Origin of the sequence: Catenulispora yoronensis (assembly GCF_039531695.1) — a bacterium.
Lineage (GTDB): Bacteria > Actinomycetota > Actinomycetes > Streptomycetales > Catenulisporaceae > Catenulispora > Catenulispora yoronensis.
Map to the genome: position 1 here is coordinate 1 of NZ_BAAAQN010000030.1, position 114,023 is coordinate 114,023.

Below are 114,023 nucleotides of genomic sequence, written 5' to 3' on the forward strand. Positions count from 1 at the left end.
CCCCACGCGGAATGTATGAGAAGCCCGCGAACGTATTCGTCGCCGGGTTCATCGGCTCCCCCGCCATGAACCTCATCGAAGTCCCGATCGTCGACGGCGGCGTACAACTCGACGGCCTGGTCGTCCCAGTCGCACGCGAAGCCCTGGACCAGGCCGTGGCCGGCGGCGCACAGACACTGACCCTGGGCGTACGGCCGGAATCCTTCGACCTGGTCGGCAACGCCGAAGGCGCCATCTCCATGGAAGTCAACCTGGTCGAAGAACTGGGCGCCGACGCCTTCGCCTACACCTCGGCGAGAGTCGGCGAACAGGACGTGGACCTCATCATCCGGGTCGACGCGCGGGCGGTGCCGCTGAAGGGCGACACCCTCTACGCCAAGCCGCACGGGCACGAGACCCACCTGTTCTCCACCACCAGCGGCGAGCGCTTGGAGGGCTGAGAGCCGACAGCTCCGGAAACGCCGTGACCTGCTGGAACAGCGGGGCACGGCGTTTCTTTCGCCCTAATACTTAAGCATCTCCTTGACTATTGACGGCGAGCACCTACACTTAAGTACATGCTTAAGCATGACCCGGATCTGGACCGGGTCTTCCAGGCGCTGGCCGATCCGACGAGGCGCGCCATCGTCGAGCGGCTGGTGCGGGGCCCGGCGTCGGTGAGTCAGCTCGCGGAGCCGTTGCCCATGTCGCTCGCCGCCGTCGTCCAGCACCTCCAGGTGTTGGAGGGCAGCGGGTTGGTGCGGAGCGAGAAGGTCGGGCGGGTGCGGACCTGCCGGGTGGAGCCGGCGGTGTTGCGACGGACCGAGGAGTGGTTCGCGGGACAGCGCACGCTGTGGGAGAGGCGGCTGGAGCGGCTCGGAGAGCTTCTCGCTGATGAGACGGAGGAGAAGGAGGAGAAGGAGGAGAAGTAGGCAGAAGGAAGAAGTAAGAAGGCAGTACGCAGTGGTTGGCAATACGCAGTAGAGAACGGAGCAGGATCATGACCGAGATCGTTGATCACACCGTCACGCACAGCACCTTCGTACTCGAACACACCTATCCGGTGAGTCCGGAGCGAGTCTTCGCGGCGTGGGCGTCGAAGCAGGCGAAGACGCCGTGGTTCGTCGCGCTGCCGGAGGGCGCGAGCGTCGTCGAGCCGCTGGATCTGGACTTCCGGGTGGGCGGCAAGGAGCGGCTGGCGGTCAGCATGGCCGACGGCGTCGAGATCGTGTACGAGGGCTGTTATCAGGACATTGTGTCGGACCGGCGGATCGTCGCGACGACGCAGATGTATCTGAACCGGAAGCCGATGTCGGTGACGGTCGCGACCATCGAGCTGACGCCGATCGAGGACGGGACGCGGCTCGTGCTGACGGAGCAGGGCGCGTATCTCGACGGGCTGGACGAGCCGAAGTATCGCGAGGCGGGGACGCGGGATCAGTTGGCGAGTCTGGCGCGGTATCTGAAGAAATCGAGCTGAGCGGCTTCAGGAACGCGGCGCTGGGTTGCCGGCCAGCAGGACCGCCAGCACGATCAGCGCCGCGACGCCGACCAGCTCGACGAGGACACTCCCCCGCAGCGCCGCCTCGCTGCCGTCGCGCCAGCGAGTGACGCGGGCGCGGGAACGGGACGCGACACCGAGGACCGCCAGGAGCAGCGCGACTTTCAGCACCAGCACGCGGCCGTAGGTGGAGTCCGTCAGGGAGCTGATTCCATCGAGCTCGCGCCAGGCCTGGTACAGGCCGGTGAGGACGAGGACGGATACGGCGGCGAGAGCCAGCCGGGAGAACCGCGCGGCGGTCGCGGCGATGGTGGCGCCGGCCTCGGTGAACAGCAGCAGGACCAGGATGGCGAGGCCGCCGAGCCACAGGGCCATGGCCGCGACGTGCAGCGTCAGCGCGGCCATGGAGAGCGGCGCGACGCTGTCGGTGGCGGCGTGGCCGGTGGTGCCCCAGGTCGCGGCGACGGCGATGGTGAAGCCCAGGGGAAGCAGAGGGCTGTGAGTGCGGCGGATGACGGCGTCGCCGACGAACGCGCCGAGGGCGAGGATCGCGATGCGGGCCATGAGCGCGTGGCCGCTGCGCGTGGCGAGGGTCGCGGCGAGCAGGGAGCGATCGAAGAGGTGCGAGGGCGACAGGCCGCGGGAGGCCGGGGCGTAGGTCAGGATCTGGAGCACGGTGGCGGCGAGGAGCAGGATCCAGCCCACGGTGGCGGGCCAGATCGGGAAGGCGCGGGCCGGGTCGGTGGCGGCGGCGTCCTCGTCGGCCGACAGGTCGGCGGCGTCGGGGACCCCCGCGGCGATGGCCGCTCGGGAGGGAAGGGCGTCGAGGACTTCGAGGAACGCGGTGATCGGGCGCGGAGTCCGGGCCAGGGCCACGCCTTGACCGCCCGAGGTCGACAGCGCGTCGGCGGGCGTGCCGGGCGGGAACGACTCCTGGCCCACGGCAACGAGGCCCGCGTCCTGGCGGATCAGCAATGCGGCCGACGGCCGGGGCGGCGCTTCTCCGGCGCTCGCGCCGCCGAGCGGGCGAAGGTGCGCCTCATCGGACGGCGCGCGGCGGGGCCGCAGGACGAGGAGGCCGCTGACCAGGGCCAGGCCGACGAAAGCGGACCATTGGGCGGCGTCGGACAGGGCGCTGGTGACGTGGTCGCGGCCGAGGCCCAGGACCGCGGCGGGCGTGCTCGGGGCGCCGACGGCGAAGGTGAGGTGGCCGGAGGTGGCGTGGCCGTCGTCGGAGGCGGTGACCTGCCACAGGATGCTGAAGGTGCCGCGGGTCTGGTCCGGGGTGAGGACCGCGACGAGGGAGTCGGCGCCGGTCGGGCCGGGGCGGAGGGCGCCGGAGTCGAGGCGGCGGCCGTCGGGGCCGACGACTTTGACGGCGCTCAGGCGAAGGTCGACTTCCTCGGTGAAGGTGAGGGTGATCTGCGCCGGTTCGCTGGTCAGGACCGCGTCGCCGGCCGGGTCGGAGGCGGCGAGTTCGGCGTGGGCGGAGGCTTGGGGAGCGGCGGCGAGCAGGAGGGCCGAGGCGAGGAGGGGGATGGTGAGGAGGGCGCGGCGGCGGGGGCGGGGGCGATGGGCGGTCGGGCGGCGGGCGGTCGGGCAGTGGGCGGTCGAGCAGTGGGCGGCCGAGCAGCGAACGGTCGAGCAGTGGGCGCGGGTGAGGCGAAACGCGGTGAGGCGGAAGCCGATCAGCCGGAGGTCGGTCTGGCAGAACTCGAACCGGCGGAGACCGACCGGGCGGAAGCCGATCAGTGGCATTGACCGGCCGCCTTCCGGTCGCTGATCAGCCGGTCGACGCCCTGGTGGTAGGCGGCCAGGGTCTGGGCGTCGGGGACGAAGTGCCAGGCGCCGTTCTCGTAGACGACGGTCGAGCTGCCGGCCGTGGCTGCCTGGTGCCAGGCGACGGCCACGGTGGTGGCGTCGATGGTGGTCGTCGAGTCGATGACGTAGGGGACGCCGAGGGCCGGGCGGCATTCGGTGTTCAGGCGGACGAAGTCGGCCTGGGTCAGGGTGCCGCGAGCCGAGTCCGACCAGAGCTGCCACGCCTGGGCCCAGCCGCCGCCGGAGAGTTGGCCGAACTCGCGCTGCGCGATGGAGGTGGCCTGAAGCGGATCGGGCTGCGCGGGCGCGGCGCTCCCGGACTGCGAGCCGACCTCGCGCGGACGATCGGGGGCCGACCAGTGCGCGAGCAGCGCGTTGGCGGCGACGACGGCCAGGATCACCGCGAGCAGGAACCACCAGCCGGCGGCCTTGCTGTGCAGGCCGAAGAAGAATCGGCGGGGCTCGACAGCCGAATCAGGAGTCTGACCATCCGCACGCTCGGCATCGGCATCGGTGCCGGAATCAGAGCCGGTCACCGTGCCGAGACCCGAACCGAGGGCGGAGGACCCGCCATGGGAAGCGGCGACAGACCGGGCCTCACGATCGTCGCCGCCAGCCGCGAGCCGCACCGCGCCAGAAGGGGAAGAAGCACCATCGGGCACCGCGACAGAGCGGGCCTCACGATCGTCATCGCCAGCAGCCGCCAGCCGCGCTGCGCCGGAGACAGAGGCGGCACTACCGGACACCGCCGCAGACCGGGCACCACGATCATCGCCGCTAGTCGCAAGCCGCATCGCGCCAGCACCATCGGGCACCGCCGCAGACCGGCCCTCACGATCATCACGATCGTCGCCGCCGGCGGTCGCCCGCACCGCGCCGGAAACAGAGGAGCCGCTGTCGAACGCCGGCGCGGACCGGGCGTCACGATCGTCGTGGTTCTCGCGGTTCTCGCGGTTCTCACGATCGTCGCCGGCGGCTGCCAGGCGCGCAGCGCGCATCGTCCATTCCTCCGCGCTCAAAGCAGTTGTCAGTGGATCAGGGGTCGCGCCGGCTTCGGGGCCGGTCGACGCGGGGTCAACCGGTTACCGGGGCGGCGGGCCGGCACACGCCGCCGCCCCGGGCCGGGGCTTAGTTGGTCAGCCGGTCGGTGCCGTACTTCAGCACCAGCGACTGGTTCGCGGACAGGTTGAGGTCCGCGGTGAACCGGAGCGAGTCACGGATCTGGTTCATCGTGATCGCCGAGCTGCCCGCGCCACCCCACCGGTAGGTGAAGGTGCCGCCCGGCGGGACCTGGCGCTGGGCCAGGGTCACGTCGTGGAAGCCCAGGCGGGCGACGTAGAAGGACGTGCCGTCGCCGCGCGGCACTTCCAGGTAGTCCTGCTGCGGGTGGCCGTAGGCCACGGAGGCGCCGTAGCCGTGGTCGTCCGAGCTGGACGGGGCGCGCCAGATCAGCACCGCGCAGTCCGTGGACAGCGTCTGGGTGCTGGTGTTGGTGAAGGTGAAGGTCCAGTCGCCGTACCACTGGTTGCCGGCGAAGGAGACCGACTCCGACAGGCCCACGTTGCTGGTGAACGCGGTGGTCAGCGGCTCGCTGAGGATCGGGTTGGCGCCGCTGATCGGGTGGTTCACACCGTTGGCGCAACGCTCCAGGGGCGAGCTGTACTGCGACGGCGAGCCGGTCGCCGTGGCCTGCGTGTAGCTGGCCGGGCCGGCCGAGACCGCGGTCGTGGAGTTGCTGTCGGCGACGGCGCTGCCGCCGTTGCCCAGGGCGGCGATACCGGCCGCGAGCGCTGCGGTGGCCAGTCCGGCGGCCAGCCCGCGGCGGGTCGAGATGCGTGGCATGCGGGTTTCCTTTCTCCAAGCGTCGAGCTCAGGGACGGTTTCCGGCCTGGGTGCCGGAAACCGGGGTGGTGCCGTGGCACGGCGCCGGTGCCCCCGTCGGGGCAGGGCGCTGACAGCCGCCCCACGTCCTCCGTCGACGCCCTGGGTGGGATTGAGGGAAAGCAGCGTCGTCGTCGGCCCGCACGTACCGTGAAGCGCGAAATGTTGTCGATCCGCATATTCGAGGTTTGCCATGCGGATAACGGGTTGTCATGGAAGGTCTACTGCTCTGCATCAGCCGCGTCAAGAGTTTTCGGAGACTTGGTCTAGTCCATTAGGTCTAGACCCATGTCAGGCGTTTGCGTGAAAGGGCCACGCCAGGGACACGCAAGGGGCCCCCGATGTGTGCAGGTTGGGGGTGGTGGTGGAGGTGCGGTGGATGCGGAGCCAGGGATCACGGGCGAATCAGACGACTGGCGCCGTGCGGTGTGCGGTTCGCTGTTCGGTTGCGGAGTTCGGCGTTTGATTTTGGGGACGGACCCGAATGCCGGCCGATCAAAATTCGCGTCAAGGTAAGTCAAAGCTCGGTCAAAGCCGGCCGGCGCTTCCTTAGCGACTTCCGTCGCGCCTCCGCCCCAATACAAACGGCCGGCGGGGGAATGATCCCCGCCGCCCGCCTCGTCCTGCCTCGCTCAGGACAAGATCACGGGCCGCTCACCAGATAGGCCACGTTGTGGCTCGGTGTCACCTGGCCGCCGTTGCCGTTGATCAGATGGTTGATCGTGCCGTCGCCGCCGAGCACGGTCGTCACCATGTCGTGGAACGCGATGCCCCCGCCGGTCGGCGTCTCGATGGCGTGGTCCAGCACCACCGAGGGGTTGTCCCGGAAGTAGGCGTAGACGCCCAGCCCCCAGGCCTGGTGGGAGGTCACCGAGGAGCCGACCTTGTAGGACGCGTAGCCGACCGTGCCGCCGCCGGGGGTCCAGCTGCCGTTGTTCGGCACGTCGTACGGGCATTCGCTCTGGTAGAAGTAGGTCCGGCCGTTGTTGCCGAACCACTCGGTCTGGTACTGCTGGTAGTGCTCGACCGCCAGGCCGTACATCGTCACGTTGTTGCCGTTGACGATCAGGCCGTTGGCCGCCGGGTTGGTGTTCCAGCCCACCCCGTTGGAGTGGTCGGCGCGCCAGAGCCAGAGGTCGTCGCCGATCACGTCGTTGCTGTTGACGACCAGGCTCTGGGTGGCCCGGGCCGCCTGGTCGCCGCCGACGCGGAAGAACACGTCCTGCAGGACCGTCGGGTTGGCGGCGTGGCTGGTGCCGGAGGCCCCGGGGCCGATCTGCATCAGGGTGGCCGAGTTGGTGGAGTTGGCGCTGATCAGCAGGCCGGCGATGTCGATGCCGTCGACGTCGGCGGTGGTGATGGCGGCGTTGCCGTTGTCCGGGACCAGGGTGGCCAGGCCCAGACCGAGCACGACGGTGTTGGGGTTGGTGATGTTCAGGGCCGAGGCCAGGTGGTAGACGCCGGGGGTGACGATCAGGCTCTTGCCGGCCGACAGCGCGGCGTTGATCGTGCTGGAGGTGTCGCCCGGCTTGACGATGTAGAACTGGCTGACCGGGATCGAGGTGCCCGGCGGGGTGCCGTTGGTCCAGTCCGGACCCTGGGCGTTGGTGCGCAGGGCCGGCACGAACACCTGCCAGGTGCCGGCGGAGTCGATGTAGATGTAGGGCTTTTCGCGCACCGTGGGGGTCTGCGCGACGGTGGTGTACGGCGGGTTGGGGAACGTGGTGGACGGCGCGTTGGTGTCGCCGACGAAGACCATGTTCCAGTTGGACCCGGTCCAGCCGCCGTTCATCGCGGTGTCCTGGGTCAGGAACTGCTGCTGGGTGCCGGAGACGATCTGCCCGGACACCCGGGAGTCGCCGACGTAGCCGCCGCTGGACCAGTTGCCGCCGCTGCCGTGGATGTTGTCGTAGAGCAGCAGGCTGCCGTGGACGTCCATCCGGCGGAAGGGGTCGGCCTGCGACACCGCCCACATGGTGCTGCCCGAACTCGGCGTCACCGACATGTTCTCGACGTCGCGCCAGAAGTTCTGGGTGGCGTTGCCGTCCGCGGTGTGGCCCTGGACGTGGACGCCGCCGCCGGTGATGTTGACGCCGGTCGGGGAGAGCCCGAGCCCTGACACCTGGGTGTAGTAGCCGACCGGGATGTCGACGTTGTAGGTGCCCGGAGCGAACAGCAGGGCGTTGCGCTGCGTGCCGAACTCGTTGTTGGCCTGCGTGTTGTACACGCTGTTGATCTTCGCCTGGATGGTCGAGGTGGCCATCGAGGGGTCGAAGACCGTGACGTTCGGGCCGAAGTCCGGGGTGGGGCCGCCGCCGCCACCGCCGCCGGTCGGCAGCGCCCACTGCTGGTTCGCACCGCCGGCGCAGTCCCAGATCTGGACCTGGGTGCCGGGGGTGGTGGACCAGCCGGTGTCGTCCAGGCAGCGTCCGGACTGCGGGTTCAGCAGCGTGGTGTTGGCCTGCGGGATCCAGACCTGGGCCCCGGTGCCGTTGCAGTCGTAGAGGTCGACCGCGGTGCCGTTGGCCGTGCCGCCGCCGTTGATGTCCAGGCACTTGCCGAGCACCTGGAGCGTGTGGCCCGTGGTGTCGACCGTCCAGCTCTGCGCGGCGGTGCCGTTGCAGGTGTAGACCGTGATCGGGTTGAAGTTCGCGGTGGACGCGGACTTGTCGTCCAGACACAGCCCCTGGTAGCCGACGATCTGGCCGACGGGGTTCGTGGCGGCCTGGGCCCGGCCCGCGCTGGCGACCTGAGCCACCGCCAGCAAGCCGGCTATCAGGGCCAGCGCACCCAGCAGGGCGACGGGCAGGCGGGAGCGGGCCAGTCCTGATCTGGTCATGTCTTCCTCTCCATTCCTGGGTTGTTACAGAAACGATTCCGTAACATCGCGTTCTGATGAGGCAGTGAAGCAACGCGTGACCAGTGCGTCAATGCTTGAATAGGGCTGAAACAAACCACTGTTCCAACAGCTGTCCGAGGAGGGAGACGCCAGTGGCGGACAAGGTCACGGTCCGGGCGGTCGCCGAGGAGTCAGGACTGTCGATCGCCACGGTCTCCCGGGTGATCAACGCGCAGGGGCAGGTGTCGGAGAGCGCGCGGAGGCGGGTGACCGAGGCGATCGAGCGGCTCGGCGGCGCCACGCCGCAGACCCGGCCCCGGATGCCGAAGCCGGAGCTGCCGATCCTGGTGCGCTGCCCGTACCAGCTCAGCGATTACTTCGGCGGTCTGGTCACCTCCGCGGCCGAGACGCTGGCGCTGGCCGGGCGGCAGGTGCTGCTCGACGTCGGCGACTCGCGGCTGGCGGCGCCGGTCGTCAAGGAGCTGCCGGGCTCGCGCACCGCGGCCGGGGCGATCCTGATCCTGCCGCCGGAGAGCGTGGAGGACCTCGAACTGCTGCAACGGCGCCGGTTCCCGGTGGTGATCGTCGACCCGCGCAAACCGGTGCCGCGCGGCATGGTGTCGATCGCGGCGGCGCACACCGCCGGGGCGCGCGCGATCACGCGGCACCTCATGGAGCGCGGACACCGCCGGATCGGGGTGATCTCCGGACCGGCCGACTGGCTGACCGGGGCCGACCGGATCGCCGGGCACCTGGCGGCGCTGTCCGAGGCCGGGCTGCTGGGCCGGCCGGAGCTGGTGCGGCACGGGGAGCCGGCGATCTTCACCGGCGTCGCGGCCGGCGGCGAGCTGCTGGACCTGCCCGAGCGGCCGACCGCGATCGTGTGCTTCAACGACAAGGTCGCGGTCGGGGTGTTCCAGGCGGCGGCCGAACGCGGGCTGCGGGTGCCGCGGGACCTGGCGGTGACCGGGTTCGACGACAGCGAGATGAGCCTGGCGACGGCGCCGATGCTGACGACGGTGCGGCAGCCGCTGCGGGAGATGGGCCGGATAGCGGTGACGATGCTGACGCGGCTGCTGGAGCGGCAGGCGCTGGACGCGCTGCACATCGAACTCGCGACCGAGTTGGTGGTGCGCGGGAGCACGGTGGCGGACGGTGACGTACCGGGCGGCGGGGAGGGAGCAGCGCGGTGATCGGCGGCGTGAGCAGCGGACTGAGCAGCGCAGTGAGCAGCGGACCGAGCAGCGCGGCAGCAGCGCAGTGAGCGGCACGGCGGTCGACGACGTGAGCGGCGCAGTGATCGGTGCCGTGAGCAACCGCGCGAGCGGCGCCGACTAACGCGTTTCACCGATGTTCGGCTGGTCTTGAACGGCGCGAACCACGGGCGTTCCTCGGCGGCACCTACCTTCGCTGCCATGGACCACGTGCATGAAGACCCCCACTGCCAGTGCCCCCGCACTGCCGAGTTCGACTCCTCGGGACTGGCCGCGGCCGGCCGCCGGGCCTTCCTGCGCAACGCGGGACTGCTCGGGGCCGGTGCCACGGCGCTGGCCTCCGGCGCAACGGTGTTCGGCCCCGCAGCGAGCGCGGCGGCCGCCAGCAGCGCCAGCAGCGCCGGCACCACCTGGCGGCCGGACCCGGACAACCCGGTGTTCACGCTGGTCGTGATGCCCGACACCCAGTACCTGTTCGACGAGGACCGCATCCACCCGGCGCCGCTGGCGGCCTCGTTCCGCCACGTCCTGAGCGGTGACGGCGACGACAACACCGTGTTCCTGGCGCACCTCGGCGACATCACGCAGAACGGCCAGGCCCGCGAGTTCACGGCGGTGAGCTCGGTCTTCGAGATGCTGGACCGCAAGGGCGCCGCCTACAGCGTGCTGGCCGGCAACCACGACGTCGGCTCCGGCAGCACCGACCAGCGCGGATCGACGCCGTATCTCAGCACCTTCACCAAGGCGCGGGCCGCGAAGTCGGCGACCTTCGGCGGCGCCAGCCCCGACGGCTACAACACCTTCCACGTCTTCCGGGCCGGCGGACGGCAGTGGCTGCTGCTGGCGCTGGACTGGCGGCTGTCGCCGGCCGGGTTCGCCTGGGCCAACAAGGTGATCAAGGACCATCCGAAGCTGCCGGTCATCGTCACCACGCACGAGATCGCCTACGCCGACGACGCCGGCAAGGCCTATCTGTCGGACTACGGCCAGCAGCTCTGGGACGGGCTGATCAAGGACAACGACCAGGTGTTCCTGACGCTGAACGGCCACTACTGGCCTCCGGGGTCGACGACGCTGAGCAACGCCGCCGGGCACGACGTGCACGTCCACATCACCAACTACCAGGACCGCTACTACGGCGGCGCGGCGATGATCCGCACCTACCGGTTCGACCTGCGGCGCAACACGATCGACGTGTCGACCTTCGCGCCGTGGATCCGCGAGCTCGCCGACGCCCGGCACCACGGCCCCGGCCGCCAGGACCCGGTGAACGAGCTGGCCGGGCAGGAGATCGAACTGACCTCGGCGGTGGACCGCTTCAGTGTTCCGATCGACTTCGACCAGCGGTTTTCCGGATTCGCGCCGGTGCCCGCCCGAGCGGCCCGGCCGGCGAACAAGATGCTGGTGCGCGGCACGGTCGCGTACTGGCGCTTCGACTACGGAGGCGCCGAGGGCGGGGCGCTCGGCGACCAGCAGGTGATCTGGGACCTGTCCGGCAAGGGCAACGACCTGGTGAAGGAGCTCGCGCCGGGTACCTCGGGCAGCCCGCTGGCCTGGTCCACCGAGCACCATCCGGACCAGCCGGGGCACGGGAGCCTGCGGTTCACCGGCCAGGGCGACCCGACGCGCGGCGCGTGGCTCCAGACCGTGCCGAACGCGCCGTTGAACGCGGCGACGTTCGAGCACGGATACACCTTCGAGGCCTTCTTCAAGCTGCCCGCGGACTGGGACTCGTCGCAGAACGCGTGGAGCGCGCTGCTGAGCCGCTGGGGCATGAGCAGCGAGGCCGGTAAGACCGGCTCCAACATCGACCCGCAGGAGCCGATAGCGACGCTGAGCCTGTCCGGCGGCCGCGAACTCCAGTGGTGCGTGTATCCGCTGAACCAGAGCGGGTCCTCGACCAACTGGGGCCACGAGCTGCCGCTGGACAAGTGGTGGCACGTCGCGGTGGTCAACGACGGCCGGCTGACGCGGATGTACGTGGACGGCTGCGAACTGGCCCGGAACCCCTCGACCCCGGCCGTCGGGCTGACCACGCTGAACCACGCGTGGCTGCTCGGCGGGTACGAGTACGCCGGGACCATCAACCAGGTGCACAACGGCTGGATCGGGGACGTGCGGATCGTGGACCGGCCGTTGCGGATCGACGAGTTCATGAACGCGTAGCGTCGGTGCCCGATCGCAGAAGCCTGATGACACCGCGCGGCCGCGGCGCACTGTCCGGCCGCGCGCACAGCACGACGGTCGTCGGCATCACCGGGCACTCCGAGTACAGCGCGGCCTTGGTGATGCGGAACCCGGCGTCGCCCAAGAGCGCCGTGAGGCGGGAGGTGCCGGTGCGCACGCTCTGGCGGCGGGCCCCGGCGGCGGGTTTGAGGTCCCAGGGCGCGATCCCCGGCAGGTGCGCCAGGATCAGCACGCCGTCGTCGGCGGTGACCCGGCGCAGCTGGGCCAGCGGCCCCTCCGGCTCGGGCCAGTGGTGGCTGGTGGCGGTGCAGGTGACGATGTCGACCGAGCGGTCGGCGACCGGCAGCCGCGCGGCGTCGGCCAGGAGGTAGGTCGGGCAGCGCCGGCCGGCGCTCATGGCGCGGGCCCGGTCCAGCATGCCCGCCGAGATGTCGACGCCGACCAGGTCGGCCTGCGGGAACCGGGCCGCGGCGGCGCGCAGCAGGCGGCCGGTGCCGCAGCCCAGGTCCAGCAGGCGCCGAGGAGCCGGGTTGGCGTGCGTGGCCAGGTGCAGGGCGTGGTGGTGCAGGCGCGTGTAGAAGGCGTCCTGCAGGATGCTCGACTCGTAGTCGGCGGACCACAGGTCGAAGCGCGCGGCGACCGGCGACGGCCGTCGGTCGCCGCTGGGAGGTGCCGGAGCGCTGGCCGGATCCACAAACTCCACATTGCCCCTGACGTTTGCCTTGTGCAAGAGCTGGGACGGGGCGGCGATTGTCACGCCGCGATTCAGCGTGCTGCGATAAAGCGGTAGAACTGGAAGTGTGAGTGCGCAGGGGAACCGCGAAACCGAAGGTTCGGTCGGCGGCGCGGGCGGTGCGGTGGCCGGCGGCGCCGGCCACCCCTACGACCCCCTCGACCCCCTCGACCCCTACGACCCCCTCGACCTGGGCGCCGACGTCGACCGGGTGACCGAGGCCGTGCTGACCGCCTCGCGGCTGCTGGTCGCGGTGTCGGCGCGGTCCCTGAACGAGGTGCGGGACAGCCTGACGCTGCCGCAGTTCCGGACCCTGGCGGTGCTGTCCTCGCGCGGGCCGCTGCGGTTGACCCGATTGGCCGAACACCTGGGCGTGAATCCGTCGACCGCGATGCGGATGGCCGAGCGGCTGACCGCGACCGGGATGCTCACCCGCTCGGCCAATCCCGAGAACCGGCGGGAGTCGATGCTGGGGCTGACCGAGGCCGGCCACGCGGTGGTCGACCAGGTCACCGCTCGACGGCGGCACGAGATCTCCGGCATCGTGGGGCGCATGGCGCCCGGGCACCGGGCGCGGCTGGTGGAGGCCCTGGAGGCGTTCAGCGCGGCCGGCGGCGAACCGCCGTCCGGCCCGGACAGTGTTCCAACGACCTGGAGGTGACAACGGACATGAACGACCGCACCGGGCTCGGCGACCGGATGAAGGCGTACGAGGCCGCCGTCCGCACCGTGCTGCCGCCGCGCGGCTACTCCGTCATCCGCGTCGACGGCCGCGCGTTCCACACGCTGCTGCGCGGGGCGCCGCGCCCCTTCGACCCGGAGTTCATGGCCGCCATGGACGCGACCGGCGTCGCCCTGTGCGAGGAGATCCAGGGCGCGGCGTTCGGCTACGTGCAGTCCGACGAGGTGAGCGTGCTGGTCGCGGACGCCACCGGCCCGGACGCCACCCCGTGGTTCGGCGGCGAGGTGCAGAAGCAGGTGTCGATCGCGGCCGCCGTCGCCACCGCGGCCTTCAACGCGTCCTACCGGGCCACCGGCCGGCCCTCGCGCCGCCCGGCGCTGTTCGACGCCCGCGTGTTCCCGCTGCCGGACGCGGTCGAGGTGGCCAACTGCTTCGTGTGGCGGCAGCGGGACGCGATGCGCAACAGTCTGACGATGGTCGCGGAGGCGAACTTCCCGGCCGCGCGGCTGCACGGCGTGGACAGCGGACGGCGGCGGGAGATGCTGGCCGCCGAGCACGGGGTCGACTGGGAGGCCTACCCGGACGGCGCCAAGCGAGGACGCGTGGTGGTCCGGACTTCGGAGGAGCGGGAGGTGGCGTTCGTGCACAAGAAGACCGGGGAGCCGGAGACCGCGCAGGTCTGGCGGTCGTGGTGGGAAGCCCGGGCCGCGCCGCATTTCACCGCCACTGAGGGCAGCCGGCTCGCCGAGATGATTCCGGTGCTGCCGAACAACGGGGCGGAACCGCAGGACGGATGAACACCCCGCCGCGGGGATGGACAACCCCGCCGCGCTGCCTGTCAGTCTCTTGCGACAGTCTGTGTCAGTGCACGATGAGCCGCTTCCCCTACTGCCGCGTCTCCCCCTGCGCTCGCTGGACGAGCTGGCGCGCTGCGCGGACGAGATCCATTCCGATCGTTGCCAATGGATCGGTGACGATTCGCCAAGGCCTTGCACCTGCGGGGTGCCGCGAGCGTTACGAGCGCTCGCGGCGGCCCGGGATCAGGTCGGGCCGCCGTGACCGGATCGGAGTGAGCGGGCCCGGCAACCCTCATCCGGTCGGCCCGGCCTCGGCGCGGGCATAGCGACGCATGGCGCGAGCGGGCTCGCCAGGATTGGCGGCTGCGACCATCGGGCCTTCAGAGCATCACTCCGTCGCGCCGAAAACCGGTCTTCCGGCGCGGAGTAAACGATTCAGCGTGCGGCCAGCGCGTCGCGCAAGGCGGCGCGCGAATTGATGCCGAGCTTCGGGAACACCCGGTACAGGTGCGCACCGACCGTGCGATGCGACAACAGCAGGCGCGTGCCGATCTGTTTGTTGCTCAGTCCGGCCGCGGCGAGCAAAGCGATTTCGAGTTCCTGCGGTGTCAGCGCTTCGTTGGTGCCGAAGGAACGGCGGACCCGCACCTGGCCGGTGGCGCGCAGTTCTCCGGCCGCGCGCGCCGACCAGGGCGCGGCTCCGAGACGCTCGAAGACTTCGATGGCGGTTTCGAGGTGTACGCGGGCGCGGGCGGCCTCGCGCATGCGGCGCAGCCGTTCCCCGAAAAGGAGTTGGACGCGTGCCACGTCGAAGGGCCACGGCGACGTGCCCTCGACCTCCAGCGCCGCCTCGAACAAGGACACTGCTTCGTCGTCGTCGGCCACCAGGGCCCGTCCCGCGGTGACCAGCATGCGCTGGCGCGGCGAGATGCGGGCCAGGCCGGAGGCGTGGACGGCGGCGGAGTGCGCGGCGGCCTGGTCGGGGCGGTCGGTGTGCAGCGCGGCCTCGATGAGGTCCAGATGGACGAACAGCGCGTAGGTCTCGTACGGCGCGAGCAGGCCGGCCGGGCTGATCCGGGTCGCGGCCCGATAGGCGGCCTCGAAATCGCCGGTGGCCACGGCCAGCCGCACCTCGGCGTGCCGGGCGCTGCCGAGCAGGAACCCGGCGCCGCGCGGGACCGCCCACGCGGTCGCCTCGTCGATGTAGGCCCGGGCCGGGCCGGCGTCGCCGCGGTCGGCGGCCACGGCGGCCAGGACGGCGCGCGCCTCCAGGCACAGCAGCCGTTGCCCGCGTTCGTCGGCGAGCCGCGCGGCTTCCTGGCCCCGGTCCCAGGCCTCGGCCCATTGGCCGGTGGCGTGGGCCTCCATGGCCAGTTCGATGTCGGCGTAGATGACCGAGACGGCGGCGCCGGCGCCGGCCGCGAGCCGGGCGACGCGGCGCAGGGCGCGGCGGCAGCCGGGCAGGCGGTCGACGAAGGCCGCGGCCGAGCCCAGGCGCAGGATCTCGGCGATGTCGCGGTTCTGGCTCAGGGCCCTGATGTCGGCGTCGAGCTCGTCGAGGGCGGCGGCGTCCAGCCGGGTGGGGTTGGAGGACAGCACGGCGCGGGTCCACCAGGTGCCGTAGCGGTCGTGGCCGGCCTTGGCCAGGTAGGTCTCGAAGGTCTCCCACAGTTCGGCGCGGCCGCTGTTGTGGCAGATCAGCAGCAGGGTGCCGAGCATGGCCTCGGTGGTGGCCGGGTCGCCGGCCGCGGGGTCGGAGGCCTCGACGGCGGCGAGCAGCAGGCGGTGGGCGGCGTCGGCGTCGCCGTCGGAGAACATCACCATGGTGGAGTCGGCCAGGGTCGCCTCGGGCGGGGCGGCGGGTCCGGTGCCGGCCGGTCCGGCGCCGGTGAGCAGGGATTCGGCGGCTCGCAGGTCGCCGACGACGGCGCCGCTGACCAGGGCGGCCTTGCCGTAGCGGCGGGCGCGGGGGGTCGCGGCGGCGCTGAGCTCGGCGGCGCGGGTGAAGGCGGTGACCGCGCCGGAGCAGTCGCCGCGGCGGTGGAAGACGTCGGCGGCGTGCTCGAACAGCGCCGCGACCTCCTCGTCGGGTTCGCGGCCGGCGCCGCCGAGTTCCCAGGCGGTGCCCAGCAGGGTTCGGAATTCCGGGGCCGTGGCCACGTCGGTCTCGTTCATCTGGCGTCCTCGCGTCCCCTCCGTCGCCGGGCTGCCGATCGTGCCGGGCTGCCGATCATGCCGGACACCCTGGTGCCGACGCTTCCCACCCTCCCGCCGCGGCGGGTCCGGGGTCATTGCCGCCAGCGTGCTTTTCCCGGGTCGTGGTACCGGTAACGGGGTACTCCTGCTAGCTGGAGTCCGGGTGATCCAAGCAGTTCCTTAGCTGCGCTATGGTTCGACCATGTCCACCGTGCCCGAGGCGGGAACCCGGCCCCGGGTCGTCGTCGCCGACGACGATCCGCTGGTGCTGGAGGGGATCGTCAGCATGCTGACCGGGTCCGGCTACGAGGTGGTCGGGCGGGGCGCGGACGCCGAGTCGTTGCTGGCGGCGGTCCGGGCGGCGCGGCCGGACGTGGTGGTGGCGGACATCCGGATGCCGCCGACGCACACGGCCGAGGGCGCCGAGGTGGCGCGGACGATCCGGGCGGAGTTCCCGGGGACCGGGGTGCTGCTGCTATCGGCGCATGTCGACGTGCAGACGACGATCGACTTCCTGGACGGCGGGGAGCGGATCGGCTATCTGCTGAAGAACCGGATCGCGCGGGGCGAGGACTTGGTGGACGCGCTGCGGCGGATCGCCGAGGGCGACGCGGTGATCGATCCGGTGCTGGTGAAGGAGTTGCTGGCGCAGCAGCGGCGGTCCGATCCGCTGGACGGGCTCAGCGCGCGCGAGCGCGAGGTGCTGGCGCTGGTCGCCGAGGGCCGGTCGAACAGCGGGATCGCGCAGCGGCTGTGGGTCACCGAGGGCGCGGTGGAGAAGCATGTGCGCAGCATCATGAACAAGCTGCGGCTGCCCGCGACGACGGACGACCATCGGCGGGTGCTGGCGGTTCTGCTGTATCTGGATTCGCGCTGACGGTGCGGATCGGCTGCGGCGCGCGTCGGCGGGTGGCGGTCCGCAGCGGCCGGCATGGCCCGCACCGACGCGCGTCGACCGGCACCGACCTGCGCCGATCGCGGCGAGTTCCAGCTAGCACTACCTCGGGCAAGCCGGGTAGCGGCACTGCCGACCGCTCCGGCGCCCTGGGATGCTTCCCGGGTAAAACGCCTGATCGATGGTGAAGGAGCAGGGCCGATGTCGGAGCCAGCCCGCCCCCGGCCCGGGGGCCCGGGACGGATCGAGGTCCGCTCGATCGACCATGTGCCGGACGAGGAGCGCCACGGCCGCGTGCGCGACCAGTTCACGCTGTGGTTCGCGCTGAACGCGAACATCTTCCCGGTGGTGCTGGGCGGGGTGGCGGTCTCGATGGGGCTGACGTTCGTGTGGGCGGTGCTGGCGGTGGTGACCGGCACGGTGGTGGGGTTGCTGCTGGTCGGGTTCCACGCGGTGCAGGGGCCCCGGCTCGGTGTGCCGCAGATGATCCAGAGCCGGGGGCAGTTCGGCTTCTTCGGGGCGGTGTTCGTGTTCGCCGCGTCGATCGTGCTGGACTTCGGGTTCCTGGCCGCGCAGCTGGTGATCCAGGCCGACGCGCTGCATCTGCTGGTGGGCTCGGTGAGCGTGCCGGCCTGGATCGCGATCCTGGCCGTGCCGGTGGTGGTGCTGACGATCTCCGGCTACGACTGGATCCACCGCTGGCAGCGCTGGCTGACGCTGGTGCTGGGCGCGACGTTCGTGGTGGTGTTCGTCCAGGCGGTGGCCGACGGCCGCGCGCTGACCGCGGCCGCCGCCGGGACGCGGGCGCCGTCGTTCACGCACTTCTTCGCGGCCGTCGGGCTGTTCGTGATCGCGATGGTCAGCTGGGCGCCGTACGTGTCGGACTACTCGCGGTATCTGCCGGCGGCGGTGAACAAGGCGCGCACGTTCTGGGCGGTGGTTCTGGGGTGCGCGATCCCGACGCTGCTGTGCGCGTCGCTGGGTTCTTATCTGGCCGGGATCGTGCCGGAGGACTCGACGGTCGCGGCGGTCCAGGAGGTGGCCGGGGACTGGGCGCTGCCGGTCATGGCGGTGAGCCTGGTCGGGTCGGACGTGGCGAACTCCTACACCGGGATGCTGGCGGTGGCCGGGATCGTCAGCTGCTTCCGGGATGTACGGAACTCGGTGCGGACGCGGGTGGCCGGATCGGTGCTGGTGATCGCGGCCGGGACGGTCTCGGCGCTGCTGGGCTACCGGTCGTTCGTCGGGAACCTGTCGGACTTCCTCAATGTCCTGCTGTACGTGTTCATCCCCTGGTCGGCGATCAACCTGGTCGACTACTACTTCGTCCGGCACGGGGACTACGACGTGGAGTCGTTCTTCAGCCGGCGCGGGCGGTACGGCGCCTTCCAGTGGCGCGGGCTGACCGCCTACGCGCTGGCGGTGCTGGTGCAGATCCCCTTCATCCACCAGACGTATCTGACCGGGCCGATGGTGTCGGTCCTGGGCGGGACCGACATCTCGTGGGTGGTCGGGGGGATCGCGGGTGTGGTCTTCTCCGTGATCGCGTTGCGGTTCCCGGCGGGAACCGCCGCGACGTACGAGAACACGGCCGAGAACACGGCCCAGAACACGGCCGACGGCCCGGCCTCAGCCGTCGAGCGTCCCGGCCAGGCCTGACGACCGCGCCGCCAGCGGCAGCTCGATCACCACGCGGGTGCCGCGGCCGGCCGGGCTGTCGAGCGTGAACCGCCCGCCGAGCGCCTCGGCGCGGTCGACGAGGCCGGTCAGGCCGGTGCCCCGGCCGAGCACGGCCCCGCCGACGCCGTCGTCGGCGACGACGGCGCGGACGCTGTGCGCGTCGGCCTCGACGGCGACGGTCACCACCGAGGCCCCGGCGTGCTTGACGGCGTTGGCGAGCGCCTCGGAGACGAGGTAGTAGACGGCGGTCTCGACGGGTTCGGGGAAGCGCCGGCCGCCGGGAACGTCCAGCTCCACCGGGACCGGGGAGCGCCGGGTCAGGTCCCGCAGGGAGGGGCCGAGGCCGGAGCGGGACAGCAGGGCCGGGTGCAGGCCCTGGGAGAAGACGCGGATCTCCTCCAGCACGCTGTCCAGGTCGTGGGCGAGTTCGTCGAGGTCGGCGACGACGTCGGGGGCCAGCGGATAGCGCATGCGGACGGCGCGCAGGCTCAGCGACAGGGCCACGACGCGCTGCTGGATGCCGTCGTGGAGGTTGCGCTCGATGCGGCGGCGGGTGTCGTCGCCGGCGGTGACGATGCGGGCCCGGGAGGCGATGAGGCTGTCGCGGGCGTGCACGTTGGAGATGGAGCCGGCCACCAGGTGGGTGAAGTCGGTGAGGCGGGTGGCGGTGTCCTCGCGCAGCGGCTGGTCGGCGAGCACCGCGATGACGCCCCATAGCGCGCCGTCGACGTGGATCGGCGCGGCGGCCACGGAGGTGTAGCCCTCGGCGGCGAGGGCGGCGGCCTCGGGTCCGGCGAGGTGCGACCAGTCGTCGATCCGGGCGGCGCGGCCGGTGGCGGCCACGGCCTCGGCGGCGAGCACCCCGCCGAGGCTGAAGACGTCGTCCTGGGTGGGGTCGGTACGGCCGTGCGAGCCGAGCAGGCCGACGCGGCCGTCGTCGTGGCGGCGGCCGATGTCGACGCGCGGCACCCCGAGCGCGCGGCTGGCCTCGGCGGCGACGGAGTTGAAGATGACCAGCGAGGGCGCGCGCTGGGCGACGAGGGTGGCGACGCGGCGCAGCGCGGCGCCCTGGCGTTCGGCCAGGCCGCGCAGCTCGTCCCGGACCTGGACGTTGGCGATGGCGATGGCCACCAGGTCGGTGAAGTCGGCGAGGTCGCGCTCGCAGCCGGCGGCCAGGACCTCGTCGGCCTCGCCGTAGGCGGCGAGCAGGCCCCAGACGCCACCGTCGACCATGATCGGCGCGGCCACCGCCTGCCCGAAGCCCTGATCGCGGTGCCCGGCGGCGGCCGGCCCGGGGATGTCGGTCCAGTCGTCGACCCGCGCCGGCCCGCCGGTGCGCAGCACCAGCACCGCCTCGGGGCACTGCTCCAGCGGCCAGGTGCTGCCGTCCGGGACCGGGGAGCGGCTGCCGTGGGTGCCGTAGATCTTGGTGAGGGTCCGCCGGTCCGGATTGCACCGGATGAGGCTGACGGCGCCGACCCCGAGCAGCCGCGAGGCCTGCTCCGCGACCGCGGTGAACACCGCCTGCGGCTCGGCGCCCTCGGCGACGAGCGTGGCGACGCGGCGCAGCGCACCCTGCCGCTCGGCCAGGACCCGCGCCTGGACGCTGGCGACGGCGGTGGCCATCAGATCGGTGAAGCCCGCGAGGTCCCGCTCGCACCCGGCGGGCAGCGTCTCCTCAGCACGGCCATAGGCGGCCAGCAGACCCCAGATCTCCCCGTCGACCATGATCGGCGCGGCCACCGCCGCCCCGAACCCGCAATCCCGATGGCGCTCCGCGAGCGGGCCGGTCAGCACGGACCAGTCGTCGACGCGCGCCGGGCCGCCGGTACGCAGAACGCGCGCGGCCTCGGGGCAGTGATCGAGCGGCCACGCGGCGCCCTCGGGCGCCCGGGACTGCGCGTGCGGAGTGCCGGAGACCTTGGTGACGGCGCGCTGGTCGGGGTCGTAGCGGATCAGGCTGACGGCTTCGACGGCCAGCAGGCGCGAGGCTTCGACGGCGATGGCGGCGAAGACGGCTTGGGGCTCGGCGCCGCGGGCCACGGCGGCGGCGATGCGGGTGAGGGCTTGGAGTTGGGCGATGGAGGGGGGTGCGGCGGGGGCGGCGGTCGGCGGGGGCGGCACGTGGCCGGAAGCTGGTGAGCGGATCGCGTCGGCTTCGGAGGGGATGGCCGAGGCGGTGGCGGGAATCGGGGGCTGGGCCAGGTCAGTGCCATGCGACATTGAGTCCAGGACAGCGGCCGAGCGGGCCAAGGCAGCCAAATAGGCCAAGCGGGTCGGGTCAGCCGGGTCAACCGAGTGGGCCGAGCTGACCAGGTCAGTCGGCTGAGCCAAGCGGGCCGGGTCAGCCAAGCGGGTCGAGCGAGTCGAGCGAGTCAAGTCGGCCAGGTCGGTCGAGCCGGTCAGGCCCGTCGGGTAGGTCGAGCCGGTCAAGCCCGTCGCGTGGGCCGAGTGCGTGCCGTCAGCCAAGTCGGCGATCTCAGTCATCTGCTGTTCGCCGCCAAGCGCACCGTCGGCGCCGGAGCTCGAAGCCGGGCCCGAAGTCGGCCGCCCGGCCGCCACCAGTGCCTCCACCGCCCGGGCGTCCAGCGCGTCCTTGCGCAGGAAGGGCAGGCCGGCGGCGTCGGCGAGTTCGTCGCCGTCGCGGATGGAGATCAGGATGGCGTGCGCGACGAGGCCGGAGGCCAGGAGGCGGGTGGCCACGTCGGGGCCGTCCTCGGGGCCGAGCTCGACGTCGACCAGGGCCACGTCCGGGCGGAGGTCGGCGGCCAGCCGGTGGGCGGTGGCGCCGTCGGGGGCGCCGCCCAGGACGCGGAGGCCCTGCAAGGAGAGGAGGCTCGTGGCCGAGGCTATGTATTCTTCGCTGTCGTCGACGATCAGGCAGTTCAATGACACCTTCACAGTCTGCCGCCGATCAAGGTGTCCGGCGCAAGCCGGGTAGCACTACTTACCGTGGGTACGTCGCAGGCCACGCTACGCACTGCGGCGCGGCCCGGGCATCAGTCATCCGTCCGTCAGCAATGGTCGGCGGGTCAGTCGGCGGCCCGGTCGGCGGCCGTCAGCGCGTCGGTCAGGAGCGCGACCGCTCCCAGCCGGGCCGCCAGCTCCGGCGGCGCTCCTGCTCCACCGCCAGCGCCACCGGTTCCTGGTAGGACACCGCGGTGCGGCCGGCGTCGTCCCAGATCAATACCTTGAGTGGCAGGCAACCTGGTCGACGACCGCGAAGACCGTCACGCCCCGGGCCTTGAGCAGGTCGAGCAGGTGGGCGACGGTGGCGGCCACCGGGCCGGGGGCGGTCTTCGTCACGAGCGTCATCGGGTGCTTTCCTCCGGGATGCGGGGTGCGGACGGTGCGGGTGCGGGCGGTGCGGGTACGGGCGGTGCCGGAATCGGGAGGGCCGGCGTCCGGGGCGGCAGCAGTCGGCCGCCCACTGCCAGGATGACAGTGCGGACGGCGATGATCGCGACGAACACGGTCAGGGCCGTGATGATCAGTACCGCGTAGCCGCGGGCGAACGGCGGACGGTCCAGGGCGATCCATTGCAGGCTGTAGTTGGCGACGGCGGCCCAGGAGAACACGAAGGCCCAGAAGCCGGGGGCGAAGCGCAGTTTCAGGAAGGTCGGCAGCATCCGGATCTGGACCAGCACCATCAGCACCGCGTAGCCGGCCAGGGCGTGGGAGACCAGGTCGCGCCGGCCGCCGTCGATGGCGAAGTAGGCGATGCCCGCCACCGCCGGCGGCGCCATCTCGATCGCGAGCGTGGGGACGAACGGCTCGGGCAGCTTGCTGTGGAAGAACAGCCGGTTCAGGATCGTCGAGCCGACCAGCGACCAGCACAGCGCGCCGATCCCGAACGCCGCCTCGGCCAGGCCCTTCAGCCCCACCTCGGCGGCGCAGTACGCGGCGACGAACCCGCCGGCCACGGTCGGCAGGAAGTACCCGGGGTGCGCCGAGTCGTGGTCCAGGTCGGCGACGATCCACTCGCCGGTGAGGAACCCGCCGACCAGCAGCGTGGCGACCAGGCCCGCCAGCAGCAGCGCCCGGCCGAGGGCGAACCAGTGCACGGCCAGGGTCGTGGCCAGCAGCATCACGGTGATCGGCGCCAGCGACAGGAACGGGGAGAAGATCCGGTGCCGCAGATCGGCGAGCAGCGTGCGGGTGCCCTGGAGCGCGTAGCAGACGGTCAGCACGGCCAGGACCAGCCCGGCCAGGACGCTGATCGCGTCCGGCACCGCCTCGGCGGTGTGCAGCGTCCGCCCGGCCGCCCGCCACGCCCCGGCCAGTCCGGCCAGCCCGAACGAGATCGCGAACAGGTTCGGCGGGACCCGCGGCCAGTCGCGGACACCGTCGTTCACCAAGCTTCTGATTCCGGTCATGGCCGAGAGTGTCGCCGGGACCGCCGATCGCGAGCATCAGTCAGGTAACCGATGTTGTCCACCCCGCGAGTCCCTACGGTCGGGACGCCAGCGGATCTATCAGCGGAGGAACACATGCAGAACGACGACGGCCGCGCCGGCGCGGAGCGCCCCCGGATGCGGGCAGTGGTGCTTGAGGAGTTCGGGACCGAGCCGGTGCTGCGCAGCCTGGAGCGGCCGGCGCCGGGGCCCGGCGAGGTGCTGGTGCGGATCGAGGCCAGCGGCGTGAACCCGCTGGACCTGAAGATCACCGCCGGGGCGGCGGCGCACGCGCGGGTCACGCCCCCGGCGGTGCTCGGCATCGACCTGGCCGGCGTGGTCACCGAGGTCGGCCCCGGGGTGACCGCGTTCGGCGCCGGGGACGAGGTCTACGGCATGGCCGGCGGCGTCGGCGGGCTGCCCGGCACGCTCGCCGAGTACGCCGCCGTCGACGCCGACCTGCTGGCGGTCAAACCGGCCCGCCTCACCATGGCCGAGGCCGCGGCGCTGCCCCTGGCGGTGATCACCGCCTGGGAAGGGCTCGTCGACCGGGCCCGGGTCGGCGAGCGGGACCTGGTGCTGGTGCACGGCGGCGCCGGCGGCGTCGGGCACGTGGCGGTGCAGCTGGCGCAGGCCCGCGGCGCCACGGTGTTCGCCACCGGCAGCGGCGGCGACCTGGACACCATCCGGGCGCTGGGCGCCGAGCCGATCGACTACCGGACCACGGCGCTCGACGAGTATCTGCGCACCGCGACCGGCGGCGAAGGCTTCGACGTCGTGTTCGACACCATCGGCGGCGCGACGCTGGACCTCTCGTTCGCAGCCGTGCGCACCTACACCGGCCGCGTCGTCAGCATCCTGGGATGGGGCGAGCACAGCCTGGCGCCGCTGAGCTTCCGCGGCGCCAGCTACTCCGGGGTCTTCACGCTGCTGCCGCTGATCACCGGCAAGCACCGGGCGCACCACGGCAGGGTGCTGGCCCAGGCCGCCGAGCTGGTGGACCGCGGCCTGATCACGCCGATCCTGGACCCGACGCCCTACCACCTCGGCGCGGTCGCCGACGCCCATGAGGCGGTCGCGTCCGGCAAGCGCCAGGGCAAGGTGGTCGTGAAGGTCGGGCCGTAGCGGTCGGGCCGTGACGGTCGGGCCGTGACGGTCGGATGACCGATGCTCGTGCCGGGCCCGGGACCGGACTCTGACGAGGAAGCCCACCGCCCCTCGAAAGGGACCGCCATGAGACCCGGCACGACCTCCCCGGACCGGACCGCGAAGCGAACCGCAGAACGTACAGCAGAACCCGAAGACACCGACCGAGCCGCCGAAGCCACCGAAGCTGCCGAAGCCACCGAAACCGCCGGCTCCCCGGCCCGGCGCCTGGCCCTCGCGGCGATGCTGTTCGCGGTGGCGATGACCTTCATCGACCAGACGATCGTCGCCATCGCCTCCCCCACCATCCAGTCCGAGCTCGCCCTGTCCCGGCCCACGACCCAGTGGGTCGTCAACGCCTACCTCCTCGCCCTGGCCGCCGCGTTCGCCTTCGGTGGCCGGCTGGCCGACGTCCTCGGCGCGCGCCGCATGGCCGTGATCGGCATCGTCGGCTTCGCCGGTGCCTCGGTGCTGTGCGGCGCGACCCCGAAGGGTTCGGCGGCCGCGGCCTGGATCATCGGCTTCCGCGTGGTGCAGGGCCTGGCCGGGGCGCTGATGATCCCGGCCGCGCTGGCGATCGTGGTGGCGGCGTTCCCGCTGCGCGAGCGCGGCCGGGCGCTGGCGCTGTTCTTCGGCGTCAGCGGCGGCCTGACCGCGATCGGCCCGATCGCCGGCGGCTACCTGGCGCAGTGGACGTGGCGCTCCATCTTCTGGATCAACGTGCCGATCGCGCTCGTCGCCCTGCTGCTGGCGGCGGCCGCGCGCATCCCGGACCGGCGCCGCCCGGCGCGCATCGACGTCCCCGGCGCGGTCCTCACCGCGCTCGGCATGGGCCTGTCGGTGCTGGGGTTCGAGCAGGCGCAGAACTGGGGCTGGGGCAGCCCGGCGACGTGGGGGTGCGTCGTGGGCGGCCTGGCCGCGCTGGCGGTGTTCGCGGCCCACGAGGCCAGGTCCGCCAGCCCGCTGATCCGGATCCGGATCTTCACCGACCGCGGGTTCGTCGTCGACAACGCGGTGCTGTTCCTGTCGCAGATCGCGTTCGTGCCGGTGTTCTTCTTCGCGAGCGTCTACGCGCAGGTGTGCTTGGGCTACGACGCCAGCAAATCAGGGCTCTACCTGCTGATGATCTTCGCGGGGTTCGCGCCGGCGGCGCAGATCGGCGGCCGGATGCTGGACCGGAGCGGCGCGCGTCGGCCGATGGTGCTGGGTTCGGCGCTGGGCTGTGCGGGGTTCGCGCTGTGGGCCGCGCACTTGGACCGCATGTCGCTGGGGGCGCAGTGGCCTTACATCGTGATGGCCGGCGCGGGGGTGGGCCTGCTGCTGGGACCGGCCAGCACCGACGCCGTGAACCGGGCCATCGGCGCGTCGTACGGGGAGGTCACCGGGATCACCCAGACTGTGCGGAACTACGGTTCGGCGCTGGGGATGGCGGTGCTGGGCACGGTCCTGACCACGGTCCTCACCAGTCGCCTGACCACGTCGCTGACCTCGCTCGGCGTGCCGCCGCCGGCCGCGGCCTGGGCCGCGCGCGCCGCCGCTCGCGACGCCGGTGCGGGCACCGCCGCCGCCCCGCCGGCGATCCGCGCCCGGCTGGACACGTTGGTGGCGCACGATTTCGCGACGGCGACGCAGTGGGTGCTGTACGGGATGGCGATCGCGCTGGGAGTCACGTTCCTGGCGGCGCGGCTGCATCCGGCGCGGCAAGAACGTGAGCACCGGCGGCGTCGAGCTGTTGAACCGGCCGGTCGCTAGTGCCGTTCCTCGGGTACTGCGGCGACCGGAAATCGCACCCGGTCGCCGCAGGCTTGGAACCATCGGAACCATCCTTTTTTCAGTCATTCGACGGAACAAGATCAGCTCGATCGGTCGTTGAATGACATTGTGAACACTCCCCAGCCGGTCACCGGCGAACTGACCACGGCAGCGGTCTTTCTCACCCTGACCATCGACGAGGGCGGCGAGCAGAAGGTCCGCGAGCTGCTGGCCGACTTGTCGGGGCTGGCGCGCTCGGTCGGCTTCCGGGTGCCGGGTTCGGACCTGATGGCCGTGGCCGGGATCGGCTCGGCCGCGTGGGACCGGCTGTTCGGCGGCACCGGGGCGCCGCGGCCGCCGCACCTGCACCCGTTCGCCGCGCTGCGCGGTCCGCGCCATCACGCGCCGGCCACGCCGGGCGATCTGCTGCTGCACATCCGCGCCACCGACTTCGGGCCCTGCTGGGAGCTGGCCCGGCTGATCATGGGCCGCCTGGACGGGGCGGCGCGAGTGGCCGACGAGGTGCACGGCTTCGGCTACTTCGACCGGCGGGACCTGCTCGGCTTCGTCGACGGCACCGAGAATCCGTCCGGCGCCGCCGCCTCCGCGGCCGCGCTGGACGAGGACGGCGGCAGCTACGTCATCGTGCAGAAGTACCTGCACGACCTGGCCGCCTGGAACCGGCTCAGCACCGAGCAGCAGGAGCGCGTCGTCGGCCGCACCAAGCTGGACGACGTCGAGCTGTCGGACGCCGCGCAGGCGCCGGACTCGCACGTCGCGCTGAACCAGGTCTTCGACCCGGACGGCACCCAGCGCCAGATCGTGCGGATGAACATGCCCTTCGGCAGCCTGGCGAACGGCGAGTCCGGGACGTACTTCATCGGGTATGCCGCCGACCCGGCGGTGACCGAGCGGATGCTCCGCAACATGTTCCTCGGGGCGCCGGCGGGTAATACGGATCGCATTCTGGAGTTCTCCACGGCCGTGACCGGCGCGCTGTTCTACGTGCCGCCGATCTCGTTCCTGGACGACGCCGATTCGTTCGCCGCCGACCCCGACCCCGGCCCCGCCACCGACCCCGACGGCCTTGCCGGCCCCGCCGACAGCACAGCCCCCGCAGCTTCCACCACCCGCACCGCCGCCGACGGCTCACTGGGCATCGGCAGCCTCAAAAGGAGCACTGCATGAACAACCTGCACCGCGCCCTCGCCCCGGTCTCCGACGCCGCCTGGCGCCAGATCGAGGAGGAGGCCCGCCGCACCTTCACCGCCACCGTCGCCGGCCGGCGCGTGGTGGACGTCGCGGACGCGGCGGGCCTCCAGGCCGCGGCGGTCGGCACCGGCCACACCCGGGCCCTGCCCGACCCGGCCGCGGGCGTGCAGGCCCGGGCCCGCGAGTCCCGGCCCTACATCGAACTGCGGGTGCCGTTCACCCTGCGCCGCGACCAGATCGACGACGTCGAGCGGGGCGCCGCCGACGCCGACTGGCAGCCGGTCAAGGACGCCGCGACCAGGATCGCGCTGGCCGAGGACCGGATCGTGTTCGAGGGCAACTCGGCCACCGAGGTGGCGGGCATCCGGACCCTGTCGTCGAACCCGGCGCTGGAGCTGCCGGCCGACCCGCGGCAGTACCCCGACGTGGTCAGCCGGGCCCTGACCACGCTGCGGCTGACCGGCGTCGAAGGCCCGTACGCGCTGCTGCTGAGCGCCGAGGCCTACACGGCCGTCTCCGAGAGCGTCGACCACGGCTACCCGATCCACAGCCACCTGGCGAACCTGCTGGAGGGCGACATCCTGTGGGCGCCGGCGCTGGAGGGCGCACTCCTGCTGTCGACGCGGGGCGGCGACTTCGCGTTGCATCTCGGCCAGGACCTGTCCATCGGCTACCTGTCCCACGACGCCGACACCGTGCAGCTCTATCTTCAGGAATCACTGACCTTCCTGGGCGCGACGGCCGAGGCCTCGGTGGCGTTCTGCCCGGCCGGAGGAGCCACGCAGTCAGAGAGCTGACAGCGGGAGCGGCGACGGCGAGGACCGGTTCGGGTCACGGCTTGTGACCCGAACGAGGGTGCGGCGTCCACTTTGGCCTACTATCAGGCACGTGGGGCGTGACGCGTACGCTGGCGCACCCACGGACTCGCCGACTGACACCGACACCGCTTAGCGAGGTGATCATGGCATTGCCGACCTCCGACGGGGCTTTCCGGGATCTGTTCCACCGGGACTCCGCCAACCCGATCCTCACCCCCGACGACTGGCCCTATCCGGTCAACACCGTCTTCAATCCCGGCGCCGCACACCATGCCGGCGAGACCGTCCTGCTGTGCCGGATCGAGGACCGGCGCGGGATGTCCCACCTCACGGTGGCCCGCTCCCCCGACGGCATCCACGGCTGGCGCGTGGATCCCAAGCCCCTGCTGGCCGAGGACCCCGGCGACGCCACCAGCATGTGGGGCGTCGAGGACGGCCGCATCACTTATGTGCCCGAGCTCGAAACGTACGTCATCGCCTACACGGCTTACGGCCCCTCCGGCCCCTGCGTGGCCCTGGCCACCACCGAGGACTTCCTGTCGGTGCAGAAGCTGGGCGCGGTGATGCCCCCGGAGGACAAGGACGCCGCCCTGCTCCCCCGCCGGGTCAACGGCGAATTCGTGCTCTACCACCGCCCGGTCTCGACCCGCGACACCACCCGGCCCGCGGTGTGGCTGTCCCGCTCCCGCGACCTGCGCCACTGGACCGCCCCCGAACCGGTGCTCGCCGGCCGCCAGGGCCCCTGGTGGGACGCGGTCCGCGTGGGCATCGGCCCGGCCCCCATCGAGACCAGCCACGGCTGGCTCGGCGTCTACCACGGGGTGAAGCAGATGCCGGCCGGCCCGATCTACCGCGTCGGCCTGGTGATGTTCGACCTGGAGGAGCCGGCCCGGGTGATCCGCCGCACCCCCGGCTGGGTCATGGGCCCGGAAGCGGACTACGAGACCCGCGGCGACGTGCCGAACGTGGTGTTCCCGACCGGGATGCTGCATGACGCTGAGACCGGATCCCTGCGGCTCTACTACGGCGCCGGCGACTCGGTGATCGCGATGGCGACGGCGGACCTGGCGGAGGTCGTGGACCATCTGATGCAGTACGGGTGATCGAACCCTGATATTTGTGACGCCGCAGGCCCCATGCCTGCGGCGTTTTCGATGGGCGGCGTCAGGCCCCGCAGTAGCCCGGCGGCGACGAGTGGCTGCAGAAGGTCCGATCGGTGGTGCCCTGGACGAAGTCGACAGTGCCGGTGTCCTTGGCGAACTCCATGTGGACCGGCCCCAGCGGAACGCCGTTGGGGATGGCATAGTCGGTCGTCGTGACGGTGCCGTCCGCCGTCGTGGCGGTGGCGGCCGTGAGGGTGCCGGCGCTGTGGTAGGAGCCGTGGACGACGTCGAAGATCTCCAGCGTGAAGGTACCGTCGGCGGCGATCTTGAGGACGCCGAAGTGGGCGATCCATGTGTTCGCGAAGACGCCGAGCGCCAGCGGAGTGGCACTCGGCGAGGGTGAAGCACTGGTGGCGCTGGTGGCACTGATGAGACTGGTGCTGGGCGCGAGCGGAGTACTCGCCGAAGCCACGACGACCGCACTCTTCGCCGGAATCGGCGGAGGCGCTGTCTTCGGAGACTTCGTGACGACCACGGCCGTGATGCCGGCGGTCGCGGTGACGGCCGCGGTGGCCAGGGCAGCGGTTTTCGCCGCGCCGAGCTTGGAATACGCGTGACGCAGGACATGGGGCCGCGGGTAAGGACTCTGCGGCGCGCTCGGAAAGGAACCCGGAGGCTGGCCCATGCTGGGCGACGGCACCGGGGAGGGCGCCGGACCCATGCTCGGCGGCGGAACCGGCGAGGGAACAGGCCCCATGGTCGGCGGCGGCACCGGCGACGGCACCGGCCCCAGCGTCGGCGGCGGCACCACGGCCGGCGGCGCCAACGAGGCCAGCGGCACCACGGCCGGCGGCGCCAACGAGGCCAGCGGCACCACCGGCCCGGCCAGCCCCGGCACCAGGGACAGCACCACCCCCGCGGCGGCCAGCCCGGTCAGCGCGCCCGCCAATACCTGCCAACCGCGCGCCTCCCAGCCCAGGCCGTACCCGGCGACGGCCGCGTGTTCGAGCTCCTCGGCGAACGCCAGCGCCCCGGCCGGGCGCCCGGCGGGGTCCTTGGCCAGACCCCGCAGGATCAGCTCCCGGACCGGCTCCGGAGCGAGCTCCACGGGCACTCGGATCTGCCGATGGGCGTCGGCCCAGCTGTCCAGCCCGGACGAGTCCAGGTCGACCGGCCGGGTACCGGTCACGCACTCGAAGAACACCACCGTCGCGGCGTAGACGTCCGCCGCCGCCGAGGGAGCCGCGCCCGTGAACTGCTCAGGGGCCATATACGGCGGCGTCCCGACGATCTCCGCCGCCTGCTCCCCGGTCCGCACCGCGATCCCGAAGTCGGCCAGCACCGAGGCGCCCTCCGGCCGGACCAGCACGTTCTCGGGCTTGTAGTCGCGATGCACCACCCCGACCTGATGCGCGGCCCCGAGCCCCAGCAGCGAACCCTTCAGAATCCCCAGCGCCGCCTCCGGAGGCATCGCGGCGCCGACCTGCCGCAGCAACTGCCGGAGCGAGGCACCGGGAACATACTCCATGACGATGGCCGCGCCCGCGGGGTCCGCCTCGACGTAGTCGTACAGCCGGACCGTGTGCGGGGATCGGAGCCCGACCAGCGTCCGCGCCTCCCGCCGGAACTCCTCCCGGAACCGCTCGTCCCCCACGAGCCTGGCCGCCAGGTACTTCACCGCCACCGGCGCGCCGTCCGCGACCCGCCGGGCCAGCACCACCCGCCCGAATCCGCCGCGCCCGAGCTCCTGGACGTCCTCGTAGCCCGGCACCTGCCAAGACGCCGCCTGCCCCATCACAACCCCCGCTCGATCCTGATCATGCTGCGGGCACATTAACAGGACTCCATCAGGTCCGGGCCCCTCGGCCCTCGGCCATCAGCACCCTGCGAGCTATTGTCATGATGTGGTCTCCTCGACGCTTCGCCTGGCCGTCGCCCAAACCTCCGTACACCGCGATCCCACTGACATCGGGGCCATCCGCGCCGCGGGCTCCGAAATCAGAACCCTCATGCAGCACGCCCGACTCGCCGGCGCCCGCGTGGTGCAGTTCCCCGAAGGCACCCTCGCCTACGCCGGCCCCGACCCCCTCGACTGGGACCGCGCCGCCTGGCCCGAGCTGCGGGCCCAGGCCGACGCCATCGCGGCGGACGCCCGCGAGCTCGGCCTGTGGGTCGTCTTCGGCGCCCCGCACCGCCTCACCGGCAGTCGGCGCCCGCACAACAGCCTCTACGTCGTCTCCGACACCGGCGACCTCGTGACCCGCTACGACAAGCGCTTCCTCAGCAACACCGAGATCACCAACCTCTACACCCCCGGCACCGAAGCGACCATCGTCGACATCGACGGCACCCGCATCGGCCTGGCCATCTGCATCGAGGCGAAGTTCCCCGAGGTCTTCGCCGAGTACGAACGGCACAACGCCGACGCCGTCCTGCTCTCGGCGGCGACCACCGACCCGATCTTCGCCACGGTCGCCCAGGCCCACGCCGAGTTGTTCTCGATGTGGATCGGCTTCGCCGCGCCGGCCTCCATCACCGGCGCCGCCTCCCCCGTCGCGTCCAACGCAGCCTCCGCCTTCACCTCGAACTCCGGTTCCGCAACCGCACCCCGCGCGGGCCTCATCGCCCCCGGCGGCCGCTGGCTGGCGCAGACCGCCCGCGTCCGCGGCCGTCGCGGCCTCGCGGTGGCCGACATCGACCTCGGCTCCATCTCCTCCGACATCGACACTTCCCGGCGGCTGGCCCGCCCTTGGCGCCGCACGGCGCGCAGCGGCCTGTACGCGCCACACACCGCCAAAGGCGACCCGCGCAGCAAGAACCGCGGCGAGTTCTGAACCAGGTCCTGTCCCCGAGCTCCTCTAAAGTCCACCCCATGACCACCGAGAACAACACCTTGCTGCGCTACATCCGGGGCCAGCGCAACCACGTCCTCGGAATCCTCGAAGACCTGGACGAGAAGACCCTCCGGCACGCGCCGCTGCCCTCCGGCTGGAGCCCTCTGGCACTCCTCAACCACCTGGCCCTCGACGACGAGCAGTTCTGGTTCGCCGGCGTCGTGGCCGCCGACCCCGAGGTCGCCGCCGCCGTGGAGCGCGGCGAGCCCGACGGCTGGCACCTCGACCCGGCCCTCGCCGTCGACCAGGTCTTCGCGCGGTACCGGCAACAGTCCGACCGCACCGACGCCATCATCGAGGCCTGCGACCTGGACGCCGCCCCGGCCTGGTGGCCCCGCTCGGTGTTCGGCGACGACTTCCGCCTGCACACGGTCCGCGAGATCGTGCTGCACCACCTGGCCGAGACCGCCACCCACGCCGGCCATCTGGACATCGTCCGCGAGCAGATCGACGGCCGGCAGTGGATCGTCCAAGGCTGATGATCAGCCCAACGGACTCGTCAGGTCGCCCGCGACTCCCCCCGCCGTCATCCGACGCCGCTCGACCAGCGTCCACAAGGTCGTGGTAGCCACGTACAGCCCGCTGGCCAGCGGCAGCACCAGCGCGCCCAGCACCGTGGTGTACGGCAGGTACCCCACCAGCCGGGCGGCGCCGGCCCGCCGGATCCGGCGCGACGACCACGTCGCGAGCGCCGCCAGGAACGCGATCAGCACCCCGAACACCGCGAGATGACCGAGCTGCACGGTTCCGTGAAACGCCGCCGCCAGATGCGACCCCAGTCCCACGCCGAACAGTCGATCGCCCAGCAGCTCATTGACGTGTCCACCCACCCGGGACGACACGAACAGCCGATAGACCACGATGAACACGGGCACCTGAACCAGCCCGAGCAGGACGCCCGGCGCCGTCTTCACACCGTTGGCGCGGTAGAGCTCCAGCGTCTCGCGCTGCGCACGGAGCGGGTCGTTCTTGTGCTTGCGCTGGAGTTTGGCGACGGCGGGCGCCAGCGCGGCGCGCGCCTGCTGTGCGGCCGTCTGCGTCCGCATCTGCGCGCGGTTGAGCGGATGGAGGCACAGCCGAACGGTGGCGGTGAAGACAATGATCGCGGCGGCCGGGCCGGCACCGCCGAGGACCGGGACGAGGACCGCGGACAAGGCGGTGACGGCGTGGTAGGCCGCGACGATGGCGGGCGTGAGGAAAGACATGGCGAACCCTTCGGAACATCTACCGGACGGATGCTGATCGCCAGCTCGACGGCGCGAAGGCTCGAAGTCTCAAAGGTTCGACGGCGCGAAGGCTCGAAGGCTCAAAGGTTCGACGGCTCGACAGCTGGAGTCAGCGGGATCGGCGAGATGGACCGCCTGACCGGACGCCGGCTGTGTGCCGGGTCGGGTCAGACGGTCGCGGGGTCCAAACCAGGTGCTCGTGGACGGGGCTTCCCGGACGCGTCAGGATCGCGCTGCGGGAGGAAAGCAGTGTCCCGCAATGACGACCGGGCGGCCGCCGCGAAGTGGTCGGCCTGGACGGTTCCGGCGATCAGGACCGAAACCGCGCCGCACCACAGCACCGCGCTCGCCAGGGCCATCAGGGAGGCGGACGCGACGAGCACAGCGGCGTGCTGTCCGCCGAACAACGCCATCAGCAACGCCACCGTGGCGATCAGGCTCGCCAGGTTGGTCGCTCGCGGCGGGGTTCGCAGCGTCATGGCGTCAGCGTACAACCGCCGCTCGCGCTATGTCGCGTCGCATCGTGTCCATGGGCCTCGGGCCCTCAGCCCTCGGGTACAGCTCTCAGTCTTCGAATACAGTCCTCACGCTTCGGGATAGAACAGGAACAGGGTGCACCCGGTCTCCGTGGCGGGCACGTGCCACGTCCCCGCGGGCGCGTGCAGGAACGTGCCCGCCTCGTAGTCGCGGGCACCGTCGTTGAAGACGCCGCTGACGACATAAACCTCCTCCGGCCCGGGGTCGTGCACGTCGCGGTGCGGCCACGACGTGCCCGGGTCCATCTGCAGAAGGTTGGCGGACGCGCCCGACGGAGCGCGCCAGAAGGTGTGCAGGCGAATGCCAGGGAAGACTTCTTGGGGCTCGATGTCGGCGAGGCGGGTCGAGGTGTATCCGGCTTGTTCGAGAATCTCGGGGTACATGCGTCAACCGTGCCCGTCCGAAGATCGTCGCGGACAGAGCTTCCCGCGCCAGGGTGGGGTACTTTCGTGCCGTGCACCGTGTCGTCGCGCTGGTCCGTCCAGTCCAGTCCACTTTCGAGCTCGGCTGCGCGTCCGAAGTGTTCGGGCTGGAGCGCGGCGGGATACCCCGCCGCTATGACTTCGCGGTCTGCACCGAGGCTCCCGGCGAGGTGCAGACCTCCGGCGGCTACTCGATCTATGTCGTGCACGGTCTGGAAGCTCTGGAGACCGCCGACACCATCATCATCCCGGGCTGGGCCCCGGTGGACGCGCCGCTGCCCGACCCGATCCGCCGCGCCCTCCTCCGGGCCCACGGCCGGGGCGCACGGCTGGTCACCATCTGCTCCGGCGTCTTCGCGCTGGCCCGTACCGGCCTGCTGGACGGCCGCTCGGCCACCGCGCACTGGAAGCGCGCCGACCAGCTGCGCCGCGAGTTCCCGGCGCTCACCGTCGAGCCGCACCGCCGCTACATCGACCACGGCGACATCGCCACCAGCGCGGGCGCGGGTGCGGGCATCGACCTGTGCCTCCACCTGGTGCAGCGCGATCACGGCGCCGAGCACGCCGCGCTGGTCGCGCAGCACATGACGCTGCCGCCGTATCGGGCGAGCGAGGCGCGTCAGCAGCTGTCGGCGGCGACGCCGCCGGCCGAGGCGCTCGACGTCCTGCTGACGTGGGCCACCGAGCGTCTCAGCTCTCCGCTGACGGTCTCGGACCTGGCGGGCCGGCTCGGCGTCTCCTCGCGCACGCTGGCCCGCCGGTTCGCGGACAACCTCGGCATCGGCCCCGGCGAGTGGCTGCTCGCGCGCCGCGTCGCCGAGGCCCGGACCCTGCTGGAACAGACCGACCTGCCCGTCGAGGCGATCGCGGTCCGGGTCGGTCTGTCCTCCGCCGTCAACCTGCGCCGGCGGTTCCGGGACCAGGTCGGGACCACGCCTGGCGCCTACCGGCAGGCCTTCCGGGCGGGCGCTGCCTGTTCCGCGGGCCCGGCCAGGCTCGCAAGCCGCGCCGAGCCCGCAGGCCGTGCTCACCCCGCGATGTTCGCCACCTCGGCGATCGCCGTGTCGAGCTGCGCCTCGCCGACGAAGTAGTGCGGCGAGGCCCGCACGATGTCCGTCAGCCCGCGCCGGGACATGTCGAGGTAGGTCGAGGACCGGCTGGAGGTGGTCACCGTCACGTCCCGCGCCGCCAGCGCGGCCTGGACCTGCGCCGCCGACCGGCCGGCCACCGAGAAGGTCACCAGCCCGGCCTTCCGCGCTCCGAGATCGTGCACGGTGACGCCGGGGATCGCGGCCAGTCCGGCGCGCAAGTACGTCGCGCGCTGCCCCACGGCCTCCTCGACCGCCGCCGGCCCGAGCTCCAGCAAGTAGCGCGCCGCCGCGATCAGTCCCAGGCGGCCGGCGACGTCGTTCTCCCAGAGCTCGTACACCCGCGCGTCCGGCCGCAGTTCGAAGCTCTCCGTCCCGGTCCAGGTACCGCCGTGCAGGTCCGCCAGCTTGGGCGCCAGCACCCGCGCCGCCCGATCGCGAACGGCCAGGAACCCGGTTCCTCGCGGGCCGCGCAGCCACTTCCGGCCGGTGCCGGTGACGATGTCGACGTCCAGCGCCTCGACGTCCACGGCCAGCTGCCCCACCGACTGGCAGGCGTCCAGCAGCACCAGCGCCCCCACCGCGTGCGCGGCGTCGCTGATCCGCCGCACGTCGGCGACCACGCCGCCGTTGGTCGGCACGTGGACCACGGAGACCAGCTTCACCCGCTCGTCGAGCAGCTCCGCCAGCGCCTCGGCCGCGAAGGTCCCGTCCGCGTCCGACGGCACCACCTCCACCGACGCCCCGACCGCCCGCGCCCGCATCAGCAGCGGAATGGCGTTGCCGGCGTACTCGACCTCGCCGACCAGCACCCGGTCCCCGGCCGCCAGCGGCAGCGCGTCGAAGGCGGCGAGCCAGGAGCGGGTGGCGCTGTCGGTGAAGGCGATCTGGTCGGCGCGGCAGCCGAGCAGTTCGGCGAACACGCCGTAGCCGGCCTCGAGGTCGGCCTCGCGCTCGTCGGCCGCCTCGTAGCCGCCGATCTCCGCCTCGCGGCGCAGGTGGCCGACGACCTCGTCGAGGACCGGCCGCGGCACCAGCGACGAGCCGGCGCTGTTCAGGAACACGCGGTCCGCCGCGCCCGGGGTGTCTGTCAGCACCTTGGTCATGTCGATCATGCGTCGAGGCTAACGACCTTGTTCGCTCTACGAAAACACAGTTGCCCCGGGTCCCGGACCGGGCCACGGTAATGCCCGTGCCGAAGCCACCCCCGAGCACCGAGTCCCGCCGTCCGTCCCCGCTGCGCCATCCGCTCGCCGCCTGGCGGGCCTCCCGCCGAATACGGGCCCTGAGACTGCTGGCCTCGGTGAGCCCGGGGCTGCTGATCACCGTCGGCGCGTTCGTCCTCGCCGAGGCGGTGCTCCCCAACCTGACCCTGATCGCCATGGGCCACGCCACCGGCCGCATCCCCGCCGCCGCGCGCGACGGCCTGAGCTCCGCGGCCGGGCACGCGCTCCTGGTGGCCCTGGCCGTCGCGGGGGTCTGCTACGGCCTGTCCCTGGTGCGCGGTCCGGTCGAGGACGCGCTGTCGGCGACGGTGCGGGCCCGGATGGTCGTGACGCTGCAACGGCGGCTGGTCGGCGCGGTGAGCGCCCCGGCCGGGATCGCGCACCTGGAGGACCCGGCCACCCTGGACCGGCTGGCCAACGCGCAGGGCCAGCTGATGAACGCCGCGCCGGCCGACGCGCCGATGACGATCGCCTCGCAGCTCGGCGGATGGCTGTCCGGCACGATGGCGTGCGTCGTGCTCTGCACCTTCCGCTGGTGGCTGGGCCTGGCGATGTTCGCGGCCTGGGTGGCGGTGCGGCGGCCGATCGGACTGCTGATCCGCAGCCGGGTCGGCAGCTTCCGCGCCGCCGGGGAGCCGCTGCGGCGGGCCTGGTACCTGTTCGCGCTGGCGACCCGGCCGGGCGCGGCGAAGGAGGCCCGGGTGTTCGGGCTCGGCGGCTGGCTGGCCGCGCAGCACCGCGAGCACTATGTCGCGGGGCTGACGCCGACCTGGCAGGAGATCCGGCGGCAGGGCCGCCGGGTCGCGGTGGTCGCGATCGCGGTCTTCGGGGTGTTCGCACTCGGCGCCGGGACGCTGGGCTGGACCGCCTACCACCGGGAGGTCGGCCTGGGCACGCTGGCGGTGATGCTGACGATGCTGCCGTCGTCGATGGCGGTCGGGTCGGTGTCGATGACCGACTTCCAGCTGGAGATGATGCTCACCGCCGTGCCGGACCTGGACGCGCTGACCGAGTCGCTGGTCCCGGCCGCCGAACCGGCCGACGGCGCGGTGGACCCGGCCGGGATGCCGCGGCGCGACGTCGTGTTCGAGGACGTGGGGTTCCGCTACCCCGGCGGGACGGCGGACGTCTTCGACGGCCTGGACCTGACGCTGCGCGCCGGGGAGTCCACGGCGCTGGTCGGCGTCAACGGCGCCGGGAAGACGACGCTGGTCACGCTGCTGGCCCGGCTGCGGGACCCGGACCGCGGCCGGATCCTGGTCGACGGCGTGCCGCTGGCCGACCTGCACACCCGCGACTGGCAGAAGCAGGTCGCCGTGGTCTACCAGGACTACACGCGCTACCCGCTCACCGCGCGGGAGAACGTCGTTTTGGACGTCCTCGGCGGGCCGGTCGACGAGGAGGCGCTGCGGACCGCCGCCGAGCGCTCCGGCGCCCTGGACCTCGTCGAGGGGCTGCCGCACGGCTGGGACACCGTGCTGTCGCCGCAGTACACGGACGGGCAGGACCTGTCCGGCGGGCAGTGGCAGCGGATCGCGCTGGCGCGGGCGCTGTACGCGATCGCGCGCGGCGCGGGCGTGCTGGTGCTGGACGAGCCGACGGCGCAGCTCGACGTCCGGGCCGAGGCAGCGTTCTACGAACGGTTCCTGGAGATCACCCACGGCGTCACCAGCGTCGTGATCTCGCACCGGTTCTCCACGGTGCGGCGCGCCGACCGGATCGCGGTGCTCGACGGCGGCCGGATCACCGAGCTCGGCAGCCACGCCGAACTGCTGGCCCGGGAAGGCACCTACGCCGAGATGTTCCACAAACAGGCCGCGGCCTTCACCGAGGGGCGGAAGAAGCGATGAGCGGCCTCGAACCGGACCGGGCCCGGCTGCGCCGCCGCCTGTTCGGCGTGCTGGTCGGCTCGGGGTTCCGCGCGGCCCCGGGCATGATGACCGTCTCGACGCTGATGAGCCTGCTGGGCGCGGCCGCCTCGGTCAGCTACCCGATCGGCTACCGGATCCTGGTCGACGCGGCGCTGGCGCACGAAGCCGCGCGGGTCGCGGCCGGGGTCGTGGTCGTCGCGGTGCTGTTCGGCACCGGCTGGCTGCTGCAGATTTTGGCCGTGGCGCAGGGCTCGCCGTTGGTCGACATGGTCAACGTCTACCACGCCGAGCGGATCGCGACGCTGGTCAACGAGGTGCCGGGGCTGGAGCACTTCGAGAACCCCGAGGTGCTGCGGGAGGTCGAGCAGCTGCGCGACGGCCGGCGCGGGCTGGCGGCGGCGCCGCGGCAGCTCACCGGCATGCTGGCGAACGTGATCCGGGTCGGCACCACGGCGGTGCTGCTGGCCACCGTGTATCTGCCGGTGCTGCTGGTGCCGGCCGCGGCGGCGGCCCCGGCCCTGGCCTCCCGGCGCGCCTCGAAGATCGCCAAGCAGAACGAGACCGACGTCGCCGACGACCGGCGGCTGCTCGGGGACCTCTTCGCCATCTCGACGTCCGCCGACAGCGCGAAGGAGCTGCGCACCTACGGCGTCGCCGACGACGTCGCGGCCCGGCACCACCGGCTCGGCGACGCGGTGCGCAAGTCCACGGTCGCCGCGGCGCTGCGCGGGGCGGCGTGGGAGGCCGCCGGGTGGCTGTTCTACGCCGCGTTCTTCATCACCGCGATCGTCGTACTGGTCCTGCGGGCCACCCACGGGCAGGTGTCGGCGGGCGAGATCGTCATGGTCGTCAGCCTGCTGCGGCGGGTCCAGACCCAGCTGTCGACGGCCTCGGACACCGCCGGCAGCCTGGCGGCGTCGGTCCGGAACGCGAAGCGCCTGCTGTGGCTCCAGGACTACGCGCGCCGGCAGCGGCCGACCGGGACGCGGCCCGCGCCGGAGGCGCTGAGCGAGGGCATCCGGCTGGACGCGACCACGTTCTCCTACCCGGGTTCGGACCGCACGGTGCTGAGCGACGTGACGCTGACGCTGCCGGCCGGTTCCACGGTCGCGCTGGTCGGCGAGAACGGCGCCGGGAAGACGACGCTGGTCAAGCTGCTGACCGGGATGTACGCGCCGAGCGGCGGCCAGGTACTGGTGGACGGCGCCGACCTGGCCGACTTCGACCTGGAGGCGTGGCGCGGCCGGGTGACGGCGACGTTCCAGGACTTCGTGCGCTTCCAGACCCCGGCGCGGCAGGCGGTCGGGCTCGGGGACCTGCCGCGGATGGACGATCCGGAGGCGGTGACTGGCGCGGTCGAGCGGGCCGAGGCCGCACCGCTGGTGGCCCAGCTGGCCGACGGGCTGGACACCCAGCTGGGGCGGCACTTCGCCGGCGGGCGCGAGCTGTCGGGCGGGCAGTGGCAGCGGATCGCGCTGGCGCGCGGGCAGATGCGGGAGCGGCCGCTGCTGACAGTGCTCGACGAGCCGACGGCCGCGCTGGACGCGCTGACGGAGGCGGCGGTGTTCGACCGGCACGTGCGGATCGCGGCGGAGCGGCGGGAGGAGGGGGCGATCACTTTGTTCGTGTCGCACCGGTTCTCGACGGTGCGGGCCGCGGACCTGATCGTGGTGCTGGACGGCGGGCAGGTGGTGGAGACCGGGAGCCATGAGGAGCTGATGGCGAGCGGTGGACATTATGCGCAGCTTTATACGTTGCAGGCGCGGGCTTACTTGGACGAGGCGGAGTAGGGCGCTGGATAAGTGGGTGGGGTGGGTCGGGTCAGGTCCGGTCGGGCCGGGGTGAGTCGAGTTGGGCCGGGTCGACTCACCCGTTCGGCGGCTGGATCGGGAACCGCCCGCCGGTCCGGCCGCGATGCCGTGGCCTGCGGTTTAGGCGGAACTCCAGCGGGCCATGGAGGTATGGGCCGTATGGGTGGATGCCGGATAAAGCCTATGTATGAGTTATCTGATCACCGGCAATCGTCCGCTTCGTGACGTCCGGATCTCAAGCAGTGTGTATCGCACCGCGTCCGGCGTCGGTGAAGGGGTTCGACCACATGCGTTCGTTCAAGACCACCGCCATCTCCGCCGCCGTCCTCACCGCGGGCCTCGTGCTCGGCGCCCCGGCGGCCGCGCAGGCGCAGACCTCCGCCGCGCCGCAGGACCACTCGGCGGCGTGCCGGAGCGCGGTGGGCGCGGCGATGAAGGCGGAGCACGCCTACAACGCGGCGGTGTGGGACCTGAAGAAGCAGATCGCGGCCGGCGGCCACCCCGGCATGGCCGAGGAAGAGAACGCCGAGATGCTGAAGGGCGAGGCGGACTCGGCGGCGTCGATGGCGGCGCGCGCCTGCCACCACGCCGGTCCGCACCCGCACGGCGGGATGCACACCGGCGCCGGCAGCACGAGCCAGGGCGTGGCCGGCGGCGAGGTCGCGGGCGGGGTCGGGCTGCTGGGCGCGGCCGGCGCCGGGGCACTGGCGCTGCGTCGGCGGCGGGTGGGCGGCGAAGCCTGAGCACCCGCCATTTCCGAGAGCTGAGCCGGACCGGATATGAGGCTGGTGAAGACCATGCGCGATACCGCAAGCGGAACGGACGCGGACACGGACGCGGATACGGAAACCACCGCGAAGCGGCGGGGCATGTCTGCTCGCGACGTGCTGACGGCGTCACTGGTGTCGCTGGGAGTGTGTGCGGGGATCGTGCTGGTCGCCGACGGCCTGCGCACCGCGAAGCCGCCGCCGCAGCCGACCGCCGCGCAGGCGTTCCAGGCGCCCGGGCCCGCCGCGCCCGCACCCGCGGCCAGCCCGGCGGCGGCGCCGGCCTCGGCGGCCGCAGCCGCCGCGGCCGGATCGGCCGGGTCCGCGGCGGACGCCCTGAAGTTCCAGCCGCTCGACCAGCCGATGCTCGCCCCGGCCACGCCGACCCGGGTCCGGATCCCGGCGATCAGCGTCAACGCGCCGCTGACCGGGCTCGCGCTGGACTCCGGCCGGCACCTGGCGGCGCCGCCGGAGTCGAACCGGAACCTGGCCGGGTGGTACAGCGACGGGACGTCGCCCGGCGTGGTGGGCACGGCGGTGATCGCCGGGCACGTCGACACCCCCGCAGGCCCGGCGGTGTTCTACAGCCTCGGGATCCTGAAGAAGGGCGACGCGGTGGACGTCGACCGGGCCGACGGGCAGACCGCGGTGTTCACGGTGGACGCGGTCGAGGCCTACGACGCGCGCGCCTTCCCCGACGAGAAGGTCTACGGGGCGGCGGCGCGCGCCGAACTGCGGGTGATCACCTGCGGGGCCGGGTTCGACAAGCGGCACAACCGGTACCTGGGGAACGTCGTCGTCTACGCGCACCTGACGGACGTGCAGGGGTCGCAGGCGGCGGCCGGGCACTGATTCGGGGCAGGGGCTCAGGCCACTGGCTCGGCGACCGGGGCGACCGGGGCGACCGGCTCGGCCGGCTCGACCGGGGCGACCGCCGCCGCGGCCGCCGCGGTGCCGATCGCGTGGTCGTCGTCGGAGGACGGGGCACCGGAGACCCCGAGCGCGCCGATGACGCGCCCGCCGTCGGCCGAGCGGATCAGCACTCCCCCGCCGTAGGGGACGAACGAGCGGGTCTGCGCGAGCGTCAGGCCGGTCCCGAACAGCGGGGCGCCGGGCTGGATGGCGCCGGTGAGGTGGATGGTGTCGGCGCCGACGCTCACCGCGGTGTAGGCCTTGCCGATCGCGGTGTCGATGGTGATGAGGGTGGCGCCGTCCATCCGGCTGAAGGCGACGAGGTTGCCTCCGGTGTCGACGACCGCGAAGGCCGCCGTGACCCCGGCCGCTTCGGCGCTCTGGCGGGCGGCGGCAATAGCGGTCTCCGCGGCGATGTGGCCGATGTTCATCGTTCTGTCTCCGGTTCCTGTTCGGTGGATGACTCAAGCTTGGGGCACCGGGAACGGGTGTGGAGAGTCGGCGTTTGTCGTGGTGTCGGGACCACCACCTTGGGGACGCGAAGTCCGGTTGCGGCTGTGCGCCCGGATACACGGTCGCCGTGCTCGGGCGAGTCCTCCGATACTTGGTGGTGCAATCTGTGAACCCGCCTACCCCGGCCACCCGGAGGGACGACCGCGATGCTCGTGCGCGTACAAGGTCAGATCGTCGACAGCTACCCGCCCCTGCCACCTGAGGTGGCGCGCGGCTCGGTACGCCGCGTCACCGAGGTCGGGGAGACGATCCTGAGCCGGCCTTGCCGCGAGGTGACGGAGTTCGGCACTCCGGAGCTGGCGACGCTGATCGACGACATGTTCGCGACCATGCACGTCGCCGAGGGCGCCGGTCTGGCCGCCAACCAGGTGGACGTGAGCCTGCGCGTGTTCGTGTACGACTGCCTGGACGGCAAGGGCGGCCGCCACGTCGGGCACGTCGTCAATCCCGTCCTGGAGGAGCCGGATCCGCACGAGCGCCGCCTCATCGACGACTTCGAAGGCTGCCTGTCGGTTCCCGGGGCGCGGATGTCCGTCCCCCGCACCGACCGCGCCGTGGTCCACGGCTTCGACAAGGACGGCCGCCCGCTCACCATCGAGGGCGCCGACTACTTCGCGCGCTGTCTGCAACACGAGACGGACCACCTGCGCGGCGCCATATACCTGGACCGCCTGCCCAGGCGCGACCGCAAGGAAGCACTGCGGCAGATGGGCGAGCGGCGCGAGCAGATCTTCGCGCGCCGGTCGACCCGCGCCGCCGCCTTGCAGCAGGGATAGGGCCGACGCGGCGTTTCAGTGGGGGCGGGGGTCGACGCGGCGTTTTCAGTGCGGGCCGGGGCCGACGCGGCCTCTTCAGCGCGCGTCGGGGGTGCGAGTCCGCAGGACGCAGAACTCGTTCCCTTCCGGGTCGGTGAGCGTGACCCAGGTGGCGTCGTCGCCTTTGGCCCACGCCCCGCCCTTCGGGCGCCGTCAGCGGGGAGCCGATGGAGACGACGTCGTCTCCTTCTTCGTCCTGGACCTCGTAGCCGAGGACGGCGCACCAGAATCGGGCCAGGGCGCGGGGATCGGCGCAGTCGACGGCGAGTTCGGTGAATTTGCTGACCATTCCGAGGACTCTAGATCAGGACCCGGCTGAAGCAGCGCGGGCGGGACCACCAGACGCGTCGCGGGCCCACGCGTCAGCATCGTGTGCGACTGGCCGAGGGTGAGGGCGAGCAGCGCCGCGATGGTTACCGCCTGCTGCGCCGCGGACCAGCCCTCGGCGAGCAGCGCGAGATGGGTCAGCAGGGTCAGGAGCATGCCCCGGCCGACGATCGCAATGGTGGAGATGAGCATCGTCTCGCGGCGGGGATGCGTCTCGGTCCGGAGGCGGTCGAGCAGCCAGAGCGCGGCGGCGAGCTGTGTGAGGATCGAGGCCGTCAGCACGGCGCCGGGATGCGGCGTGGCGACCAGCATCGCCCCGGTGCCGGCGGTCCAGCACCCGGCGCTGAAGCGGCAGGTGCGGGCGCGTCCGCGGCGGACGAGGAACGTGCGCTTGCCGTACATGGTGTCGCCCCGGACGTCCCGGAAGTCCTTCAGCACGATCCGGCCGACGAATCCCAGCGACAAGCCTGCGACCATCAACGCGTCCCGGCCCGACAGGTGCGCGCCGACCACCACGCGCCCGAGCAGGTAGGGCAGGACGACGAAGCACACCGCCAGCGTCACCGCCGCCAACGCCCCACGCTCGGCCAACCGCACCGGCCGCAACGAGTACGCGGCCCCGACCACCAACTCCGCCGCGACGACGGCGAACGGCGCCAAGCCAAGGAACGCCGCGGCACCGAGAGCGACCACCGCCGCCCCGACCGCGACCCCGACCATGTCCCGCCGCGCCGTCCCCCCGAAGACCAACGGCCGACTGGGATCCCCGGCCAGATTGACGGCGTCGATCGCCATATCCGACAGATCGTTGCACGCCACCGAGAACACCTGGCACGCGACCAACGGCAACAACGCCCGGACCAGCAGAAGCAAACCATGAGTGGAAGCCGCGCCGTCCATACCGAGCGCCAGGTGCAACATCAGCAACAGAAACACCGGCGGCCGCGACAACGCAACCAAGACCCGAACCCGCGCCCTCATTTGTTGCTCCCCCAGTTGTTCAACGCGCTGGTGACCATCAGCGAGAACCCGACAACGGCCACCCCGCCCAGCACCAGACACACGCCCACCACCATGCCGAACACTTCCCACCGCGACCGCTTCCGCCGGCGCAAAGGCGCCCGCCTGCCCCCGCCCGGCCCATCCGGATCAGCCACAGCGTCCTCCCCTGTCGGGTCCCCACGTGCCCGTGGCGGACGCACATGCCCGCCCCACAGATCAGGATCGCAGCGGCGGAGGGGGTGGCACCTGAGTACGGATACTCATGTCGGGGCTAGTGATCGCGGAAGTGGCGAGCTGCGGAGGCGTAGACCCATTTGCTAGCAATAGTCCTGGTTTCGCTGTCTTCGCTGTCTTCGCTGTCTTCGCTGTCTTCGCTGAGAAGCTTCTTGTACTTCCGCTTCTGGGTCACGTTCGCCACGATCATCGACGGCAGCCCTACCGCGAGGCCCCCTATCGCGAGGTCAACAGCAGCGTCATGAGCCACACCGGTCTGCCCTAAAAGCCAGCCCCCGACGAAGAGGATTGCCCCACCGAGAAAGCCACCGGCCAGAACCGGATGGGGTCGCACCGTTAACAGGTTGGACGGGATCCGAACTTCGGGCCGCGCGAGGTCCGGCGACAGATCGATGGTCCACTCCGGTCCGGTGGCGCCGAGATTCGTGCCGGCCGGGTCGACGTCAGGCGCACAGATGAAGAAGTAGTAGGTGTCATCGGCGACATCCACCCTGCACTCGTTGCTCACCCGACTCCCGCACCTGAGCTGGAGCGTGTGCGACCCGGCCGGCGGATACAGGCAGGCAGCGCCGCCGGCATGGATCCGATCGGTCTGGACACCGTCGATGAGCACTTCGAAGGGCTTCGACATCTCGCCACTGCCGCCGCCCGCCCTCCTCAGCATGATCATTGGATGCCGCACAGCCCTTCTACGCCGTTTTGTTCCGATAGACATGATTCGATCCATGGATCGCTCTGACCTGCCAACAATCCCACAACCCCCTGCTCGAACATATGTTCTATAGTGGGTCGAGTGAGATGGTCCGGGCAGCTGATCAGCGACAACGACGACGACGCGGCGGGCGGCCTGTTCAAGGCGTCGGATGTCGTCGTCCGTACCTTTGACACGCCCGGGTTCCGGGATGCGACGTTCTACGAGGTGCGTGCCAAGTCGGTGCTCAACAAGGTGCCGGGGGCCGCGCCGATGTTCGGGTGGACCATCAACCCCTACCGGGGCTGTGGGCACCGCTGTGTCTACTGCTTCGCGCGCAAGACGCACACGTACCTGGATCTCGACGCCGGGTTGGACTTCGATACGCGGATCGTGGTCAAGGTCAACGCTCCGGAGGTGCTGCGGCGGGAGCTGGCGCGGCCTTCGTGGCGGCGTGAGGCGGTGGCGATGGGTACCAATGTGGACTGCTATCAGCGCGCGGAGGGGCGTTATCGGCTGATGCCGGAGATTGTCGGGGCGCTGGGGGATTTCGGCACGCCGTTCTCGATCCTCACCAAGGGCACGCTGATGCTGCGCGATCTGCCGTTGTTGACGGCCGTCGCGCGGGAGGTGCCGGTGCGGCTCGCCATGTCGGTCGGGTCGGTCGACGACAGTGTGTGGCGGACCGTGGAGGCGGGGACGCCGAGTCCGGCGCGGCGGTTGGACGCGGTGCGGACGCTGGCCGACTCGGGGTTGGGCTGCTCGGTGCTGATGGCGCCGATCCTGCCGTTCCTGACCGACTCGCCCGAGCAGCTGCGCGCCACTGTCGAGGCGATCGCGAAGGCCGGCGCGCATTCGGTGACGCCGATCGTGCTGCATCTGCGCCCGGGCGCGCGGGAGTGGTACTACGAGTGGCTCCAGGCGACGTACCCGCACCTGGTTTCCCGCTATCGCGCGCTCTACCGCAACGGCTCCTACACGCCGACGTGGTATCAGGACCGTGTCACGGCGGCGGTTCGCGAACTCGCCAAGGCGTATGGGCTGGTCCGCCCCCGGGCCGCCGACCCCGCCCCCAGCCTCGGCGCCGGCCCCGGGAATCCCACAACGCGCGCGACCGAAGTCCAACCCGCGTTGTGGGATGACGTGGAACTCCCGTTCCAGCCCGGAGCCTGACCGAATCAGTAGGAAAACCAGCCGACCTACCCGAACTCAGGAGCGATGATCCCGCCCACCGTCGCGCACCACGTATCGGTGTCGACCTTCCCGTTCGGCGGCAGACCGTGCAGATGCTGCATCGCCTGCACCGCCTTGTGCGTGTCGTGGTCGAAGTCGCCGCTCTGCGTCAGCGCATAGCCCTTGTGCACCAGGATCGACTGCAGCGCCTGCACCGCGTTGCCGCTGTCGCCCTGGCGGATCGGCGCGCCGAGCGCCTCCCACGTCGGGTCGGTCACCGTACCGTCGCTGGCCACGACGACGCCGAGCTTCGCCTGAAGGTCCTGGACCGCCGCCACGGTGTCGGCCGTGAACGCCCCGGTCGTCGGCACCGTGTACCCCTGGTTCAGCAGCAGCCACTGCACCACCCGCACCACCGGGCCGGCGTTGGAGACGAAGACGTCGGGCCACGTCCGGTCCGGGAACGAGGTCTGGCCCAGCCGCTTCGCGACGGTGTGCCGCAGCGTCGGGAACTGGCGGTAGAAGGCGATACCGGGGCAGTCGGTGTCGTTGTAGTCCCAGTGCCCGAAGATGTTGTTCGCGCCGATCTTGTACTGCCGGCAAATCGTGACGCAGAGCTGCGTCAACGACTCGAACAGCGCGGCCGGGGGCGTCTCGGTGACGTACGTGCCCTCGTTCTCGATGCCGATGCCCTGGTTGTTCTCGCCGACGCAGTGCGCGCCCTGCACCTGCTCGGTGCCGGCGGCGAGCGCCTCCAGGCTGCGGTGCCGGCCCTCCAGCACGAAGCCGCCGCGGCTGACGGTGAAGTGCTGGCCGGTGTCGATCCAGCCGTTCTTGTCCATGTGCAGGTCCTGGATCTCCTGGGCCAGGTGGACGGCCTGGGCCCGCGAGTAGTCCGTGACGTTCGGGAAGTCGGTATGGTGCACGATGATCTTGCGGGTGGTCCCGCTTTTCATCGTCACCGGCGCGGCCGGCGGCCGGGCACCCCAGGAGGCGCAGTCGATGATGAACGACAGGTCGGCGCCGCCGGTGGCGTCGGTTGCGGCCGAGGCCGGTGCGGCGAGCTGGGGCAGCAGGCCGAGGCCGGCGGCGGCGGTGACGCCGACGCCGGCGCGCAGCGCGGTCCGCCTGCTGACGGAGCGGTCGGGGAAGGCCATGGGGGTCCTCTCGGGCGGCCGGTGACGCAGGGCTCTGGATGAGGGCGGGTGAAGCAGAGGCCACCATCCGCGAAACCACAGGATCCCTACTCTTGGATCGCGGATAGATGTGGATTGTTTTCTACTCTCGGAGGATGCCCTTGTCCAGAGTCCTGCGATCGACGATCCGGAGAACGAGACCTGTCAGCCCGATCCGCGCCGCTCCGCCCCGGTCCGCACTGATCCGCCCCCGATCCGCCCCCGATCCGAACGGCTACCCGGCGAACTCCCGCGCCAACTTTTCGATGACCTCCAACCCGGGCGCGAACACGTTCCCGATCGGGACCACGGTGTAGACCGGCTTGGTCGCGATCCCGGCCTCCGCAGCGGTCGGCAGCAGCACGTCCCGCACAAAGGCCTCGAAGCCCGCCGCCTCGTCCCACACCTCCACGATCCGCATCCCGCCCGCCGCCGGGCCCGCGAGGTGCAGGTGGATGCCCTCGGCCGGGGTGCCCTGCACACCCATTCGGGACACGATCCCGAAGTAGTCGGCCTCGGTCTCGTCCCAGTCCATCACGATGAAGACCGCCATGCTGTATCAGCTCCCTTATACACCGGCCGACGTTCCCGGCCGCTCCCTGGCAAACCTAGGTTCGGCCGGCGGCGCACAGGGCGGCCGGAGACGACAGGATGGGGACCGGACGCGACAGCGATCTTCACAGGGGGCTGAGTCGCCATGACACGCACATCCACACCCACACCCACATCCGCACCCACACCCACGCCCAAGACCCCCGACACCGTCTCCTCCCACCTGACCCGCCTGGTCCTGCGCACCGCGCGACACTCAGGCCTGCGCGAAGCCAGCACCGCGCACCTGCCAGGACTGACCCCGGACGCCCTCGCCGACGACTCCATCCGGCCGCCGACCGCCTCGCTGCTGCGGCTGTGGGAGCTGTTCACCGCCGCCGCGCCGGCACCCGGGGCCGGGTTGCGGGTCGCCGAGGGCGCCGCGCTCGGGCAGCTGCACGTCTGGGACTACCTGTTCACCAGGGGCGGCGACCTCGCCGCCGGCGCGCGCCTGGCCGCCGAGCGGCTGCACCTGCTGGTCGACCCGTCGGCGGTGATGACCGTCCAGGAGGACGGCGCGCTGCTCACCATCGGCTACAGCTCCGAGACCCCATGGACCGGCGCCGCGGAGGGGATCCACGAGTTCGTCATGGCCCTGATCCTGCGGCGCTGCCGGGAGACCGTCGGCCGGGAGGTGGCCCCGGTGCACGTCGGTTTCGCCCACCGGGCGCCGCGCCGCCACCGGCACCTCGTCGACGCGTTCGGCACCGGCCGCATGGACTTCGGGCGCCCGGCCAACTCGCTGACGTTCCTGGCCGCCGACACCCGCGGCGGGCGGCCCGCCGACCCGACGCTGACGCGGATCCTGGCGCATTACGCCGACCTGCTGACCGCCGAAGCGCGGCCGGTGCCGGGCTGGTGGGAGCGGTTCGACCAGGCCCTCGCGCGGGCGGTCGTCGCCGACGGAGCCGCCCCGTCACTGGCGCGGCTGGCGCGCACCATGGCGGTCACGCCGCGCACCCTGCAACGCCGCCTCGGCGATCACGGCACCACCTGGCAGCGCGAACTCGATCGGGCCAGGAGCGCCCATGCGGCGACCCTGGAGGCGGCCGGGACCCCGACGGCCGCCATCGCCGTCCGGCTCGGCTACAGCGACCCCCGGGCCCTGCGACGGGCCATGCGGCGGTGGACCCGGGACGGGACGGTCAGCGTCCCCGGCCCCCGAACGTCCGCCGGGCCGGCGAGGAGGACTGCCGCGACGGACGCGAAGGACGCGACGGACGCCGCGTAGGCGCCGCGTGCGCCTCGGCGAGCGCCTCGGCCTGCTTGCGCTCCTCGGCCTTCTTCTCCTTGGCGTGCTTCTCCTTGACCCGCAGGGCCTCGCGCCGCACCTCGCCCTGGATCGCCCGCTCGGTGCGCAGCCACTCCGGCTCGTCGGCCTTCAGCGCGTCGATCTGCTCGGTGGTCAGCGCCTCCTCGATCCCGCCGCGGGCCAGGCCGGAGATCGAGATCCCGAGCTTGCCGGCCACCACGGGGCGCGGGTGCGGCCCGTCGCGGCGCAGCTCGCGCAGCCACTGCGGCGGGTCGGTTTGCAGGGCGTTCAGCTCGTCACGGGTGACGACGCCTTCCTGGAACTCCGCGGGGGTGGCTTCCAGGTACACGCCCAGCTTCTTGGCCGCGGTCGCGGGCTTCATCGACTGGGGGGACTTCTGCGACGTCATGGGTCCAGCGTAGCGAGCCCTCGCGGCAGGCCGGATCTTGCCCGGTACCCTGGCCGGGTGACTGGCACGCAGGCGCCCCCGACGTTCCGGCTCGCGTACGTCCCCGGGGTGACCCCCGCCAAGTGGGTGCGGACGTGGGCCGAGCGGCTCCCCGACGTCCCGCTGGAGCTGCTGGCGCTGACCCCGGACGAGGCCGAGCAGGCCGTCAAGGACGGCTCGGCCGACGCCGCGCTGCTGCGCCTTCCGGTCGACCGCGCGCTGCTCAGCGCGATCCCGCTCTACACCGAGGCCACCGTGGTCGTGGTCCCCAAGGACCACGAAGTGACCGCCGTCGAGGAGGCCGCGCCGGCCGACCTGGGCGACTACATCGTGCTGCATCCGATGGACGACACCCTGGAATGGGAGACGCTGCCCGGGCAGCCCGCGATCGAACGCCCGGCCAGCACCGCCGACGCCGTCGAGCTGGTGGCCGCCGGGATCGGGGTGCTGCTGGTGCCGCAGTCGCTGGCCCGCCTGCACCACCGCCGCGACCTCACCTACCGGCCGATGACCGAGGACGCCGCGCAGTCGACCGTGGCGCTGTCCTGGCTGGAAGGGCAGACCACCGACCTGGTGGAAGAATTCATCGGGATCGTACGGGGGCGGACCGTCAACAGCTCGCGCGGCCGCGCCGCGACCCCGCCCGCGCCGGGGGCCGCGGACCAGAAGCAGAAGCAGGGCCAGAAACCGGCCCAGAAGCAGAGCCAGAAGCAGGGCCAGCAGCAGAAGCCCGCGGCCGCCGGCAGAACCGGATCGGCGCCGCGCCCCGGGACGGGCTCCGGGACGGGATCGGGCCGGCGGCAGGGAGCGAAACCCGCGAAGCCGCGGCGCCGCAAGTAAATAGTGAAAGGTGGACCCGGGGTGGACATGACGGCCGGCTGGCAATGGGACGAGACCTTGTTCGCGGGCACCGCCGCCTTCTACCGCCGGGGTCGCATCCCCTACGCACCCGGGACGGCCGAGGTCATCGCCAAGGTCCTGGCGGCCGACAGCACCCAGCGCGTGCTCGACGTGGGCTGCGGTCCCGGGACGATAGGCGTGTCGCTGGCCCCGTACTTCGGCGAGGTGGTCGGGCTGGACCCGGACCCCGAGATGATCGCCGAGGCCGAGCTGTGGGCCGACGGCGCGGGCGTGGCGCACCGGACCAGCTGGCTGCGGATGCGCGCCGAGGACCTGCCGGCCGGCCTGGGCACCTTCGACGCCGTCACCTTCGGCCAGTCCTTCCACTGGGTGGACCGCGACCTGGTCCCGGCCACCATCTACGCCATGCTCCGCCCGGGCGGAGCGCTGGTGCACATAGCGGAATGGAAGAACGAGATGCGGACGGCCGAGGGCCTGCCGCACCCGGCGGCCCCCTACACGGCGATCGAGGACCTGGTCCGGCAGTACCTCGGCCCGGTGCGGCGCGCCGGGCAGGGCACGCTGCCCCACGGCACCCCCGGCGACGAGGCCGCGGTGCTGGCGCGGGCCGGCTTCGACGGCCCGGACCAGCACATCGTGCGCGGCGGGCAGCATCTGGTGCGGACCGAGGACGACGTGGTGGCCGGGACGTTCTCGCTGTCATACGCGGCGCCGCACCTGTTCGGCGCACTGCGCGACGCCTTCGAGGCGGAGCTGCGGCGGCTGCTGCGGGACGAGTCGCCGTCGGGGCTGTTCTCGGAGCGGCAGCCGAGCGCCGAGGTGCGGATCTGGTACACGGAAGACTGAGCGACCGGGCGCCGGGCGCCGCTGCCCCCGGGGCGCGTCTCAGCCGGTCTCAACCAGCCCCGGCGCTCAGTTCCACATCTGGTAGCGGTCGTTGCTGGAACAGGCCCATTGCTTGACGGGCTTGGCGTTGCCGATCGCCGTCTTGTCGGCGACGACGCAGGTGCCGGCGCGCGGATTCTGCATCAGCGCGTCGGCCTCGCCGGCGACGTTGAGGCGGCCGGTACCGACGAAGGCGACCTGCTGGGCGGCGTTCCCGGTGGCGCAGGCCTTCTGGATCAGCGCGGCTCCGTTGCCGGTCTTCGCGTCGTCCCAGGTCAGACAAGTTCCGGCGGCCAGGTTGCGCAGCATCGGCGCGGCGCCGACGGTCGAGACGACGGTCCACTGCTGATAGTTGTCGGCCGGGTCGCAGTTCCACTGCCAGACGTGGGCGCCGTCGGAATGGTCGGCACGGTCGGCGGCCAGGCAGTCGCCGGCGGCCTGATTGCCGAGCATGAAGGTGAAGCCGCCGGAGATCGCGGCGCGGGCGTTGCCCAGGAAGCTTTTCCAGGAACCGTTGTTGTAGGCGCTCCACGGCGACCAGCTCGCGCCGTGGTTCGACACCTTCCAGGCCGCGTTGGCGTTGCACTGGATCTGGTAGGCGCAGCTGTCGGAGACCTCGGGGTGGTAGCGGCTGTTCATCTGCCACAGGCCGCGGTCGACCGAGCCGCCGTCGTTGTTGACGTTCTTGGCGCGGGGCGTGCAGCTGGACTCGGCCATGGCGACCGCGACGGCCACCACGATCTGCGGCTGGGCCCCGGCGGAGGTGGAAACCGTCTTGGTGAAGGAGAATCCGGCCTTGGCCGCGACTTTCGCGCACATGATGGTCGAGGCCGGGGCTTTGGCGCCGCCGGTCGGCAGCAAGGTGCGGGACGCGCGGTGCGTTCCGTCGGCGTGCTGGGCCGCGGTCGGCGGAGCCGATACGGCTGGCACAGCCGATACGGCCGACGCGGGGGCGGACGGTGCCAGAGCGGCGAGTGCTCCGGCGGCCAGAGTGACGAGCAGTACGGCGAGCGCCCGGCGGGAGGCGCGACGGCTGGGGATGAGCAATCCGTATCGCTTTCGATCGAAATCTGGTACATCGAGGTCTGATACGGAGTGTAGGCGGCGGGTTCATGGAACCGATCAAGGACGCGCCGCGCCGCCCGGTGGTGCGAACATGGTCCAGGAGGGGTCCACCGATACCGGCCGCGACCCCCGCGACGTGCGAAGCGGCACCGGGCATGGTCTGCTAGGTGCGAAGGCGGTGATCACCATGGTGTATGTCGTCTATCTGCAGGACGGGCCCGAACCCTCGGGTGTCCGGACCAACAACCGCGTCATCACCACCACCGAACAGGTGACCGAACTGTCGGTGCCGTGCGAGGGCGGCGTGGGGCTGTGGCGCTACAACGGGGAACACATCACGATCGGCACCGGGCAGGCGGCGGTGTTCGAGTTCGTGCACATGGAACAGCAGCACCCGGCGCCGGCGCCCCCGCACTCCTCGCACTGAGGACGGGGGCGGCGGCGCCGGGTGAGCGGTGCGGTCGCGGGCTCGGCCGGCGGCCCGACTCGCGGGCTCGGCCGACCTGGTCAGCCGACCTGCCCGGCCGACGTGTTCAACCGGCCTGCTCAGCCAGCCTGGTCAGCCGGCCTGCTCAGCCGATCTGCTCAGCCGACGTGCACAGCCGCGGTGCCGGTCGGCAGGTCGCTCTTGCGCGCCTTGACCAGCACGCCGACCACGACGGCCGCGACCGCCAGGATGGCGGCACTCCACGTGAAGGCCACGATGTAGCCGTGGACCTGGGCGTGGGCGGCCAACACCTCGGGGCTGCCGGCGGTGGCGGCGTGCGCCTTGGCGTAGCTGGTCGTCGCGCTGGTCGCGAAGGTCACCAGCATCGCGGTGCCGAGCGCGCCGCCGATCTGCTGCGTGGTGTTCACCAGGGCCGAGGCCACGCCGGCGTCGTGGTCGGCGACGCCGATCAGCGACGTGGAGGACAGCGGCACGAAGAACAGGCCGACACCGAAGGCCATGATCGCCTCGGCCGGGATCACGTGGGTGGCGTAGGCGGTGTCCACGCCGATCCGGGTGAACAGCACCATGCCGACCACGGCCAGCATGAAGCCGACGAACATCAGGATGCGCGGCCCGACGGCGGGCAGGAAGCGGGTCGACACCCCGGCGCCGGCGACCACCGCGAAGGTGAACGGCAGGAACGCGAAGCCGGACTTCAGGGCCGAGTACCCCAGGATGCCCTGCATGTAGTAGGTCAGGAAGATGAAGACGCCGAACAGGCCGACACCGAGCAGCAGGGAGCTGAGGAACGAGCCGCCGCGGTTGCGGTCCAGGATGACGCGCATCGGCAGCAGCGGGTGCGAGGTGCGCACCTCGATGACGACGAAGGCGGCCAGCAGCAGCACGCCGACGGCCAGCAGACCCAGCGTGGTGCCGGAGCTCCAGCCATCGGTGTTGGCCTTGTTGAACCCGTAGACCAGGGCGGCCAGGCCGGCGGTGGAGGTCAGCGCGCCGGGGATGTCGTACTTGGTGTTGCCCGCGGCCTTGCTCTCGTCCAGGTAGCGGGTGGCGGCGAAGGCGGCGGCGACCGCGATCGGGACGTTCACCAGCAGCGTCCAGCGCCACGAGGCGTACTGCGTGAGCACGCCGCCCAGGATCAGGCCGATGGCGGTGCCGCCGCCGGCGATGGCGCCGTAGACGCCGAAGGCCCGGGCCCGCTCCTTCTCCTCGGTGAAGGTGACGGTCAGCAGCGACAGCGCGGCCGGGGCCATCAGCGCGCCGAAGACGCCCTGCAGGCCGCGGGCGCCGTAGAGCATGGCCTGGTTGACGGCGGCGCCGCCGAGCGCGGAGGCCGCGGCGAAGCCCAGCAGGCCGATGACGAAGGCCCGGCGCCGTCCGGTGTAGTCGGCGACCCGGCCGCCGAGCAGCAGGAACGCGCCGAAGGCCAGGGCGTAGGCGGTGATCACCCACTGCTTGTTGACCTCGGATATGTGCAGCGCGTGCTGCATGGTCGGCAGCGCGATGTTCACGATGGTGCCGTCGAGCACGATCATCAGCTGGGCGATGGCGATGACGACCAGCGCCGCCCAACGCCGCGGATCCGCGCCCGCCCCGGTGTCCGTCGCGGCCGGCGCCGCGGACGGAACCCGATCCGTGGAGGTTGACATGTGTGCTTACTCACTTTCGGAAAAAGCGCCCGGTTTCAGGCAGCACTCGATCGGCACGCGACCCGCCCGGGGCGCGCGGTCCTGCGTCGGGAGAAGGTCAGTCGCCGAAGCGCCTGGCCATCAGGGGAATGAGGATGTCGTCGGTCAGATGGTCCAGGTATCCGTCGTCCACAGCGCTGCCGTAGACGAATATCCGCATGAACAGCAGGGCGGGGGCGATCTCGGGGAAGATCGTCGGGTCGGTGTCCGCGGGCAGTTCGCCCCGGGCGACGGCCCGGTCGAGCATCCGCTGCGTCACCTGCTCCTTGTCCTCCAACATCGAGGTCCGCACGGCCTCGGCCAGCTCGGCGTCCTTCTGCACGGCGACCAGCAGCCCGCTCATGATCTGCCCCGTCGGGCCGGTCATCAGCTCCCGCACGCCGCGCAGCGTCGCGATCAGGTCGCCCCGCAGGCTGCCGGTGTCGGTGTTCCGGCTGAGGTCGGCCTGCTCGAAGCACTTGATCGCGGCCACCACGAGGTCGGCCTTCCCGGGCCAGTGGCGGTACAGCGTCGCCTTGCTCGCCTTGGCCCGGGTCGCGACCGCGTCCAGCCGCAGGGCGTCGTAGCCGCCCTCGGCCAGCAGCTCCAGCGTGGCGCCGAGGATCGCCTGCTCCCGGTCGGGATCAAGCTTCGGCCCGGCTTCCATGGCGGAGTCCTTTCAGCGTGGTGTACGAAACTGTTTCGTACAGTAGCACGGTCCGGGTGCGAAACGAAACCGTTTCGTACAGCGAGGGTCGAGGAGCGGTCGGGCGGGCGTGATACCGTGTAACTATCCAGTTAGTTACACGGCCTGAACCACCCGCACAGACCGCCCTCCACCCGTACAGACCGCCCTCCACGATCGGAGCCCTCATGAGCACCATCCTCGTCACCGGCGCCAACAAGGGTCTCGGCCACGAGACTGCCCGCCAGCTGCTCGCCGCCGGCCACACCGTCTACGTCGGGGCGCGCGACGGCGCGCGCGGACAGGCCGCGGCCGCCGAGCTCGGGGCCCGGTTCGTGCAGATCGACGTCACGGACGACGCCTCGGTCACCGCCGCGGCGAAGACCGTCGCCGCCGAGGGCGGGCTGGACGTGCTGGTCAACAACGCCGGGATCGAGCCGCGGGCGGCCGACGGCGGGTTCCTGCCGGCGGGCGACGTCACCGGGGACTCGATGCGGGCCGTGTTCGAGGCGAACGTCTTCGGACAGGTGCGTATGCTGCACGCGTTTCTGCCGCTGTTGCAGGCGTCGCCGGCCCCGGCCGTGGTCAACGTCAGCAGCGGGCTGGCGCTGACCCGGGAGCTCGCCGATCCGGAGTCGTTCACGCACTTCTACCCGGGAGTGGAGTACCCGGCCTCGAAGGCGGCCGTGAACATGCTGACGGTGCAGTACGCGAAGGCGTTCCCCGGGATCCGGATCAACGCCGTCGACCCCGGCTACACCGCCACCGATCTGAACCACAACGCCGGGACGCAGACGGTCGCCGAGGGCGCGGCGGTCATCGTGCGGATGGCGCAGGTCGGGCCCGACGGACCCACCGGCGGGTTCTTCGAGGCGGCCGGCCCCGTCGACTGGTGATCGGCTCCACTAGCGTGGGCCGCGTGAGTGCACCCACCGCGGCGCGGCAGCCCCGCCCCCGCGACGCCGAGGCGACCAAGGCCGCGCTGCTGCGCGCGGCCACCACGGAGTTCGCCGAGTACGGCCTGGCCGGGGCGCGGGTGGACCGGATCGCCGAGCGCGCCGGGGCCAACAAGCGGCTGATCTACGTCTACTTCGGGGACAAGGACCGGCTGTTCGACGCGGTCGTGGACGACCAGTCGCGCGCTGTCATGGCCGCCGTGCCGCTCCCGGACGGCGATCTGGTCGCCTTCGCCGCTGCACGCTTCGACTACATACTCGCCAATCCCGAAGCCCGGCGAATCGCCCACTGGCGGGCGTTCGAGCGCGGCGAACCGACGGAGGAGGAACTGGCCGCGTATCGCCTGCGCCTGCAAGCGATCGCGGAGGCGCAGCAGCGGGGACGCGTGCGCGACGACCTGCCGGCGGCGGAGCTGTTCGCGCTGGTCCTGCGGATGTCGGAGGGCTGGCTGGCCGCGCCCAGCGCCTTGTGGGCCGCCGCGGGCGGGGATCCGATGGCGCCGGAGCGGCTGGCCCGGCATCGCGACGCGATGCTGGCGGCGGTGCGGAGTGTCATTCAGGGCTGAGGCTTGGGGCGCCGAGCGCGTCTGGTCGCTCGGCGCTCGTTTGGCCCTCACTTCGGCGCTCGTTTCAGCCCTCACTTCGGCCCTCACGGGGCGGAGTACACCAGCCGTCGTGCGAAGTTCAGGAACCCGGCACGCTCCATCGCCGTCGCCATGGGCACGTTCGCCAAGTCGGTGTCGGCCCGCACCATGGTCGCCCCGACCTCGACCACCAGGATCCGCAGGATCTCGTCGAGGATGTCGCCGACGTAGCCGTTGCCTCGGAACTCCGGCAGCACGCCGAGATACCCCACCACGTGCGCACCGGGGTTCCGGGACGGGAAGCCGAATCCGACCGTCCGGCCCTCGGCGTCCTTGGCGATCCGCCACCAGGACCGCTCCCCCAGCATCACGTCGCGGTAGAACTCCACGTCGGAGCGGGCCTGCGCCTCGGCGCCGACCGCCGCCGCCTCGGTGACGGAGGTGTGGTCCAGCGAAGACTCCAGCACCCGCGCGAACAGGCCGACGAACACCTCGTCGTCGGGCTCGGCGTGGAAGGTCAGCCGCTCGGACGGCTCCGGCGGCTCCGCGCCCTCGACGATCCACTCGTAGCGCAGCCGCTCCAACCGCTCGGTCAGCCCGGCCCGCGCGGCCGCGGCCGTCCGCCAGGCCAGCGCCTCGACCACCTCCGGCCGCTCCCGCCAGTCGCCGGGCACGAACACGTGGTAATCCGGCAGCCGCCGGTCTTCACCGGCGGCGAAGGCCTCCTGGCCGGCCCGCAGAACCGCGGCGACCAGCTCGACCCGGTCCGCACCGGGAACGGACTCGGCCACCAGGATCGCGTCCAGCGCCCCGGGGTGGTCCTGGGCCGACGCGCCCCACCACACCGCCACGGCCAGCGGCGCATCCGACGCGTCGTCGACGGCGAGCCAGGTCCACTCGGGCCGGTACTGCCGGGCGGCGAGCTTGTCGAGGAAGGACTCCCCGGACAAGGCGCTGGCCGGGTCCCGCACTATCAGCGGGCGCACGGCGTCGATGTCGGACTCGGCGAGCGGACGGATGGTGATCGCGGCACCAGCAGGCAAATCTGTCTCCTGAGAAAGAGGTTTGTTCCATCGCGCCATTCATGATCATTGGCGCCGGGCCACCCTACGACGTACTCGGCCGGAGAGGCATTCGAATATCCGGCGGCACTCACCTGCGATGGTGGGGACGCGGCTGACGAGTGGCGAGTTCTTCGGCGATCGCTCGGCATTTCGGGTCTCGACGGACTGCCGAGATGCACGGTTACCGGGGTTTGTCTGGCCGTGAGATGAACGGTCCGCGATGGTCATCGTGGGGGTGATTCGTGGCGGTAATTCAGGGGCCTGTTATCCTATCACCGCAGGTGGGAGCGGCCATTCGCATCGGGGCCGGCCGGGGGCGATCACGTGGCGTCGATAACCGGCCACGCACCGTTGACGCACCCTCCGAGCGGCTCTAGCCTCCCCCGTGCCCGCTCGCCGAACCGCCCCCACAGTCGCAGTCCCCTTATACGGAGGCTTCCATGCGCCCTACCCCCGCACGCCGTCTCGCCTTCGCCGCCACCCTCGCCCTCGGCCTCGGTGCCGCGGTGGCTCCCGCCGCGACCGCCGGCCCCATCCAGGACCCCATCCCGATCCAGCCGAACACGTACTTCTACGGCCTGGTCAACGGCAAGGCCGCGGACGCCGTGATCCAGGTGATCTGCCCCGGCCCGATCAGCCCGACCAGCACCGGCCACCCGCTCGAAGGCCAGACCGCCGAGGTCCGCAGCATCGTCCCGCCGGTGAGCAGCCTGCCCGGCTACACCGGCAGCGGCGCGCACCAGATCGACGCCGGCCTGTCGCTGCCGAGCAGCACCGTGGCCAACGCGCCGATCGTGTTCACGTCGTTCTTCGCCCCGGCGAAGATCCCGACCACCTGGGCGGTGCCCTGCGGCGGCACCAGCACGATGACGTTCGTGCCGTTGGCCACGAGCACGACGGCGCGCAGCTACAGCGTCACCGTCTCGTTCGTGAACATCGCGGTCTGAAACCATCCGCGACGCGCCGGACAATCAGGGAAGTCGTTTTACCGCATAGTTCGGCCGCCATTGGTGAAGTAGTGTTCTGATACCTGATATTCGCGACGCCCGCCACGGAAGCAGCAATGGCTTCCGTGGCGGGCGTCGCGAGCGCCAAGGACACTTCATCGAGGGGGCGGGCATATGCGATCGGGAAACAAGTCGACGACGGCGTTCGCGCCGGTCGCCGCGCTGTCGGCGTTGGCAATGGCGGCGACGGCCCTCGCCGGCTGCGACGCCTCGAGCGGCCGGCCCAGACCGGCGTCCGTCCCGGGATCCGCCGGCTCGGCGGCAAGCATGTCGGCGTCGCTGAAGGACTTCTGCGGCGACTTCGCCTACCTGTTGACACTGAACCCGCCGGACGAGGGCTCGTCGGTCCCCCTGCCCGACATCGTCGCCTACGACCGCGCGACCTCCGAAGCCCCCGCCGCGGTGAAGACCGACATGACGATCGCCGACACCGCCGTCCACGCCGCGGCCGCGACGGCGAAGGCCGGCGACCTGAGGCGGCTGACCGACGCGGTCAATAGGGTGTCCCGATGGGCCATGGCCCCGGACAACTGCCATTTGTCATCGCAGTAGGCATTGCCTTTTAGGTGCTTCTATCTAGTTGCAGGGCTTCCACGTACCGGCCCCGGTGGATCACACGAATCAGAGTAATGTTTCGCCGCCAGAGCCCGGGCACGGCAAGGAGGCAGCGCATGACGCACACGGCGAAGAAGCGCGGAATAACGGCGATCCCGACAACGATCACTACAACGATCGCGGCAGCCGTGACCCTGACGGTCGCCCTGACAGCGGCAGGTTGCAGCTCCTCGAGCGGCAGCTCGACGTCGGCGAAGGTGACGTCCTCGACCACCGGCACGACCGCCGCCGCCGACACGACCTCCACCGCCGGCGCCCCGGCCACCCCGCCAGCGGGCGGCGACACGGCGAAAGCCTTCTGCGACGACTACCGCAACCTGGCCGCGCTGCAACAACCGCAGATCGGCGGCCCGGTGCCGCCCAGCACCCTCGCCGTGTTCGACCGCCTGGCGGTCGAGGCCCCGGCACCGGTGAAGGACGCGATGAAGCAGGCGACGACAGCGGTGCACGGGATGTCGGGGAAGGTGGACGCCGCGGGGCTGGCGAAGCTGGGAACCGCGATCGGTTCGGTGACGGCTTGGGCGGCCAATACCGCGAACTGCCCGGTGTCGTAGGCGAAGAGGGCGCCGCGCTGCTTACTTGCCGCGCAACCCGATCGTGTTGCCGTCCTTGTCGAGCAGCACACACACCCGCGCATCCGGCGCCACCTGCCGCGGCGCGTCCCGCTCGGTCGCCCCGGCGGCGAGCAACGTGTCGCGCATACCGTCGAGGTCGTCCACGTCGGCGTAGGCGACCGGTCCGCCGGAGGCGTCCCCGGGCGCGAGCGCCACCTCGAAACCGTCGACGTTGTAGCCGACGTAGTAGGGCTGGTCGGTGTGGGGCTCGCCGAGCAGCGCGGTGTAGATCGCCTTCGCGGCGTCAAGGTCGGAGACCGGAATGACCTGGCTACGGATCGAAGTGCTCATGCCGGTCACGGTACCCACCGTCCCGGCCCCGACCCAGCTGAAGCGTGCCGTCCAGGTGATGCGAGGCGGCGGTGATCGAACGTATTGGCGTCGTCACGGAACGTCTGCGGCGAAGCATCGGACTGAGGTAAAACAGGGCCATGAGTCGTGAGCCGGGGCTGACGTACGAGGGCGCGCTGAAGATCCTGGGGCACCGGGACCGGAAGTGGCTGGAGCGCCTCAGCGGACTGCTGGGTGGCGCACTGCTCACGGCCGGAGCCTTGAGCGGCGGAGCAGCGATAGTGCCGGCAGCGGTACTCGGCTGGATCGAGCCGAAGAACGAGGCGATGGAGCTGCTCGGCAAGACGCTGGACGCGCTGCCGGGGCGGTTTCGGCGTACGCATGGGCGCGAGCGGCGAGAGCTGATCATCGCGGCGCATACGACGATTGTCGTGGCGGCGTACTTCGAGGCGTTGCAGGAGACGATGACGGCGGAGGACTACAGGCGGCTGAAGCTGACTGATGCGAGGAAGCAGCAGATCGCTGCCAGTGCGATATCGCGGCTGTATCAGTCCGAAACACCCTCGATATCCACATCTTTTGGCCTCAACACGATTTCATTTGACTTGATCCGCTGGTACGAAATACTAGACAGCGCGATCATCCATGTATCTATGAGCACCGGTGCGAGCGGCGAAGCGCGCCCGCAGGGAAAGCGAATAGAACTCACACTGACTCGCTATGAATCCCACTTCCTGAAGCTGGCGGCGACTGTACCCGAGTTCCGGATATATATGGAGTTGAGCGAACACGCCACCACCAGGGCAAAGCTGGCAACGTTCGACGAGCTGGCTGAGATGCTGACCGGCCATAGCAGTTCGTTGGCCCGCGTCGAGCAAGTTCTCGCCGAAATGGCACTGACCACCACGACGGACCTGCGTGAGCGTGTCGCAGCAGTGAATCGTGCGGCACTCGACGAGTCGATCATCCCCGAGTCGACCGCACGGCACTATGGCCGACACCTGACGTTCCCGAAGGTTCGCGATATCTTCGTCAATCCGCGGTACCGGTTCGGCATCACAGACGAAGGCTCACGTCTGACCGACGACGAGGATTGGGAGCGCCGCCTCGTTAGAGACGACCTGGATCTGCGTCTGGCCGCCCACATCGCGTCGGTAGAGGCATCGACCCAGCCTCTGCTTGTCCTCGGGCACCCCGGGGCTGGCAAATCGCTGCTGACCCGGGTACTCGCGGCGCGTCTGTCCCAGTCCGGCTATACCGTCGTGCGGGTACCGCTGCGCTATGTCGGAGCCCATTCGCCGGTTTCGCACCAGATCGAAGACGCGCTCGACCGGAGCACGAACAGCCGTGTCAGATGGCCGGATCTGGTCGATCAGAGCCACGACACCGTGCGGGTCGTGATTCTCGATGGGCTGGACGAGTTGCTTCACCAGGAGCAATCAGGGCTCTACGGATATCTGCGCTCCGTCCAGGAGTTCCAGCGCAACGAGTTGACACAGAAGACACCCGTCGTCGTGATCGTGACTTCACGCACCGTCGTCGCCGACCGGGTGGACGTCCCGATCGGGACCCCGGTGATCAAGCTGGAGGAGTTCGACGACAACCAGATCGGGCAGTGGCTGAACGCGTGGAACGAGGCCAACGCCACCGGCATCGCCACCGGGGCGTTTCGCCCCCTGGATCTCAAGATCGCCATCGAACAGCGCACACTCACGGCACAGCCGCTGCTGCTCATGATGATGGCGGTCTACGTGGCCGATCCGAAGTCGCCGGTGATCGACGAGAAGATCTCCCCTGCGGACCTCTACGAAAGACTCCTCACGCACTTCGCAGAACGCGAGGCCGCCAAGTCCACGAAATCGCTGTCGCCGGCCGAGGTCAAAGCAAGCGTCGATCTTCAGCTGCGCCATTTGTCGATCGCGGCGTTGGGCATGCTCAACCGAGGTCGACAGGACATCAGCGCCCAGGAGTTGGGCAAGGACCTCGAAGCGTTGGAGGGTCTTACTGGTGACCCGGCCGAGGCAGGGCACCGGGTACTCGGCAAGTTCTTCTTCGTCTATGTCGCGGAGGCTCGGTTCGAGCGCCCGGACGCCCCCGATCGTCGGTACGAGTTCCTCCACGCGACCTTCGGTGAATACCTGGTGGCACGGCTGGTCATCGAAACCCTGGTCGAGGCGACGCGTGCCGCCTTCAGCTCACCACGAGATCGCCGGAAGCCCGGAGACGATCTCCTGTTCGCGATGCTGTCGTTCGAAGCACTGTCAACGCGACTGCCAACGCTGCTGTTCGCCCAGGCAGTGTGCGGCCGACTCGACGACCTCGAACGTGCCAACAGCATCGAGGTACTCACAGCGCTACTGGCAGGCCATCGCAGTCGCCATGGATCCGACAAGTACCAGGGCTACAAGGCCAAGCCCATTGATCGGGTGCGAGAACTCGCCGCCTACACCGCGAACCTCGTGTTGCTTCGCCTGGCGATCGATCCGGGACAGTCGGTATCGCTCCACGAGTTGTTCATCGGCGTACCCGACCCAGAGCAGTCCTGGCAGTCGATGTTGTCACTGTGGCAGGCAGGGTTGGACAGCGAGTCCTGGAATAGTCTGGTTGATATTCTTGACCGAGATATGAACTGCCTACTTATCGCCCTATATTCACAGGGAAGGACAGGCATAGTCCAACCCCACTATGTGGCCCGCCTCAGCGGTGACAAGTCGCTGGAAATGACCCTGCGTTTTGGATATGCCTTTACCGAAGGTGCATTCTTCAGCCAGCACGGCGACCACTGGCTAGAGGTCAACGAGCCGTGGCTTTCCAAGGCACTTGCAGAGCATGGCAACGAAATAATTACGCTATTGCAGCAGCCGCCGCCAGACGCGAATCCAAATGAGACCGCACACTTTCGCGCAAAGCTCACTATGCTTATCAAAGTTCGCAGTGCAGACCTAAGTGATATCCAAGCAAGAGAGATAACGACACTTCTGGTCAAGAATGAGCGACCCGATACCATCGCTTTGGCTTCTGCGTTGATCACTCACCCGATCCTTATCGCGCAGATCCCAGAGCTTCAGGCCCCCGACCTCTTCTCAGACCCTGCCGCCGATCTGCTGCTTCGTGCTCTTTCCGGCGAGTCAGGACAAGCCGTCAGCAAGCTTCGCGGACGCAGCTCGCTGGGAGAAGTCCCGCCAGAGATCCTCTCCGCCGTCCGCGACCTCGTCGCTGCTCATCGGTGGCCGAAAGCCACTACCAGGAGGATGGGTCTCTACCGAGAAGACGATCAAATCCCCTGATCCTGTCCCCACCACCCCGTACCATCCCTCCCATGCCCGACCCCCGCCTCACCGACCTGGCCCGACTCCGCCGCGTGCGCGACCGCATCGACCGGGAGTACACCCAACCCCTCAACGTCGAGTCCCTCGCGCGGGGCGTCCATATGTCTGCCGGGCATCTCAGTCGGGAGTTCAAGGCGGCCTATGGCGAGTCGCCCTACGCCTACCTCATGACGCGGCGTATCGAGCGGGCCATGGCAATGTTGCGGCGTGGGGATATGAGCGTCACCGAGGTGTGTTTCGCTGTCGGGTGCTCGTCGCTCGGGACCTTCAGTACGCGGTTCGCCGAGCTCGTCGGTATGCCGCCCAGCGCTTATAAGCGGGTCGCGGCCTTCGCCACCGCGGGGTTGCCCGCCTGTGTCGCGACGCGGGTGACGCGGCCGGTCAGGATTCGAGAAGCCCGGGTCGGGGTGCTCGCCTAGGGTGGCGGGCATGGATCTTTCCATTCACGCGAGTTTTCTGCCGCACGACGGGGCGGACGCGGCTGTCGCCTTCTATCGGGACGTGCTGGGGTTCGAGGTGCGCAACGATGTCGGCTTCAACGGCATGCGGTGGGTGACGGTGGGGCCGGTGGGGCAGGAGGGGACGTCGATCGTGCTCTATCCGCCGGCGGCCGATCCGGGGGTCACGGAGGCTGAGCGGCGGATGGTCGCGGAGATGATGGCCAAGGGCACCTACGCCGTCATCCTGTTCGCGACGTCGGATGTCGACGGGGTGTTCGACCGGTTGCAGGCCTCGGACGCCGAGGTGGTGCAGGAGCCGACCGATCAGCCGTACGGGGTGCGGGATTGTGCGTTCCGGGACCCGGCCGGGAACCTGATCCGTATTCAACAGACCGGCGCCTGAACCGCGGCACCGCCGCCAAAAGAGCCCCGGCACCGCCGACACAAAAACCGCAGCAGCTCCAAAGCCTTCCGGAAGAGACGAGCACCATGGCCTCCAAGTCCGCCGCCGCCAAGCCTGGCGCCGCCAAGTCCACCGCGGCCGAGCCCGCCGCCGGCCAGCCCGCTCCGGACCGCCCCACCGCCGACAGCCCCACGCCCGGCGGCTCCACCCCGGACCGCCCCACCGCCGACACCCACGACCTCATCCGCGTCCACGGTGCCCGCGTCAACAACCTCAAAGACGTCACCATCGAGCTCCCCAAGCGCCGTCTGACCGTCTTCACCGGCGTCTCGGGCTCGGGCAAGAGCTCGCTCGTCTTCGGCACCATCGCCGCCGAGTCGCAGCGCCTGATCAACGAGACCTACAGCGCCTTCGTCCAGGGCTTCATGCCCACGCTGGCCCGGCCCGAGGTCGACGTCCTGGACGGCCTCACCACCGCGATCCTCGTCGACCAGCAGCGGATGGGCGGCGATCCGCGGTCGACCGTCGGGACCGCGACTGATGCCAACGCGATGCTGCGGATCCTGTTCAGCCGGCTCGGGGAGCCGCGGATCGGGTCGGCCAAGGCGTTCTCCTTCAATGTGGCCTCGGTCAGTGGCGCCGGGGCGGTCACGATGGAGAAGGGCGGGCAGACGGTTCGGGAGAAGCGCAGTTTCGCGATCGTGGGCGGGATGTGCCCGCGGTGCGAGGGGCGGGGTTCGGTCAGCGACATCGATCTGGCCGAGTTGTACGACGCCGACAAGTCGATCAACGACGGGGCGATCAGTGTTCCGGGGTACTCCGGCGGCGGGTGGAACTCGCGGCTGTATGCCGAGTCGGGGTTCTTCGATCCGGACAAGCCGGTCAAGAAGTTCACGAAGAAGGAGTTGCAGGACTTCCTGTACAAGGAGCCGACCCGGATGAAGATCGCCGGGATCAACATGACCTATGAGGGCCTGATCCCGCGCATCCAGAAGTCGATGCTGAGCAAGGACCGGGAGTCGTTGCAGCCGCACATCCGGGCCTTCGTCGACCGCGCCGTCACGTTCAGTGTCTGCCCCGACTGCGACGGCACGCGGCTGACCGCGCTGGCGCGCTCCTCGAAGATCGACGGCGTCTCCATCGCCGACGCCTGCGGCATGCAGATCAGCGACCTCGCGGCGTGGATCCGGGGCCTGGAGGAGCCGTCGGTGGCGCCGCTGCTCACCGCGCTGTCGCAGACCCTTGACTCGTTCGTCGAGATCGGGCTCGGCTACCTGGCGCTGGACCGGCCGGCCGGCACACTGTCCGGCGGCGAGGCCCAGCGGGTGAAGATGATCCGGCATCTGGGCTCCTCGCTGACCGACGTCACCTATGTCTTCGACGAGCCCACCGTCGGCCTGCACCCGCACGACATCCAGCGGATGAACGAGCTGCTGCTGCGGTTGCGGGACAAGGGCAACACGGTGCTGGTCGTGGAGCACAAGCCGGAGCTGATCGCGATCGCCGACCACGTGGTCGACCTCGGGCCGGGCGCCGGGGCCGGCGGCGGGTCGGTGTGCTTCGAGGGCACGCTGGAGGGCCTGCGGGCCAGCGACACCGTCACCGGCCGGCACCTGGACGACCGGGCGTCGTTGAAGGAGACGGTGCGCGAGGCCGAGGGCGCGTTGCAGATCCGCGGCGCCGACGCCAACAACCTCCAAAACGTCGACGTCGACATCCCGCTCGGCGTGCTGGTCGTGGTCACCGGCGTCGCGGGCTCGGGCAAGAGCTCGCTGATCCACGGCTCGATCCCGGGGCACGAGGGCGTGGTGGCCGTCGACCAGAGCCCGATCCGCGGCTCGCGGCGCAGCAACCCCGCCACCTACACCGGGCTGCTGGAGCCCGTCCGCAAGGCCTTCGCCAAGGCCAACGGCGTGAAGCCGGCGCTGTTCAGCGCCAACTCCGAGGGCGCCTGCCCGACCTGCAACGGCGCCGGCGTCGTCTACACCGACCTGGCGATGATGGCCGGGGTCGCCACGGTCTGCGACGAGTGCGAGGGCAAGCGGTTCCAGGCCGAGGTGCTGGAGTACCGGTTCGGCGGCCGGGACATCGCCGAGGTGCTGGCGATGCCGGTGGACGAGGCGGTCGAGTTCTTCGGCGGCGGCGAGGCGAAGCTCCCGGCGGCGCACAAGATCCTGGAGCGGCTGGCCGACGTCGGCCTCGGCTACCTGAGCCTGGGCCAGCCGCTGACCACCCTGTCCGGCGGCGAGCGCCAGCGGCTGAAGCTGGCCGCGCGGATGGGGGACGACGGCGGGGTGTACGTGCTCGACGAGCCGACCTCCGGGCTGCACCTGGCCGACGTCGCACAGCTGCTGGGGCTGCTGGACCGGCTGGTGGACGCCGGGAAGTCGGTGATCGTCATCGAGCACCACCAGGCGGTGATGGCGCACGCGGACTGGATCGTGGACCTGGGGCCCGGCGCCGGGCACGACGGCGGGCGGATCGTCTTCGAGGGGACGCCGGCCGAGCTGGTGGCGGCCCGGTCGACGCTGACCGGGCAGCACTTGGCGGCGTACGTGGGCGCGGCGGGGGCGTAGCGGGGTCGTAGCGGCCGGAAGACCTCCGTGTGCGGCTGGAGCGCGGCACAAACGAGGGCCCGACTCAGCGAGAGCCCGGCACAGCTAAGGCCCGGCCCAGCAAGAGCCAGACACAGCAACGGCCCGGCTCACCGAGTTCGAAAGCTGCGAAACCTCAGTGCCGGTAGGAGCCGACCCGCAGATCACTGACCGAGTCCAACTCCCGCGGTGCCCAGTCCAGCCGGGTCCGCGCGTTCTCGGCGGTGACGGACTGGCTCAGGGCCAGGGCTTCGGCGTACTGCTTGCCGAGGTCCTGGCCGGCCTCGTCGAGCGGCCAGAGCGTCACGTCGCCGACCACCCCGGCCGCGCGGCCCGCGGCCGCGGCCAGTTCGCGGACCGGCACCGCCGGCTCGGTCACGCCGTGCCACACGGTGCGGGCCGGAGCCTGGGTCAGGACCCGGACATACAGGTCGGCGAGGTCGTCGACGTGCACCATCGGCCAGCGCGCGGCCAGGTCGCCGACCACGCGCGGGACGCCGGCCTTGCGGGCCCACTCGACCAGCTGGGCCGGGATGCCGCCGCCGCGGCCGTGGACCACGCCGGGGCGCAGCACGGTGGCGCGGATGCCGTTGTCCGTCAGGGCCAGGACCTGCTCCTCCAGCGCCGGACGGTGGGCCACGAGCGGGATCGGGGCGGCCGGGGTGGTCTCGTCGGCGCTCTGTTCCCCGGTGGCGCCGAGCACCCAGACTCCGCTGGTGAGGACGAACGGGCGGATGGTGCCGTGCATCGGGGCGGTGAGCGCGGTGATCGCGGCGGCGTCCATCCGGGGGTCGCCGGTGGAGGTGGCGGCGTGCACGACGCCGTCGATGTCCTCGGTGACGGCGGCGGTCAGGGAGGCCGGGACCTTCAAGTCGCCGAAGCGGCGTTCGAAGGGGACGGCCGGGCGGGCGCTCCCGGGTCGGGCCAGGGCCACGACCTCATGGCCCTCGGCGATCAGGCGCTCGGCCACGGCCGACCCCACGTATCCGCTTGCCCCGATGAGCAGGACGCGCATTGAAAACCCCCATGTATCTGAAGTTGATCCGTCGATCTTAAGTGGTGGTGACGGGGCGGGGTCACGGGGAGGGCGCGGTAGGTCAAGAGTTGAGTAGTGGGTACTCAAGACACGAACGCTCGGCCTTGGTTTGCTGGCCTGATGACGCTGAATCGGAGGGTGGCGGCCGTGGTCGCCGTGGCGGGTCTGGTGGGCTCGGCGGCGGCGTGTTCGTCGTCGAAGTCGCAGGGGTCGAACAACGCCGGCGCCACAACGGCATCGACACCGGCATCGACATCGACATCGACGACGGCGGGCTCCACAAGTTCGAGTGCGTCGTCGAGCGCCCCGGCCACGTCAGCCGCCGGGTCGTCCTCGGCCTCGTCGTCGCCCTCATCCTCGTCGTCGTCCTCGGCAGCGAACGTGGACCTGTGCGGTTCCTTCACCCCGGCCGACCTGACGAAGGCCGTCGGCGAGACCTTCGTGGCCTGCAAGCAGACGGTCACCACCGACGCCGTGGATCCGACGCACGTCACGACCGTCGCGGTCTACAGCGAGTCGGACCACCTGCGGATCCTCACGGTCTCCTACGCCACGAACGCGGCGCACGCGTTGCAGACCTACCACGCCGAGACCAAGGTCCCCGGGCTCGGCGACGCGGCGTGGTTCGGCGATCTGGCGTTCGACCTGCAGGTGGCCTACGGCCAGAACGTGGTGACGACCCGGGTCGGGCTGCGGGGCATGGGCGGCAGCGACGTGCTGGCCGTGGACAAAAAGGTGATCAACGCCGTGGTGGGCAAGCTCGGCCTGGGCGGCTGAGCCCCGATGGCGGGGAGCGATCTGGACCGGGTCCTGAGCCGGCTGGCCGCGGACCCGGCCTTCGCCGCGCGCGTCGCCGCCGATCCGGTCACCGCGCTCGCCGATCTGCGCCTGTCGGCGGCGGATCTGGCGGTGGTCGAGGGCGTCGTGGCGCCGGCGGTGCCGGATCCGCTGTCGGAGTCCGGGGTGCGGTTGCGGCGGCTGTTGGAAGGCGGCGCCGCCGAAGACTCGGAAGATCCTCTCTGATCCTTTAATCTCCTCGCGGGGGAGGTGTCCATGGACGACACGCCATGGCCGCTCATCGGGCGAGCGGCGGAGTGGGAGCGGTTGCGGGCCGCGGCGCGGACCGGAGCGGTCATCGTCGGGCCGGCCGGCGTCGGGAAGACGCGGTTGGCGCAGGAGTTCGCGCGGCACGCGGCGCCGGGGCGGGCGCCGGTGGTGATCGTCGGGTCGGCGTCGGCTTCGCGGATTCCGCTCGGGGCAGTGAGCCGGTTGCTGCCGAGCAATCCGCCGCCCACCGATCGGACTCCGGTGGAGGTGGCGCTGGCGGCGGTGCTGGCCCCTGGCGCGTTTGGCGCTTCTAATGCTTCCAACGCCTCCAATGCCTCTGACGCTTCTAGCGGTCCTAGTGGCGACACCGCCGCATCACCGCACGGCGTCCTCCTCCTCGTCGACGACGCGCATCTCCTCGACGAGGCCTCGGCGACGGTCGTCCATCAGGCCGTGCTGTCCGGCCGGGCCACCGTGCTGGCCACGGTGCGCTCCGGCGAGCCGGTGCCCGACGCGGTGACCGCGCTGTGGAAGGACCTCGGCGCGGCGCGGATCGACCTGGGCGCGTTGTCGGACGCGGCGGTCGCGGACCTGGTCGGCGTCGCGCTGCCGGGACCGGTCGACGGGATCGCGCTGGGCCGGATCACCGCCGCCGTGCAGGGCAACGCCCTGATTCTCCGGGAGCTGCTCGCGTCGGCGCGGGAGGTGGGCCTGCTCGCCGAGTCCGCCGGGGCCTGGCGCCTGACCGGACCGCTGACCGCCGCGCCCCGGCTGACCGAGCTGCTGCTGGCCCGGATCGGCGCGCTGACGCCGGCCGAGCGGTCCGCGCTGGAGGTGCTGGCGGTCAGCGAGCCGGTCGGCGTCGCGCTGTTCGCCGAGCTGGTGCCGCCGGACGTGGTGGAGGCGGTGGAGCGGCGGGGGCTGGCGGTGGTGACGGTCGACGGCCGGCGCCGCGAGGTCCGGCTGGCGCATCCGCTCTACGGCGAGCTGCTGCGCTCCTCGATGCCGGCCATCGCGGCGCTGCGGCACAGCCGCCGGGCCGCGGAGGCCGTCGAGAACCTGGGCGCACGGCGGCGCGGGGACGTGACGCGGGTGGCGTTGTGGCGGCTGGACGGCGGCGGCGAGGGGGTGCCGCATCTGCTGCTGGCGGCGGCACGGCAGGCCGAGGCGTCGCGGGACCTGGCCCTGGCGGCGCGGCTGGCGCAGGCCGCGATGGACTCCGGCGGCGGGTCCGAGGCCGCGATGCTGCTCGCCAGCGCGTGCTTCGACCTGGGACGGCACGAGGCGGCCGCGGCGCTGATGGTGTCGGTGGTGGAGTCGCCCGACGCGGTGCCGGACGAGGTGCTGGCGACCATTCCGTTCATCCTGTCCGGGCCGATGGGCATGGGCGGCGACGACGCCGGCGCGCTGCTGGCCGTCATCGCCGCCGCCGAGCGGCGGATCAGCACGCCGAGGTGGCAGGCGCAGCTGGAGGCGGTGCACGGGCACATGCTGTCCTACGTCAACAGCACCGACCGGGCGCGGGAGCTGGCCGAGCGGCACCTGGACGATCCGCATCCGGTGACGCGCGGCAACGCGCTGCTCGGCGCGGCGCTGGTGGACAACCTGACCGGGCATCTGGAGCGGTCGATCGAGCGCATGGAGCTGGGCACGGCGGCGTTGCTCGGCTCCGGGCTGCCGATGAGCGCGAACCACGACGGGCTCGTCGGCTGGCAGGCGTGGCAGTTGTGCGACGTGCCGGACCTGGCGGCGGCGCGGGACCTGGCCGAGGCGACGTACCGGTCCGCGGTCGACAGCCGGGCGCGTCCGGGGCAGGCGTTCGCGTGCCTGGCGCGGTCCCGCGCGGAGCTGCGCGGCGGGCGACCGGCCACGGCGCTGCGGCACGGCGCGGAGGCGTTCGCGGTGTTCCGCGAGGTGCGGTCGCGGGTCTGCCAGCGGTGGGCCGCCGCGATGCGGGTGCAGGCGGCGGCGCAGCTGGGCGACGTGGAGCGGGCCCGGATCGCGGCCGAGGATCTGGAGGCGGCGCGGCGCGGGCCGAACGGGGTCCAGCGCCTCGACTGCGAGGTCGCCGTCGCACAGAGCTGGTACGCGGCGGTCACCGGCGATCCCGCGAAGGCGCGGGCCGTGCTCAGCGCGGCGATCGGGGCGGCGGTGGCCGAGGGCGCGGTGGCGGCGGCCGTGACGACGGGCTTCGAGCTGCTGCGCCTCGGCGTGCGGGTGCCCGCGCTGCGCGGGCTGCGGACGCGGATCCCGGAGGACTGGCGGTTCGGGCAGCTGGTCCTGGACTTCGCCGGCGCGCTCGGCGACGCGGAGGGGTTGCTGGCGGTGTCGGGCCGGTTCGAGGAGTGCGGGATGCTGCTCGCGGCGGCGGAGACGGCGGGGCTGGCGGCGGCGGTGTGGGGAGACAGCGGCGAGACGCGGCGGGCGGCGGCGGCCCGGGGGCGGGGTTCGCGGTTGGCGGAGGGGTGCGAGGGCGCGCGAACTCCTCTGTTGGAGCTCTTGGCTGGGGAAGGCGGCGTAGGCGGGACAGGTGGGGCGGCCGGGGTGCTGCGGCTGTCGCGGCGGGAGTACGAGATCGCGGTGCTGGCGGCGGGCGGGGCGAGCAGCCGGGCTATCGCCGACTCGCTCGTGCTGTCGCCACGGACCGTGGAGAACCATCTGAATCGGGCCTACGCCAAGTTGGGGATCGGAGGGCGGGGCGATCTGGCGGGGGTGTTGCCGGTGCGGGCGGGAGAGGTCACCTGACCAGCGGTAGGCGCCGTCGGCCGGAGCGAGCCGCCGCCGCCACGCGCGCTACCGTGGAGGAATGAGCAGGTCAGCGGCTCCCGAGGCGTTGCCGGTGATCGACCTGTCCCTCGCCGACGACTTTCCCGACGGCTCCCCCACCAGCTCCTCCGAAAACCGCGAACACCTCCGCGCCGCCCTTCGTGACGCCGCCACCGACGTCGGCTTCTTCCAGCTCGTCGGCCACGGCGTGACCCCCGGCGAGACCGCGGCGCTGACCGGCGCGATGCGGGCGTTCTTCGCGCTCCCGGAGGCCGACCGGCTGTCGATCAGCAATCTGAACTCGCCGCACTTCCGCGGCTACACCCGCACCGGCGACGAGCACACGGCCGGGGCCCGGGACTGGCGCGACCAGCTGGACATCGGCACGGAGCTGCCGGCGCGGCCGCCGGGGCCCGGCGAGCCGGCGTACTGGTGGTTGCAGGGGCCCAATCAGTGGCCGGTGAAGGTGCCGGAGCTGCGGACAGCGGCGCTGGCGTGGATCGATCGGCTCGCGGGGGTCTCGGCGCGGTTGCTCCATGAGCTGCTGGCGGCGATCGGCGCCGACCCGGCGTTCTACGACGACGCCTTCGCGGGGCACCCGCACCTGCGTCTGAAGTTGGTCCGCTACCCCGGCAGCGGGCCGGACGGCACCGGGCAGGGTGTGGGCACGCACAAGGACTACGGCTTCATCACCCTGTTGCTTCAGGACACGGTCGGCGGCTTGCAGGTGCAACGGCCGGACGGCACGTTCCTGGACGTGCCGCCGATGGCGGGGGCGTTCGTGGTGAACCTCGGGGAGCTTCTGGAGGTGGCCACCGACGGCTATCTGAAGGCGACGAGCCATCGCGTGGTCAGCCCGCCCGGGGCGCGCGAACGGTACTCGGTCCCGTTCTTCTACAACCCGCGACTGGACGCCCACATCGATCCGCTGGAGTTCCCGCACTCGCACCACGCGCCCGGGGCGACGGACGATCCCTCGAACCCGCTGTACGCGGAGTTCGGGCGCAACGAGCTGAAAGGCTACGCGCGGGCGCACCCCGAAGTGACGCGGCGGTTCCACGCGGGCCCGCCGACCCAGTGAGCGCCGACCCAGTCGGCGCCGCCCCGGTTAGCGCCGAGCGGCTGTAACGCGGAGAGCCTGGCCGGACATAGGCGTAGGCGTGGGAGGTTCACCATGCCGACGGATACGGCCCAAGACGCTCGGACTCGCTTTGCGACCGTCTACAAGGAGTACTACGGACACCTGGAGAAATACGCCGCGCGCCGCGTCCCCGCCGACGACGTCGGCGACGTCGTGGCCACGACGTTCCTGGCCGCGTGGCGCCGGTTCGACGAGCTGCCCGCCGAGCCGCTGCCGTGGTTGTACGTCACCGCGCGCCGCGTCATCGCCAACGGCCACCGCGGCCGGGCCCGCTGGGAGGCGCTGATCAGCAAGGCCGCGGAGAACGCCGTCCTGTCGCATCCCGATCCGGCGGACCGGGTGTGCGGGGTGGCGCAGGTCGCCGCCGTGCTGAAGCAGCTGTCCGATTCCGATCGCGAGCTGGTGCTGCTGACGGAGTGGGAACGGCTCAGCGTAGGCGAGGCCGCCGCCGTCATCGGGTGCAGCGCCGCGACCGCGCGGGTCCGGCTGCACCGGGCCCGGCGCCGGCTCGCGCGGCACCTGGAAGCCGAGACATCGAAAGGGGCTGGGAAGTCATGAAGATCACGTTCGCGCAGGCCCGGGAAGCGTTGTGGGCCTTGGACCCCGCTCGGCAGCTGCCGGGGGGCGGAGTATCAGGGGGCGGGGTGTCGGAGGACAGGGTGTCGGAGGGCCGGATGGAGGCTGATCTGGAGGCGATCCTCGACGGGACGTATCAGGCTCCGGCGTATCTGGAGGAACACCTCGACCGCCGGCCCCGAGTCTCCCGGCGCACAGCGTTGTCGGTGGCCGGCGCGCTGACGGCGTCGGCGGTCGCGGGCGTCACGGTCCTCGGTCTCGGTTCGGGAGCCACGCCCGCCGAGGCCGCGACCCCGAAGCTGCTCGCCTACAAGAGCGCGGGCGACGGCCTGAGCGCACAGGGCCGCCTGGCGGCGATCGCGGACCGGGCCGCGGCCCTGCCGGACACCGCCGGGCAGGGGAAGTACGACCACCTGCGCTACCAGCAGTGGAACGAGGACACCGTCGTCGACGGCGAGCAGGTCACCACGGCGGTCATCCCGCAGCTGGTGGACATGTGGGTGACCGCCGACGGGGAGGGGAAGATCGTCAACGGCTACGGGCCTCCGCAGTTCCCTGACAAAGCGCAGGAGAAGGCCTGGAAGGCGCTCGGCTCCCCCGGCGCCGGGCTGGCGCCGACCACCGTGGAGCTGGGCTCCGGGCCCAGGATGTGGGACGACCGGCCGCCGGCGGATCCGGGGGCGCTGGCGGTGTGGCTGCGACAGGGGCATCCGGCGAGCAACGGACCGGCGGAGACCCTCGTCGCGATCACCGACCTGGCGAAGGCCCAGGTGCTGAGCCCCGCCGCCCGCGCGGGCGTGCTGCGGGTGCTCGCCACGGTGCCGGGCCTGCTGGACCTGGGCACGACCACCGACCGGGCCGGGCGGGCGGCCGACGCGTTCGCCGTGGAGGGCGACTACTCGGGCCTGCCGACGCGGTACACGCTGCTCGTCGACCCGGCGACCGGGGCGGTGCTGGGCGACGAGGTGGTGCTCACGCAGTCGGCCGGGGGCCGGAAGGTGTCGATCCCGGCGGTCATCGGCTACGACCTCTACGAGGTCGCCGAGCGGACCGACCACGAGGGCTGACACGCCGGGCCGGGTCCGGAGCCGTTCGACGACGGCTCCGGACCCGGCTGCGTTGCAGAGCCCGCGTGACAGGCCCCGCCAACGAGCAGCCGGGGCAAGAGACCGGTCAGACGTCCCGGCCCAGGTCGGCGAGCCCGGTGACGAGGATCTCGGTCAGCACCGCGGCGTAGCGGCCGTCCGGGTCCAGATCGGGGTCGAAGACGGTGACCTGGGCCCCGACCGCGCCGGGAGCGAGGGCGGCGAGCAGGTCGGTCAGCTGCGCGGCGGACAGGCCGCCGGGGCTGGGGCTGTCGACGGCGGGCAGGACCTCGGGGTCGAGGATGTCGACGTCGAGGTGGAGCCAGTAGCCCGCCAGCTCGGGGCGGCCGACGTGCGCCAGGATGCTGGCAGCGGCCCGCGCTCCGTCGTCGATGAGGTCGGAGGCGCGCAGGACCAGCGCGACGGCCTCGCGGACCTCAGGGAGTTCCTCGTCGTCGTCGCGGCACCCGGCGTGGACCGTGTCCTCGGGGCGGAAGTACGGACCCAGGCCGTCGAGATCGGCGATGCTCGGCCAGTGACGGCCGATGGCGGCGGCCAGGTCCTCGCCGGCCAGCGCCGCGCAACGGTCGGAGTTGCCGGGGTTGCGGAAGTCGGTGTGGCCGTCGAGGTGGACGAGGCCGTGGCGAGCGCCGGTTTGCTCGCCGGAGCCGGAGCCGGACTCGGAGCCGAACTCGGAGCCAGAGCCGGACTCGGAGCCAGCGCCGGAGCCGGAGCCGCTGCGCAGCGCCAGCCCCGCACCCACGATCAGGCTGCAATCACCCCCGATGACCAGCGGCGCGTCGCCGGCCGCCCGAATCTCCGCGAGGCGGGCGGCCAGGCGGCGGGCGTGGTCGACGATCAGCTCGTGGTTGCGCAGGCGGCCGGGCGTGGCGTCGTCGGCGTAGCGGCCGGGCAGGACGGTGCCGGCGTCCCGGGCGCCGAGGGCCGCGAAGCGGGCGAACAGACCGGCCTCGCGCAGCGCTTCGGGGGCCTTGGCGGTCCCGGGGACGCTGCTCGGGTACGGCGGGCGCAGTCCGAGGTTGCTGGGGGCCGAGAGCAAAGCGATCATCGGCCCACTCTGGCACGGGGCGCCCACAGGGGTCGCAGGCGCCGGATCCGGCGGTGGTCACCGGCAGGTCGGCGGCGGGAATGGCCGCACCCCCGCGGGCGTTGCTGATCGTCGGGCGGCTGCCCAAGATCGCCGCCTCCCATGACTGTCCAGCACCGCAGATGCACCCACGGACCGGACCGGCCCGGGAGACGAGGGAACCATGAAGTACTCGCTGCTCGACGTCGCGGTCGTGGCGCCCGGCGAGCACCCGGCCGACGCGCTGCACGGCGCCGTGCCGCTGGCGCGCGCCGCCGCCCGGTCGGGCTACCAGCGGGTCTGGTACGCCGAGCACCACAACATGGCCGCGATCGCGTCGGCGGCGACCAGCGTGGTGATCGCGCACGTCGCGGCGCACACCGAGGGCATCCGGCTCGGCGCCGGCGGCGTGATGCTGCCGAACCACGCGCCGCTGATGATCGCCGAGCAGTTCGGGACGCTGGAGGCGCTGCACCCGGGGCGGATCGACCTGGGTCTGGGCCGGGCGCCGGGGACCGACCAGGCCACGCTGCGCGCGTTGCGGCGGAGCCCGCAGTCGGCGGAGACGTTCCCGCAGGACGTGCTGGAGCTCCAGGCCTTCCTGAGCGGGGAGACCCGGATCCCCGGGGTGCGCGCCACGCCGGGCGACGGTTCGAACGTGCCGCTGTACATCCTGGGCTCGTCGCTGTTCGGCGCGCAGCTGGCGGCGGCGCTGGGGCTGCCGTACGCGTTCGCGTCGCATTTCGCACCGGACGCGCTGGAGGCGGCGACGGAGATCTACCGCGAGGAGTACCGGCCGAGCGAGGCGAACCCGGAGCCGTATCTGATCGTGGCGGCGAACCTGATCGCGGCGGAGACCGAGGAGGCGGCCCGGGCGCAGTACCTGGCGGCGCAGCGCTGGCGGGCGCAGCGGTTCCTGGTCCGCAACGGGCCGGAGCTCAGCGCCGACGAGCTGGACCAGCTGCTCGCCACCCCGGCCGGCGACCACGTCAAGAACATGATGCGGGTGACGGCCGCCGGGACGCCGGACCAGGTCGCCGGGTACCTGGAGCGGCTGGCCGCGCGCACCGTCGCCGACGAGGTGATGCTGGCCCCGGCCTCGCCGCTGCGGGCCGAGCAGATCCGCGCGGTGGAGCTGGTGCGGGCGCCGGCGTTGCAGGCTTCGTAGGGTCGCGCTTGTCAAAGCCGTGACCGAGACGGCCCAACCGGGTGGCGCGCCGGCCGTCGGGCCGCCAAGGTGGAAGCCATGGTGGACGCTCGCATGCACGACGGACGACGGACGCTGACCCGGGCTCGCGGCCGGGCCCGGAGGCGGGGCCTGGCCGGGTTCGCGCTGCTCGCGGCGGCGGGGCTGCTGGCCGGCGCCTGTTCGAGCTCGAACTCCAAGCCCGCGGCCTCGAATACGGGTTCGAGCCCGTCGACGACGGCGACCACGACCACGCCGTCGTCGTCGCCGACCACTTCGGCGACGACCACCACGACGAGTCCCACGACGACCAGCCCGACCACGCCGGCCACGACGAAGACGTCGCCGCCGGCGACCACCACGACGACGAAGCCGGCCGTGCCGCCGGCCCCCGCCACGACCGCCGCGCCGTCGAACCTGACGCTGCAACAGCTGGCGGGCCAGCGGATCGTCTACTCCTACCAGGGCGTGACGCCGCCGCAGCACCTGCTGGACCTGATCCGCCAGGGCCGGGTGGCCGGCGTCATCTTCTTCAGCGGCAACATCTCCAGCCGCGCCCAGATCACCGGGGTGATCACGCAGCTGCGCCAGGCCCAGGCGGCCAGCCCGGTGCACCTGCCGCTGCTGCTGATGACCGACCAGGAGGGCGGCGTCGTGCGGCGGCTGCCCGGCCCGCCGGACGTCTCGGCGAAGCAGATCGGGCAGAGCGCCGATCCGGTCGGGGCGGCGACCAGCGCCGGCAAGGCGGCCGGGGACAACCTGGCGGGCGTCGGCATGAACCTGAACCTGGCACCGGTGCTCGACGTGTCCCGTACGCCCGGCGACTTCATCGACGCCACCCAGCGCTCGTTCAGCGAGAACGCGAACCAGGTGTCGACCCTCGGCGCGGCGTTCATCACGGCGCAGCAGAACACCGGGGTGGCGGCGACCGCGAAGCACTTCCCAGGGCTGGGGTCGGCGCCCGCCGGTTCGAACACCGACCTGCGGCCGGTGACGCTGACGGTGCCGTTGAGCCAGTTGCGGAACGTCGACGAGTATCCGTACGGCGCGGCGATCAACAGCGGCGTGAAGCTGGTGATGCTGTCGTGGGCGATCTACTCGAACCTTGACGCCGGCCACCCGGCCGGCATGTCGTCCACGGTGGTGGAGCAGGAACTGCGGGGCCGCACCGGGTTCAAGGGCGTGACGGTCACCGACGCGCTGGAGGCCGGCGCCCTCCAGGCCTACGGCGGGGCCGGCAACCGGGCCTTCTCGGCCGCCGCCGCCGGCATGGACCTGCTGCTGTGCTCCTCGGGCGACCCGGCGCAGGGGGACGCCGCCGCGCAGGCGATCGTCGACGCGGTGAACACCGGGAAGCTGAACCGGGCCGGGTTCGACGCCGCGGTGGCGCGCGTCAACGCTCTGCGAGGCGAGCTCAAGTAGTAACCCTGAAGTAGGAACTTTGGTAACGGTTTGGCGGCGACCCCAGCAGTTCAGAAGGGGGTCGCCTTTCCGTCGGGCGCCGACGATCGTTAGAGTCTGTCGGGGGCGGATCTCACCGAAGCCTGATGATTCCAGGCGGTGTGTCGCGTGACTTCAGCGGCCGGGCTCGAACCTGCCCTGCGACAGTTCCGGCAGCATTGAATCGCTTCGGGGTAGGTACCAGACATCATGAGCACATCGCCTGAGGATCAGCGGCCGAACCAGACGCCGCGGTGGGGTCAGCCGGAGCAGAGCCCGGGCGCGCCGCAGCCGCAGCCTTGGCGCCCGGAGCCGGCCCCGGGTAGCCAGGGCGGCCAAGGCGGCGGGAATCAGGGCCCGAACCCCGGTCAGGGCCAGGGCCAGAATCAGGGCCAGAATCAAGGCCAGAGCCAGGGCCAGAGCCGCCCGCAGAACCCGGCGCCCGCCTGGGGTCCGGCCGGTCCGGGCGGCCCGGGTCCGCAGGGCGGTCCGGGCCGGACCCCGCCGCCGTTCGTCCAGCAGCCCGGTCCGACCAGCACCGGCACCACCATCCCGCCGGTCGCGCCGACCGGCCAGGAGTGGGGCGCCCGCAACGAGACCTTCTTCCTGCCGCCGCAGTTCTCCTACAACCCGGACCAGAAGCTGCCGGACCCGCCGACGCTGGTGGAGCCCAAGCGGAGCCGCAAGCGGCTGATCATGGCGATCACCGGCGCCGTGGTGCTGCTGGCCGGCGCCGCCGGCGGGGTCTGGGTCGTGACCTCGCACAGCAAGTCCGACAACCGGTCCGGCACCGACACCACCGGCGGCACCCTGATCCCCGACGAGCACACCGCGAGCCCGGCCGCCGCCGGCCTCAAGCCGGCCTGGCAGGCCAAGGCCGACGGCCTGGGTCCGGACGCGAAGACCGTCGTGGGCACCTGGCTGGCCGACGGCCACACCATCGTCCGCGGCGACGCCACCGGCCTGCAGGCCTACGACGCCGAGACCGGCAACGCGCTGTGGACCTACAGCGTGCCGGATCAGGGCTCGAAGATCTGCGACATGAGCCGGCAGGCGAACCAGAAGATCGGCGTCGTCCGCTACGGTCCCAGCGGCGGCTGCACCACCATCGCGGCCATCGACACCGGCACCGGCAAGGCGCTGTGGACGACCCAGATCCCCGGCGGCACCAAGAACCCGGCGCTGTCCGCCACCGACGGCGCGGTGGCCGCCACCGCCGGCACCATGCTGACGGTCTGGAACGCCGCCGACGGCAAGAAGCTGTGGGACCTCGACCTGTCGGTGTCCACCCCGGTCTGCCGGATGATCCAGGCCGAGGTCCAGGACACGATCGCGGCCCTGCTCGCCGACTGCGGCAAGGGCCCCGAGGTGCTGATGAAGGCCGTGACCACCGGCGCCGACCTGTGGCAGGCCCCGATCCCGCCGGACAACGTCCCCGTCGCCCAGTACACGCTGGTGCGGGCCACCGCGCCGACGATCGTCCACGTCGAGGCCACCCCGGACGGCGCCGCCCCGGTCGACCACTACTACACCATCAACGACAGGGGCCTGATCCAGTCGACGATCGAGGGCATCGGCCCCTTCGGCACGCTGGACCCGCGCGTCGGCCCGGCCCACCAGACCCACCAGGCGGCGTACGTGGCCGGCACCACCCTGATCCTGCCGACCGCCGCCAAGAACGCCGCCGGTGCCGCCCCGGCCGCCGGCCTGGTGGCGTTCGACTATGTCTCGGGCAAGCAGCTGTGGCAGACCGACCCCATGGACGGCGCGCCGGTGGCGATCGTGAGCATGGACGAGACCCAGACCGTCGTCTACGACAGCGGCAACTCCAAGACCGGACCGGGCGCGCACCTGGTGGCGCTGAAGACCGTGGGCGGCGCGACGGCGGCCGCGCCGCTCAAGGACGCGATCGGGCACGACGTGTCCGGGCCGGTGACGGCCTACCTGGCCGGGGACCGGCTGGTGGTCGTGCCCGCGACGCCGCAGAAGGGCGCCGCGATCCTGGCGTACGGAGTGCAGGCGCAGTAGAACGAAATCACACCTCTGATTCAGGCGTTCGGAACGCCCTGGTGAGACGGTCATCAGGGCTCCGACGAGTGAAATCGAGTATTGATTCCCTCGAACCGGGGAAGGGGTTTTGGAACCCCTACCACCGGATTCGAGAGGAACAGCCATGGCGAACAAGCGCACCTTCACCGTCGCCGTCGCGGCGCTGGCCTGTACCGCGCTGCTGGCGGCGGGATGCAGTTCCGGTGGCGGTGACAGCGGCAAGGCCGCCAGCGGTCCCATCAAGATCTGGTACTCCAACAACGCGCAGGAGGTGGCCTGGGGCAAGGCGACCGTGGCGGCGTGGAACACCGCGCACCCGGACCAGCAGGTCACCGGCGAGGAGATCCCGGCCGGGACCAGCTCCGAGGAGGTCATCTCGGCCGCCATCGCCGCGGGCAACGCCCCGTGCCTGGTGTTCAACGGTTCGCCCTCGGCCATATCCGGCTGGGTGAAGCAGGGCGGTCTGGTGCCGCTCAACGACTTCCCGGACGGCGTCTCCTACCTCGAAAGCCGCAGCGGCGCGGGCGTCGCCGCCGAGTACAAGAGCACTGACGGCAAGTACTACCAGCTGCCGTGGAAAAGCAACCCGGTGATGATCTTCTACAACAAGGACATGTTCAAGGCCGCGGGCCTGGACCCGGACCACCCGGCGCTGTCCACGTACTCCGACTTCCTCGCCGCCGCGCAGAAGCTGACCAGCACCGGCGGCGCCCAGTACGCGATCGCCCCCGCGCCCACCAACGAGTTCTTCCAGAACTGGTTCGACTTCTACCCCCTCTACATCGCCGAGAGCGGCGGCAAGGCGCTGATCGAGAACGGCGGCGCGACCTTCGACGACGCGGCCGGCAAGGCCGTGGCCGACTTCTGGTCCCAGATCTACGCCAAGGGCGAGGCCCCCAAGGAGAAGTACAACGGCGACGCGTTCGCCGACAAGAAGGCCGCGATGGCGATCGTGGGCCCGTGGGCGATCTCCGTGTACGGGAGCAAGGTGAGCTGGGGCGCGGTCCCGGTGCCGACCTCCACCGGCATGGCCGCCGACCAGATCCACACCTTCGCCGACTCCAAGACGGTGTCCGTCTTCAGAGCCTGCAAGAACCGCCAGACCGCGTGGGACTACCTGAAGTTCGCCACCGACCAGGCCAATGACGGCACGCTGCTGAACACCACCGGTCAGATGCCGCTGCGCGCCGACCTCCCGACCGTCTACGCCTCCTACTTCAGCACGCACCCGGAGTACACGCAGTTCGCGCAGCAGGCCGCGCGGACCGTCGAGGTCCCGAACGTCGCCAACGGCGTGGCCATGTGGCAGGACTTCCGCAACGGCTACCTGAAGTCGGTCGTCTTCGGCCAGCAGTCCACCGACCAATGGCTGCACGACGCGGCCGGAACCGTCGCCTCCGACATCAAGAAGTAGGCCGCGCCGTGTCCCGCGTGCCGCGCCGATCGCGGCCGAGACCGGGCCGTGGCCCGGGCTCCAAGACCATCGTCGGGCTCTACCTGGCCGCTCCCTACGCGATCTACCTCGCCGTCGTCTACGCGGTGCCGATCATCCAGGGCGTCCGGATCTCGCTTCTCGACTACGTCTACGCCGCCCCCGGCGCCGACGTCCCCCAGCCCTTCACCGGGTTGAAGAACTACCGCGCGGCGCTGTCCGACCCGCAGCTGCGCCGGTCGTTCCTGAACATCCTGGAGTTCCTGGCCATCAACGTCCCGCTGACCGTGATCCTCGGCCTGACACTGGCCGCGGTGCTGGCGAAGCTGAGCCGGATGAGGACGTTCTTCCGCTCGGCGTTCTTCGTCCCCTACGTCACGGCCAGCATCGCCGTGATCGGGGTCTGGTACTTCCTGTTCAGTCAGAGCGGCCTGGTCAACCACGTCCTGGGCGGCTGGGCCCCCGACCCGTCCTGGCTGGTCAACTCCAAGCTGGCGATGGTCGTCATCGCCCTGGAGGTGACCTGGAAGCAGCTCGGCTTCTACGTGCTGCTCTACCTGGCCGGGGTGTTGCTGATCCCTGATTCCCTCTACGAGGCGGCAAGCATCGACGGCGCCGGCGCCGTCCGGAAGTTCCGGGCGATCACGGTGCCGGCGGTGCGCAACGTCACCATCCTCGTGACGACGCTGGCGCTGATCGTCGGCGCCAACCTGTTCACCGAGCCCTATCTGCTGACCGGCGGCGGCGGCCCGAACGGCGCCTCCATGTCGCCGGCGCTGCTGATCTACCAGAACGGCGTCGAACAGGGCAAACCCGGTATCGGGGCCGCGATCGGCATCCTGCTGACGCTGTTCGTGCTGCTGGTGGCCGGCGCCGGACGCGGCGTGCAATGGCTGTTCCAGCGCGCCGAGAACCGCGGCGACGAACCAACCGGCCCGGAAGCGGGGGAGGCGGCCCCGGCATGATCAGGACCCTGAAACGTGCGACCACCTACGGCTTCGTCCTGGTCGGCGCCCTGGCCAGCGTCTTCCCGCTCTACTACATGGTCGTCGGCTCGTTCCAGCTCAAGGCGGACAGCGCCTTCAGCGGCCTGCTCCCCCGCCCCGGCAACCTGGGGCTGACCAACTACCGCGAGGTCGACAAGGCGATCTCGCTGCTGCCCTCCCTCGCCAACTCCGCGATCTTCACGCTGGGCACCGTCGTGCTGACCATCCTCGTCGGCCTGCCCGCCGGGTACGCGCTGGCCCGGCTGCGCTTCCCCGGCAAGGGCGTGGTGGCCGCCGGGCTGATCATGGTACTGGTGCTCCCGTTCCAGGTCATGATGATCCCGCTCTACATCCTGGTGGTCCGCGACTACGGCCTGGCCGACAACTTCGTCGGCATGATCCTGCCGTTCGCCGTGAACGCCACCGCGGTGCTGATCTTCCGGCAGTTCTTCGTGGCGCTGCCCGACGAGCTGTTCGACGCCGCGCACATCGACGGCGCCGGCGAGCTGCGGACCCTGGTCCTGGTCGCGGCGCCGCTCACGAAACCGGCGATCATCACCGCGTCGGTGATCACGTTCATCGGGCCGTGGAACGAGTTCCTGTGGCCGTTCCTGATCACCAAGAAGCACTCGATGCAGCCGCTGGCGGTGTCGCTGGGCGAGTACGTGTCCACCAACGCCGCCACCGCCACCAACCCCTACGGCGTGATCCTGGCCGGCGCGTGCGTGCTCGCCGTGCCGGTGATCGTGTTGTTCATTCTGGCGCAGCGGCACTTCACCTCCGCGGCGCTGGGCAGCGGCGTGAAGGAGTGAAGGCTCGGCTATTCGGCGCCGTCGGTGTCAGCACCCTGAAGGAGGTGGGCGAGCGCGGTCCGTGAGGAGACGTTCAGCTTGCGGTAGATCCGCGCCAGATGGGTCTCGACGGTGCGGTGGCTGAGGAACAGCTCGTCGGCGATCGCCCGGCTGCGGCGACCGGTGGCGACCAGGGCGGCTATCTCCTGCTCGCGTGCCGTGAGCAGGGCCCTGACGTCGGGCTGGGACGGGCCGGCCGGGGTCGCGCTCGGGGTCGCGCCCGGGATCGGATTCGGGGTCGAGCCAGGGCTCACCGCCCGCGGCGACGTCCACGCCTCGTTCCCGGGTCGCGGCTCGCCCGCGTTCAGCAGAGCTCTGATGTCGGCCACTTCCTCCTCGATCCTTAGCGCCCCGTGGATCCGGGCGACCTCCTCGGCGGCGTCGAGCCAGGAACCGGCGACGGCCGGGCCGTGCGCGGCGGCCGACGAGGCGGCCCCGACCGCCAGCGTCCAGGCGTGCTGCACCGGTCGGCCGGCCCGCCGGAACCCGACCGCGGCCTGCTCGAACAGCTTGGCCGCGATCGGGTGCTCGCCGTCGGCGCCGTGCAGGGCGGCCTGGGCGCGGGTGACGTAGGCCCGCTGCACCGACAGCCCGGAGTCCTCGGCCGCCTGATCGGCCGCGTCGGCGGCCTGCCGGGCCAGTACGACGTCGCCGGAGCGCAGCGCGGCCGTGGAGAGCATCGACAACAGCATCGGGCGGTAGGCGGGCTGGAGCCGCCGCAGCTCGGGCCCGCCGCCGCCGTCCAGCAGCGCCTCGACACAGCCCGCGGCATCGCCGCCGATCAGCCGGGCCTGGGCCAGCTGGATCGCCGCCGAGCCGGACCACCAGCCGTTGCCGGGCCGCGCGGTCCGCACCGCGTGCTCGGCGGCGGCGATCACGGCCGCCGCCTCGGCGCGGCCGCGCGACCAGATCATGGCCCCGACCCGCAGCGCCTCGCTCATCGAGACGCCGTCGCCGGCCCCGGTGGCGCGGGCCACCCGGCCGGCCTCCTCGGCACGCCGCTCCGACCGCGCCAGCTGCCCGGTCTGCTGGTCGATATAGGCCAGGCCCAGCAGGACATTGAGTTTCATCTGCTGCGGGCCGCCGTCGCGGGCGATGGTCAGGCAGCGCCGCAGATGCCGGCCGGCGGCGGTGTAGCCCTCCATGAACATCTCGCCGCAGCCGAGCATGGCCAGCAGTTCCGGAATCCGGGCGGCGTCGGCGTCGGGCAGGCTGTCCGCCAGCCGCGCGCCCTCGACGAGCGCCGGGATCGCGTCGGCGGTCCGGCCGAGATACGCGTCGCCGAAGGCGGCCAGGACGCGGATCGCGGCGGCCAGGCGCTCGTCCGGCACGGCCGGGCCGTCGATGCGCAGGGTCGCGGCGATGGAGGCGGACTGCGCGGCGGTGGTGTCGTGCGCGGCGGATCGGGCGCCGTCGGCATCGTGCGCCGCGGCATTGTCGGTGGCCCCGAGTCCGGCATCCGGCTTCGGGGCCGTATCAGCCATCGAGGAATCCGGCACGGCCCGGATCGCTGCCACGACCTCCTGCACCGCCGCGCGCGCCTGCTCGTACGTGCCCCGGTACATGTGCAGCACCCCGAACTCGAACGCGAGCTCCGCGGCCCCGAGGTCCAGCGGTCGCGGCAGCCGCTCCAGCGCGCCGCGCGCCACGGCTTCGGCCTCGTCGTACCGTCCGAGCTGCCGCTCGGCGGCGACCCGCGTGGCCCAGGCCCGGACCCGCAGCGGGCCGGTGAGGTGGGTGTCGTCGCGCATCACGTCGTGGACGAGCGCGCGAGCCTCGTCGAACCGGCCGGCGGCGGACAGGGCGCGGCAGCTTTCGAGCATCAGGGCCGTGCGTTCGGCGCCGGGGTGCTCGCCGACGGGGGTCTGGAGCGCCAGGCCGAGCCAGCGGACGGCGGTGGCCGGGGCGTCCGGCAGGATCGCGACGGCGGCGCGGACCAGCAGCGGCGCGGCGGCGGCATCAGCGCCGACCAGGTGCTCGGCGTGCCGGGCCAGGTCGACGGCGGCGGCACCTCGGCTGGACAGCAGGTGCAGCGCGCGCTGGTGAGCGGCGAGCAGGCTCGGCAGCGGGGCCCGTTCGTGGGCGACATGGCCGAGCAGCGGGTGTCGGAAGGCGAAGCGGGCGCCGGGGGCCACGTGGCGGACGATGTCGGCGCGGACCAGCTCGTCCAGGGCGTCGAGGGTGCGGGCCAGCCCGAGACCGGAGATCTGCACGGCGTCCTCGGGCCGGAACGGTCCGGCCAGGACGGCGGCGGCCCCGGCCACGGCGGTCTGCTCGGGGCTGAGCGCGTCGAGCTCCACGCCCATGGCGGCGGCCTCGCGCAGCAGGGCGCCGGTGTCCTCGCCGGGGCTGTCCGGCCACAGCTCGGGACGCCAGCCGGCGGCGATGAGGATGCGGAGGTTGCGCGGGTTGCCGTCGGCGGCGGCGCGGATCTGCTCGATGTAGGCGGGGTCGTGGTCGGCGTGCCGCTGCCACGCGGCGAGCAGTTCGGCCACGGCGGTCCCGTCGAGCGGGTCCAGTTCGATCCGGACGACGGTGCCGGTGCGGGCGCCGTCGTCGAGCGCCTCCAGCAGGACCGATCCGGTACGGCGCGGACAGTGGCCGATGGCCAGCAGCAGCGGGCCGGGTACCGGGGTGCGGACCAGGCGGGCCAGCAGGCGGGTGGAGGCGTCGTCGGCGAGGTGGACGTCGTCGAAGACGACGGCGCCGCCGGCGGAGCGGACGGAGCCGGCACCAGAACCGGAACCAGAGCCAGAACCAGAACCAGAACCAGAACCAGCGGCGGCCGGGCCGGACCCCGCGGCCCAGTCGGCCAAACCCGCGCGCACAGCGCGGAACACCGCCTCCTCGTCGCCGCCAGCCAGGCCCGGAGCCGGGACGTCGGCCCAGGCGTCGCGGAACAACTGGCGCGGCACGGAGGTCCCGCGCAGTGCCGTGGAGCGGGCGATCCGCGTCCCGGCGCGTTCGGCCATCCCGGCCAGCAGCCCGAGCAACCGGGTCTTGCCCATGCCCGGGTCCCCGGCGATCTCCAGCACCGCGCCCCGGCCCGATCCCAACGCCTCGACCGCGGCGGCCAGCCGGCCGGTCTGGGCTTCCCGCCCGGCCAAGGCCTGCCAGGCCCGCGGCGAACCCGTGGCGAGCACGCGCACCTCCCCGCACGGTTGTCCGAACCCTGACGCCCCGAGGGACTGTAGCCGTCGCTTCCGACAGTTATGGGTGAACTGTACCCAGCCCCGGTGGACGCGACCTTTCATTCTGTTGATTTGTCGCGGACGCCGCGGTGGGCGGGCCGCCGCAGGTCGCGGGGATCAGTAACCCCGGTGCGTAAGAGGTAGTAGCGGGTTACGTAGTTTTACCGACGACGCGCCGTCTCAGTGCCATGACACTGAGTGCGTCAAGGTCCACACAAATCCGCATGGCAGCACCCTGCCACAAGCCCGGCACCAGGCGTCACACCGCTGTCACCAGCCGTCACGAGCATCCGAGAGGGAGTCACCATGCAGGCCTCCGCCGTCCGCCCCGAGCCCGATTCGGCCCGTATCCCGGTCAGCGTCGTGGAGGACCATCCCCTGTACCGCGACGCGTTGACCCGGCTGTTCCAGGAGGCCGGGGACTTCGACCTCGACGTGGTGGCCGGCTCGGTCGGCAAGTTCGTGGCCTGCCGGCCCCGCCGGGACGGCATCGTGGTGCTGGACCTGACCCTGCCCGGCGTCCACGGCGCGGCGGCGGTGCTGCAGATCAACGGCATGGGCAACCGGGTGCTGGTGGTCTCGGCGGAGGCGGCCAAGGCCGACGTGCTGGGCGCGATCTCGGCCGGGGCGCGCGGGTTCCTGTCGAAGGAGTCGGAGGGCACTGAGATCCTGCGCGCGGTCCGGGAGATCGCCGCGGGCAACAGCTACGTGTCGCCGACGCTGGCCTCGATCGTGCTCACCACCGAGCAGAACCGCCAGGCCGGGCCGCGGCTGGAGCTGTCGGGCCAGGAGAAGCAGGTGCTGCGGCTGGTCGCGGCCGGCGAGCGGGACCGGGACATCGCGATGGAGATGGGAATCAGCGTCCGTACGGTCCGCTCCTACCTGGACCGGATCCGCGACAAGATCGGCGCGCGCCGCCGCGCGGACATGACGCGGGCGGCGATCGAGCTGGGCGTGCTCGCCGAATCGGCGGCGTGCTGAGGGCAGGCCGCGCGCCGCGACGGGGCGTTCGGCGGACGACTCGCGGACTGACCGACCGCGCCGCCCGGGGCTGGCGCGGCGACGGCGCGAGCTTGGCGTTGCTGGTGCCGTTGGGCTTCCAGGTCGGCGTGCTGCCGGCTGCCGCGCTGGTCTCCGTGGGCGGCTTCGGGCTCGCCGGGAACCGGTCGGTGCTGGCGGTGGGTGCGTTCTTGATGGCCGCGACGGCGGCGCTGGGGTACGGCATGGCGCGCGGGATCCCGGTGCGGGCGGTGCTCGTCGGCGACACGGTGCTGGCGGTCGTGGCGAACCTGGTGGTGAGCGCGTGGTCGCCGCCGTCGGATCGGGCGGCCGAGGTGTCGTGGCAGTACTTCGCGGGGTCGGTGGCGCTGGTGACGCTGGCGCGCGGGGTGCGCGGCGGACTGGCGGTGGTGGCGGGCGGAATCCCGTTGCGGTTGGCGATGTTCGCGGCGTCCGGACCGGAGCGCACGGTGCGTTCGGCGGCGGTGCTGGGCCTGGGCGACGCGGCGGTGTCGGTGCTGGCGATGGCGATGGCGGCCGGCGTGCTGGTGGCCCTGGACCGGGACGCCGAGCGGTTGCGCGCCGGGATCCGGCGGTCGTTGCACGACACGGTGTTGCAGACGCTGGAGGCGATCGCGCTGACGCTGCCGAACGACTCCGACGCCGAGCAGGCGCCGCGGCGGCTGCGGGAGGTCCGGGCGATCGCGCACGCGGAGGCGGTGGCGTTGCGGCGCGAGCTGGCGCGACGCGGCGCGCGGACCACGCCGGACCTGATGGCGGGCTTGGTCGGGCTGGTCGGCGAGCTGGCCCGGGAGGGACTGCGAGTCCGGCTCGACGCCGTCGACGCGGCGCACGACGGGTTGACCCCGGCGCGGCGAACGGCATTGCTGGCGGCGACGCGTGAGGCGCTTCGCAATGTGCTGAAGCACTCCGGGACGGCGGAGGCGCTGATCCGGGTCGGGGCCGCCGACCCGGCACACACCGCCGAGCTCGGCGGGCTGACGCTCACCGTCCGCGACTTCGGCGTCGGGTTCGACCCGTCCGCGCACCGGCCGGGCTTCGGGCTGAGCGAATCGGTCGCGGCCCGGATGCGCGAGGTCTCGGGCACGGCGCGGGTCGGTGCGCGTCCCGGCCATGGAGTGTCGGTGACGCTGTGGGTTCCCGTGGAGAGGGACGTGGGGTCCTGAGGGTGTCCGGCGGGTCACCAGGCCCCTGATACGGTCCGCGACGCACCGGACGCGTCACCCGCACGCCACCTTGTCATTGCTCTGTCATTGCTTCGTAGTTACCCGGCAACCCTAAGTTCGATCACACTTCTGGACCGTTTCGGGCACGGTCCATGTCAGGGATTTGGGAACGGGCACGACGGGGATCACGTGAGCGACCTGAAACTGAACAGTCAAGCACTGACTGGATTCGCCAACACTCTGCACAAATTGCTCGGCGACTTCGCCCAGCCGGTGTACCTCTCCCCCGGCCGGGGCGACGTACTCGACGACGACCTGTCGCTGCTGAGCTCGACCGACAAGGCCTGCGGCGACGGGCTGAACTCGTACCTGACGGCGCTGGCCGCGCTGGCGGACCAGGCGGCCGCCGCCGCGCTGAGCCTGGATCAGGGGCTGGCCGACGACGTCCGGCAGCAGCGGGGACGGGCCTTCGAATGACCAACGCGGCTCCCGCCGACGGCGGCGGATCCGGACTGACCACGTACGACCCCTGGCCCGGCGATCCGGCCGCGTACGAGGACGTCGCGGCGCGGCTGACCGACCGCGAGATCCAGGCCAACCAGGTGCGGTCCGGGATCCTGGGCATGATCAACGATCCGGACCTCGGCCATTGGCTGGGGGAAAGCGCGAACGCGTTCAAGCAGACGCTGGGACCGCTGCCCACGCTGCTCGGGCAGATGGTCTACGCCTACGGCACCGCCGCGCAGGCCGTCCACACCTTCGCCGGGCAGCTCCGCGACGGCCGGGCTTCGTTCGCCAAAATGCAGTCCGCGCTGCTGGCCTCCGGCTCCGCTCCCGCGGCGGACGGCAGCGTCCATGGCGACGTCCACAGCGACCAGCGCCGGCTGTCCGACGGCGCGGACCAGGCGGCGGGCCAGTACAACCGGGCGATGCGGACCTGCGCCCAGGCCGTCGCGGATTCGGAGAGCGATCTGCGCCAGGTGGCGAGGACGCTGTCCGGGAGCGCCTACTCGGACTTCAACGCGACGTTCACCGGCTTCGGCGGCGAGCTCCCGAGCCTGGCGGGGCTGATGAACATGGGCGACGACGTGGGGCCCAGCACCGTCGACCCGGCGAGGATCCTGGACACCATCGCCTTCCTGGACGGGCTCCTGGACGACCCGGGCGCCGGGAACCAGCACCATCCCGAGCTGGCCGGGGCCCAGGTCTACAACCGCTTGCAAGGCATGTCGCCCGCGGAGCTCGACGCCCTGCTGGCGATGATGGAGCCGGCGCAGCTCGACCGGCTGAACAGCGCGATCGAGGCCGGGTCGGTGCCGGACCGCGTCGCCTGGGCGAACCTGCTGCTGAGGGACATCGACTCGTCGACCCTCGGCACGGTCCAGCAGCACCTCCCCGCGCTCCAGCCCGACTGGCGGACCGAGAACGTCCCGAGCGGCCTGCACTGGAAGGACGTCGACACCGGCCTGTTCAGCCCGACCGGCATCGACATCGGCAGCGATCTGCACCAGGGCCAGGACGGCGACTGCTGGTTCATGTCCTCGCTCGCGGCGATCGCGCAGCAGAGCCCTGACTTCTTCGAGTCCCGGATCCACGAGAACCCCAACGGCACCTACACCGTGACCTTCTACCGGGACGGCCAACCGGTCGAGGTCACGGTCGACGGGCAGCTCCCGGTGAACGACCGGGACCAGACCGTCTACACCAACCCCGGCGGCTTCAAGTGGGTCTCCCTCTACGAGAAGGCATACGCCCAGTACCAGGGCGGCTATGAAGCGCTCGACGGCGGCAACGGCGCCCGGACCGGGCAGGCCGCCACCCGGACCAGCACCGGCGACCATTCGCTCCAAGAGATCTCGCAGTGGGTCAAGGACGGCCGCGCGGTCACGACCGGCAGCCGCAAGGACGGCGGCGGCCTGTGGTGGGACGGCGACGGCGAATTCATCGACGGCAACAAGGTGGTCAGCGCGCACGAGTACTGGGTGGACAGCGTCGACCTGAACGCCGACCCGCCGACCATCACCTTGAAGAACCCCTGGGGAGTCGCCAGCGCGACCGACGCGGACAAGTCGATCGGCAGGATCACACTGACCGAGAGCGAGTGGCACGAGTACTTCAACAAGGTGTCCGCCACGCCGGTGCGGCCGTGACGGGGGACGCGGCCGGGCAGCAGTTCGGGCAGCGGTTGGGACAGCGGGGCCAGTACCTCGGCGACGGCATCGCGGTGGGGATCATCGCCATCAATCCGGATCCGGCTCGCCCGGCCGCGCGCCTAGTCCTACGCGACCTGTTCGGCCCCGGCCCTTATCGCGAACTCCAGGTCACCGCGCGGCCCGGCAACGTCGTCGAGTTCGGATCGCGGCGGATCACCGTCACCGCGGTGGCGGCGGCACCGGCCGACAGCGAGGACGATCCGCGGGCGGCCGGGCACATCGTTTTCTACGACGACGCGATCGACACGGCGGTCGCGATCGACACGGCGGTCCCCGTCGACAGGACGGTCCCGGTCGACACGGCGCTCCCGGTCGACACGGCGGTCCCGATCGACTAGCGGCTCCCCCTCAGCTCCCCGGCACCGCCACCGGCTTCTGCGCATCGGCCTCGTCCAGGGCCGGGCCGGTCGGCAGCATCGCCACCGTGGTCGGCGGCAGCTGGGACGGGACCGCGTTGCCGTAGCCGAGCGCGCCGCGGGCCTGGGTGTCGCCGAGGGCGTACTTGGTCCCGGCGTCGGTCACCAGGTACCACTTGTCGGCCTGCGCGCCCGGCGCCACCTTCGCCGTCACCAGGGCGGCGGTGCCCGGCGGCAGGTAGACCTCGTCGGCGGCGGCGCCGTTCTGCGGGGCGCCGGTCGGGACGGTGCGGGCGCCGGGCGGCAGCGGCCAGGCGGTGCCGAGGGCGATCTGCGCGGGGTCCTTGCCGTCGCCGGTGGCGCAGACCACGGTCGAGTCGCCGCCGACGGTGACCGGGGCCGGCATGCCGGCCGGGTAGCCGGCGGCGTCGTCGCCGGGCGGGACCGAGGGGGCGGCCGCCGCGTCGGCGATCGAGACCGGCCGGGCCACCGGCGGGCCGTCGCCGGCATAGGCGGCGGCGTTGGCGGCCGCGGCGAGGACCAGTGCGGCCTGCGCCTGCGCGACCGGCTCCAGGCCGGCGGCGCGGACCAGGTAGTAGCCGGAGCGGCCGGCCACCGGGTTGTCGGCGGCCAGGATCTGGCCGACCTTGGTGCGCAGCTCGCCGACCCGGGGGCCGGCGCGGCCGGCGTCGGGCACGGTGACCAGGTTCAGGTCCCGGCCGGCCGGCAGGGTGGCCAGCCAGCTGTCGGTGACCGGCAGGGTCGCCGCGCTCTGATAGCCCAGGGCGATCAGCGCCGGGCGGTCGCCCAGCCGGTACTTCACGCCGCCGGTGATCAGGTAGCGGTCGCCCTTGGGGTCCTGCACCAGCAGCGCGCGGCCGTCCGGGACGGCGGCCATCCCGGCCAGCGTGGCGGTCGCGTCGCCGGCCCGGGCCAGCAGCAGCGCGGACACCGGGCCGGTCACCTTCGGCAGGTCGCTGGTGGCGCGCGAACAGCCGACCGGGGCCGGGTCGGCGGCCAGCGCGGCGGCGTCGGGCAGGCTGTCGGGGGCGGCCGGGATGCCCAGCGCGGCGCCCCGGGGCGCGCCGCTGAGCAGGGAGCCGGCGACGGTGACGGTCTTGGTGCCGTTGGCCAGCAGCCGGGCCGAGGCCAGATTGGCCACCGGGTGCAGCACGCCGCCGTTGTCCAGCACGAAGTGCCCGCCGCCGTCCTTGTCGATGATCACCAGCCCGGTGTGCCGCCAGTCCGGCGGCGGCGAGGGCTGCAAGAGCCCTGATATGCCGAAGCCGGCGGCGGTGAGCAGGGTGGCCACGCCGCCGAGCACCACCCCGAAGACCAGGCGGCGGTTCGGGGCCACCGGGTGGTTGGCGTCGGCCACGGTCAGCGCGGACACCAGCCGGCGCCGCAGGAACTGGTAGGCCTGGATCTGGTCCCGCTCGGTCCACACAACGCACCCCGGGATTTCTCGTCGTCCGGCCGGCTCTCGTCCCGACATCTGGAGTTCGCCCGGCCGTCCTATTTCCGCGAATGCGGATGTCGGCCGGCGCTGTACGAACAGCAGTCAGTATACGTATGATTAGCGAGCGCCAAAAGGATATGCGCCGGCTCAAAGAAATATGGTGACCGCGATGACCAGTCACACCGCGCCGGCGGCCGAGATGCTGATGCCCCCGGCGCCGCAGCCGGTGGCGCGGGCCGCCGCGTCCGTGCCGACAGCACCCACGACATCCGCGGCACCCGAAGCAGCCGAAGCACCCACGACGCCGGCAGCGCCGACGGCGCCGTCGATCCCGGCCACGCTGTCCCGCGGGACCGCCGTCCTGGACTGGTTCGCCCCGGTCCGCACCTGGCAGACCGTGGCCTGGGAGGCCGCGACGCTGGCCGCGGCCGCCGGCCACGGCCGTTCGGCGCTGACCGAGGCGGTGGCCTACACCGGCGCCGGGGCGCTGATCGGCATGAGCTCGCTGCGGGTGCACGGCCGCTGCCTGGCGCAGTGGACGGACACGCAGGGCCGCTACCGCTATCGGCGGCTGTCCGCGAAGCGCCGGGCCGAGGCGGAGGCCGAGGCCGCGGCGGCGCCGCTGGCCACGCTGCTGCCGGACCTGGGGCTGGGCGGCTACGTCGACCGGGCCGGGAACCGGGTCGGGCTGGCGGCCTCCGACGGCGGCTGGGTGGCGACGGTGCGGCTGGGACCGGCGGTCGAGCCCGATGTCGGGGCCCTGCTGGCGGTGCTGCGCGAGGCGTTCGCGGATACCACGATCCCGCTGGCCGGCGCTCAGCTGGTGGTGTGGACGGCGGACGGGTCCGCGGCCAGGTCCGCCAGCATGGCCGAGCCCGCCGACGGTGACGGCGATGACGAAGACGGGCCCGAGACTCCGGATCCGACACAGGACCCGGCGGATCTGACCGCCACGGTCCCCCACAACGTCCTGCCGCCCGGCGGGTTCCCGCCGCTCGATCTGGACACGACCATGACGCTGCCGGTGCTGCGGCCAGGAGCCGCGAATCAGGCTTCTTCACCGCCACCGCCACCGCCGTCATCGGCGTCCACGTCCGCAGCCGCGGATCTCGACCTGACCGTGACCCTTCCGGCCCTGACACCGCAGGCCCTGGCCGCGATCGGCAGCTCGGCGCACCCCGCCCCGAATCAGCCCCCTGCTCCGGCCGTCCCCGTCCCCGTCCCCGTAAACCGCGGCCCGATGCGCGTCTACTGGTTGACGCTCCGCTACCGCCCGCGCCAGGCTCCGCACGCCGCGATGGCGCGCGGCGGCGGCGAGCTGGGAGCGGCGCGCGCCGTGGCCAGTGCGGCGCTGGGCCTGGTGTCGCGGCTGGACTCGGCCGGGTATTCGGCCGACGCGCTGGACCAGATGGAGTTCGGCCAGGAGCTGCTGGTGGCGTTGAACGCCGGGGATCCGGCGCCGTCCGAGGTGCGGGAGACGTGGCGGGACTGGTCGACCGGCCGGTTGCGGCAGGTCTGTTTCGAGCCGCATCGTTCGCTGGATCCGGCCGGGCTGCTGGTGCAGTGGGCTCCGGGTGCGGCGTTCACCTGCTCGTCGTACACGTTGAGCCGGACCCCGCGCGGGCGGATCCGGGGCGCGTCGGCGATGCGGATCGCCGGTCCCGACGTCGACAAGCTGGTGCCTCCGGTGCCGGCGGTGCGGGCGAACGGCCGCCACCAGGAGTTCGTGCTGCGGACGCTGCCGCTGGCGTTCACCTGACGGAAGCCGGACCCGGACATCAAGGTGGCCGGACCGCCCGCCGGTCCGGCCACCTTCCCCGTCTGCGGTCAGCTCTTGATGTGCCCCAGGTGCTCGTACACCCCGAGCGCGACCCCGGCGATCGGCAGCAGCGCCACCACTCCGAGGAATTCGGCCAGGTCCATGAGCCGGGTCCAGTACGGCGAGCGCCGTCCCTGTCCGGCGTGCCGAGCGTAGACGAAGCACGCCAGCCCGGCCAGTGCGAGCACGACGACGCCCGCCACCAGCAGTGCTTTCTCGTGCCGCTGCACCAGGGTGACGGCGAGCCAGCCCAGCGAGGCCAGTCCGGTGCCGACGAGCACCACGCGCTGCACGGTGTCGGTGTAGGAGCGCGATCGCAGCATCCACACCATGCTCAGCAGGCTGACCAGCACGACCGGCCAGGCGCCGGCGGCGCGCAGCGTCGCGACCGCGCCGGCGACCACCGACAGGCCGAGCGCGGCCAGCAGGCCGGTGAGCATCCGCTGCGCGGCGGTGGTCTGGCCCAGGACGTCCGGGCCGAGGGTGGGCTCCTCGTTCTCGCGGAACGCGGCGATGTCCGAGGGCACCCGCGGCAGCGGCAGCCGGCCCAGCCGCATCGCGACCATCGGCGCGGCGGCGGCCAGCGCGGTGGCCAGCACCGCCAGCACCACTCCGGCGTGCGCGGCGGTGGCTCCGGCCAGGCCGACGACGGCAGCGGTGGCGGCGCCGAAAGCACAGAACGCGGCCGACGCGCCGAACCAGGCCGACCAGCAGCGGATCGCGATCATGGCGAGCACCGCGTAGGCGCCGGTGACGCCGAGTCCGAAGGCTGCGGCGCCGCCGTGGACCGGCCACAGGTGGTGCGGCGGCAGGGCCGCCAGGCCGGTGGTGACGGCGGCCGGGATGCCGGCGGCGGCGCACGCCATGGCGGCCCGTAGGTCGCGCGCCACCCGGCTCAGCGCCCCGGCGGCGAGCAGCAGCACCAGCAGCGCGCCCCCGGTGGCCGCCGGGGCGGCGGCCTTGCCGGAGAGCAGGGCGAACAGCAGCATGGTGGCACCGGCCAGGGCCACCGCGCCGCCGACCGCGCCGACCCGGTGGGCGACCGCCGGGCGCCAGGCGCCTTCGGAGTTCTCCGAGGCGCTGGCGATCGCGTCGACGACGTCGTCGAACAGCATCGGCGCACCCTGGCGTTCGCGCGGCACCAGGTAGAGGACGTCGCCGTCGCGCAGGCCGGCGGCGGCCACCGTCAGCTCCGGCGGCAGCGGGGCGCCGCCGAGGCGCGCCAGCACCCAGCCGGTGTGGCCGGGGCCGGCGTGGCGTTGCGCGTCGGAGAGCCGGACCAGCTCCGGGACCAGCTCGGCGACGGTGCTCTGGACCGGCAGCGCCACGTCCACCCGGGCCCGGGGGCTGACGACGGTCGCCCGGCGGGCCCAGGTCATGCGGTTCGGCGCGGCGGGGTCGGCGGCGGACGCGCCGTTGGACGCGCCGTTGGACGCGCCGGCGGAGGCGCCGTTGGACGCGCCGGCGGAGGCGCCGGAAGCCGAGCCGACGGACGAGCCGGCGGACGGCCGGCCGGGGCGCGGGGCCTGGGTCAGGCCGCCGTGGGCTCCGGCCACCTCAGAATCCCGCGCCGGGCGCGGCGGCCTCGATCACCGGCTGGAAGCGGGCGCTGCCGGCCTCGGCGACCTTGCGCAGCGCGTCGTTGACCGCTTCCTTGACCAGTTCGCCGAGCTCGTGCGCGTCGTTGCGGCGCAGCGCCTCGTCGTGGATGTCGACGCCGACCACCTGCCCGTTGCCGCGCGCGGTGACCCGGATCTCGTCGTCCCGGCTGGCGCCGACGACCTCGGTGGCCTCCAGCTCGCGCTGGATGCGCTCGATGTCCGCCTGCTGGCCGCGAATACGCTCCATGAGCGCTTCGACGTTGGTCGCTGTGTCGATGCTTTCCATTTACTCCGCCTCTGGACGTGCGATTCCCGGTGCGTTATGTGATGCGTTTCCGGCGCGCTGAATCGCGATTCTCTAGGAAGCGCTCGCCATGATGTGCTCGGTGACCGTGCTGCCATTCGTCGGGTCGACGAGCGTGACATCGGTCTGGGTGCCGACCGGCATGGTGACGGTGGTGCTGACGCCGTCGTAGGTGGTGGTGACGGTGATGTCGCCGGGCGGGGTGGCGGCGTGCGCGGGCGGGACGGCGGGGGCGGCCGGGGCCGAGGCGACGGGGGTGACCGGGGCGGCCGGGGCGGCGGGAGTGGAGATCGGCTGGGCGGTGACCGGGATGTCGGCGCCGCGCAGCGGCGGGTCGACCGGGATGAAGCCGCTGGTGTCGGCGGCCGGCTGGCCGGCGGTGGGCTGGGCGGCGGTCGGGAACGCGGTGGTGGGGAACGTGGTGTTCGGGTACGCCGGGTTCGGGATCGCGGTGGTCGGGATCGCCGTGTTCGGGTACTGCGACGCCGCCGAGGTGCCGCCGGTGTAGGGGATCTGCGCGGCGGCGTTGTTGTAGGGGTCGGTGGACGCCGAGGTGCCGGTGGGGTAGGTGCCGTCGGCGCGCGCCGAGGTGTTCGGGTGCGCGTACTGGCCCAGGGTGGCCGCGACCGAGGCGTCGTAGCCGCCGTTGGCCGCCACCTGCTGGCCGGTGGTGCTGGCGATCTGCGGCGGGGCGTGCAGCGCGTTCTGCGACAGGCCGCCGGTGCTGGGCTTGGCGTAGGTGCCGGCCGGCGGGACGGCGGTGCCGTGCGAGCCGCTGCCGATCAGCTTCTCCACGTCCTGGACGATCTGCACCAGGGTGGTGATCTCCTGCATCAGCTGGCTGCCGCCGAGCGCGTTCAGCAGCGCCTCGACGCCCTCGATGAACGCCCGCAGGCCGGCGCTGGCCGAGGTGGACAGCGACACCGCGGCCCAGTAGGTCCACCAGTTGGAGGCCAGCGAGGCGACCACCGGGTTCACCGCCGAGACCACCGAGGTGTAGGCGGTCTGCGCGGCCTTGACCAGGGTGCCGGAGACGCCCAGCAGCTGCGAGGAGGCCTCGATGACCTTCACGATCTTCTCGAACGACTCCAGGGTGTCGGTGAACTTCTTCACCGCGGTCTCCCCGGCCTGCCCCGACCACGCCTTGTCCAGGGTCTGCACCGCCGAGCGGGCCTGCTCGATCAGCTTCAGGAACTGCTCGGCCTGCTTGAGCCGCTGCTCCACCAGCTGCGCGATCCGCTCCGGCGATCCGGTCGCGATCCGCGACACGAAGGTGCTCGGGCCGCCGCCGTACGCGGTGGCGTCCATAGCGCTGGAGTTCGGTATCACGAACATGTCGGGCACCGCCTGCCTGTGAGTGGGTGGATGACAAGGCTCATCGATGATCGGGCTTCAGGCTAAAGCGGTCCGGGCCGGTCGACGGACGGCAAAAGTACCCACCTGTGCGGGGGGCTCCGCGCCGTAAATTGGGCCCGCAGCACGCAGTGGAGTGGATGTCCGGGTCGGTGCGGATCGGCGGGGCCGGTCGCGGGCCGGCGAGCGCCGATAGGAGAGCACCGCGGTGATGCCGACCACCACCATGAGTCCGCCCCGGGAGACCGGCCGGAGCCGCGGCGGCGGGGGCGGAGGCGGGGCGCCCGGGCTGTCCGGGTTGCCGGGCGCGGAGATCCAGCTCCAGGCGCCGCCGGTGCTGGCCAAGGGGTCCGGCGCGAATCTCAATCAGCTGATGTTCATGCTGCCGATGATGCTCGGCATGGGCGCCATGTCGTTCTTCTACATGGGCGACAAGGGCGGGGCGATGACGTATGTCTTCGCCGCTCTGTACGGCAGCACCATGATCGGCATGATCCTGATGTCGGTGACCCGGGGCGGGGCGCAGAAGAAGGCCCAGATCAACGCCGAGCGGCGGGACTACCACCGGTACCTGTCGGGGCTGCGGCAGCAGGTGCGCGATGTGGCGGCGGCGCAGCGGACGTCGTTGGCACTGGCCCGGCCGGAGCCGACGGACCTGTGGCTGCGGGTGGCGCAGAGCCGGCACTGGGAGCGGCGCCGGACCGACGACGATTTCGGGCACGCCCGGGTCGGGCGCGGGCCGCAGCGGCTGGCCACGCCGTTGCGGGCGCCGCAGACGGCGCCGCTGGAGGATCTGGACCCGGTGTCGTCGGCGGCGCTGCGGCAGTTCATCCGGACCTACGCGACGGTGCCGGACCTGCCGGTGGCGTTGTCGCTGCGGTCGTTCGCGTCGGTGGCACTGAGCGGGGACCGGGAGACGACGGTGCCGCTGGTGCGGGCGCTGGTGGCGCAGCTGGCCACGTTCCACGCGCCGGAGGATCTGCGGATCGCGCTGTGCGTCGGGGATCCGTGGCACGCGGAGTGGGAGTGGCTGAAGTGGCTGCCGCACGCGCAGGCCGCTCCGGCCGCGCCGGGCGCTCCGGGCGGGGACGTCGCCGGGACGCAGGACGCGGTGGGGCCGGCGCGGCTGGTGGCGGGGGATCTGGAGCGGCTCGGGGAGCTGCTGGACGAGGATGTGGCGCGGCGCGCGGCCTTCGGCGGCGGCCGGGCCGCCGGGTATCAGGATCCGCACATCCTGGTGATCGTGGACGGCGGGCGGACCGGCGGGGACCCGGCGCTGGCGCCGGCCGCCGGGCGGCACGGCGTGACGGTGCTGGAGCTGGCCGGGGCCGAGCCCTCGCCGATCGCCCGGCCTTACCAGGGGCGGCTGCACGTGGGAGCGGACCGGATGGGCCTGGTGGTCGGCGAGGGCCGGGACCGGCACCTGGAGTTCCTGGGGCGGCCGGACGGCCTGGACCCGGCCAGCGCCGAGGCGCTGGCCCGGCGGCTGGCCGGCGTCTATCAGGGGGCTCCCACCTCGGCGGCCTCGCCGATGGCCGCCGACTTCGGGCTGCCCGAGCTGCTGGGGATCGGCGATCCGGAGCAGCTGGACCCGGCGCGGACCTGGCAGCCGCGGGCGCCGCGGGACCGGCTGCGGATCCCGATCGGGATGGACCCGGTCGGACGGCCGCTGGCGCTGGACCTGAAGGAGGCGGCCGAGGACGGGATGGGGCCGCACGGCCTGGTGATCGGGGCCACCGGCTCGGGCAAGAGCGAGCTGCTGCGCACGCTGGTGACCGGGCTGGTCGCCACCCACTCCTCGGAGACGCTGAACCTGGCGCTGGTCGACTTCAAGGGCGGGGCGACGTTCGCCGGGATGTCCGGGCTGCCGCACGTCTGCGCGGTGATCACCAACCTGTCCGAGGAACTGACGCTGGTGGACCGGATGGCCGACGCCATCAACGGCGAGGTGCTGCGGCGGCAGGAGATGCTGCGGGCGGCCGGGAACTACGCGTCGGTGCGGGACTACGAGCGGGCGCGGGAGCGCGGGGCGGATCTGAAGCCGCTGCCGGCGCTGCTGGTGATCATCGACGAGTTCAGCGAGCTGCTGTCCAACCGGCCCGAGCTGATCGACCTGTTCGTGATGATCGGCCGGCTGGGCCGGTCGCTGGCGATCCACCTGCTGCTGGCCTCGCAGCGGCTGGAGGAGGGACGGCTGCGCGGGCTCGACGCGCACCTGTCGTACCGGATCGGGCTGCGGACGTTCTCGGCGGCGGAGAGCCGCGCGGTGCTCGGCGTGCCGGACGCGTACCAGCTGCCGTCGGTGCCGGGCTCGGCGTACCTGAAGACGGACACTGAGACGCTGCTGCGGTTCAAGGCCGCGTATGTGTCCGGGCCGATGCCCGCCCGCGGCCGGTCGGCGGGCGGGGGGACGCACAGCAGGATCCTGCCGTTCACGCTGGCGCCGGTGATCGACGCGCAGGCGCCGGTGGCGCCGGCGGTACCGGACCCGGCGGAGCTGCTGACGCCGGCCGCCGGGGTGGGGCCCAGCATCATGGACGCGATGGTCGGACGGCTGGAGGGCGCCGGACCGGCGGCGCACCAGATCTGGCTGCCGCCGCTGGACGAGCCGGTGAGCCTGGACGCGATTCTGCCGCCGCTGGGGGTGGATGCCGAGCGGGGGTTGTGCCCGGTGGGGTGGGGTGGGCTGGGGCGGTTGACGGTGCCGTTGGCGCTCGTCGACAAGCCTTTCGAGCAGCGCCGGGATCTGCTGTGGACGGACCTGTCGGGCGCTGCCGGGCACGCGATGGTGGTCGGGGGTCCGCAGAGTGGTAAGAGCACGTTGATCAGGACGCTGGTCAGCGCCTTGGCGGTTACACATACGCCGGAGGAGGTGCAGTTCTTCATCCTGGACACCGGCGGTGGGGCGTTGGGTCCGATCGCGGGGCTACCGCATGTCAGCGGCTACGCCACGCGGCGCGATGGGGAGCGGGTGCGGCGGATCGTCGGCGAGCTGACGACGCTGCTGGCGGAGCGGGAGCAGCAGTTCGCCGCGGCCGGGATCGACTCGGCCGCTGCGTTCCGGTTGCGGCGCGCGGAGCTGGGGGCGGGGCTGGGCGTGGGCGTGGGGGCGGGAGCGGGAGCAGGGGCGGCGGACGGGCGGGCGTTCGGGGATGTGTTCCTGATCGTTGACGACTGGACGACGTTGCGGCAGGAGTACGAGCTGCTGGAGGAGCCGATTACGGCGCTGGCGGCGCGGGGGTTGGGGTTTGGGCTCCACGTGATTATTACGACCAACCGCGCGATGACGGTGCGCCCAGCGCTGCGCGACGCGATCGGAACGCGGTTGGAGCTGCGGCTCGGCGACCCTGGGGAGTCGCTGGTCGATCGGCGGGCGGCGGCGAATGTGCCGGCTGGGGCGCCGGGGCGTGGGCTGACGCCGGACAAGCTGCACTTTCTTGGGGCGCTGCCGCGTGTCGATGGGGGGACTCGGGCTGACACGCTTGGGGTGGGGACTGCTGATTTGGTCAAGCGGGTCGCGGTGGCGTGGGGGCGGGGGGTGGCGCCGCAGGTGCGGATGTTGCCGAGGGTTGTTACGCCGGAGGAGGTGAGGGCGCTGGTGGGGCTCAGCGCGGGGCTCAGCGAGGGGGCCACAAGTCGGGCGGTGCCGTTCGGGTTGTCGGAGGCGGATCTGCAGCCGGTGTTCGTGGACTTCGACAGTGATCCGCATTTCATCGCGTTCGGGGATGTGGAGAGTGGCAAGAGTGGTCTGCTGCGGACCATCGCTGCTGGGATCGTGGCCAACTACGCGGCGGAGGAGGCGGCTATTGCGGTCGTCGACTATCGGCGCGCGCTGCTGGATGCTGTGGCTGGAGAGCATCTGCTCGGCTACGCGGGGAGCGAGCCGGCGGTCGTCGAGCTGGTCAACGACCTCGCCGAGGCCATGCGCCGCAGGCTGCCCGGCCCGGAGGTCACTCCGGAGCAGCTGCGTGAGCGGAGCTGGTGGAAGGGTCCTGAGTTGTTCGTGATCGTCGACGACTACGAACTGGTGGCCGTCCCCGGCCGGAATCCGCTGGCGCCGCTGCTGGACTACTTGGCGCAGGCGCGCGACATCGGCCTACACCTCGTGATCGCACGCGGGAGCGGCGGCGCCGGACGCGGGCTGTTCGAGCCGGTGCTGCAGCGACTGCGCGAGCTGGGGTCGCCGGGGTTGGTGATGTCGGGGAGCAAGGACGAGGGGGCGTTGTTGGGGGCTGTGAAGCCGGGGCCGCAGCCGCCTGGGCGGGGGGTTTTGGTGCATCGGAGGGGTGGGGTGGTGCAGGCGCAGGTGGCTTGGACGGGGCCGGTGAGGTGAGGGGTGGGTGGGTGCGGTTGAAGACTAAAAACCAAAGTCAAAAGCTGGGTAAGGCAGGCGCCTCCGGCGAGGGCCTCTGATCCCTCGGAGAACTGGCGCTGCTCCATAGGGTGGTGGCTGCTAGTCCCTGCGCTGGCGGTTGGTGAGGTGGGGGTTTGTTCCCCTCGCTCACGTCGGCAGCCCTACGGGTACAGCACCGCCGCCCAGGTATCAAGTCCATGCCGGAACCTTGTTGTTCTAGCGCTGCGGTTGCGCTTGCATGAACTTGACACCTGGTCGGCGGTACTGTAGGCAAAGCCCTGCCGACGTGACCGAGGAGAACAAACCAAAACCCAGGGAGAGGACTGAAGGATCCGGGGGCGGTGGTGGCCCGCTTCAGCCCTGCGGCCGCCGGGTGAGGCAGGGGCTTTAGCCGCCCATGCGAGAGAGTCTTCAGCCACCCGGTGAGGCAAGCCTTTGGGGATGCCTTCAGCCGCCGCTTTTGCTTTGAACCTTCCCGGCGGCCGGAATCAGCGAGGCACCCAGCCCCCTCCCCCGTGATTGTCAGCTCTCTGCCTGGGTTGTTGGTTTGTTCTCCTCGGTCACGTCGGCAGGGCTTTGCCTACAGTACCGCCGACCAGGTGTCAAGTTCATGCAAGCCCAACCGCAGCCCAACAATCATTACCGCAGCGGCATGGACTTGATACCTGGGCGGCGGTGCTGTACCCGTAGGGCTGCCGACGTGACCGAGGGGAACAAACCCCCACCTCACCAACCGCCAGCGCAGGGACTAGCAGGGCCCACCTATGGACTGGCGCCAGTTCTCCGAGGGATCAGAGGCCCGCCGGAGGCACCTGCCTTTGACTTTGCTCTTAAGCATTTGACTTTACCGTTACCCCTGCACTCGACCCCGACCTCGACCCCAACTCCGTCCCCGACCCCGAACTCAAACCCGACCCCGACCCCCATCTCCCCCACGTGGGTACTTCTGCCGTCGCCGCGACCGGCAGTTGTGCCGTGTGGTGTACATGCACGGAATCCCTACCGTATCCGCTATGAGCCGGAGACCTGCTCCGGCGTGTTCCCAGCGCGGGTTTCCCAGACAGAAGGAGGTGGCCCACGTGGCCGGTCCCGGTTTCCTGAGTGATGCCGCTGCGATGGCGCGAGCGATCCAGGGCTTTCAGGAGTGCGCGGCTAACGCGAAGAAGACCATGAACGACCTGGAGAGCGAGCTGACGTCGACGCTGGCGCAGTACCAGGGCAACCAGGCCATCGCCTTCTGGAACCTGCACACCGAGCTGCAGGAGCAGATGACGGTCGCCTCGCGGGAGATCGACGTCATGTCGGACCTCGTCAACAAGAGCTTCCAGAACTACGGCTCGGGTGACACGCAGGTCCATGACACGTTGCGGACGCTGGCCGGCAACGCCGGGGCGAACAGCAGTGTGCTGTCGCGTCTCGGTGGTGTCTGAGCCGCTCGCCGCCGCGTTCGACATCAGCATCGACATCGACATCGACTTCGACACCGACACCGACACCGACATCGACTTCGACATCGACTTCGAGGAGGGATCCTGAGCATGACCGCCGATCAGATCAGTGTGAATTTCGGAGCGCTGCAGACCAGTGCCGGGACGTTGTCCACCAAGGCTGCCGCGCTGACCGCGTACCTGGAGGATTTGCTGACCAGCCTCCAGCCGATGAAGCAGACCTGGGTGGAGTCGGGCTCGTCGGCCGGTGTGGCCGCCGACACCGCCGAGACCAAGCTGCGGGCCGCGACGGCCGACATCGTGGCGACCATCAACCAGTTCTCGGCGAAGGTCACTGAGGCGCACGACCTGCAGTACGCGCTGGAGCAGCAGAACACGAGCTACTTCGCCTGATGCGGACCGCCGTCGGGCACGGCTGTCCCCAACCGGCGGGAAACCCCCTCCCGCCGGCCGTGCCCACGGCTCCGCGCTCGGCCGCGATTCCTGACCCGACCCGTACAGGAGCTGTGAGCGATGCCCGATCAGCCCACGCCCGACCAGTCCTTCTCCATCCATCTGAAGTCGCTGACCGATTTCGCTGACGAGTTCACGACGCAGATCGAGAGCATTCAGGCCCCGATGGACCATCTGGCCACCATGTCCGACACGCCGCCGCAGTACGGCGCCTTCTCCGAGGCGTGGGCGCTGGGAGCCGGCGAGCAGGCGGCCATCGAGGAGATGTACAGCCTGCTCGGGCAGGTGAAACAGGCGATCGCGTTCGCCGGGACCGTCACCGGGACGGTGGCCGACGGCTACCGGCGCGCCGACGAGAACATCTCGCAGGCGCTGGGCGGGTCGCCGCCGGTCGGGTCGCAGAGCTACGAGCACGGCGGGCCGGTGCACGTCGGGAACGACCACTCGGGCCCGGACCACGGCCACTCCTGGCAGCACACGCAGGTCGACGGTGACAACAAGGCCTCGTTCCCGGACTCCACGGCTCCCGGCTCCACGGCTCCGGGCTCCACAGCCCCGGGCGCCACGGACGCAACCTCGGCTGCCTTCGTCGCCAACGCCCCCGGCGACCCCTCCTCCTCGACAGCGGTGCCGGTCAGTGGCTTCTCCTCGCCGGTCGGCCATCTCGTGACCGGGGCGCAGCCGTCCGACGGGGCGCTGCCGGTGTGGACGCCGCCGCCGGCCACCGCGACCCCGGCGGTCGCCCCGGCCGTCGCCCCGGCGCCGACCACCGGGCCGGACCCCTCCTGGACCAGCTACTTCCAAGGCACCCCGCAGGGAGGTGTGTGAGCGTGACCAAGCCCGTCTCCACGGATTTCTCGCAGTACAGCCTGACGCAGCTCACGCACATGCTCTACGAGAGCGACCCGGCCACCGGCGTCAACACCGCGCAGGCCTGGGACGCCACCGGCAAGATGCTGCACGAGCAGGCCTCGAACCTGGAGGGCCGGCTGCGCAACTTCGACGACGAGTGGCGCGGTACCGCCTCCGACGAGTACAAGCGGATGGTCAGCGACCTGATCGGCGGCATCCGCAAGGTCGCCGACACCTCGCTGCAGATGCGGGACCTGACCTACGACGCCGTCGACTCGCTGACCAAGGCGCGCGCCGCCATGCCCGCCCCCGTCGACATCCCCACCGTCACCCCCGCCACCCTGGCCCTGGCCACCACCCCGCTCCCGATCGACGCCGCCACCCCGGCCCCGGTCGTGGCGCAGATGCAGACCGACCAGGCCAAGGCCATGGCCGCGGTGGACGCCCAGCAGAGCGCGATCGGCGCCGCCTCGGCCGCGCACGCGCAAGCGGTGACCGTGATGAAGACGCTCGCCAGCAGCTACGTGGTGGCGCAGAACCGGTTCCCCCCGGCCCCGGACGCCGCGCCGGCCACCCCCGGCGGCCCGCCCCCGACCGTCGCGGCCGGCAGCACCCCGATCGGGCCGCTGGACCCCGCCCCCGGCGGCCAGCTGTCGCTGCCGGGCAGCTCGACGCTGCTGCCGCAGCCGGTGCAGACCGGCGGCGCGAACCCGGCCGGCTCGGACAACCCGCTGTTCGGCGACATGTACACGGTCGGGCTGGCCGCCGCGGCGGCCGCCGTGGCCGGGAAGTTCGCCGGATCGGCCACGCCCGGCGGCCTTTCGCCGCTGCAACCGGTGCCGAACAACTCCGCCCTGTTCAACGCCTCCAACGTCGCGCAGAACCAGAACCAGGACCAGAACAAGGACAAGAACAAGGACGGTTCGGCCGACAAGCGCGCCGCAGCCGACGCCGCCGGCGTGCTCGGCTCCCGGTTCCTGGCCAACAAGCTCGGCAAGCTCGGCGGCGGAGGAGGCGCCAGCCTCGGCGGCGGGAGCGGCATCGACCCCAACGCCGCCAAGGCCGCGGCCGACGCGGCGAAGAACCTGGCCGTCGCCGAGGGCGCGGCGGTCAACGACTTCGCCGGCGGCGCGATGGGACAGGCCGCCGCCGCGGCCGCCGGGCGCGCCGGGATGATGCCGATGATGCCGATGAGCGGCATGGCCGGGGCCGGGATGGGCGACGCCGGCAACCGCCGGATCCCGCCGTGGCTGGTGGAGACCGAGGACGTCTGGGGCGCCAGCTCGCCGGTCTCCCCCGGCCTGATCGGCGGCGACCTGTAGCACCCGGCACGGCACCGGCACCGGCACCGGCACCGGCACCGGCACGGGGATCCCGGATCCCGGACCCGGACCCGTCTTCCCGCCGGCGGGCGTCGATCGGCGCCCGCCGGCGTCCCACCCAGCTCTGAAGGGAACGAGCCATGGCGACCATGGAGAGCACCAGCACCCGCCCCACCTCTGCACCGGCCACCCCCGCGCCGGCCGCCGGCGGGGCGTTCACCGTCCTGGCCGCCGGGATCGAGGCGGCGCTGGGCGAGGTCCGGGCCGTGGCCGGCGCCGCCTCCGGCGTGGTCGGCGCGGTCGAGACGGTGGTGGTGGACGTGCTCACCTTCGCCGGCATCGGCTCGGCGGTCGGCTCGGCCAACGACAACCTGCACGGGCAGCTGGTCGGCGGCCTGGACAAGGTCGTGAAGTTCGTCGAGACGCTCGGCGGCGCGGTGGAGACCGTGCTGAAGGACTACCAGCAGCTGGACAAGGACACCGCCGACGTCTTCAAGGCGCTCGGGCTGAACGGCAAGCCGCAGACACCGGGGGCGACGACGCCGTCCGCCACCACCGCAACCGGCACGACCACCGCCACGAACGCAGCCACAACCGCCGCGACAACCACCGCGGCAGCAGCCCAGACCCCGGCGACCCCGCCGCACCCGGCACCCACCGCGCCCCAGACCCAGACCCACCCCCTGATCGACGACCGCGTCGTGAACTCGGTGATGGCCAGCGAGGGCGCGCACGGCGAGCAGGGCGGCGTCGACGAGGTCTACGGCTTCCGGCAGAGCTCGCACAACGGCTACGACCAGATCATGGCCGCCCGCAACCAGTACGGCCAGGGCAGCCCGGAGGAGCACGCGGTGGTGGCCAACCTGCTCACCCAGCACGCCGAGCAGGCCGGCGCCGGCGACTTCACCGACCCCGGCATCCGCGCCGCCATCGCCTCCAGCGCCCACATGCGAGGCGTCGGCGGCACCCGCGCCATCCTGAACTCCATGGTCGACGGCCAGGTCCACACCTCGGCGGGCTCGGTCACCGCGGACAATATGACCGCGCTCCAGCAGCTGACCCCGGACCAGTTCCAGCAGCAGTTCCACGACGCGCGGATCAACTACGACCAGACCGTGTACGGGAACACCACCACCCACCAGCACGGCCAGACCGACACCTGGTGGCACCGTTACGGCAACGGACTGACTCAGCGGTACGACCGCGAGGAGACCCTGTTCAACACCATCTCGCAGGGTGCGTCCGGACAAGGCGGCGGGCAGTAAGGGGGCTTGCGGCCTCTCCGCTTTGTCCGGCGTGGCGTCACGGGACGGGCCGTGACGCCGAAAAGACCGCGACCGAACCGGGGGAACCCCGGTTCGGTCGCGGTCTTTCTCATATCCCTCATTCCCCAGCGGTAGTAACAGTCGCCGCCACAACCGTCGGACTCACCGCTCCCGCCGGAGCGCCCGCCCCAACCGCACCAATCCCAACCGCATCAGCCCCAACCGCACCAACCCCCCGCCGCGCCGGCAACAGCAAAGCCACCACCGCACCCACCCCCGCGACCACAGCCCCAACACCCATCGCCGCGGAAAAACCGTCCGAGAACGACTTCACATCGGCATAGCTCCCCGCGCCCGCGAACACCGCGACGGACACCGCCGTCCCGAACAGCGCACCGAACTGCCTCAGCATGCTGAAAACGCCCGAAGCCTGCCCGATCTCCTGCGGCCGCACCGCCCCGACCACCGCCTTCTGCACCGGCGGAATCGCCGTCGAGATCCCCGTACCGGTCACGACCAGCGCCGGAATCATCGCCGGCCAGGACGCGTCCGGCCCGGCCTGCGCCGCGATCACCGCCAGGCCCAGCGCCGTCAGCACCAGGCCCCCGACGATCAGGTTCCGCTCGCCGAACCGGTCGGACAGGCGCCCGGACAGCGGACCGAAGACCAGCAAGGTGGCCGTGAACGGCATCATCCGAGTACCGGCCCCGAACGGGCCGCAGTGCAGCACCTGCTGGTAGTACTGCGCCAGGAAGAACAGCAACCCGTACATGCCCGCGGTCAACGTGAAGCTGGCGAAGTTCCCGGCGGAGAAGGCCCGGCTGCCGAAGAACCGCATCGGGACCATCGGGGCGGCCGTCCGGCGCTCCCAGAGCACGAACACCACGACCAGCACCACGCCGGCGGCCAGCGAGCCCAGCGTCTCCGGCGAGGTCCAGCCCACGTCGTTGCCCCGGACCAGCGCCCACACCAGCCCCAGCACGCCGCCGGTGGTGAGCAGCACGCCGACCAGGTCCAGCCGGGCCTGCGGACCGTGCGTCTCGCTCACATTGAACAGCACCCCGACGATCACCAGCAGGCCCACCGGCACGTTGACCCAGAACAGCCACTGCCAGGCCAGCCCCTGCGCCACCACCCCGCCCACGAACGGGCCGCCGGCCGTGGCCAGGCCGATGATGCCGGCCGACAGGCCCATGGCCCGGCCCCGCTCCTGGGGCGGGAAGGCGGCGCCGAGCTGCGCCACGGCCAGCGGCATGATGACGGCGGCGCCGGCGCCCTGCACCGCCCGGGCGGTGATCAGCTCGCCGACGGTGGTGGACAGGCCGCAGGCGGCCGAGGACGCGGTGAACAGGCCCAGCCCGGCGACGAACAGCCGGCGGCGGCCGAACCGGTCGCCGAGCGCCGAACCGGTAAGCATCAGCACGGCGAAGGTGAGGATGTAGGCGCTGACCGTCCACTCCAGCGCCTCCACCGAGGAACCGAGGGACTTCTTGATGGTGGTCAGGGCGGTGGTCACGATCGTGCCGTCCAGCGCGATCATGAACGCGGACGCCGAGGTGAGGATCAGGACCCAGCGTTGGGCGGCGGACATCGGCGGCTTCGGGGCCGCGGCGGTACTCATGTCGATGGAGACCGGGCCCGCGGCCGGAACTGGTCGGCCGGGCCGCGACCACTTTCCGGGCGCCGGCGGGTCGGTACTACTGGAGGCGCGTCCGTGCCACCCTTGAGGCGCCAGGGAGAGCAAGAAGATGACCATCCTGGACAACATGCTGGACACCGGGGCGACGGCTGGAGGCGAGATGCGGGTCGAGGACGACTTCGTCCGCCTCGCCGACCCGTTCCGCCCGGAGATCCTCGCGCACTGCTACCGGATGCTCGGTTCCATCCACGACGCCGAGGACCTGGTCCAAGAAACGTATCTGCGGGCGTGGCGCTCGTTCGAGGGCTTCGAAGGCCGGGCCTCGCTGCGGACCTGGCTCTACCGCATCGCCACCAACGCCTGCCTGACCGCGTTGGAACACCGCACCCGGCGGCCGCTGCCGGCCGGGCTCGGCGCGCCGGCGACCGAACCGGAAGGCGATCTGAGCGCGATCCCGCGCGAGATCGTGTGGTTGCAGCCGCTGCCGGACGCGCTGATCGCGATGGACGCGGCGAGCGCCGACCCGGCCTCGGTGGTCGCCGCACGCGCCGGCCTCCGCCTGGCCCTGATAGCCGCATTGCAGTACCTGCCGGCCCGCCAACGCGCGGTGCTGATTCTGCGAGACGTCCTCGGATGGCGAGCAGCGGAAACCGCAGACCTGCTCGGCCTGACCACGACCGCGGTGAACAGTCTGCTGAAGCGGGCCCGGACCCGCCTGGCGGAGGTCGCGCCGAACGCGGACGAGGTGTCCGAGCCGAGCGTGGCCGAGCAGCGCGAGATCCTCGACCGCTGGGCCCGGGCGTTCGTGGACGCCGACATCGACGCGCTGATGGACATGCTCACCGACGACGCGATCTGGGAGATGCCGCCGCAGCCGATGTGGTTCCAGGGCAGGGCGATGCTGCGGCGGTTGCTGACGTTCCGGCTCACGAAGAAGTACAACCAGCGGCATCGACGGATGACACAGACGGCTGTGAACGGGCAGCCGGCCTTCGCGGTCTACGCGTCCACCGAGGACGGGGACGGCAGCCGGCTCAAGGCCGAGTCGCTCCAGGTGATCACGTTCCGCGGGGACCGGATCGCGAGGGTGTCAGCGTTCCGGGTGCCGGGGCTGGTGGCGTTGACGGGGCTGCCGACGGAGATGGAGGTTTAGAACCGGCCCCATAGCCCTCACCGCGCCACCATCTCATCGGCCTCACCGCCCTCACCGCGGCATCTTCCGCCAGACCGCCTGCGGCAGCAGTCGAGCCACGAAATACGCGGGCCGCAGCGCGCCCGGCACCCAGACCCGGATCCGCCGCCGTCGCAGAGCCTTGACGACAGCGTCGGCGACCTGGTCCGGCGTGCTGGACAGCGGCGCCGGGCTCATGCCCTCGGTCATCCGGCCCACGACGAAGCCGGAGCGGACCAGCAGCAGGTGCACGCCGGAGCCGTGGAGCGCGTCGCCCAGGCCGCTGGCGAAGCCGTCGAGTCCGGCCTTCGCCGAGCCGTAGACGTAATTGGCCCTGCGGACCCGCAGCCCGGCGACCGAGGAGAAGACCACGAGGTCGCCGCTGCCCTGGGCCCGCAGCAGGGTGGCCAGGGTCGTCAGGACGCTGATCTGCGCGACGTAGTCGGTGTGCACCACGGCGACGGCGTGCGCCGGGTCCTGCTCGGCCCGGGCCTGGTCGCCGAGCACCCCGAAGGCGACGACCGCGACGCCGATCCGGCCTGCGTCCTCGAACACCTTGGCCAGCAGCTCCGGATGGGCCGCCACCTCGTCGGCGTCGAACTCGACGGTGCGCACGTCCGCGGCCCCGGCCGCCCGCATCCGGGCCGTCTCCTCGACCAGGTCGTCGCTGCGCCGCGCGGCCAGCACCACGGTCCGGCCGGCCGCGAGCCGCTCGGCCACCTTCAGCCCGATCTCGCTGCGCCCGCCGAGCAGCAGCACCGCGCCCTGCGCGCCTTCGGTCTTCGCACCCGGTTCCACGGGCGCACAGTCTGCCAGGTTCGGGCGCCGCCTCGGACCAGGGACGCCGACCTGCCGGTCCCGAGCGCGCGGACCCGCCGACAGCAGGGGGCCTGACCTGCCGATTCCGCACAGCGGCCCAGGCCGCGAGAGAATCGATCACATGTCCGACTCCACCTCTTCCCGGGCGCGCCGCCCCTACCGGGTCACGTTCGTGTGCACCGGCAACATCTGCCGCTCGCCGATGGCCGAGCACGTCCTGCGCAAGTATGTGGAGGACGAGGGGCTGCCCGCGGTGGTGGACAGCTCCGGTACCGGCGGCTGGCACGCCGGGGACCCGGCCGACCACCGGACGGTGCGGACGCTGCGCCGGCACGGGTTCACCTCGGACCACTCGGCCCGCAGGTTCCACCGCGGCTGGTTCGACGACTACGACCTGGTCATCGCGCTGGACGAGAGCCACCGGCAGGAGCTGTGGGCACTGGCCCGCGACGACCGGGACCGGGCGAAGATCCGGCTGCTGCGCTCGTTCGACCCGGCGGCGGGCCAGGACCTGGACGTGCCGGACCCGTACTATGAGGACGACGAAGCGTTCGAACATGTCATGGAGCTGATCGAGCGCGCGGTGCCGGGCATTCTGGACGAGATCCGGCGCGGGCTCAAGGAGACAGCCGGATAGAGGAGCCACGATGAACCGACGAACCGACGCCTCGGGCAGCGGGCCGGGCGCGATCACCCCTGACGGCTGCGCGGTCGACCTCTACACCCGGCTGCCGAGCCGAGGCGAGGCGGAACTCGTGCACGCGGCGGTGCCGGCCGGGGCCAGCATCGTCGAGTTCGGCTGCGGCACCGGACGGATCAGCACGCCGCTGGCGCGTCTGGGCCACCGGGTCGTCGGCGTGGACGAGTCCCCGGAGATGCTGGAGCAGTGCCACGACATCGAGACGGTGTGCTCCTCGATCGAGGAGTTGGAGCTCGACGAGCGGTTCGACGTCGTCCTGCTCGCCTCGCACCTGGTGAACAACGTCGAGCCGCACCGCACCCGGCTGTTGAGGTCGGCGGACCGGCATCTGGCCAACGGCGGGACGGTCGTGATCCAGCGGCACCGCCCCGGCTGGGTCGGCACGGTGACGGACGCCACGGGCACGGAAGGGGATATTCGCAGCTCCCTGACAGTGCTCGAACGGCCCGAACCGGACCTGCTGCGGGCCCGCGTCCGCTACGAGTTCGACGCGATGGTGTGGGAACAGGAGTTCACCGCCGCCGAGCTGAGCGACGAGGCGCTGCCGGAGGTCCTGGCCGGAGCCGGACTGCGCCTCGGGCGGATGCTCACTGAGGACGGCGGCTGGTTCACCGCCGAGTCTGCGAGCCCTGCGAAGCCTGAGTAAGTGGTCTGCGACGCCTACAGGTTGTGCCTACAGGGCTGTGCCTACAAAGTCTGTGCCTACAAGTCTGTGGCGACCGGGTGCCGAGGCTCGTAGAGCCCCAGCGTCGCCCCGCTGGGCAGCGGCAGAAAGGCCCGGACGCCCCAGCGGGCCTCGACCCGCTCCCCCGCCGGGCGCACGCCCTTCGCCGCCAGGTCGGCGAGCGTCGCGTCCAGGTCGTCGCACATGAGGTAGAGCTCGGCGGCCGGGGCTGCGTCGGCGGGTCTTTCGACGTGGGCGTCAGCAGGATGGACGCCGAGTTCGGCCGGCGGCAGCCGGAAGATGAGCCAGCCGGCGCCGGCGTCGACGTTCGGGAACCCGAGCACGTCCCGCAGAAACGCGCGGTCGGCCTCGGCGTCGGTACTGTAGAGGATCGCGTGCGTGCCGGTAATCATGCCCCGACGCTAACGCCGGCGGCTGAAACTCGCTCACTGGCGCTCACTGGCACTCAGTGGGTACTCACTCTCACTCACTGGCTCCGCGCGAACGCGGCGGACTTCCCGGCGGCGGCGAGCGCGTCGGTCACCCCGGTCTCCTTCTTGCCCAGGAAACGCGGGTCGGGCTGGAGCACCGACTGGCCCAGCGCCTTGAAGCCGGCGAGCACCTCGCGGCCGGAGTCGTGCAGCAACTCCGACTCCCCCGCCGCCCCGGCACCGGTGTCGGCCACGCCGTAGGCGTCGATACCGGCGGAGTGGCACAGCATCAGCGCCCGCGGCAGGTGGAAGTCCTGGGTGACCAGGGTGGCGCGGTCGACGCCGAAGATCTTCTTGGCCCGCACGCACGACTCCCAGGTGTCCAGCCCGGCGAAGTCCCGCACGATGCGGGCGTTCGGCACCCCGCG

At 71.8% G+C, this 114,023-nt stretch carries 100 protein-coding genes and 2 pseudogenes (1 of these 102 running past the window's edge); 63 read left to right on the top strand and 39 right to left on the bottom strand.

Features of this window, described 5'->3' with window-relative positions; genetic code table 11:
* The 3 genes from ABD481_RS23615 to ABD481_RS23625 form a co-directional block, all read left to right on the top strand.
* Positions 1–440: ATP-binding cassette domain-containing protein (locus tag ABD481_RS23615; protein ID WP_486323365.1), on the top strand; the 440-nt coding region annotated here is incomplete at its 5' end.
* 117 nt (positions 441–557) lie between these two features.
* Entirely contained in the window at positions 558–911 is a 354-nt protein-coding gene (locus ABD481_RS23620; protein WP_344667923.1) for an ArsR/SmtB family transcription factor, read from the top strand.
* A 68-nt stretch (positions 912–979) separates the two neighbouring features.
* The gene (locus ABD481_RS23625) at positions 980–1,459 is read left to right on the top strand and encodes an SRPBCC family protein (RefSeq protein ID WP_344667924.1); all 480 of its coding nucleotides are present in this window, start codon (positions 980–982) and stop codon (positions 1,457–1,459) included.
* 6 nt (positions 1,460–1,465) lie between these two features.
* Here ABD481_RS23625 and ABD481_RS23630 read toward each other — a convergent pair whose 3' ends face one another.
* The 4 genes from ABD481_RS23630 to ABD481_RS23645 all read right to left on the bottom strand — a co-directional run bounded on the left by ABD481_RS23630 (position 1,466) and on the right by ABD481_RS23645 (position 8,021).
* The gene (locus ABD481_RS23630; RefSeq protein WP_344667925.1) at positions 1,466–3,238 is read right to left on the bottom strand and encodes a copper resistance CopC/CopD family protein; all 1,773 of its coding nucleotides are present in this window, start codon (positions 3,236–3,238) and stop codon (positions 1,466–1,468) included.
* A complete protein-coding gene (locus ABD481_RS23635) occupies positions 3,229–4,299 on the bottom strand; it encodes a hypothetical protein (RefSeq protein WP_344667926.1) in 1,071 nt (356 codons plus the stop codon). The genes ABD481_RS23630 and ABD481_RS23635 overlap by 10 nt, the downstream gene beginning before the upstream one ends.
* Before the next feature lie 130 nt (positions 4,300–4,429).
* Entirely contained in the window at positions 4,430–5,143 is a 714-nt protein-coding gene (locus tag ABD481_RS23640) for a hypothetical protein (RefSeq protein ID WP_344667927.1), read from the bottom strand.
* Positions 5,144–5,825: 682 nt separating this feature from the next.
* Positions 5,826–8,021, bottom strand: a complete 2,196-nt coding sequence (locus ABD481_RS23645; protein WP_344667928.1) for a ricin-type beta-trefoil lectin domain protein — start codon at positions 8,019–8,021, stop codon at positions 5,826–5,828.
* Positions 8,022–8,173: 152 nt separating this feature from the next.
* Here ABD481_RS23645 and ABD481_RS23650 point away from each other — a divergent pair, with 152 nt between their 5' ends.
* Both ABD481_RS23650 and ABD481_RS23655 read left to right on the top strand, forming a co-directional pair.
* Positions 8,174–9,214, top strand: a complete 1,041-nt coding sequence (locus ABD481_RS23650; protein WP_344667929.1) for a LacI family DNA-binding transcriptional regulator — start codon at positions 8,174–8,176, stop codon at positions 9,212–9,214.
* 222 nt (positions 9,215–9,436) lie between these two features.
* Entirely contained in the window at positions 9,437–11,401 is a 1,965-nt protein-coding gene (locus ABD481_RS23655) for a LamG-like jellyroll fold domain-containing protein (RefSeq protein ID WP_344667930.1), read from the top strand.
* On the opposite strand, the gene ABD481_RS23660 is transcribed toward ABD481_RS23655, so the two are convergent.
* Positions 11,388–12,116, bottom strand: coding sequence for a class I SAM-dependent methyltransferase (locus tag ABD481_RS23660; RefSeq protein ID WP_344667931.1), 729 nt, complete (start codon positions 12,114–12,116; stop codon positions 11,388–11,390). The genes ABD481_RS23655 and ABD481_RS23660 overlap by 14 nt on opposite strands.
* Before the next feature lie 229 nt (positions 12,117–12,345).
* Between ABD481_RS23660 and ABD481_RS23665 the strand changes: the two genes are divergently transcribed.
* Together ABD481_RS23665 and ABD481_RS23670 are read left to right on the top strand one after the other, a co-directional pair.
* Positions 12,346–12,816: a MarR family winged helix-turn-helix transcriptional regulator gene (locus tag ABD481_RS23665; protein WP_344668029.1), complete on the top strand. Its 471-nt coding sequence runs from the start codon at positions 12,346–12,348 to the stop codon at positions 12,814–12,816.
* Between the two features lie 8 nt (positions 12,817–12,824).
* Positions 12,825–13,634, top strand: a complete 810-nt coding sequence (locus ABD481_RS23670; RefSeq protein ID WP_344667932.1) for a tRNA(His) guanylyltransferase Thg1 family protein — start codon at positions 12,825–12,827, stop codon at positions 13,632–13,634.
* A 435-nt stretch (positions 13,635–14,069) separates the two neighbouring features.
* Here the strand turns inward: ABD481_RS23670 and ABD481_RS23675 are convergent, their stop codons facing one another.
* Complete coding sequence (locus tag ABD481_RS23675; RefSeq protein WP_344667933.1) at positions 14,070–15,809, bottom strand: helix-turn-helix transcriptional regulator; 1,740 nt, start codon at positions 15,807–15,809, stop codon at positions 14,070–14,072.
* A gap of 223 nt (positions 15,810–16,032) precedes the next feature.
* Between ABD481_RS23675 and ABD481_RS23680 the strand changes: the two genes are divergently transcribed.
* Together ABD481_RS23680 and ABD481_RS23685 are read left to right on the top strand one after the other, a co-directional pair.
* Entirely contained in the window at positions 16,033–16,707 is a 675-nt protein-coding gene (locus ABD481_RS23680) for a response regulator transcription factor (RefSeq protein ID WP_344667934.1), read from the top strand.
* 219 nt (positions 16,708–16,926) lie between these two features.
* Positions 16,927–18,384, top strand: a complete 1,458-nt coding sequence (locus ABD481_RS23685) for a purine-cytosine permease family protein (RefSeq protein ID WP_344667935.1) — start codon at positions 16,927–16,929, stop codon at positions 18,382–18,384.
* Here ABD481_RS23685 and ABD481_RS23690 read toward each other — a convergent pair.
* From ABD481_RS23690 to ABD481_RS23700, 3 genes are all read right to left on the bottom strand, one after another.
* Entirely contained in the window at positions 18,355–21,300 is a 2,946-nt protein-coding gene (locus ABD481_RS23690; RefSeq protein ID WP_344667936.1) for a GAF domain-containing protein, read from the bottom strand. The genes ABD481_RS23685 and ABD481_RS23690 overlap by 30 nt on opposite strands.
* Positions 21,301–21,588: 288 nt before the next feature.
* On the bottom strand, positions 21,589–21,720 hold the full coding sequence (locus tag ABD481_RS23695) for a DUF302 domain-containing protein (protein WP_344667937.1): 132 nt from the start codon (positions 21,718–21,720) through the stop codon (positions 21,589–21,591).
* On the bottom strand, positions 21,717–22,781 hold the full coding sequence (locus ABD481_RS23700) for an SLAC1 family transporter (RefSeq protein ID WP_344667938.1): 1,065 nt from the start codon (positions 22,779–22,781) through the stop codon (positions 21,717–21,719). The genes ABD481_RS23695 and ABD481_RS23700 overlap by 4 nt, the downstream gene beginning before the upstream one ends.
* A 114-nt stretch (positions 22,782–22,895) precedes the next feature.
* On the opposite strand from ABD481_RS23700, the gene ABD481_RS23705 reads away from it, so the two are divergent.
* From ABD481_RS23705 to ABD481_RS23725, 5 genes are all read left to right on the top strand, one after another.
* The gene (locus ABD481_RS23705; protein ID WP_344667939.1) at positions 22,896–23,924 is read left to right on the top strand and encodes a zinc-dependent alcohol dehydrogenase family protein; all 1,029 of its coding nucleotides are present in this window, start codon (positions 22,896–22,898) and stop codon (positions 23,922–23,924) included.
* 108 nt (positions 23,925–24,032) lie between these two features.
* Positions 24,033–25,697 (top strand): MFS transporter, encoded by a 1,665-nt coding sequence (locus ABD481_RS23710; protein WP_344667940.1) that lies wholly within the window; start codon positions 24,033–24,035, stop codon positions 25,695–25,697.
* Positions 25,698–25,826: 129 nt separating this feature from the next.
* The gene (locus tag ABD481_RS23715; protein WP_344667941.1) at positions 25,827–26,885 is read left to right on the top strand and encodes a Dyp-type peroxidase; all 1,059 of its coding nucleotides are present in this window, start codon (positions 25,827–25,829) and stop codon (positions 26,883–26,885) included.
* A complete protein-coding gene (locus ABD481_RS23720; RefSeq protein ID WP_344667942.1) occupies positions 26,882–27,706 on the top strand; it encodes a family 1 encapsulin nanocompartment shell protein in 825 nt (274 codons plus the stop codon). The genes ABD481_RS23715 and ABD481_RS23720 overlap by 4 nt, the downstream gene beginning before the upstream one ends.
* A gap of 164 nt (positions 27,707–27,870) precedes the next feature.
* Entirely contained in the window at positions 27,871–28,830 is a 960-nt protein-coding gene (locus ABD481_RS23725; protein WP_344667943.1) for a glycoside hydrolase family 130 protein, read from the top strand.
* A 61-nt stretch (positions 28,831–28,891) separates the two neighbouring features.
* Here ABD481_RS23725 and ABD481_RS23730 read toward each other — a convergent pair whose 3' ends face one another.
* The gene (locus ABD481_RS23730) at positions 28,892–30,625 is read right to left on the bottom strand and encodes a serine/threonine-protein kinase (RefSeq protein ID WP_344667944.1); all 1,734 of its coding nucleotides are present in this window, start codon (positions 30,623–30,625) and stop codon (positions 28,892–28,894) included.
* A 109-nt stretch (positions 30,626–30,734) separates the two neighbouring features.
* Here ABD481_RS23730 and ABD481_RS23735 point away from each other — a divergent pair, with 109 nt between their 5' ends.
* Both ABD481_RS23735 and ABD481_RS23740 read left to right on the top strand, forming a co-directional pair.
* Positions 30,735–31,664, top strand: a complete 930-nt coding sequence (locus ABD481_RS23735; protein WP_344667945.1) for a carbon-nitrogen hydrolase family protein — start codon at positions 30,735–30,737, stop codon at positions 31,662–31,664.
* 38 nt (positions 31,665–31,702) lie between these two features.
* A complete protein-coding gene (locus ABD481_RS23740; RefSeq protein ID WP_344667946.1) occupies positions 31,703–32,203 on the top strand; it encodes a mycothiol transferase in 501 nt (166 codons plus the stop codon).
* Positions 32,204–32,206: 3 nt separating this feature from the next.
* Here the strand turns inward: ABD481_RS23740 and yidC are convergent, their stop codons facing one another.
* The 3 genes from yidC to ABD481_RS23755 form a co-directional block, all read right to left on the bottom strand.
* Positions 32,207–32,929: a membrane protein insertase YidC gene (gene yidC / locus ABD481_RS23745; protein WP_344667947.1), complete on the bottom strand. Its 723-nt coding sequence runs from the start codon at positions 32,927–32,929 to the stop codon at positions 32,207–32,209.
* A 188-nt stretch (positions 32,930–33,117) separates the two neighbouring features.
* Positions 33,118–33,429, bottom strand: coding sequence for a DUF6412 domain-containing protein (locus tag ABD481_RS23750; protein WP_344667948.1), 312 nt, complete (start codon positions 33,427–33,429; stop codon positions 33,118–33,120).
* 105 nt (positions 33,430–33,534) lie between these two features.
* A complete protein-coding gene (locus tag ABD481_RS23755; RefSeq protein WP_344667949.1) occupies positions 33,535–33,870 on the bottom strand; it encodes a cupin domain-containing protein in 336 nt (111 codons plus the stop codon).
* Between the two features lie 71 nt (positions 33,871–33,941).
* Between ABD481_RS23755 and ABD481_RS23760 the strand changes: the two genes are divergently transcribed.
* Positions 33,942–35,000 carry a helix-turn-helix domain-containing protein gene (locus ABD481_RS23760; RefSeq protein WP_344667950.1) on the top strand — a complete coding sequence of 353 codons (1,059 nt, stop codon included), beginning with the start codon at positions 33,942–33,944 and terminating at the stop codon, positions 34,998–35,000.
* Here the strand turns inward: ABD481_RS23760 and ABD481_RS23765 are convergent.
* Positions 34,937–36,112: an aminotransferase class V-fold PLP-dependent enzyme gene (locus ABD481_RS23765; protein WP_344667951.1), complete on the bottom strand. Its 1,176-nt coding sequence runs from the start codon at positions 36,110–36,112 to the stop codon at positions 34,937–34,939. The two genes, ABD481_RS23760 and ABD481_RS23765, sit on opposite strands and share 64 nt — an antisense overlap.
* 77 nt (positions 36,113–36,189) lie before the next feature.
* On the opposite strand from ABD481_RS23765, the gene ABD481_RS23770 reads away from it, so the two are divergent.
* The 4 genes from ABD481_RS23770 (at position 36,190) to ABD481_RS23785 (ending at position 41,524) form a co-directional block, all read left to right on the top strand.
* Complete coding sequence (locus ABD481_RS23770; protein WP_344667952.1) at positions 36,190–38,073, top strand: ABC transporter ATP-binding protein; 1,884 nt, start codon at positions 36,190–36,192, stop codon at positions 38,071–38,073.
* The gene (locus ABD481_RS23775) at positions 38,070–39,884 is read left to right on the top strand and encodes an ABC transporter ATP-binding protein (protein ID WP_344667953.1); all 1,815 of its coding nucleotides are present in this window, start codon (positions 38,070–38,072) and stop codon (positions 39,882–39,884) included. Before ABD481_RS23770 ends, ABD481_RS23775 begins: the two co-directional genes overlap by 4 nt.
* A 308-nt stretch (positions 39,885–40,192) precedes the next feature.
* On the top strand, positions 40,193–40,648 hold the full coding sequence (locus ABD481_RS23780) for a hypothetical protein (protein ID WP_344667954.1): 456 nt from the start codon (positions 40,193–40,195) through the stop codon (positions 40,646–40,648).
* A gap of 126 nt (positions 40,649–40,774) precedes the next feature.
* Entirely contained in the window at positions 40,775–41,524 is a 750-nt protein-coding gene (locus ABD481_RS23785) for a class F sortase (protein WP_344667955.1), read from the top strand.
* Positions 41,525–41,538: 14 nt separating this feature from the next.
* Here the strand turns inward: ABD481_RS23785 and ABD481_RS23790 are convergent, their stop codons facing one another.
* Complete coding sequence (locus ABD481_RS23790) at positions 41,539–42,015, bottom strand: GlcG/HbpS family heme-binding protein (protein ID WP_344667956.1); 477 nt, start codon at positions 42,013–42,015, stop codon at positions 41,539–41,541.
* A gap of 228 nt (positions 42,016–42,243) precedes the next feature.
* Here ABD481_RS23790 and def point away from each other — a divergent pair, with 228 nt between their 5' ends.
* Positions 42,244–42,873: a peptide deformylase gene (gene def / locus ABD481_RS23795; protein ID WP_344667957.1), complete on the top strand. Its 630-nt coding sequence runs from the start codon at positions 42,244–42,246 to the stop codon at positions 42,871–42,873.
* A gap of 75 nt (positions 42,874–42,948) precedes the next feature.
* Here def and ABD481_RS23800 read toward each other — a convergent pair.
* The 4 genes and pseudogenes from ABD481_RS23800 to ABD481_RS23815 all read right to left on the bottom strand — a co-directional run bounded on the left by ABD481_RS23800 (position 42,949) and on the right by ABD481_RS23815 (position 45,190).
* Positions 42,949–43,150: pseudogene (locus ABD481_RS23800) on the bottom strand (VOC family protein).
* Complete coding sequence (locus ABD481_RS23805; RefSeq protein ID WP_344667958.1) at positions 43,066–44,220, bottom strand: UbiA family prenyltransferase; 1,155 nt, start codon at positions 44,218–44,220, stop codon at positions 43,066–43,068. Before ABD481_RS23805 ends, ABD481_RS23800 begins: the two are co-directional and overlap by 85 nt.
* Entirely contained in the window at positions 44,217–44,396 is a 180-nt protein-coding gene (locus ABD481_RS23810) for a hypothetical protein (protein WP_344667959.1), read from the bottom strand. The genes ABD481_RS23805 and ABD481_RS23810 overlap by 4 nt, the downstream gene beginning before the upstream one ends.
* A gap of 116 nt (positions 44,397–44,512) precedes the next feature.
* Positions 44,513–45,190: a hypothetical protein gene (locus tag ABD481_RS23815; protein ID WP_344667960.1), complete on the bottom strand. Its 678-nt coding sequence runs from the start codon at positions 45,188–45,190 to the stop codon at positions 44,513–44,515.
* A gap of 78 nt (positions 45,191–45,268) precedes the next feature.
* Here ABD481_RS23815 and ABD481_RS23820 point away from each other — a divergent pair, with 78 nt between their 5' ends.
* Positions 45,269–46,339, top strand: a complete 1,071-nt coding sequence (locus ABD481_RS23820) for an Rv2578c family radical SAM protein (RefSeq protein ID WP_344667961.1) — start codon at positions 45,269–45,271, stop codon at positions 46,337–46,339.
* A 26-nt stretch (positions 46,340–46,365) separates the two neighbouring features.
* Here the strand turns inward: ABD481_RS23820 and ABD481_RS23825 are convergent, their stop codons facing one another.
* Complete coding sequence (locus ABD481_RS23825) at positions 46,366–47,496, bottom strand: peptidoglycan recognition protein family protein (RefSeq protein WP_344667962.1); 1,131 nt, start codon at positions 47,494–47,496, stop codon at positions 46,366–46,368.
* A 253-nt stretch (positions 47,497–47,749) separates the two neighbouring features.
* A complete protein-coding gene (locus ABD481_RS23830) occupies positions 47,750–48,067 on the bottom strand; it encodes a hypothetical protein (RefSeq protein WP_344667963.1) in 318 nt (105 codons plus the stop codon).
* Positions 48,068–48,211: 144 nt separating this feature from the next.
* On the opposite strand from ABD481_RS23830, the gene ABD481_RS23835 reads away from it, so the two are divergent.
* Positions 48,212–49,336 carry an AraC family transcriptional regulator gene (locus tag ABD481_RS23835; protein ID WP_344667964.1) on the top strand — a complete coding sequence of 375 codons (1,125 nt, stop codon included), beginning with the start codon at positions 48,212–48,214 and terminating at the stop codon, positions 49,334–49,336.
* 28 nt (positions 49,337–49,364) lie between these two features.
* On the opposite strand, the pseudogene ABD481_RS23840 reads toward ABD481_RS23835, so the two are convergent.
* Positions 49,365–49,766: pseudogene (locus ABD481_RS23840) on the bottom strand (DUF5997 family protein); the annotation flags it as partial.
* A 57-nt stretch (positions 49,767–49,823) separates the two neighbouring features.
* Here ABD481_RS23840 and ABD481_RS23845 point away from each other — a divergent pair.
* Positions 49,824–50,645, top strand: a complete 822-nt coding sequence (locus tag ABD481_RS23845; protein ID WP_344667965.1) for a LysR family substrate-binding domain-containing protein — start codon at positions 49,824–49,826, stop codon at positions 50,643–50,645.
* Between the two features lie 27 nt (positions 50,646–50,672).
* A complete protein-coding gene (locus ABD481_RS23850) occupies positions 50,673–51,512 on the top strand; it encodes a class I SAM-dependent methyltransferase (RefSeq protein WP_344668030.1) in 840 nt (279 codons plus the stop codon).
* Between the two features lie 66 nt (positions 51,513–51,578).
* On the opposite strand, the gene ABD481_RS23855 is transcribed toward ABD481_RS23850, so the two are convergent.
* Positions 51,579–52,481 (bottom strand): RICIN domain-containing protein, encoded by a 903-nt coding sequence (locus ABD481_RS23855; protein ID WP_344667966.1) that lies wholly within the window; start codon positions 52,479–52,481, stop codon positions 51,579–51,581.
* Positions 52,482–52,707: 226 nt separating this feature from the next.
* On the opposite strand from ABD481_RS23855, the gene ABD481_RS23860 reads away from it, so the two are divergent.
* Positions 52,708–53,043 carry a hypothetical protein gene (locus ABD481_RS23860; RefSeq protein ID WP_344667967.1) on the top strand — a complete coding sequence of 112 codons (336 nt, stop codon included), beginning with the start codon at positions 52,708–52,710 and terminating at the stop codon, positions 53,041–53,043.
* A 158-nt stretch (positions 53,044–53,201) separates the two neighbouring features.
* Here the strand turns inward: ABD481_RS23860 and ABD481_RS23865 are convergent, their stop codons facing one another.
* Entirely contained in the window at positions 53,202–54,713 is a 1,512-nt protein-coding gene (locus ABD481_RS23865) for an MFS transporter (protein ID WP_344667968.1), read from the bottom strand.
* A gap of 97 nt (positions 54,714–54,810) precedes the next feature.
* On the bottom strand, positions 54,811–55,398 hold the full coding sequence (locus ABD481_RS23870; protein WP_344667969.1) for a TetR/AcrR family transcriptional regulator: 588 nt from the start codon (positions 55,396–55,398) through the stop codon (positions 54,811–54,813).
* 206 nt (positions 55,399–55,604) lie between these two features.
* On the opposite strand from ABD481_RS23870, the gene ABD481_RS23875 reads away from it, so the two are divergent.
* Entirely contained in the window at positions 55,605–56,312 is a 708-nt protein-coding gene (locus ABD481_RS23875) for an SDR family NAD(P)-dependent oxidoreductase (protein WP_344667970.1), read from the top strand.
* Between the two features lie 23 nt (positions 56,313–56,335).
* Positions 56,336–56,938 (top strand): TetR/AcrR family transcriptional regulator, encoded by a 603-nt coding sequence (locus tag ABD481_RS23880; RefSeq protein WP_344667971.1) that lies wholly within the window; start codon positions 56,336–56,338, stop codon positions 56,936–56,938.
* An 83-nt stretch (positions 56,939–57,021) separates the two neighbouring features.
* Here ABD481_RS23880 and ABD481_RS23885 read toward each other — a convergent pair whose 3' ends face one another.
* Positions 57,022–57,999 carry a GNAT family N-acetyltransferase gene (locus ABD481_RS23885; protein WP_344667972.1) on the bottom strand — a complete coding sequence of 326 codons (978 nt, stop codon included), beginning with the start codon at positions 57,997–57,999 and terminating at the stop codon, positions 57,022–57,024.
* A 461-nt stretch (positions 58,000–58,460) separates the two neighbouring features.
* Here ABD481_RS23885 and ABD481_RS23890 point away from each other — a divergent pair, with 461 nt between their 5' ends.
* The 3 genes from ABD481_RS23890 (at position 58,461) to ABD481_RS23900 (ending at position 60,196) form a co-directional block, all read left to right on the top strand.
* Positions 58,461–58,967 carry a hypothetical protein gene (locus tag ABD481_RS23890; RefSeq protein WP_344667973.1) on the top strand — a complete coding sequence of 169 codons (507 nt, stop codon included), beginning with the start codon at positions 58,461–58,463 and terminating at the stop codon, positions 58,965–58,967.
* Between the two features lie 174 nt (positions 58,968–59,141).
* A complete protein-coding gene (locus tag ABD481_RS23895) occupies positions 59,142–59,579 on the top strand; it encodes a hypothetical protein (RefSeq protein ID WP_344667974.1) in 438 nt (145 codons plus the stop codon).
* Positions 59,580–59,698: 119 nt separating this feature from the next.
* The gene (locus ABD481_RS23900; RefSeq protein WP_344667975.1) at positions 59,699–60,196 is read left to right on the top strand and encodes a hypothetical protein; all 498 of its coding nucleotides are present in this window, start codon (positions 59,699–59,701) and stop codon (positions 60,194–60,196) included.
* Between the two features lie 21 nt (positions 60,197–60,217).
* Here the strand turns inward: ABD481_RS23900 and ABD481_RS23905 are convergent, their stop codons facing one another.
* Positions 60,218–60,547, bottom strand: a complete 330-nt coding sequence (locus ABD481_RS23905; RefSeq protein WP_344667976.1) for a VOC family protein — start codon at positions 60,545–60,547, stop codon at positions 60,218–60,220.
* A 140-nt stretch (positions 60,548–60,687) separates the two neighbouring features.
* Here ABD481_RS23905 and ABD481_RS23910 point away from each other — a divergent pair, with 140 nt between their 5' ends.
* The 4 genes from ABD481_RS23910 (at position 60,688) to ABD481_RS23925 (ending at position 67,295) form a co-directional block, all read left to right on the top strand.
* Complete coding sequence (locus tag ABD481_RS23910) at positions 60,688–63,834, top strand: NACHT domain-containing protein (RefSeq protein WP_344667977.1); 3,147 nt, start codon at positions 60,688–60,690, stop codon at positions 63,832–63,834.
* Positions 63,835–63,866: 32 nt separating this feature from the next.
* Positions 63,867–64,295: a helix-turn-helix transcriptional regulator gene (locus ABD481_RS23915; RefSeq protein ID WP_344667978.1), complete on the top strand. Its 429-nt coding sequence runs from the start codon at positions 63,867–63,869 to the stop codon at positions 64,293–64,295.
* A gap of 10 nt (positions 64,296–64,305) precedes the next feature.
* Positions 64,306–64,719 carry a VOC family protein gene (locus ABD481_RS23920; RefSeq protein WP_344667979.1) on the top strand — a complete coding sequence of 138 codons (414 nt, stop codon included), beginning with the start codon at positions 64,306–64,308 and terminating at the stop codon, positions 64,717–64,719.
* A gap of 86 nt (positions 64,720–64,805) precedes the next feature.
* Positions 64,806–67,295: an ATP-binding cassette domain-containing protein gene (locus ABD481_RS23925; protein WP_344667980.1), complete on the top strand. Its 2,490-nt coding sequence runs from the start codon at positions 64,806–64,808 to the stop codon at positions 67,293–67,295.
* A gap of 154 nt (positions 67,296–67,449) precedes the next feature.
* Here ABD481_RS23925 and ABD481_RS23930 read toward each other — a convergent pair whose 3' ends face one another.
* Both ABD481_RS23930 and ABD481_RS23935 read right to left on the bottom strand, forming a co-directional pair.
* Positions 67,450–68,328 carry an NAD-dependent epimerase/dehydratase family protein gene (locus ABD481_RS23930; protein ID WP_344667981.1) on the bottom strand — a complete coding sequence of 293 codons (879 nt, stop codon included), beginning with the start codon at positions 68,326–68,328 and terminating at the stop codon, positions 67,450–67,452.
* Positions 68,329–68,432: 104 nt separating this feature from the next.
* Complete coding sequence (locus tag ABD481_RS23935; RefSeq protein ID WP_344667982.1) at positions 68,433–68,753, bottom strand: hypothetical protein; 321 nt, start codon at positions 68,751–68,753, stop codon at positions 68,433–68,435.
* Between ABD481_RS23935 and ABD481_RS23940 the strand changes: the two genes are divergently transcribed.
* The 6 genes from ABD481_RS23940 to ABD481_RS23965 all read left to right on the top strand — a co-directional run bounded on the left by ABD481_RS23940 (position 68,731) and on the right by ABD481_RS23965 (position 74,946).
* A complete protein-coding gene (locus tag ABD481_RS23940; protein WP_344667983.1) occupies positions 68,731–69,126 on the top strand; it encodes a hypothetical protein in 396 nt (131 codons plus the stop codon). The genes ABD481_RS23935 and ABD481_RS23940 overlap by 23 nt on opposite strands.
* A gap of 6 nt (positions 69,127–69,132) precedes the next feature.
* Positions 69,133–69,372, top strand: coding sequence for a hypothetical protein (locus ABD481_RS23945; RefSeq protein WP_344667984.1), 240 nt, complete (start codon positions 69,133–69,135; stop codon positions 69,370–69,372).
* A 30-nt stretch (positions 69,373–69,402) separates the two neighbouring features.
* Positions 69,403–72,141 (top strand): AAA family ATPase, encoded by a 2,739-nt coding sequence (locus tag ABD481_RS23950; protein WP_344667985.1) that lies wholly within the window; start codon positions 69,403–69,405, stop codon positions 72,139–72,141.
* 61 nt (positions 72,142–72,202) lie between these two features.
* Positions 72,203–73,243: an isopenicillin N synthase family dioxygenase gene (locus ABD481_RS23955; RefSeq protein ID WP_344667986.1), complete on the top strand. Its 1,041-nt coding sequence runs from the start codon at positions 72,203–72,205 to the stop codon at positions 73,241–73,243.
* Between the two features lie 93 nt (positions 73,244–73,336).
* Entirely contained in the window at positions 73,337–73,861 is a 525-nt protein-coding gene (locus ABD481_RS23960; RefSeq protein ID WP_344667987.1) for an RNA polymerase sigma factor, read from the top strand.
* Complete coding sequence (locus ABD481_RS23965) at positions 73,858–74,946, top strand: CU044_5270 family protein (protein WP_344667988.1); 1,089 nt, start codon at positions 73,858–73,860, stop codon at positions 74,944–74,946. The genes ABD481_RS23960 and ABD481_RS23965 overlap by 4 nt, the downstream gene beginning before the upstream one ends.
* 106 nt (positions 74,947–75,052) lie before the next feature.
* Here the strand turns inward: ABD481_RS23965 and ABD481_RS23970 are convergent, their stop codons facing one another.
* Positions 75,053–76,033: an arginase family protein gene (locus tag ABD481_RS23970; RefSeq protein WP_344667989.1), complete on the bottom strand. Its 981-nt coding sequence runs from the start codon at positions 76,031–76,033 to the stop codon at positions 75,053–75,055.
* Between the two features lie 202 nt (positions 76,034–76,235).
* On the opposite strand from ABD481_RS23970, the gene ABD481_RS23975 reads away from it, so the two are divergent.
* The 6 genes from ABD481_RS23975 (at position 76,236) to ABD481_RS24000 (ending at position 83,956) form a co-directional block, all read left to right on the top strand.
* Positions 76,236–77,219 carry an LLM class flavin-dependent oxidoreductase gene (locus tag ABD481_RS23975; protein ID WP_344667990.1) on the top strand — a complete coding sequence of 328 codons (984 nt, stop codon included), beginning with the start codon at positions 76,236–76,238 and terminating at the stop codon, positions 77,217–77,219.
* 78 nt (positions 77,220–77,297) lie between these two features.
* A complete protein-coding gene (locus tag ABD481_RS23980; protein ID WP_344667991.1) occupies positions 77,298–78,659 on the top strand; it encodes a glycoside hydrolase family 3 protein in 1,362 nt (453 codons plus the stop codon).
* A 228-nt stretch (positions 78,660–78,887) separates the two neighbouring features.
* Entirely contained in the window at positions 78,888–80,705 is a 1,818-nt protein-coding gene (locus ABD481_RS23985) for an outer membrane protein assembly factor BamB family protein (RefSeq protein ID WP_344667992.1), read from the top strand.
* A gap of 145 nt (positions 80,706–80,850) precedes the next feature.
* Entirely contained in the window at positions 80,851–82,140 is a 1,290-nt protein-coding gene (locus tag ABD481_RS23990; RefSeq protein ID WP_344667993.1) for an extracellular solute-binding protein, read from the top strand.
* A gap of 17 nt (positions 82,141–82,157) precedes the next feature.
* On the top strand, positions 82,158–83,123 hold the full coding sequence (locus tag ABD481_RS23995) for a carbohydrate ABC transporter permease (RefSeq protein WP_425559264.1): 966 nt from the start codon (positions 82,158–82,160) through the stop codon (positions 83,121–83,123).
* Positions 83,120–83,956, top strand: a complete 837-nt coding sequence (locus ABD481_RS24000) for a carbohydrate ABC transporter permease (protein ID WP_344667995.1) — start codon at positions 83,120–83,122, stop codon at positions 83,954–83,956. Before ABD481_RS23995 ends, ABD481_RS24000 begins: the two co-directional genes overlap by 4 nt.
* A gap of 8 nt (positions 83,957–83,964) precedes the next feature.
* Here ABD481_RS24000 and ABD481_RS24005 read toward each other — a convergent pair whose 3' ends face one another.
* The gene (locus ABD481_RS24005; RefSeq protein ID WP_344667996.1) at positions 83,965–87,138 is read right to left on the bottom strand and encodes a helix-turn-helix transcriptional regulator; all 3,174 of its coding nucleotides are present in this window, start codon (positions 87,136–87,138) and stop codon (positions 83,965–83,967) included.
* A 354-nt stretch (positions 87,139–87,492) separates the two neighbouring features.
* On the opposite strand from ABD481_RS24005, the gene ABD481_RS24010 reads away from it, so the two are divergent.
* The 5 genes from ABD481_RS24010 (at position 87,493) to ABD481_RS24030 (ending at position 91,923) form a co-directional block, all read left to right on the top strand.
* Positions 87,493–88,167 carry a response regulator gene (locus tag ABD481_RS24010; RefSeq protein ID WP_344667997.1) on the top strand — a complete coding sequence of 225 codons (675 nt, stop codon included), beginning with the start codon at positions 87,493–87,495 and terminating at the stop codon, positions 88,165–88,167.
* Positions 88,161–89,372 (top strand): sensor histidine kinase, encoded by a 1,212-nt coding sequence (locus ABD481_RS24015; protein ID WP_344667998.1) that lies wholly within the window; start codon positions 88,161–88,163, stop codon positions 89,370–89,372. The genes ABD481_RS24010 and ABD481_RS24015 overlap by 7 nt, the downstream gene beginning before the upstream one ends.
* 189 nt (positions 89,373–89,561) lie before the next feature.
* Entirely contained in the window at positions 89,562–89,849 is a 288-nt protein-coding gene (locus ABD481_RS24020) for a hypothetical protein (protein WP_344667999.1), read from the top strand.
* Entirely contained in the window at positions 89,846–91,522 is a 1,677-nt protein-coding gene (locus ABD481_RS24025; protein ID WP_344668000.1) for a C2 family cysteine protease, read from the top strand. Before ABD481_RS24020 ends, ABD481_RS24025 begins: the two co-directional genes overlap by 4 nt.
* Complete coding sequence (locus ABD481_RS24030) at positions 91,519–91,923, top strand: hypothetical protein (RefSeq protein WP_344668001.1); 405 nt, start codon at positions 91,519–91,521, stop codon at positions 91,921–91,923. The genes ABD481_RS24025 and ABD481_RS24030 overlap by 4 nt, the downstream gene beginning before the upstream one ends.
* 10 nt (positions 91,924–91,933) lie before the next feature.
* Here the strand turns inward: ABD481_RS24030 and eccB are convergent, their stop codons facing one another.
* A complete protein-coding gene (gene eccB / locus ABD481_RS24035) occupies positions 91,934–93,388 on the bottom strand; it encodes a type VII secretion protein EccB (protein ID WP_344668002.1) in 1,455 nt (484 codons plus the stop codon).
* Between the two features lie 181 nt (positions 93,389–93,569).
* Here eccB and ABD481_RS24040 point away from each other — a divergent pair, with 181 nt between their 5' ends.
* Positions 93,570–95,159 (top strand): type VII secretion protein EccE, encoded by a 1,590-nt coding sequence (locus ABD481_RS24040; RefSeq protein ID WP_344668003.1) that lies wholly within the window; start codon positions 93,570–93,572, stop codon positions 95,157–95,159.
* Positions 95,160–95,227: 68 nt separating this feature from the next.
* On the opposite strand, the gene eccD is transcribed toward ABD481_RS24040, so the two are convergent.
* From eccD to ABD481_RS24055, 3 genes are all read right to left on the bottom strand, one after another.
* The gene (eccD, locus tag ABD481_RS24045; RefSeq protein ID WP_344668004.1) at positions 95,228–96,775 is read right to left on the bottom strand and encodes a type VII secretion integral membrane protein EccD; all 1,548 of its coding nucleotides are present in this window, start codon (positions 96,773–96,775) and stop codon (positions 95,228–95,230) included.
* A gap of 1 nt (position 96,776) precedes the next feature.
* On the bottom strand, positions 96,777–97,106 hold the full coding sequence (locus ABD481_RS24050) for a YbaB/EbfC family nucleoid-associated protein (protein WP_344668005.1): 330 nt from the start codon (positions 97,104–97,106) through the stop codon (positions 96,777–96,779).
* A 72-nt stretch (positions 97,107–97,178) separates the two neighbouring features.
* Positions 97,179–98,459 carry a hypothetical protein gene (locus ABD481_RS24055; protein WP_344668006.1) on the bottom strand — a complete coding sequence of 427 codons (1,281 nt, stop codon included), beginning with the start codon at positions 98,457–98,459 and terminating at the stop codon, positions 97,179–97,181.
* A 244-nt stretch (positions 98,460–98,703) separates the two neighbouring features.
* On the opposite strand from ABD481_RS24055, the gene eccCa reads away from it, so the two are divergent.
* The 6 genes from eccCa (at position 98,704) to ABD481_RS24085 (ending at position 108,171) form a co-directional block, all read left to right on the top strand.
* The gene (eccCa, locus tag ABD481_RS24060; protein ID WP_425559265.1) at positions 98,704–102,810 is read left to right on the top strand and encodes a type VII secretion protein EccCa; all 4,107 of its coding nucleotides are present in this window, start codon (positions 98,704–98,706) and stop codon (positions 102,808–102,810) included.
* 1,100 nt (positions 102,811–103,910) lie between these two features.
* Complete coding sequence (locus tag ABD481_RS24065) at positions 103,911–104,261, top strand: WXG100 family type VII secretion target (RefSeq protein ID WP_344668008.1); 351 nt, start codon at positions 103,911–103,913, stop codon at positions 104,259–104,261.
* A gap of 108 nt (positions 104,262–104,369) precedes the next feature.
* On the top strand, positions 104,370–104,672 hold the full coding sequence (locus tag ABD481_RS24070) for a WXG100 family type VII secretion target (RefSeq protein WP_344668009.1): 303 nt from the start codon (positions 104,370–104,372) through the stop codon (positions 104,670–104,672).
* Between the two features lie 120 nt (positions 104,673–104,792).
* The gene (locus ABD481_RS24075; protein ID WP_344668010.1) at positions 104,793–105,560 is read left to right on the top strand and encodes a WXG100 family type VII secretion target; all 768 of its coding nucleotides are present in this window, start codon (positions 104,793–104,795) and stop codon (positions 105,558–105,560) included.
* Between the two features lie 2 nt (positions 105,561–105,562).
* Positions 105,563–106,906, top strand: a complete 1,344-nt coding sequence (locus ABD481_RS24080) for a WXG100 family type VII secretion target (RefSeq protein WP_344668011.1) — start codon at positions 105,563–105,565, stop codon at positions 106,904–106,906.
* A gap of 140 nt (positions 106,907–107,046) precedes the next feature.
* The gene (locus ABD481_RS24085; protein ID WP_344668012.1) at positions 107,047–108,171 is read left to right on the top strand and encodes a hypothetical protein; all 1,125 of its coding nucleotides are present in this window, start codon (positions 107,047–107,049) and stop codon (positions 108,169–108,171) included.
* Positions 108,172–108,289: 118 nt separating this feature from the next.
* Here ABD481_RS24085 and ABD481_RS24090 read toward each other — a convergent pair whose 3' ends face one another.
* Positions 108,290–109,792 (bottom strand): MFS transporter, encoded by a 1,503-nt coding sequence (locus tag ABD481_RS24090; protein WP_344668013.1) that lies wholly within the window; start codon positions 109,790–109,792, stop codon positions 108,290–108,292.
* A 127-nt stretch (positions 109,793–109,919) separates the two neighbouring features.
* Here ABD481_RS24090 and ABD481_RS24095 point away from each other — a divergent pair, with 127 nt between their 5' ends.
* Complete coding sequence (locus ABD481_RS24095) at positions 109,920–110,963, top strand: sigma-70 family RNA polymerase sigma factor (RefSeq protein WP_344668014.1); 1,044 nt, start codon at positions 109,920–109,922, stop codon at positions 110,961–110,963.
* Between the two features lie 51 nt (positions 110,964–111,014).
* Here ABD481_RS24095 and dprE2 read toward each other — a convergent pair whose 3' ends face one another.
* Complete coding sequence (gene dprE2 / locus ABD481_RS24100; RefSeq protein WP_344668015.1) at positions 111,015–111,779, bottom strand: decaprenylphospho-beta-D-erythro-pentofuranosid-2-ulose 2-reductase; 765 nt, start codon at positions 111,777–111,779, stop codon at positions 111,015–111,017.
* A gap of 142 nt (positions 111,780–111,921) precedes the next feature.
* Between dprE2 and ABD481_RS24105 the strand changes: the two genes are divergently transcribed.
* Together ABD481_RS24105 and ABD481_RS24110 are read left to right on the top strand one after the other, a co-directional pair.
* Positions 111,922–112,437: a low molecular weight protein-tyrosine-phosphatase gene (locus tag ABD481_RS24105; RefSeq protein ID WP_344668016.1), complete on the top strand. Its 516-nt coding sequence runs from the start codon at positions 111,922–111,924 to the stop codon at positions 112,435–112,437.
* A 10-nt stretch (positions 112,438–112,447) separates the two neighbouring features.
* Positions 112,448–113,146, top strand: a complete 699-nt coding sequence (locus tag ABD481_RS24110) for a class I SAM-dependent methyltransferase (RefSeq protein ID WP_344668017.1) — start codon at positions 112,448–112,450, stop codon at positions 113,144–113,146.
* Between the two features lie 56 nt (positions 113,147–113,202).
* On the opposite strand, the gene ABD481_RS24115 is transcribed toward ABD481_RS24110, so the two are convergent.
* Positions 113,203–113,577 (bottom strand): VOC family protein, encoded by a 375-nt coding sequence (locus ABD481_RS24115; RefSeq protein WP_344668018.1) that lies wholly within the window; start codon positions 113,575–113,577, stop codon positions 113,203–113,205.
* Between the two features lie 74 nt (positions 113,578–113,651).
* A protein-coding gene (locus ABD481_RS24120) for a SanA/YdcF family protein (RefSeq protein ID WP_344668019.1) crosses the window boundary here: on the bottom strand, positions 113,652–114,023 show its 3' portion. It continues 330 nt past the right edge of the window; only the last 372 of its 702 coding nucleotides appear in the window; its start codon lies beyond the right edge, outside the window; its stop codon occupies positions 113,652–113,654.

Coding starts and splice junctions, on each gene's coding strand:
- ABD481_RS23790 (WP_344667956.1), bottom strand. CDS start 42,015: ATGAACATCGGCCACATCGCCGCGGAGACCGCTATTGCCGCCGCCCGC.
- ABD481_RS24075 (WP_344668010.1), top strand. CDS start 104,793: ATGCCCGATCAGCCCACGCCCGACCAGTCCTTCTCCATCCATCTGAAG.
- ABD481_RS23675 (WP_344667933.1), bottom strand. CDS start 15,809: ATGAACGAGACCGACGTGGCCACGGCCCCGGAATTCCGAACCCTGCTG.
- eccCa (WP_425559265.1), top strand. CDS start 98,704: ATGAGTCCGCCCCGGGAGACCGGCCGGAGCCGCGGCGGCGGGGGCGGA.
- ABD481_RS23985 (WP_344667992.1), top strand. CDS start 78,888: ATGAGCACATCGCCTGAGGATCAGCGGCCGAACCAGACGCCGCGGTGG.
- ABD481_RS23850 (WP_344668030.1), top strand. CDS start 50,673: ATGACGGCCGGCTGGCAATGGGACGAGACCTTGTTCGCGGGCACCGCC.
- ABD481_RS23905 (WP_344667976.1), bottom strand. CDS start 60,547: ATGAGCACTTCGATCCGTAGCCAGGTCATTCCGGTCTCCGACCTTGAC.
- ABD481_RS23635 (WP_344667926.1), bottom strand. CDS start 4,299: ATGCGCGCTGCGCGCCTGGCAGCCGCCGGCGACGATCGTGAGAACCGC.
- ABD481_RS23930 (WP_344667981.1), bottom strand. CDS start 68,328: ATGCGCGTCCTGCTCATCGGGGCAAGCGGATACGTGGGGTCGGCCGTG.
- ABD481_RS23865 (WP_344667968.1), bottom strand. CDS start 54,713: ATGTCAACCTCCACGGATCGGGTTCCGTCCGCGGCGCCGGCCGCGACG.
- ABD481_RS23725 (WP_344667943.1), top strand. CDS start 27,871: ATGGCATTGCCGACCTCCGACGGGGCTTTCCGGGATCTGTTCCACCGG.
- ABD481_RS24000 (WP_344667995.1), top strand. CDS start 83,120: ATGATCAGGACCCTGAAACGTGCGACCACCTACGGCTTCGTCCTGGTC.
- ABD481_RS23990 (WP_344667993.1), top strand. CDS start 80,851: ATGGCGAACAAGCGCACCTTCACCGTCGCCGTCGCGGCGCTGGCCTGT.
- ABD481_RS23960 (WP_344667987.1), top strand. CDS start 73,337: ATGCCGACGGATACGGCCCAAGACGCTCGGACTCGCTTTGCGACCGTC.
- ABD481_RS23975 (WP_344667990.1), top strand. CDS start 76,236: ATGAAGTACTCGCTGCTCGACGTCGCGGTCGTGGCGCCCGGCGAGCAC.
- ABD481_RS24090 (WP_344668013.1), bottom strand. CDS start 109,792: ATGAGTACCGCCGCGGCCCCGAAGCCGCCGATGTCCGCCGCCCAACGC.
- ABD481_RS23730 (WP_344667944.1), bottom strand. CDS start 30,625: ATGGGGCAGGCGGCGTCTTGGCAGGTGCCGGGCTACGAGGACGTCCAG.
- ABD481_RS23720 (WP_344667942.1), top strand. CDS start 26,882: ATGAACAACCTGCACCGCGCCCTCGCCCCGGTCTCCGACGCCGCCTGG.
- ABD481_RS23700 (WP_344667938.1), bottom strand. CDS start 22,781: ATGACCGGAATCAGAAGCTTGGTGAACGACGGTGTCCGCGACTGGCCG.
- ABD481_RS23875 (WP_344667970.1), top strand. CDS start 55,605: ATGAGCACCATCCTCGTCACCGGCGCCAACAAGGGTCTCGGCCACGAG.
- ABD481_RS24070 (WP_344668009.1), top strand. CDS start 104,370: ATGACCGCCGATCAGATCAGTGTGAATTTCGGAGCGCTGCAGACCAGT.
- ABD481_RS23740 (WP_344667946.1), top strand. CDS start 31,703: ATGACCACCGAGAACAACACCTTGCTGCGCTACATCCGGGGCCAGCGC.
- ABD481_RS23915 (WP_344667978.1), top strand. CDS start 63,867: ATGCCCGACCCCCGCCTCACCGACCTGGCCCGACTCCGCCGCGTGCGC.
- ABD481_RS24105 (WP_344668016.1), top strand. CDS start 111,922: ATGTCCGACTCCACCTCTTCCCGGGCGCGCCGCCCCTACCGGGTCACG.
- ABD481_RS24055 (WP_344668006.1), bottom strand. CDS start 98,459: ATGTTCGTGATACCGAACTCCAGCGCTATGGACGCCACCGCGTACGGC.
- ABD481_RS23830 (WP_344667963.1), bottom strand. CDS start 48,067: ATGGCGGTCTTCATCGTGATGGACTGGGACGAGACCGAGGCCGACTAC.
- ABD481_RS23910 (WP_344667977.1), top strand. CDS start 60,688: ATGAGTCGTGAGCCGGGGCTGACGTACGAGGGCGCGCTGAAGATCCTG.
- ABD481_RS24085 (WP_344668012.1), top strand. CDS start 107,047: ATGGCGACCATGGAGAGCACCAGCACCCGCCCCACCTCTGCACCGGCC.
- ABD481_RS23630 (WP_344667925.1), bottom strand. CDS start 3,238: ATGCCACTGATCGGCTTCCGCCCGGTCGGTCTCCGCCGGTTCGAGTTC.
- ABD481_RS23945 (WP_344667984.1), top strand. CDS start 69,133: ATGGCGGGGAGCGATCTGGACCGGGTCCTGAGCCGGCTGGCCGCGGAC.
- yidC (WP_344667947.1), bottom strand. CDS start 32,929: ATGTCTTTCCTCACGCCCGCCATCGTCGCGGCCTACCACGCCGTCACC.
- ABD481_RS24040 (WP_344668003.1), top strand. CDS start 93,570: ATGACCAGTCACACCGCGCCGGCGGCCGAGATGCTGATGCCCCCGGCG.
- ABD481_RS23785 (WP_344667955.1), top strand. CDS start 40,775: ATGTCTGCTCGCGACGTGCTGACGGCGTCACTGGTGTCGCTGGGAGTG.
- ABD481_RS23780 (WP_344667954.1), top strand. CDS start 40,193: ATGCGTTCGTTCAAGACCACCGCCATCTCCGCCGCCGTCCTCACCGCG.
- ABD481_RS23710 (WP_344667940.1), top strand. CDS start 24,033: ATGAGACCCGGCACGACCTCCCCGGACCGGACCGCGAAGCGAACCGCA.
- ABD481_RS24010 (WP_344667997.1), top strand. CDS start 87,493: ATGCAGGCCTCCGCCGTCCGCCCCGAGCCCGATTCGGCCCGTATCCCG.
- ABD481_RS23625 (WP_344667924.1), top strand. CDS start 980: ATGACCGAGATCGTTGATCACACCGTCACGCACAGCACCTTCGTACTC.
- ABD481_RS23620 (WP_344667923.1), top strand. CDS start 558: ATGCTTAAGCATGACCCGGATCTGGACCGGGTCTTCCAGGCGCTGGCC.
- ABD481_RS23645 (WP_344667928.1), bottom strand. CDS start 8,021: ATGACCAGATCAGGACTGGCCCGCTCCCGCCTGCCCGTCGCCCTGCTG.
- ABD481_RS23920 (WP_344667979.1), top strand. CDS start 64,306: ATGGATCTTTCCATTCACGCGAGTTTTCTGCCGCACGACGGGGCGGAC.
- ABD481_RS24095 (WP_344668014.1), top strand. CDS start 109,920: ATGACCATCCTGGACAACATGCTGGACACCGGGGCGACGGCTGGAGGC.
- ABD481_RS23670 (WP_344667932.1), top strand. CDS start 12,825: ATGAACGACCGCACCGGGCTCGGCGACCGGATGAAGGCGTACGAGGCC.
- ABD481_RS23925 (WP_344667980.1), top strand. CDS start 64,806: ATGGCCTCCAAGTCCGCCGCCGCCAAGCCTGGCGCCGCCAAGTCCACC.
- ABD481_RS23980 (WP_344667991.1), top strand. CDS start 77,298: ATGGTGGACGCTCGCATGCACGACGGACGACGGACGCTGACCCGGGCT.
- ABD481_RS24110 (WP_344668017.1), top strand. CDS start 112,448: ATGAACCGACGAACCGACGCCTCGGGCAGCGGGCCGGGCGCGATCACC.
- ABD481_RS23870 (WP_344667969.1), bottom strand. CDS start 55,398: ATGGAAGCCGGGCCGAAGCTTGATCCCGACCGGGAGCAGGCGATCCTC.
- ABD481_RS23895 (WP_344667974.1), top strand. CDS start 59,142: ATGCGATCGGGAAACAAGTCGACGACGGCGTTCGCGCCGGTCGCCGCG.
- ABD481_RS23805 (WP_344667958.1), bottom strand. CDS start 44,220: ATGAGGGCGCGGGTTCGGGTCTTGGTTGCGTTGTCGCGGCCGCCGGTG.
- ABD481_RS24025 (WP_344668000.1), top strand. CDS start 89,846: ATGACCAACGCGGCTCCCGCCGACGGCGGCGGATCCGGACTGACCACG.
- ABD481_RS23860 (WP_344667967.1), top strand. CDS start 52,708: ATGGTCCAGGAGGGGTCCACCGATACCGGCCGCGACCCCCGCGACGTG.
- ABD481_RS23900 (WP_344667975.1), top strand. CDS start 59,699: ATGACGCACACGGCGAAGAAGCGCGGAATAACGGCGATCCCGACAACG.
- ABD481_RS23835 (WP_344667964.1), top strand. CDS start 48,212: ATGACACGCACATCCACACCCACACCCACATCCGCACCCACACCCACG.
- ABD481_RS23750 (WP_344667948.1), bottom strand. CDS start 33,429: ATGACGCTGCGAACCCCGCCGCGAGCGACCAACCTGGCGAGCCTGATC.
- ABD481_RS23775 (WP_344667953.1), top strand. CDS start 38,070: ATGAGCGGCCTCGAACCGGACCGGGCCCGGCTGCGCCGCCGCCTGTTC.
- def (WP_344667957.1), top strand. CDS start 42,244: ATGCTCGTGCGCGTACAAGGTCAGATCGTCGACAGCTACCCGCCCCTG.
- ABD481_RS23950 (WP_344667985.1), top strand. CDS start 69,403: ATGGACGACACGCCATGGCCGCTCATCGGGCGAGCGGCGGAGTGGGAG.
- ABD481_RS23970 (WP_344667989.1), bottom strand. CDS start 76,033: ATGATCGCTTTGCTCTCGGCCCCCAGCAACCTCGGACTGCGCCCGCCG.
- ABD481_RS23655 (WP_344667930.1), top strand. CDS start 9,437: ATGGACCACGTGCATGAAGACCCCCACTGCCAGTGCCCCCGCACTGCC.
- ABD481_RS23965 (WP_344667988.1), top strand. CDS start 73,858: ATGAAGATCACGTTCGCGCAGGCCCGGGAAGCGTTGTGGGCCTTGGAC.
- ABD481_RS24050 (WP_344668005.1), bottom strand. CDS start 97,106: ATGGAAAGCATCGACACAGCGACCAACGTCGAAGCGCTCATGGAGCGT.
- ABD481_RS23705 (WP_344667939.1), top strand. CDS start 22,896: ATGCAGAACGACGACGGCCGCGCCGGCGCGGAGCGCCCCCGGATGCGG.
- ABD481_RS23640 (WP_344667927.1), bottom strand. CDS start 5,143: ATGCCACGCATCTCGACCCGCCGCGGGCTGGCCGCCGGACTGGCCACC.
- ABD481_RS23815 (WP_344667960.1), bottom strand. CDS start 45,190: ATGTCTATCGGAACAAAACGGCGTAGAAGGGCTGTGCGGCATCCAATG.
- ABD481_RS23680 (WP_344667934.1), top strand. CDS start 16,033: ATGTCCACCGTGCCCGAGGCGGGAACCCGGCCCCGGGTCGTCGTCGCC.
- ABD481_RS23755 (WP_344667949.1), bottom strand. CDS start 33,870: ATGTACCCCGAGATTCTCGAACAAGCCGGATACACCTCGACCCGCCTC.
- ABD481_RS23695 (WP_344667937.1), bottom strand. CDS start 21,720: ATGACGCTCGTGACGAAGACCGCCCCCGGCCCGGTGGCCGCCACCGTC.
- ABD481_RS24115 (WP_344668018.1), bottom strand. CDS start 113,577: ATGATTACCGGCACGCACGCGATCCTCTACAGTACCGACGCCGAGGCC.
- ABD481_RS23890 (WP_344667973.1), top strand. CDS start 58,461: ATGCGCCCTACCCCCGCACGCCGTCTCGCCTTCGCCGCCACCCTCGCC.
- ABD481_RS23825 (WP_344667962.1), bottom strand. CDS start 47,496: ATGGCCTTCCCCGACCGCTCCGTCAGCAGGCGGACCGCGCTGCGCGCC.
- ABD481_RS23955 (WP_344667986.1), top strand. CDS start 72,203: ATGAGCAGGTCAGCGGCTCCCGAGGCGTTGCCGGTGATCGACCTGTCC.
- ABD481_RS23765 (WP_344667951.1), bottom strand. CDS start 36,112: ATGATCGACATGACCAAGGTGCTGACAGACACCCCGGGCGCGGCGGAC.
- ABD481_RS23685 (WP_344667935.1), top strand. CDS start 16,927: ATGTCGGAGCCAGCCCGCCCCCGGCCCGGGGGCCCGGGACGGATCGAG.